The sequence below is a fragment of the Nocardioides bruguierae genome (assembly GCF_023656415.1).
In the GTDB taxonomy this organism is placed as follows: domain Bacteria; phylum Actinomycetota; class Actinomycetes; order Propionibacteriales; family Nocardioidaceae; genus Nocardioides; species Nocardioides bruguierae.
Genome location: NZ_JAMOIL010000008.1, coordinates 1 through 114,425 on the forward strand (window position 1 = coordinate 1; position 114,425 = coordinate 114,425).

The following is a 114,425-nucleotide window of genomic DNA, read 5'->3' on the forward strand; positions in this document are numbered from 1 at the left end:
GGCTGGGCATTCAAGAAGTTCTACAACTCCGAGTCAGCCCGCCTCGCGGCCCTGCCAGCATGGGTCCACGAGTACAACCACCACCGGCCCCACTCAGCAATCGGCAAGGCCGCCCCCATCACCAGACTGACCAACCTGGCTGGGCATCACACCTAGAGGACGTGCACCTCGGTGACGCCGGGGACGTCGTGGCCGGCCAGCTCGGCCAGCGCCCGCTCGCCCGGCCCCATGGGGCCCTCGACGAGCGCCACGCCCTCGTGCACCTCGACCAGCCAGTCCGGGTGCCCCAGCTGGAGGAGCTCCGCGTCCAGGTCGCGCTCCAGGTCGGCGTCGCTGCGCGCCAGCACCCGGACCACGTCGCTGCGCGAGATGATGCCGACGACCCGGTCGTGGGCGTCGAGCACCGGCATCGACTTCGCGCCCGTGGTGGTCAGCAGCTCCACGGCGACGGCCAGGTCGGTGCTGGGGTGCACGGTGAGCACGTGGGTGTTCATGACCTCCTCGACGTACGCCGGCCGGTCGTCGACCTGGGCGTCCCAGGACGAGGCGGGGGTGTGCGTGGGCCACAGCCGGGCCCGCGCGTCGGGCGTGAGGGCGTCGCGCAGCAGGTCGGCCTCGCTGACGATGCCGACGAGGCGCCCCTCGGCGCTGACGACCGGGAGGCTGGTCAGGCGGTTCGTCGCCAGCAGCCGCATGGCCGACTTCACGCGCGTGCGGGGGCCGATGGAGATCGGGCGGGACGTCATCACCTCGTGGACCAGCATGACTTCATGCTGCTCCCGGCGGGGCGGGGGCCGGAGGGGCGAACGTCCCGGTCCGCGGCGGCGAGCGGCCTGACCTGGCCAGGGGCCTCGGCGGCCCCCGGGCCGGCAGGCCCGACGGGGTGCCGGAAAAGTAGAGAACCGCTGGCGTCTCGGGTCACCAGCGGTTCAAGAGGAACTGTACGCGAGCGTCCGCAGATCTGTCACTGATCCCCTGCCACCCGTCTGGACCAGGTGCCCGGCAGTCGAACGGCAGGCGAACGTCGCGGGCCGGCCCGCGGGCAGGCGACCCACCCACCGGTCGGGTGTCCGGAGCGCCCCCCGCCACGCACTAGCGTCGAGGACGCGAGACTGTGCCGCGCCCGGAGTTTGCGCGGGCCCGCTCCGGGCAGGAGGGGTGCGCACGCACGAGGAGAGACGATGAGCAACGAGCAGGACCCCACCACCGCGTCGACCGACGCGCCCACCCAGCACGAGCCCGGCACCCCCGAGGCCGGCACCGAGGTGCAGCCCACGACGGACGGCACCCCGCCGGCCACGCGTGACCCGCACGAGCACGAGCCCACCACCGCCGGGCCGGCCGAGGACCACCCGGACCGCGACCCGATGCGCCGTTCCCGCACCGGCGCGTTCTACGCCGCGACCGTCGGCCTGGGCCTGGTGCTCATCCTGGTCGTCATCTTCGTCGCGCAGAACACCGCGGCCACCACGGTGACGTTCCTGTCCTTCTCCGGCTCGTTCCCGGTGGCCGTCGTCATCCTGGTGGCGTTCGCCGCCGGCATCCTGTTCACCGCGCTCGGCGGCTCGCTGCGGATCATGCAGCTGCGGCGCCGCGCCAAGGCCCGCGAGCGCCAGCGGAAGAAGGCCGCGAAGGCGGAGGCCAAGGCCGCCCGCTGACCGCTCCCCCGGCCCCGCACGTGCGAAGGGCGCCCCGGCCTGGCCGGGGCGCCCTTCGCGCGTCAGGGAGCGATCACTCCCACTCGATCGTGCCCGGGGGCTTGGAGGTGATGTCCACGGTCACCCGGTTGACCTCGGGCACCTCGTTGGTGATCCGGGTGGAGATGGTCTCGAGCACCTCGTAGGGCAGGCGCGCCCAGTCGGCGGTCATGGCGTCCTCGGAGGTGACCGGACGCAGCACGATCGGGTGACCGTAGGTGCGGCCGTCGCCCTGGACGCCGACGGAGCGGACGTCGGCGAGCAGCACGACCGGCATCTGCCAGATGTCGCCGTCGAGGCCCGCGGCGGTCATCTCCTCGCGGGCGATCTTGTCGGCGGCGCGGAGGATGTCGAGGTTGCTGCGCGTGACCTCGCCGATGATGCGGATGCCCAGGCCGGGGCCGGGGAACGGCTGGCGCTGGACGATCACGTCCGGGAGGCCGAGCTGGGCGCCGACGGCACGCACCTCGTCCTTGAACAGCTCGCGCAGCGGCTCGACGAGCTCGAACTCGAGGTCGTCGGGCAGGCCGCCGACGTTGTGGTGGCTCTTGATGTTGGAGGTGCCCGCGCCGCCGCCGGACTCCACCACGTCGGGGTAGAGCGTGCCCTGCACGAGGAAGGCGATCTTGCCGTCCTCCTCGGTGCCGACGGTGGCGGCCGGGTCGCTGCCGAGGATGTCGGCCTGCGCGGCCTCGAACGTGCGGATGAACTCGCGGCCGATGATCTTGCGCTTGGCCTCGGGCTCGGTGACGCCGGCCAGGGCGTCGAGGAACTGCTTCTCGGCGTCCACGACGACCAGCTGGGCGCCGGTGGCGGCCACGAAGTCCCGCTCGATCTGCTCGGTCTCGCCGGCGCGCATGAGCCCGTGGTCGACGTAGACGCAGGTGAGGCGGTCGCCGATGGCGCGCTGCACGATCGCCGCGGCGACGGCGGAGTCGACGCCACCGGAGAGGCCGCAGATCGCCTTGCCGCGCTCACCGATCTGGGCGCGGACCCGCTCGATCTGCTCCTCGGCGATGTTGCCGATCGTCCAGGTCTGGCGGCAGCCGGCGATGTCGACCAGGAAGTGCTCGAGCACGGTCTGACCGTGCTCGGAGTGCAGCACCTCGGGGTGCCACTGCACGCCGGCGAGGCGACGCGAGAGGTCCTCGAACGCGGCCACCGGGGTGACGGTGGTGGAGGCCAGCACGGAGAAGCCCGCGGGGGCGCCGGTGACGGAGTCGCCGTGGCTCATCCACACCTTGTGCTCGCCCGGGATGCCGGCCAGCAGCGTCCCGCCGTCGGTGACGGTGACCGGGGTGCGGCCGTACTCGCGGGCGCCGGTCGCGGCGACCTCGCCGCCCATCCCCGCCGCCATCAGCTGGAAGCCGTAGCACATGCCGAAGACGGGGACGCCGGCGGCGAACAGGGCCGCGTCGATGCCGGGGGCGCCGTCGGCGTAGACCGAGCTCGGTCCGCCGGAGAGCACGATCGCGGCGGGCTTGCGGGCGAGCATCTCCTCGACCGGCATCGTGTGCGGCACGATCTCGGAGTAGACCCGCGCCTCGCGCACGCGACGGGCGATCAGCTGGGCGTACTGGGCACCGAAGTCCACCACCAGCACGAGGTCGTGCTCGTCGTGGGCGTGCTCCGGGGTCACCGCGGTGGTGGGGGCCTCGCTCATGGGCGCGATCCTAGCCGTGGGCCGCCGTCCGCCCTGCACCGGCGAGACCCCTGGGCACCCACGGTCACGACGCGCCACCGGGACGGGCGCCGGGCGCACCCCCGGCGGCGCCCGGTGCCCGCTTCCGGATGCGTCAGGGCCCGGCCGGGGAGGGAGAAGGTGGCCGGGCCCTGACAGGTCCACGCACCGTGCTGGGGACGGTGCCTGGACCAGGGGACGACCCGGCGACATTCGGGAGGGAGCATGCCGGGTCGACCGGCTCAACGTCCGTGGCACCGGCGGGTCACGGGGCCGCTGCCACCCGGCCCCGCCGGTCTGGACCAGCGCTGACCGCGCCCCTCAGGACACCCCGACGATCGGCAGCCGCAGGGCCGCGGGCGCGGACGGCGGCACCGCCGGCGAGACCGGCTCCACCGGCGAGACCCGGGCGTAGCCCGCACCGAGCGCCGGGCGCGGGTCGGCCTCGCCCTTGTTCGGCCACAGGGCCAGCGCCCGCTCGGCCTGCGCGGTGATGGTCAGCGACGGGTTCACCCCGAGGTTGGCGCTGATCGCCGACCCGTCCACCACGTGCAGACCGGGGTGCCCGAAGACCCGCTGGTAGCCGTCCACCACGCCGGTCTCGGCCGTGCCGCCGATCGCGCAGCCCCCGATGAAGTGGGCGGTCAGCGGCCGGTTGAACGGCTCCCCCACCGTGCCGCCGGGGGTGCCGCCCACGCGCTTGGCGATCCGCCGCACGGCGTCGTTGGCCAGCGGTATCCAGGTCGGGTTGGGGGCGCCGTGCCCCTGCTTGGAGGTCATGTACCAGCCGAACGGGCCGCGCTTGCCGTAGGTGGTGATCGAGTTGTCGAGGCTCTGCATGACCAGCGCGATCACCGACCGCTCCGACCAGTGCGCGAGGTCGTAGAGGTCGCCCACGCTGCGCCGCTGCTTCCACAGCTCGCCCAGCCACGTCCGCCAGCGGGGCGCCGGGCCGTCGCCGTCGGTGAGCACCGTCTGGAGCATCGACATGGCGTTGAACCCGTGGCCGTAGCGGCAGGGCTCGATGTGGGTGTCGGCGTCGGGGTGGAACGAGGAGGTGATCGCGACGCCGCGGGAGTAGTCGACGTCGCCGCCCTTCGGCGCGATGGCGCCGAGGATCGACTCGGAGTTGGTCCGCGAGAGGTGACCCAGCCGCTCCGAGAGGCGCGGCAGGTGCCCCTCGTCCTTCATCCGGTGCAGCAGCTTCTGGGTGCCGAGGCTGGCCGCGGCCATCACCACCTGGCCGGCGGTGAGCACCCGGGTGGTGGCGCGGGTGGCGCGGCGCGCCTTGGTCCAGCGCACGTGCACGTCGTAGCCGCCGTCGGCACGCTCGGTGATCCGGGTGACCGTGGTGAGCGGCAGGACGCGGGCGCCCTTCTTCTCGGCCAGGTGCAGGTAGTTCTTCACCAGCGTGTTCTTGGCGTTGTGCCGGCAGCCGCTCATGCACTCCCCGCAGCTGCGGCAGGGGTTGCGGTCCGGGCCCTCGCCGCCGAAGTACGGGTCGGGCACGGCGGTGTCGGGGTCCTGCCCGGGCCCGCCGAAGAAGACCCCGACCGGCGTGGGGTGGAACGTCTCGCCGACGCCCATCTCCTCGGCCACGTCCCGCATCACCTCGTCGGCCGGGGTGGTCTCGGGGTTGGTGACGACGCCGAGCATCCGCTTGGCCTGGTCGTAGTAGGGCGCGAGCTCCTCGCGCCAGTCGGTCAGGTCGCGCCACTGGGGGTCGTCGTAGAAGGCCTGCGGGGGCTCGTAGAGGGTGTTGGCGTAGACCAGCGAGCCGCCGCCCACGCCGGCACCGGCCAGGATCATCGTGTCCTTGAGCGCCTCGACCCGCTGGATGCCGTAGCAGCCCAGGGCCGGCGCCCACAGGTAGCGCGCCAGGTCGAAGGTGCCCGAGGAGAAGTCGTCGTCCTCGAAGCGCGCGCCGGCCTCCAGGACGAGGACGCGGTACCCCTTCTCCACCAGCCTCAGCGCGGCGACCGAGCCACCGAAGCCGGAGCCGATGACGATCACGTCGGCGTCGAGGCCGGTCTCGACCCCGGGCTGCCCGCTCATGCGCGCCCCAGCTTCCTCATCACCTTCAGGGCTCCCGTCATGACCTGCGCGTAGCGCCGGTCGTCGAGCCCGAAGGCCGGGGCGATCGGCATGACGCGCTGGGTGGCCACCGACTGCGCCTCGGTGAAGCGGAGCAGGCCCTCGGCGCCCTGGCGACGGCCGAGGCCGCTGGTGCCCATGCCGCCCATCGGCGCCGCGATGGAGGCGAACGTGGCGCCGAAGCCCTCGTTCACGTTGACCGTGCCGCACCGCACCTGGCGGGCGACCTCGCGGGCGTGCGCGGTGTCGCGGCCGAAGACGGCGGCGTTGAGCCCCTCCTCGCCCTGGTTGGCGCGGGCGATCGCGTCGGCCTCGTCGGTGAACCGGTGGATCGCCACGACCGGTCCGAAGGTCTCCTCGGCGAAGCAGGCCATGTCGGGGGTGACGCCCTCCAGCACCGTGGGCTCGAAGACGTAGGGGCCGAGGTCGGGGCGGTGCCGACCGCCGGTGAGGATCGTGACGCCGCGCGCCATCGCGTCCTCGACGTGGGCGGCCACCTTCGACAGCTGGTCGGCCGAGGTCAGCGAGCCCATGTCGACGCCCCAGCCGGTGCCCGCGCCCAGCGAGAGCGCCTGGGTGCGGGCCACGAACCGCTCGACGAAGTGGTCGTAGACCTGGTCGGCCACGAACAGCCGCTCGGTGGAGACGCACAGCTGCCCGGCGTTGGAGAAGCACGCGCGGACGGCGCCCTCCGCCGCACGCTCCACGTCGGCGTCGCGCAGCACGATGAGCGGGTTCTTGCCGCCCAGCTCCAGGGAGCAGCCGATCAGCCGCTCCGCGCAGCCGGCGGCGATGCGCCGCCCGGTGGCCGTGGACCCGGTGAAGCAGACGTAGTCGGCGCGCTCGACGATCGCGCCGCCGACCTCCGCGCCCGGCCCGGCCACCACCTGCCACAGGCCGGGCGGTGCTCCGGCCTCCTCGAGGAGGTCGACGCCGAGCAGGGCGGTGAGCATGGTCTGGGCGTCGGGCTTGGCCACCACGGCGTTGCCGGCCATCAGCGCGGGCAGCCCGTCGCACATCGCCATGGTGAACGGGTAGTTCCACGGGCTGATCACGCCGACGACGCCCTTGGGCACCCGGTTGACCTCGACCTTCGTCAGCCCCGGCACCACGCCGGGGGCGCGCCTGCGGGCGAGCGTGGCGGCGCCGGTGCGGGCGTAGTAGCGGGCCGTCAGCGCGACGTGGGCGGGCTCGTCGTAGGCGTGGATGCGCGCCTTGCCGGACTCCCAGCAGATGAGGTCCATGATCTCGTCCGCGCGCTCCAGCACGAGGTCGTGGAAGCGCAGCAGGACGGCGGCGCGGTGCTGCGCCGTCGTCCTCGCCCACGCGGCCTGGGCGACCCGGGCGCGGGCGAACGCCTCCGCCACGTCGGCCTCGCTCGACTGCGGCACGTGGGCCAGCGGGGCGTCGTTGACGGGGCTGCGGACCTCGGCCGTGCGACCGGTCGTGCTCACCACGCGGGAAGTGAGCCGGGCGACGTGGCTCGGCTCGAGCACGTAGGCGGCACGGGGGTCGTGCTCGGGGTCGTGCGGGCCGTCCAGCAGGGGGTCGCCGGGACGCGGGTGGGAGTCACCGTGGGGGGCGGTCATGACCCGAGGGTAGGTGACGTCCCTCTCGCTGACGAGCCCCTTGTTGACAATCGTTCAGTTGCGGCGGGAGTCGTCGTGGCGGCTCACGCGCCGCGCACGGCCTCCTCGCGGCCGCGGTTGGCGAGCCGGTCGGCGGCCTCGTTGCCGGCGTCCCCCGCGTGGCCCTTGACCCAGTGCCAGTTCACCTCGTGGCGGCCGCACTCCTCGTCCAGCTCGCGCCACAGGTCCTCGTTCTTGACCGGCTGCTTGGCCGAGGTCTTCCAGCCGTTCTTCTTCCACGACCGCATCCACGAGGTGATGCCGCCGCGCACGTAGGAGGAGTCGGTGTAGATCTCCACCCGGCACGGGCGCTTGAGCGCGCGCAGCGCCATGATCGGCGCCATCAGCTCCATGCGGTTGTTGGTGGTCGTGCCGGGCTCTCCCCCGCACAGCTCCTTGACGTGGCTGCCCTGGCGCAGCAGCGCGCCCCAGCCACCGGGCCCCGGGTTCGGCGCGCACGACCCGTCGGTGTGCACGGTCACGACGTCGTCCGGGTGGGGGCTGGTCTCGCTCACGGGGCGTGATCCTCACACGTCGTGGTCGCCAGCGCCGTACCGACCCGCACGAAGCCGACGGCCTCGTAGACGCGCGCCACGGCCTCGTCGCTGGCGGAGCAGAACACGGTGCGGACGCCGGCGGCCCGGGCGTGCCGGGCGAGCAGGGCCGTGAGGGCGCCGGCTGCGCCGCGGCGACGGGAGGCCGGGAGCGTGGCGACGCCGACGATCTCGGTGGCGCTGACCCCGTCGCGCTGCACCGGGTGGTGCGCTCCCCCGCCGACCGCGCCGACCCCGCCGACCCCGCCGACGTCGAACGCGCCGGCCTGCACGCGCGTGCCGGCGCGCAGCATGCCGCGCACCTGGTCGAGCGAGTGCTGCGGGCCGGCGGCCCGCTGGTCGCGCTCGACGGCCCCGGCCTCGCCCACGGCGGTGCCCAGCGTCGCGAACCCGAGACTGATGCAGGCGTGGACCGCGGGCAGGTCGGCGTCGTCCGCCCCGAGCAGGCGCACCTCGAGGTCGGTCGCGGGGGCGACCGGCTCGACCCCGGGCGGGAGGACGAGCAGCGGGTGCCGGTCGACGTGCAGACCCGCCTCGCGCGCCGCCGCCTCCAGGGTGGGCGCCTCCTCGGCGACCCACTCCAGGTCGTGGCTGCTGCCCAGCCGGGTCTGCGCCGCGGCCAGCGCACGCACGTCGTCGGCGGTGAAGGGGTGCGTGGTGCCCAGCCGCGGCCGGGCGTAGTAGCCCCAGGCGCCACGGCCGACGAACTGGGTGAACGGGCCGACCTCGTGGACGTCGGCGTCGTCCCGAGTGACCAGGTCCAGGTGCGCGAGCACGTCGGCGGGGACGCCCCCGGCCGCGTCACCGGCCCCGTGCGGAGGCCTCACGACCGGCGCCGGTCGGCGTGCATCGTCTGGCGCGTGCGCACCTCGGCGACGACGTCGCTGTCGAGCACCGCCAGGGCCAGCGCCCCGTCGTCGTCCGCCACCGAGGCGAGCAGGTGGCCCTCCGGGCCCCACACCGACGAGCCCCCGGTGATCGGGACGCCGCCGCACTCCCCCAGCGCGCCGGCCATCACCACGTGGGTGCCGGTGTCCAGCGCGCGGGCCGCGAGGGCCACGTCCCGGCCCCGGGTCGAGCCCTCCAGGTAGGCGGCGGAGACGACGTAGGCCAGCGCGCCCGCCTCGGCGGCGGCGGCCGCGTGCTCCGGGAACCGGGAGTCGTAGCAGATGGCGAGACCCAGCGGCACGCCGTCGACCTCCACGACCGAGGTGCCCGGGCCGCCGGGTGCGAACCAGGCGCGCTCGGTGGGGTCGAGGTGCTGCTTGTCGTAGGCGGCGTGCGCGGCGCCGTCCGCACCGACGAGGACGAGGCTCAGCGTCACCGACCCGTCGGACCGGTGCAGCGGGGTGCTGACCAGCACGTGCACCTCGGCCGCGTCCGCCGCGGCCCGCAGCGGGGCCAGCAGGTCGCCGGCCAGGTCGTCCTCGTGCGGCAGGGCGTCCGTGTCCTCGAAGGCGCGCGGCTCGTAGCCGGTGAGGAAGGCCTCCGGCAGCACGAGCAGCCGGGCGCCCCGGGCGGCCGCCTGCCGGGTCATCTCCGCCGCGCGCGCCACGTTGGCCGCCACGTCCCCCACCACCGGGACCGCCTGCCCCGCGGCCACCACCAGCCTCGTCATGCGGCCAGCCTGCCACCTCACGCTCAGTGGGTGCGATCACTGGCACCACCTGCCAGGGATCGCACCCACCAAGGCACTCCTCCACAGGCGCACCGGGTGCTGGTGCACGGATGGCCCCGAGCGGGCAGGAGCCAGGGGGTGATCGACACTCGCGACCCAGGGCTGCGCCGCCTGCTCACCATCCAGCAACCCCGCGTGGTGGCCAGGCGCCAGCTCGCCGAGCTGGGGGCGAGCGAGGACGACGTGCGCCGGATGCTCCGCCGCGGGGAGCTGCACCGGTGGCACGCCGGCGTCTACCGGCTCGACACGGGGCCGCCTACCGCCGAGCAGCGGCTCTGGGCCGCCGTGCTGCTGTTCCCCCGAGCCGCCCTGCACCGGGAGTCCGCGCTGCCCGGTGCTGCCGGCCTCCCGGCCCACGTCCTCGTGCCGCACCGGACCAGCACCCGGCGGCAGGTCCCGGGGGTGTCCGTGACGCGGTCACGACAGTTCGACGCCCGGGTCCAGCCGCGGACCTCGCCGCCCCGGGTGAGCCTCGAGGACGCCGCCGTCGAGGCCGCCGACCTCGCCGTGGACCTGGGTCACCGGCTCACGCTCCTCGCCGACCTCCTGCACACCCGCCGGACGACGGCGCAGCGTGTGCTGGCCGAGGTCGGTGCCGCACCGACCCTGCGCCACCGCGCCGAGATCGCCGCGCTGCTGACCGACATCGAGGCCGGCACGTCCTCGGTGCTGGAGCGGGAGTTCCTCCACCGCGTCCAACGAGCGCACGGGCTGCCCGTCGGTGACCGTCAGCGTCGGGCGGTCTCCCGGGTCGGGGTCACGTACCGCGACGTCGAGCTCACCAGGTGGGGCGTGGTCGTCGAGCTCGACGGGCGAGCCTTCCACGACGACCCCCGAGCCCGCGCACGAGACCTCCAGCGCGACCTCGCCTCGCTCGAGCAGGGGCTGGTCACCGTCCGTCTGGGTTGGTCCCAGGTCGTCCGGGACCCGTGCACCACCGCCGAGGCCCTGGCCGGCGTGCTGCGGGCGCGCGGGTGGACCGGCAGGACCGCCCGCTGCCCGCGATGCCCGTGACGGGTGCGATCACTGGCACCAGACGCCAGTGATCGCACCCACCAAGTCTCAGACGTCGAGGACGACCCCGACGCGCTGGAACTCCTTGGGGTCGGTGTAGCCGGTGGTGGCCATGGACCGCTTGAGGGCGCCGATGAGGTTCATCGTGCCGTCGGCGACGTGGCTGGGGCCGAAGAGGATCTCCTCCATCGTGCCGACCGTCTCGAACTGCACGCGGGTGCCGCGGGGCAGCTCGGGGTGGTGGGCCTCGGTGCCCCAGTGGAAGCCGTGGCCGGGCGCGTCGGTGGCGCGGGCGAACGGCGAGCCGACCATGACGGCGTCCGCGCCGCAGGCGATGGCCTTGGAGATGTCGCCCGAGCGACCGATGGAGCCGTCCGCGATCACGTGCACGTAGCGGCCGCCGGACTCGTCCAGGTAGTCGCGGCGGGCGGCGGCCACGTCGGCGACGGCCGAGGCCATCGGCACGGCGATGCCGAGCACGGTCTTGGTGGTGTGGGCGGCGCCGCCGCCGAAGCCCACGAGGACGCCGGCGGCGCCGGTGCGCATCAGGTGCAGCGCGGCCTGGTGGGTCGCGCAGCCGCCGACGATGACCGGCACGTCGAGCTCGTAGATGAACTCCTTGAGGTTCAGCGGCTCGGCCTGGCTGGAGACGTGCTCGGCGGAGACGGTGGTGCCGCGGATGACGAACATGTCGACGCCGGCGTCCACGACCGTCTTGGCGAACTCCTTGGTGCGCTGGGGCGAGAGCGAGCCCGCGACGGTGACCCCGGCGGCACGCATCTCGCGCAGCCGCTCGGTGATGAGCTCGGCCTTCACCGGCTCGTCGTAGATCTCCTGCATGCGGCGGGTGGCCTCACGGCCCTCCAGCCCGGCGACCTCGGCCAGCAGGGAGGTCGGGTCCTCGTAGCGCGTCCACAGGCCCTCGAGGTTGAGGACGCCGAGGCCGCCGAACTTGCCCATCGCGATCGCGGTGGCCGGGGACATGACGGAGTCCATCGGTGCGGCGATCACGGGGATGTCGAAGCGGTACGCGTCGATCTGCCAGTGCGTCGAGACCTCCTCGGGGTCACGCGTGCGCCGCGAGGGCACGATGGCGACGTCGTCGAAGGAGTAGGCGCGACGGGCGCGCTTGGCCTGCCCGATCTGGATCTCGCTCACCCGAGCAGACTACAAGCGCGGGCCCTCTCCCCCCGAAGCGGCGGGAGCGCGTCCGGCAGGTGAACGCCTCGGCGACCAGCCCCTGGTCCGGCCGGGCGAGGGCTCAGCCGCGGACCTGCTCGGCGCGGAACGCGACGATCCGTCGCACGAGGTCGACGGGCAGGTCCTCGGTCAGCGGCAGCTGCACCGACCCCTTGCCCTGCGTGAACCGCGACAGCTCCTCGGCGAACGCCTCGTGCCCGGCGGGCGTGGCGTAGAGCCCGACGTGCCGGGCGAACCCGCCGACGTAGAGCAGGGGCCTGCCGTCCAGCTTCCAGCCGACCAGCCCGTAGGAGAGCGCCTCGACGGCCTCGGGCACCAGCTCCGCGACGATCGCGCGGACCTGCTCCACGCGCGGCAGGACCCGCGGGTCGAGCCCGGCCAACGTGGCCAGGTACTCCTCGACGCGCGGGTCCGTCGTCATGGTGCGGCCGGGGTCAGCGACCCGTGTAGTTCGGCGCCTCGACCGTCATCTGCACGCCGTGCGGGTGCGACTCGGTGAGCGAGGCCTGCGTGATGCGGACGAACTTGCCCTTCTCCTGCAGCTCCGGGACGGTGCGCGCGCCGACGTAGAACATCGACTGGTTGAGGCCACCGATCAGCTGGTGGGCCACGGCCGCGAGCGGGCCGCGGTAGGCGACCTGGCCCTCGATGCCCTCGGGGACGATCTGGTCGTCGCTGGTGACCTCGGCCTGGAAGTAGCGGTCCTTGGAGTAGGACTTCTTGCCGCGGCTGCTCATCGCGCCGAGCGAGCCCATGCCGCGGTAGGCCTTGTACTGCTTGCCGTTGACGAAGACGAGGTCGCCCGGGGACTCCTCGCAGCCGGCCAGCAGCGAGCCGAGCATCACGGTGCTCGCGCCGGCCACGAGGGCCTTGGCGATCTCGCCGGAGTGCTTCATGCCGCCGTCGGCGATCACGGGGACGCCGGCGGGCGTGGCCGCCAGGGACGCCTCGTGCACGGCGGTGATCTGCGGGACGCCGACGCCGGTGACGACGCGGGTGGTGCAGATGGAGCCGGGGCCGACGCCCACCTTGACGGCGTCCACGCCGGCGTCCACGAAGGCCTGCGCGCCCTCGCGGGTGGCGACGTTGCCGCCGATGACCTGGACGTGCTTGGTGGCCGGGTCGGCCTTCAGCTTGCGCACCATGTCGAGCAGCATGGCGACGTGGCCGTGCGCGGTGTCGGCCACGAGGACGTCGGCGCCGGCCTCGATCAGCGTGGTCGCGCGCTCCCACGCGTCGCCGAAGTAGCCGATCGCGGCACCCACGAGGAGGCGGCCGCTGGCGTCGTAGGAGGCCTTGGGGAACTGCTCGCCCTTGACGAAGTCCTTGACGGTGATGAGGCCCGCGAGCTTGCCCTCGGCGTCCACGAGCGGGAGGCGCTCGCGCTTGTGCTGGCGCAGCAGCGAGGTCGCCTCCTCCTTGCTGATGTCGGCGGGGCCGGTGACCAGCGGCATCGGGGTCATGACCTCGTCGACCTTGGTGGTCGCCCACTCCGCGACCGGGGTGAAGCGCAGGTCGCGGTTGGTGATGATGCCGATGAGCGTGTCGTCGCTGGTGACCACCGGCAGGCCCGAGACGCGGTACTGGCCGCAGAGCTTGTCGAGGTCCTCGAGCGTCGCGTCGGGGCCGATGGTGACGGGGTTGGAGATGATGCCCGTCTGGGTCCGCTTCACCAGGTCGACCTGGTAGGCCTGGTCGGCGATGGAGAGGTTGCGGTGGAGCACGCCGATGCCGCCCTGGCGGGCCATGGCGATGGCCATCCGCGACTCGGTGACGGTGTCCATGGCCGCCGAGAGCAGCGGCACCTGGAGGCTGATCTCGCGGGTCAGGCGCGAGGAGGTGTCGATGTCGGCCGGCGCGAGGTCGGAGTACCCCGGCAGCAGCAGGACGTCGTCGTAGGTCAGGCCGAGGTTCGCGAACTTGTCACTGGTCTCCACCCGCACAGCGTAGCCACGCGGACGCCCCGGGCCCGCATCACAGCAGGGGCTTGAGATCCCGCACGGGCACCCTGACGGTGAGCACGTCACCGGCCATCCGGATGCGTCCGCGCAGGCCAGCGGCCAGCACCATCGGGAGGACGGCCTGGTTGTCCGAGCGCGTCGTGAGCACGATCTCCTCCGCACCGAGGCCGCGGGCCAGCCGGCTGGCGTCGGTGAGCAGGCGGGTGCCGATGCCGCGGCGCTGCCAGCCGGCGTCCACCCGCAGGGCCACGTGCCGCGTCCCCGGGTCCTCGGCGTCCGGCTCCTGCACGGTCGCCAGCCCCACGACGGCCCCGTCGACGACGGCCGAGATCGAGTCTCCGTCCGGCAGGTAGGCGGGGGTCGCGCCGCTGCCCAGGCGACGGTGGGAGGTGGACGAGGCGATGGCCGCCGTCTCCTTGCTGCGCTGGAGGACGTCGCTGACCAGGTCGGCCATCGCCAGGCCGCGCCGCCGCTCGGTGTCGGTGAACGGCGCGAGCCGACGCACCTGCACCTGCACGTCGCCGACCGTCATCTCCATCATGTCCAGCGGCGGCTCGCCGTCGGCGCGGGGCTCGGTCTCGGCGTCGAAGAGCTGGGCGACGACCTCGGGGAAGCTGGTGGGCCGCGCCAGGATGCTGCGGGCGGCCTGGACGTAGCGGGTCGGCTGGTCCAGCAGCGCGTCGGAGGTGACCTCCTGGGCCGTGAGGTGGTGCCAGCCGGCGGAGGTGATGATCTCGGCGACCCCGTCGGCGCTCCACCCGTCGGTGGTCGCCAGCACCAGCTCGTCGGTGACCTCCTCGTTGCCGGGGAAGACCTGCACGCGGCGGATGTCGACCCCGGCCTCGGCGCAGCGCTGGGCGAGCGAGGCGAGGGCACCGGGACGGTCGGGCAGGCTGGCGCGGACGCGCCACAGCATCGTCATGTCGAGGGGGTCTCCTGGCTCGGGGGTGGGCTCATTCTGGCGCAGGCCGGGCCCGCGCGCGCTCGCCCCGTCGCGTGACGTGCGCGGCACCGCAGGTCGCCCGCACGCACGACGCCCCGCCCCGGGGGACCCGGGACGGGGCGTGCGTGGTGCCTGGAGAGGCGGTGCCTGGGAGGCGGGGACGCGGCTCAGTGACCGTGGCCGTGACCGGCGGCGGCCGGGGCCTCGTCCTCCTCCTCGGGCTTGTCGACGACCAGGGTCTCGGTCGTCAGCAGCATCGCGGCGATGGAGGTCGCGTTGATGAGGGCGGAGCGGGTGACCTTGACCGGGTCCAGGACGCCCTGGGCGACCAGGTCGCCGTACTCGCCGGTGGCGGCGTTGAAGCCGTTGCCGACGCCCAGCTCGCGGACCTTGGTGACCACGACGTAGCCGTTGTCGCCACCGTTCTCGGCGATCCAGCGCAGCGGCTCGTCGGCGGCCTTGCGGACCACCTTCACGCCGACGGCCTCGTCACCGGTCAGGCCCAGGTCGCCGTCCAGCGCGGAGACCGCGTGGATGATCGCGGAGCCACCGCCGGGGACGATGCCCTCCTCGATCGCGGCGCGCGTCGCGGAGACGGCGTCCTCGATGCGGTGCTTCTTCTCCTTCAGCTCCACCTCGGTGGCGGCGCCGACCTTGATCACGCACACGCCACCGGCGAGCTTCGCGAGGCGCTCCTGGAGCTTCTCGCGATCCCAGTCGGAGTCGGTGTTCTCGATCTCGGCCTTGATCTGGTTCACGCGGCCCTCGACGGCGGCGGCGTCGCCGGCACCGTCGACGATGGTGGTGTTGTCCTTGGTGACGACCACGCGACGCGCGGTGCCCAGGACCTCGAGGCCCACCTGGTCGAGCTTGAGGCCGACCTCGGGGGCGACGACCTGACCACCGGTCAGGGTCGCGATGTCCTGCATCATCGCCTTGCGACGGTCACCGAAGGCCGGAGACTTCACCGCGACGGCGTTGAACGTGCCGCGGATCTTGTTCACGACCAGGGTGGAGAGGGCCTCGCCCTCGACGTCCTCGGCGAGGATGAACAGCGGCTTGCCCGCCTGCATGACCTTCTCCAGGACCGGCAGCATCTCCTGGACGGAGCTGATCTTGCCCTGGTGCAGGAGGATGTAGGGGTCGTCGAGGACGGCCTCCATGCGCTCCTGGTCGGTCACGAAGTACTGGGACAGGTAGCCCTTGTCGAACTGCATGCCCTCGGTGAACTCGAGGTCGGTGCCCATCGAGGAGGACTCCTCGACGGTGATCACGCCGTCCTTGCCGACCTTGTCGAAGGCCTGGCTGAGCAGGTCACCGATGTGGGTGTCGCGGCTGGAGATGGTGGCCACCGAGGCCATGTCCTCCACCGAGTCCACGTCGCGGGCGGCCTCGCGCAGGGCCTCGCCGACGGCCTGGGCCGCGGCGTCCATGCCCCGCTTGAGGGCCATCGGGTTGGCACCCGCGGCCACGGCGCGCAGGCCCTCGTGGACCATCGCCTGGGCCAGCACGGTGGCCGTGGTGGTGCCGTCACCGGCGACGTCGTTGGTCTTGGTGGCGACCTCCTTCGTCAGCTGGGCACCCAGGTTCTCGAACGGGTCGTCCAGCTCGACCTCACGAGCGACGGTCACGCCGTCGTTCGTGATCGTGGGGGCGCCCCACTTCTTGTCCAGGACGACGTAGCGGCCCTTGGGGCCGAGGGTCACCTTGACGGCGTTGGCGAGGGCGTCGACGCCGCGCTCGAGGGAGCGGCGGGCCTTCTCGTCGAACTCCAGGATCTTGGGCATGTGTGCCTCCTTGCTAGCTGTCGTGGGTTGACCGGCGCGGGGCCAGGTCAGCCGACGATCGCCAGCACGTCCCGGGCGGAGAGGATGAGGTACTCGGCGCCGGCGTACTTGACCTCGGTGCCGCCGTACTTGGAGTAGATGACCTTGTCGCCCACGGCGACGTCGAGCGGGACGCGGTTGCCGTTGTCGTCGATGCGACCCGGACCCACGGCCAGGACCTCGCCCTCCTGGGGCTTCTCCTTGGCGGTGTCCGGGATGACCAGGCCGGAGGCGGTGGTCTGCTCGGCGTCGAGCGGCTTGACGACGAGGCGGTCCTCGAGGGGCTTGATGTTGACCGACACGGTGTCGACCTCCACTTTCTTGCACACGGATGTGAGTTGTTCACGTCAGGTGCCTGCGGGCCCTGCGGCGCGCCGTCGCGGGGGTCGCACCGAGTCGCAAGCATTGGCACACTCGAGGTGAGAGTGCCAAGGAAGAAACTAGCACTCGACCCGAGGGAGTGCCAGGGAGGCACCGTCGCCCCGCCTCGTCCGCCCGTGGACGGCGGCCCCGGGCCGGCCTGACAGGATGGCGGGATGGACCTCGACGACCTCGCCTGGCTGCTCACGGACGACGGCCAGCAGCTGCTCGCCGAGGCGACCGCGCTGGTGGCGGCCGAGCCCGACCCGCTGCGCGCGCAGACCACGCTGCGCCGCACCACGGTGGCCGGGGCCACGCCCGAGCGTACGTCGCTGGCGCTGAGCCAGGCGGGCCTGCGTCGGCGCGCGGAGGCCAAGCTGGGCGAGCTGGCGTCCCGCATGTACTTCACCCCCGACGCCCTCGAGCAGGCCACGCGCCTCCCGGTCGCCCGGCACCGCGCCGCGCGGCTGGCGGCCTTCGAGGCCCGCACCGTCATCGACCTCGGCTGCGGGATCGGCGGGGACCTCGTGGCCGCGGCGGAGACCGGCGCGATCGTGGCGGGCGTCGACCTCGACCCCGTCCGCGTCGCGCTGGCGCAGGCCAACCTGGCCGCCCTGGGCCTGCCCGGCGCGGTGCAGGTCGCCGACGCGACCACGATCGACCCCTCCCCCTTCGACGTCGCCTTCGCCGACCCCGCGCGCCGCTCGGCCCGGGGCCGCACCTTCTCCGTCGACGACTGGACGCCGCCGTGGCCGTTCGTCGAGGGCCTGCTGCGTCGCGACTCGTGCGTGAAGGTCGCCCCCGGCATCCCCCACGACCTCGTGCCCGAGGGGGTCGAGGCCGAGTGGGTCTCCGACCACGGCGAGGTCAAGGAGGCGGCGCTCTGGTCGGGACGCCTCGCCACCGTGCGCCGCCGGGCCACGGTGCTCGGGGACGGCGGGCTCGCGACCCTGACCGAGGAGGAGGACCCCGGCGCCCCCGTGGTGCCGCTGGGCCGGTTCCTCTACGAGCCGGACGGGGCGGTCATCCGCGCCGGCCTGGTGACGGCCGTGGCGGCCGGCACCGGCGGTGGGCTGATCGACGAGCACCTCGCCTACACCACCTCCGACGAGGCCTTCGCGACCCCGTTCGCCCGGGGCTACGAGGTCCTCGAGGAGCTGCCCTACCGGGAGAAGCCGCTGCGGGCCGCGCTGCGCGAGCGCGGCGTCGGCCGCCTGGAGATCAAGAAGCGTGGGGTGGACGTGGTGCCCGAGCAGCTGCGCAAGCGGCTCGCCCTCTCCGGCGACGAGGGCGGCACGCTGGTGCTCACGCGCGTCGCCGGCGAGGGCACGGCACTGCTGGTGCGACCGCTGCGCTGAGCGCGGCATCCCGGAGCCCGGGAGGGTCGTCCTCGCACGACAGGACGAGCACAGCACCACCACAGGCCGCGCGCCCAGGGTGGAGCCACCGGGCCTCCCACAGGGGGACGCCCGCCGTCGTCGGGAGGGCGCGATGCCTCGACACCAGGCCACCGGCCCCACCGCCGCCTGCGTCGCCGCGCCCTGGTCGGCGTCCGTGCTCCCGGGCCGCACCGGGGACGCCGGCACCGGCTCCCGCTGGGGCGGCGACCCGTCCCCCACGCTGCTGCGCTCCCAGGTGGGCCGCCACCACGGCCGGCGTCGGGTGCTGGCCGAGCTGGTGCTGCCCGAGGCCAGCCACGTCGAGGTCCGGCTGGAGCGCTGGGGCCAGCTGCTGGCCGAGGCCGGCGTCGACGCGCCCGCGGGACGTCGGCGGCTCCGGGTGCCCGTGCCCCGTGACGTGCTGGCCGGGCCCGCACGGGTGGTCGTGACCGTCACCGACGGCGCCGGCCGGGTGCGCGAGGCGTCGGTCAAGAGCCACGTGCCGGCCCGCTGAGGCCGTCGCCAGCACCCGCGGGGTCGGGCGCTCAGGCGCGGCGCAGCAGCGCGGCGGCCAGCGCCAGCACGAGCAGGACGCCGGCGACGAACACGATCGCGGCGGTGGTCAGCGCCACCCCGACCGCGGTGAGCAGCCCGAGCCCGACCACCGGCACCGTGATCCCGAGGTAGCCCGCCAGGAACACCCCGGCCACCGCCTCGCCGCGCTGCTCCGGCGGCGCCAGCTCGGCGGCCGCGCCGAGGGCGCCCTTGAGCAGGAGCCCGCCACCGGCGCCGGCGACCAGCCCGCCCACGAGCAGCAGCGGCACCACGCCGACGGCCACGGCCACGCCGACGGCGGCGGCCCCGGTCGCAGCGCCGACCAGCCCGACCCGCAGCTGACGGGCCGGTGCCCAGCCGCCGAGCACGACCTGGCTCAGTGCCGCCGCGAAGAACACCGAGGCCGCGGCACCGCCCGAGACGACGGCGTGGGTGGAGCCCAGCGCGGCCAGCACCGAGGGCGCGAGGGAGGTGAACAGGCCGAGCACCATGAACAGGGCGAACACCCCCGCGGCGGCGCCGGCGTAGCGACGGCGCGCGTGCGCAGGGACGACCACGCGCTGCGGCCGGTAGCGGACCGACCGGTCCCGCGCGACCGTCTCCGGCACCAGCAGCAGCGCGACCAGCGAGAGCACCAGGAGCCCGGCGAAGACCAGGTAGGTGGTGGTGAGCGGAGCAGGCAGGACCGCCACGAGCACCCCTGCCACCACCGGCCCCAGGCCCAGGCCGCCCAGGTTGGCCGCGGTCGCGACGACGCCCGCGCGCCGGGGCGAGTCGTCCGGCCGTGCGTGCCGGTGCAGCTCGGCGAGGTGCGCGGTGGCGGTCGCGGTGAGCATCCCGATCCCCAGGCCGCCCACGAGGCGCGCCCCGAGCAGCACGGGCAGCGACGGCGAGAGCAGGAACAAGCCCGCGGCCAGCACCTCGAGGGCGACGGCCGGCAGCAGCACCCGTCGGCGGCCGACCCAGTCCGAGACGTGGCCGACGGCCAGGAGCGAGACCAGCACGCCGACCGCGTAGGCGGCGAAGGCCAGGGTGATCGTCAGGGACGACCAGCCCTCCTCGGCGCGGTAGACCGCCCACAGCGGGGTGGGCGCGGTGTTGAACGCCATCACGGTGGCGAAGACGGCGGCGACCACCCAGAAGCCACCGGCGTGCCGGCGGCTCCCCGCGGCCGGCGGGGACAACGGGGACAGCGGGGCCCCGGGGGCGGGGGCGGACGAGGTGACGGTCATGTCTTCAGCGTCGGGCCACTGCCCCATCGACTCAAGCGAAAGAAAGTGACACGATCCATCACTACTTACGATGGATCGGAGGACGCTCGTGGAGCTGCGTCAGCTGGAGCTGGTGCTCGCCGTGGCCGAGGAGGGCACCCTGAGCCAGGCCGCCGCGCGGCTGCACGTCGTGCAGAGCGCGGTGAGCGCCTCCCTGGCGTCCCTGGAGCGCGAGCTCGGCACCCCGCTCTTCGTCCGCACCCCACGTCGCGCCGTGCCCACGGACGCCGGCACCGCCCTGCTCGAGGTGGCGCGCCGCACCCTCGCGGAGGCCGGTCGGGCCCGGGAGGTCGTCCGCGAGGCCGTCGACGGGCTGCGCGGCACGCTCACCGTCGGCACGATGACGACCCACCACCCGCTGGACCTGCCGGCCCTCCTGGGCCGGTTCGCCCGCAGCCACCCGGCCGTCCACCTGGAGCTGCGGTCGGACCCGGAAGGCGCGCGAGGACTCGTCACCAAGGTCGCCTCCGGGGACCTGGACGTCGCCCTCGCCTCGGCCGTCGGCGACCTGGACGGGGTGCAGTCCGTGCGGCTGGGCGCGAGCCCCATGCGCCTCCTGCTCGCGCCGGAGCACCCGCTGGCCGGGCGCGCGACGGTGACGCTGGCCGACCTGCGCGGGGAGTCCTGGGTCTGCGCACCCCGAGGCTTCGGCAACCGGCAGATCGCCGATGCCGCCTGCGCCGCGGCCGGGGTGCCGCGCCGGGCGTCGCTGGAGGTCGCGCAGGTGCACGCCATCCCGGACTTCGTCCGCGCGGGCCTGGGGCCGGCGCTGCACATCGGCGACGATCCCGCGCCGGGCCTGGCCTCGCCCCGCGTGGTCGGGCCGGCCGCCGAGGACCTGGTGTGGCCGGTGGACCTCGTGACCCGACCGGCACCGCACCAGCGGGCGGTCACCAAGGCGTTCGCGGCAACCGTCCTGACCGCCGGAGCGCCCTCCGGACGCGCCGCAGCGCCGGACCGGTGAACCCGGCCGGCGCTGCGGCGGTGGTGGTGATGGTGGTGGTCGGCTGCTCCGCGGTGAGGGCCGGGAGCGAGCCGTGGGTCAGACCCCCGCGACCTGCGGGGAGTCGACCTTCTCCTCGGCGGCCTCGAGGCGCTTGGCGTGGCGCAGGCCGGCGGCGGTCAGGACCACCATGATGCCGGCGCCGACGAACGCGGCGATCGAGGCGTAACCGGCGATGGTGCCGATGGTGGCGAAGGCGAAGCCGTAGAGGAGCAGGCCGCGCAGGGTGTTGCCCATGAACAGCGTCTGGCGCAGGGCGCCGAGCGCCTGGCCCTCCTCGGTGGCCTTCTCCTCGTCGCTGAGGGCGACGTACTCGCCGCTGACCTCCTCGTAGGTGCGACCGTCACTGGCGGCGTTCATGTGCACGAGGATGTAGTGGTCGGCGTACGCGCGGGCGGCGGGCCCGTTGTCGAGGGGCTGGCCGGCGAACGGCTCGAGGGCCTCGCGGTCCTCGGTCGCCATGTCGGCGATGGCCTCCTCGGTCGGCATCGTGATGCCCTGCATCGACAGCTGGTCGTTGACCTGGTCGCCGATGAAGGAGCTGGCCCAGCTGAGCAGTCCGCCCGCGACGAGGAGCACGGCCGCAAGGGCGACTCCGACGATCGAGGCGAACCTGTCGATGAGTGAACGCATGGAACTCTCCCTCTCCCTGTGGGCGAGGACTCCAGCGTCCCTGCCCTTCACCCACGAGGTTAGGGATGGCTCTCAGGTTGTTCTCAGGGCCGGTTGGACGAAGCTGCCGGGACCTCCGTCCCGCACCGGACGACGACGGCTCCCCGGACGTGACCGGGGCCACGTCTGCGCAGGTCAGCGCAGACGTGGCCCCGATCTCGACCCCTGGTCGACGGCGAGGTCCGGCCTCAGCCGGCGGCCTCGATCCCGGCCCGCTCGGCCCCGATCGTGGTGTCGTCGCCGTGGCCGGTGTGGACGACCGTCTCGTCGGGGAGGGCCAACAGCTTCTCCCCGATGGACCGCAGGATCGTCGGGTGGTCGCTGAACGAGCGACCGGTGGCACCCGGGCCACCGTTGAACAGCGTGTCGCCGCTGAAGACGCACCCCAGGTCGGGCGCGTACCAGCAGACCGCGCCGGGCGCGTGGCCCGGCGTGTGCAGCGCCTTCAGGGTCGTGCCACCGACCGTGACCTCGAACCCGTCGGCCACGTCGACGTCCCAGAGGTGGTCGGTGTGGGTGAGCTCCCACAGCGGCTTCTCGTCGGGGTGCAGCAGGATCGGCGCGCCCGACCCGCCGTTGGCCGCCTCGCGCAGGGCGGGGGCGACGCGGCAGTGGTCGTCGTGGGCGTGGGTCAGCAGGATCGCCTTGAGCGTCCGCTCCCCCACGACGTCGAGGATCGCCTGGACGTCGTGCGGGGCGTCGATGACGACGCACTCGGACTCGTCACCGATCACCCAGATGTTGTTGTCGACGTCGAACGTCTGGCCGTCGAGGCTGAAGGTGCCTGAGACGACGGCGTGGTCGACCTTCGCAGCCGCCATCAGATGACCACGACCGAGCGCAGCACGTTGCCGCCGTGCATCTTCTCGAAGGCGGCCTCGACGTCGCCGATGCCGATCTCCTCGGTCACGAACGCGTCGAGGTCGAGGCGGCCCTGGGTGTAGAGGTCGACCAGCATCGGGAAGTCGCGGCTGGGCAGGCAGTCGCCGTACCAGGAGGACTTCAGCGCGCCGCCGCGTCCGAAGACGTCGATCAGCGGCATGTCGGGGATCTTCATGTCCGGCGTGGGCACGCCCACCAGGACGAGGACGCCGGCGAGGTCGCGGGCGTAGAAGCCCTGCTTCCAGGTCTCGGGGCGACCGACGGCCTCGATGACCAGGTCCGCACCCTCGGCGCCCTCGTAGTAGCCGCCGCAGATCTCCTTGATCGCCTCGACCGGGTCGACCTCCTTGGAGTTGACCGTGTGGGTCGCGCCCAGCTCCTTGGCCTTGGCCAGCTTCTTCTCGTCGATGTCGACGGCGATGATCGGGCTGGAGCCGGCCAGCGAGGCCCCGGCGATCGCGGCGACGCCCACGCCGCCGCAGCCGATGACGGCGGTGGAGCGGCCACGGGTGGCCTGGCCGGTGTTGATGGCGGCACCGATGCCCGCCATGACGCCGCAGCCGAGCAGGCCGATGGCGGCCTTGCGGGCGTCGGGGTCGACCTTGGTGCACTGGCCGGCGGCCACGAGGGTCTTCTCGGCGAAGGCGCCGATGCCCAGCGCGGGGCTGAGCTCCGTGCCGTCCTCGAGGGTCATCTTCTGCTTCGCGTTGTGGGTGGCGAAGCAGTACTGGAGGTCGCCGCGCTGGCAGGCGCGGCACTCGCCGCACACCGCACGCCAGTTCAGGACGACGGAGTCGCCGACCGCGACCTCGGTGACGCCCTCGCCCACGGCCTCGACGACGCCGGCGGCCTCGTGGCCGAGCAGGAAGGGGAACTCGTCGTTGATGCCGCCCTCGCGGTAGTGGAGGTCGGTGTGGCAGACCCCGCAGGTCTCCACCTTCACGACCGCCTCGCCCGGGCCCGGGGCCGGCACGTTGATCGTGACGACCTCGACCGGGGCCCCCTTGCTCCGGGCGATGACTGCCTGCACCTGCTGCATCTGCGCGCTCCTGTGGTTGAGGATCTGTTGGCCCCCACCCAACCGGATCGGCGCCGCGCGCGAAAGCCGTCGTCCGGGGGTCTCGCCCCTCGACCTCGACGCCGGTTCCAACCATCCTCGACCTCGTCGCGTCCCAGGAGCACGAGAGGAGGCCACCATGACCCCACCGGCCCCACCCGAGGACTCCCCCGGCACCCGCACGGGCACCGGCGGCCGCGACGAGGAGTTCGCCACCTGGCTGCACGTGCGGCAGGGCGCCCTGCTCCGCACCGCCACCCTGCTGTGCGGCGACCCGCACGAGGCCCAGGACGTGCTCCAGACCGCCCTGGCCAAGCTCTACCTCTCCTGGGACAGGGTGCGCGAGCGGGACGCCCTGGACGCCTACGTCCGCCGCGCCCTGGTCAACGAGACCACCTCGCTGTGGCGCCGTGCCTGGCGCCGGCGCGAACGGCCGGTGGACGAGGTCCCGGACGGTGCCACCACGGCCGACCGCTACGACCTCGGCGAGCGGGCCGAGGTGTGGCGTGCCGTCAGCAGCCTCCCGCCGCGCGCCCGCTCGGTGGTCGTGCTGCGCTACTACGAGCAGCTCACCGAGGCCGAGACCGCCGAGGTGCTCGGGGTCAGCGTCGGCACCGTGAAGTCCCAGGCCCACCGCGGGCTGGCCCTCCTGCGCGAGCGGACCCCCGCCCACCTGGACCCCCGCACCGGCTCCGTCGCTGCGGGGCCCGAGAGCCATCCCGCGAACCAGCACTCGAACCGGCCCGAGAAGGAGGAGGAGCGATGAGCACCGACGACCTGCGTCACCTGCTCGACGACGAGCTCGCGCACCTGCCCGCCCAGCCGCTGACGCTGGGCTCGGTGCAGCGCCGGGCCCGCACGGTGCGCCGCCGTCGCACCGCGCTGGCCACGGGCGCGGTGGCCGCGGTCGCCGCCGTCCTCGTGCCGCTGGCGGTCGTGGCCGGGGGCGCACTCTCCCGCGCGGACGACCTCGACCCGGTCTCCCCCTCCTCGCCGGCGGTCACCGTGGCCACCGACGGGGCGGGCACCGACGACGCAGCCGCCGTGACCGGCCCCGCCTGGTCGGACGGCACCACCATCCACGCCGCCGACGGGACGGTCGTGGAGGTCGACGTGGACGCCACCTCCGGCTTCTCGTTCGTGCCGCTCGGCGACCGGTTCCTCGCCGGTTCCTACGGCAACGGCACCGGGCTCGTCCTCACGCTCGTCGAGGCCGACGGCACCGTGGTGGACACCTTCGAGGGCACCGAGTACGCCGTGGGCGACGGCCAGGGCCGCACCGCCGGATGGACGGTCGGACGAGGCGCGGACCGCAGCGTCGCCGTGCTCGGCGCCGGGGAGAGCGACCCGACGCTGCTGCCGCTCACCGGGCTGCCCGACTCGGCCGGCCCGCCCGAGCTGCTGACCGTGCGCGGTGGCGGCTGCACCGAGGAGGCAGCGGACGAGGGGGACGGCTGCCAGGCCGTCGTCCTCACCAACGAGCGCTCGGGCGGCAGTCGCGCCTGGGTGGTGACCCCGGACGAGGCCCCGCGCGAGCTCGTGCCCGACGTCTTCTTCTCCGTCACCGGCGTCTCGCCGGACGGCACCCTCGTCGCCGGCACCACCGAGGTGGACGAGCGCGCGATGTCGACCTGCTCGGCGGTCGTCGACGCGGCCACGGGCACGGCGCTGTGGGAGACGTGCGAGGTGGGCTACCTGCGGTTCTCCCCCGACGGCGCGCACGTGCTGGCCACGGACCCCTGGCGCGACGGCCTCGGCCAGAACAGCTGGACCGTGCTGGACGCGCGGACCGGCGCCCAGGTGCAGCGCTACGAGGGTCTCCAGACCACCCAGGCCTGGGCCGGCCCCGACCAGGTGGTCGCCCTCGTGGGCGACTCCGCGACCAACGCCGGCGCCGTGCAGGTGTGGACCCTCGGCGACGACGAGCCCGATGTGCTGGCCGAGGACCCGCGCCAGCTCATGCGGTTCTCGCTGGCGCTGCCCGGCGCGTGAGGGCGGATCAGCCTGTGAGGTCGGCTCAGCCCGCGAGGACGTCGGTGACCGGGAGGCTGGAGTCGGCGGGCAGGTCGAGGGAGGAGGGGACGCGGTCGCGCGCGACCATCTCGGCACCGAGCGCGGCGACCATGGCGCCGTTGTCGGTGCACAGCCCGGGTCGGGGGACGCGCACGCGGATGCCCAGCGACGCAGCCCGCTCCTCGGCCAGGTGCCGCAGCCGGGAGTTGGCCGCGACCCCGCCGCCGATGAGCAGGTCCTCGATGCCCTCGGAGGAGGCGGCGTCCAGCGCCTTGCGCACGAGGACGTCGCAGACGGCTTCCTGGAAGGAGGCGGCCACGTCGGCCACCGGCACCGGCTCGCCGCTGCGCTCGCGGGCCTCGACCCAGCGGGCGACGGCGGTCTTGAGGCCGGAGAAGGAGTAGTCGAAGCGGTGCCGCTCGAGGTCGCGGCGCGAGGTGAGGCCGCGGGGGAAGTCGATGGCGACCTGGTTGCCCTCGCGGGCGGCCTTGTCGATGTGCGGACCACCGGGGAACGGCAGCCCGAGCACGCGGGCGACCTTGTCGAAGGCCTCGCCGGCGGCGTCGTCGATGGTGGCGCCCATCGAGACCACGCCGGCGCCCTCGGGGGTCCCGTCGCCGACGCCGGTCACGTCGGTGACGCGCAGCAGGCTGGAGTGGCCGCCGGAGACGAGCATCGCCACGCACGGCTCGGGCAGCGCGCCGTGCTCGAGCTGGTCGACGGCGACGTGGCTGGCCAGGTGGTTCACGCCGTAGAGCGGCTTGCCGAGGCCCAGCGCGAGCGCCTTCGCGGCGGCCACGCCGACCAGCAGCGCACCGGCCAGGCCGGGGCCGTTGGTCACCGAGATCGCGTCGAGGTCGGTGAGGGCGACGCCGGCGGTCTCGCAGGCGCGCTCGATGGTCGGCACCATCGCCTCGAGGTGGGCCCGGGAGGCCACCTCGGGCACGACGCCGCCGAAGCGGGCGTGCTCGTCGACGCTGCTGGCCACGGCGTCCGCCAGCAGCGTGTGGCCCCGGACGATGCCGACGCCCGTCTCGTCGCAGGACGTCTCGATACCCAGGACCAGCGGCTCGTCACGACTCACGCGGCCCATTGTGCTCGCTGTGGGTGGGGCGGCTTGAATCCGGCCTGTTTCAATGCGGGAGTGCTCCCCCGCCCAGCGCACGTCGACCTCGCCACGCTCGTCGCGACCCACCCGGACCCCTTCGTCACGCATCAGGTGAACCCCGGCGACAGCGTGGGCGCCTGGACGCTGGGCGACGCCGTCGTCCTGGACGGCAACCGCACCCGCGGCGGGGTCGACGACGGCCGGCCCGGCCTGTGGTGCACCGGACCGGCCGTCGACCTGGACCCGCTCATGGCGCACGTCGAGCCGCTGATTCCCCGGCCGGGCAGGGTCAGCGTCGAGGAGACGTCCTTCGCCGCCCTGCCCGCCTCCTGGCGCTACGCGCCGAGCGGCCACTGGCACTGGATGCTGACCCGCACGGCACCCCGCCACGTCCCCGGCGAGGACGCCGTCACCCGGCTCCGCACCGAGGGCGACGACCTCGCCGACGTGGACGCCCTCGAGGCGCTGCTGGACGTCGCCAACCCCGACTCCTTCGCCCGCGCCGGAACCCCGGGGGTCGAGGGCTGGCTGGGGGTCCGGGGCTCGGACGGCAGCCTCGTGGCCGCCGGGGCGATCCACCGCGACCCCGACGGCACCGGCCACCTGCGCGGCGTCACCACCCACCCCGCGCACCGCGGCCGCGGCCTCGGCGCGGCGGTCTCCGCCGCGCTGACCCGCTGGGCCCTGGCCGGCGCCGCGGGCACCGCCACGCTCGGCGTCTACGTCGACAACGCCCCTGCCCTGGCCGTCTACGACCGGCTCGGCTTCACCACCCACCACACCTTCGTCTCCGGCCGCCCCGTCCCACCGCCGAGTCGGCAGTAACTTGCTGCCGACTCACCACCGAGTCGGCAGCAGCTTTCAGCGGGGTCCGAGGGTGAGCTCGCAGACGACGGCGGTCGCGCCGTCCGCGTAGTACCGCTTCCGGCGGGCCAGGTCGACGAATCCGTGCCGGGCGTAGAAGGCCCGGGCCCCGTCGTTGTCCTCGCGCACCTCGAGCAGCACCCGGTCGCAGCCGCCCTCGCGGGCGAGCGCCACGACGGCGTCCAGGAGGGCCGTGGCCAGGCCCGCGCGTCGGTGCTCGGGCAGCACGGAGATCCGCTGGAGCTCGGCCACGTCGACGAGGCTGACGACGGCGTGGCCCACGACCTGCCCGTCGGGGCCGAGCGCCACGAGGTAGGAGACGGTCGGGACGTCGCCGGTCAGGCCTGCCTCGACCAGACCGCGCGACCAGGCGTCCGGGCCCAGGTTGCGCGCCTCGAGCGCCGCGACGGCGTCGGTGTCGCCCGGCCCGGCGGCGCGGACGGTCACGAGACGGGCTTGCGGGCGCCGGGGGCCTCGGCGTCGGGGCGCCGCAGGTACAGAGGCTCGGGGTCGAGGATCTCGGCCATCTCCTCGGCGATCGCGACCGCCAGCCACGCCGCGCTCGGCCGGCGGGGGCCGGCGGTGCGGGCGAAGTGCTCGGGGTAGAGGTCGGCGCCCTCGCCGACGACGAGCGCATCCGTGGCGGCCTCGGCGGGCTTGACCACGACGGGGCCGTCGATCCGGGTGCCGTCGGCGTCGTAGGAGGCCAGGTAGACCTCCTTGCGGCGGGCGTCGGTGGCCACCAGGAACGGCTCGGCCACCTCGCCGGCGCCGACGGCCTGGGCCGCCAGCACGTCCAGGGTGCACACGCCGTAGACGGGCACCTCGAGGACGTGGCCGAGGGTCCGGGCGGTCACCAGCCCGACCCGCAGGCCGGTGAAGGGGCCGGGGCCCACGCCCACCCCGACGGCGGTCACGTCGAAGCGCTGCGCACCGGCGTCCGCGAGGACCCGCTCGATCATCGGCGCCAGCTGCTCGCCGTGCCGCATCGCCACGTCGGCGTCCGCCGAGGCGACCACTCGCTCGCCGTCGTGCAGGGCGACGGTGACGCGGGGCGTGGCGGTGTCGAACGTGAGCAGCACGCTCTCAGGCTAGGCCCACCCGGCGGCGCGGCCCGCACCGAGGGCTCAGCCCGCGGCCTCGTCCGCGTACTCCAGGGCGGCGGCGGCCACGTCGCGGGCGTAGGCCTCGGAGCGGTTGTAGCGCAGCACGGCCGCGGTCCAGGCCTGCGAGGAGTCCAGGTCGCCGTCGGCGCACAGGTACCGGGCCGCGCCGGCGGCGGCGTCGTCGAGGTCGAAGGGGTCGCGGGAGCCGTCGCGATCGCCGTCGACGGCGACCCCCGCCCAGGTGGACGGCAGGAACTGCATGGGCCCCACGGCGTGCTCCCAGGTGGAGTCGCCGTGCCAGGCGGTGCCGGCGGGCGTCGCACGGATGGCGGCGAACCCCTCACGACCGTCGAGCGCGGGGCCGAGGATCGGTGAGGACGAGGTGCCGTCGGCGCGCAGGGTGCGGCCGTAGAGGGTGCCGTGCTGGGACTCGACCCAGCCGATGCCGGCCAGCGTCGTCCAGCCCAGGTCGCAGCCGGCGACGCCGCTGGTCTGCGCGGTGGCGTAGGCCCGGACGGCGGGGGCCGGGATGCCGGTGCGCTCGGCGGTGCGTCGCACCCAGGCGGGGTCCAGCGAGGATCGCGCCCCGGTCGTCCGCTCCACGGGGGCGGGCACGTAGGTCTCGGCCGGCGTCAGGTCGACGACGGGCTCGTCGTGGTAGAGCCAGCCCAGGCCGGCCAGCACCCCGGCGCCGACGACCAGGGCGGCCGTGGCGCGGTACAGCCCGGACTCCAGCGCTGCGGCCGCGCGCGGCGCCCGGCTCGCGGGGCGACGGGTGCGCCGCGTGCTCCCCGAGCGGCGGCGCGTGCTGCCGCGAGGGGGTGGGCGTCGAGCGGGCGTCCGGCTCAGGCGGGCCAGCCCTGGACGGCGAGCCCGTGCTCGGCGATCGCCTCGCGCAGCACGGCGTGGCCCTGGTCGAGGTCCCAGCAGATGCCGGCCAGGCCGACGGAGCGGGCGGACTCGACGTTGTCGGCGCGGTCGTCGATGAAGAGCACGTCGGCCGGGTCCACCCCGCCGGTCGCGTCGGCGATCCGGGCCAGGCAGCGGCGGAAGTACTCGGGGTCCGGCTTGGCCACGCCGAGCAGGTAGGAGTAGCAGATCGAGTCGAACAGGTCCGGGTAGCCGAAGACCCGGTTCATGTGCTCGGCCCGGTTGCGCTCCTGGTTGCTGCCCAGGTGCACGCCGATGCCCTGGGCGCGCAGCCCGGCCACCAGTGCCATGCTCGTCGGCTCGGCCCGCAGCCGTCGCCACACGGCCTCGTGCAGCCGCTCGCCCTCGGCCCGGCGGCCGCTGGCCAGCAGCATCCGGTCCAGGACGTCGACGAAGTCGCCGTCACCCGCGAGCGGCTTGCGCTCGGCCTCCCACGCGGCGTCCATGAAGGCGCGCGCGTCGGTGGCGTCGAACCAGGGCTCGAGGGCCTCGTACCAGTCCACGGTGGCGTGCTGGAGCACCCCGTCGGCGTCCAGGAGGACGTGCCGGATCGTCATCGTTCCGCCTGTCGTCAGTGCGCCGGGCTCACTCCGTGCCGTGCTTCGCGATGAACGCGAGGATCTGCTCGGAGAGCTCGGGGCGGCACACGATGAGGTCGGGCAGGTAGACGTCGTCCTGGTTGTAGACCAGCTCGTCGCCGTTGACCCGGGAGGTGAACAGGCCGGCCGCGCGGGCGACGGCGACGGGGGCCGCGGAGTCCCACTCGAACTGGCCACCGGCGTGCACGTAGGCGTCGGCGACGTCGCGCACCACGCTCATCATCTTCACGCCCGCGGAGCCCATCGGCACCAGCTCGGCGCCCATCTCCTCGGCCAGCGCCTGCACGAAGGCCGGCGGGCGGGAGCGGGAGACGGCGATGCGGGGCACGGCCGAGGAGGACGGCGGCACGACGGGCGCGCTGCCGGTGTTGAAGGTCTCGCCCAGCGCCGGCTGCGCCACGGCACCGGCGACGAGGGTGCCCTCGCCGTCGCCGGTGCGGCTCCACAGCGCCACGTGCACGGCCCAGTCGTCACGCGGCGGCTCGGAGAACTCGCGGGTGCCGTCCAGCGGGTCGATGATCCAGCAGCGCTCGGCCTCGAGCCGGGCCTTGTCGTCCTTGCCCTCCTCGGAGAGCACGGCGTCGTCGGGGCGGTACTGCCCCACGAGGCTCATCAGCAGCTCGTGCGCGGCGGCGTCGCCGGCGTCCTTGAGCGCCTTGCCCTCCAGGCCCTCGGTGCGCACCTCGAGGAGGCGGCGGCCGGCGGCTTCGGCCAGCCAGACGGCGAGGGCGTGGTCGTCGGCGTTCTCGGGCGGGGTACCAGGCTCGAAGGTCACGCCCGGAGCGTAGCCGTCCGCAGGCTCAACTCCACGCCGGCGACGCCGGGACGGACGGTGGCGTCCGGCACTCCCCACCTGTGAGCAGGTCAGGAGTTGAAGCGCTGCTGGGTCTTCTCGAGGCCGTCGGCGACCAGGGACTCGACCGCGTCCGCCGCGGTGTCGACCACGAACGGCAGCAGCTTCTTCTCGGCGGTCGAGTAGTTCGACAGCACGAAGTCCGCCACGTCCTGGCGACCCGGGGGGCGGCCGATGCCGACCCGCACCCGGTGGAAGTCGCCGGTGCCGAGGCTGGAGCGCATGGACTTCAGCCCGTTGTGGCCGTTGTCGCCGCCGCCGAGCTTGACCCGCATCGTGTCGAAGTCGATGTCGAGCTCGTCGTGGATCGCGACGACCTGGGCCGGCGGCACCTTGTAGAAGGTGGCGAGCGCCTTGACGGGGCCGCCGGTGTCGTTCATGTAGCAGCGCGGCCGGGCGAGGACGACGCGGGGCGCGTCGCTGCCGGGGGCGCCGAGGCGTCCCTCGACCACGTCGGCCCGGCCGGACTTGTGCGCCCGGAAGCCGGAGCCCATCCGCGAGGCGAGCTCGTCGGTGACCATGTAGCCGATGTTGTGCCGGTGCCCGGCGTACGACGGCCCGGGGTTGCCGAGGCCGACGACGAGCCAGGTGCTGCTCGTGGTGTCGTCGGTCATCGGTCCCCCGGGCCGTGTACGTGGATGCTGCTGGGTCCTGCTGGTGCTCCTGGACGGAGCGGGTGGAGCCGGGTGGCTGCCGGGAGGCTCAGGCCTCCTCGGTGTCCTCCGCCTCGTCCTTCTCGATGCCGGCCTCGGCCTCGGCCTCGGTCATCTCGGCGTCGACGTCGTCAGCGGTCGGGGCCTGCGAGACGTGCAGGACGAGCGCGTCGCCGTCGGTGAGCAGGGTGGAGCCGGCGGGCAGGGCCAGGTCCGAGGCGTGCAGCTGCTTGCCGACCTCGAAGCCCTCGACGTCGATCTCGATCCACTCGGGGATGCTCATGGCGTCGGCCTCGACCTCGATGGTCTGCAGCTCGGTGGTGAGCAGGCCGTCGCGGACGATCTCGCCGGTGACGTGGACGGGAACCTCGACGGAGACCTTCTCGCCGCGCTTCACGACGACCATGTCGACGTGCTCGATGTGGCGCTTGATCGGGTCGATCTGGACCTGCTTGGTGAGGCCGAGGTGGGCCTCGCCCTCGAGGTCGATGTCGAGGATGGCGTTGGCGCCGCCGTGCTTGAGGGCGAGCATGGTCGCGTGACCCGGGAGGATCATGTGGACCGGCTCGGTGCCGTGGCCGTAGAGGACGGCGGGGATCTTGTCGGCGCGGCGGATGCGGCGGGCCGCGCCCTTGCCGAACTCGGTGCGCTTCTCGGCGGTGATCTTCTCGGACATGCGAGACTCCTCGGTGTCGGGGCGGGTGCGTTCTCGTCGGCCGCACGAGTGCGACCGGGTGCTGGTGGTGGCCGCGGCGCGAGACACGACGCGACACCAGGTCCCGCCCTGTCGATCACGGAGCCGGGGCCGGTCCGTGTGGACCCCCCGCTCCCTCGCCGAGGCAACTCGCAGAGTCTACGCAGGCCACGCCGCCCGGGGCCAATCGCCCGGCCCGGGCCTGCGTCGGGGCCGCTGCCTAGGGTTGGCGCATGTCGCTCACGCTCGCCGAGGCCCGTGCCCGCGCCGCCGTCCTGACCGGTGTCTCCTACGACCTGGACCTCGACCTCACCGACCCCGGCCGGGGCACCTACGGCTGCACGGCGCTGGTCGGGGTCACCACCGCGGAGCCGGCCACGTTCCTGGAGCTGAAGGACGGCCAGGACCTGTCGGTGACGCTCGACGGCGAGCCGGTCGAGCACGCCTACGACGGCCGCCGGATCACGCTGGCGGGCCTCCCGGTCGGCGTCCCGCTGACGCTGCGGGTCGACGTCCGCGTGCCCTACGTGAGCGACGGCGACGGCATGCACCTGATGACGGACGCCGCCGACGGGGAGACCTACGCCTCGGCCTACCTCTCCCTGGACGTGGCGCAGCGGGTGTTCCCCTGCTTCGACCAGGTCGACCTCAAGGGCCCGCTGACGCTGGCCGTCACCGCCGACCCGCGGTGGACCGTCATCGCCAACGGCCGCGTGCTCTCCTCCCCGCAGGAGCGGGCGGCCGGACGCTGGCGCTTCGCGACCACTCCCCCGGTGTGCCCGAGCCTGTTCGTGGTCTGCGCCGGGCCGTGGCACTCGGTGACGTGGGAGCACGCCGGCCTGCCGTTCGGCTGGCACGCCCGGGCGTCGCTGGCCGCGGACCTCGACCGCGACGCGCCCGAGCTGATGGCCACCACCAACGCCTGCTTCGACCACTACGCCGAGCTCTTCGACGAGCCCTACGCCTTCGACTCCTACGACCAGCTCTTCGGGCCCGGCCACAACTGGGGTGCGATGGAGACGCCGGGCTGCGTCACCTACCGCGACGAGTACCTGCCGCGGGGGCGCACCTCCGACGTCGCCCGGGCGGGCCGCGCGACCACCATCGCGCACGAGATGGCACACATGTGGTTCGGCAACCTCGTGACGATGCGCTGGTGGGAGGACACCTGGCTCAACGAGTCCTTCGCCGACTACATGGGCTACCGGGTGGCCGCCGACGGCGCGGGGTTCGCGGACACGCTCGTGGGCCACGAGGGACGCCGCAAGCCCGGCGCGTACACCGCCGACGAGCGACGCTCCTCGCACCCGGTGGCACCGCTGCCCGAGGACGTGCCGGACGTCGACGCCGCGTTCGCCAACTTCGACGCGATCTCCTACTCCAAGGGCAACTCGCTGCTGCGCCAGCTCGTCACGTGGCTGGGCGACGAGGACTTCCTCGCCGGGGTGAACGCGCACCTCACGACCCACCGGTTCGGCAACGCCACGCTCGACGACCTCGTCGGCGCGCTGGACGACGCCTCGCCGCGCGACGTGCGCGCCTGGGCCGAGGCCTGGCTGCGCACCACGGGCTTCGACACGCTGCGGGTGATCCGGGGCGAGGACGACGTGCCCGTGCTCGAGCGCGTGGGCAGCCGCCCGCACCGCGTCTCCGTGGTCGCCCTCGACGGGCCCGCGATCGTGGGTCGGGCCATGGTGGACGTCGACGACGAGCCGGTGCGGCTGAGCGACTGGGCCGGCCTCGCCGTCGTCCCGAACGCCGGCGGCGAGTCGTTCGCGCGGCTCGCGCTGGACCCGCTCTCGGCCGCGGTCGTGGCCGAGCACCTCTCGGCCCTGGAGGACCCGCTGCTGCGCACGGTGCTGTGGGCGCACGCCTTCGACCGCGTGCACACCCGCGACCTCGGCGTGGTCGGGTACGTGGACCTGGTGCGCCGACACCTGCCCGCCGAGACCAACGCGGCCCTCGTCGGTGGCGTCGTGGGACGGACGCTGGGCCCCGTCCTGGCCCTGCGGACGCCGGCCGAGCACGCCGGCACCGTGCGCGCCACCGTCGCCGGTGCGTGCGCGGTGGGCCTGCTGGGCTCGCCGGCCGAGGGCGTGGGGCTGGCGCTGACGCAGGGACTGGCCGCCACCTCCTCGGACCCGGCCCTGCTGGAGGGCTGGCTCACGACCGGCGCCACCGAGGCCGGGCTCACGCTCGACCCGGCACTGCGCTGGAGCGTGGTGGCCCGGCTGGCCGAGCTCGGGCAGCTGGACGAGGCGGCCATCGAGGCCGAGCGGGTCGCCGACGGCACCTTCGCCGGCGACCTGGGTGCGGCCCGCGCCCTGGCCGCACGGCCCACCGCGGAGGCGAAGGCCCAGGCCTGGGCGCGGATGACCGAGCCGGACGTCGGCAACCGGGTCTTCGAGGCGTGCGCGGACGGCCTGTGGTCGACCGAGGAGCCGTCCCTGGTGCGCCCCTACGTCGACGCCTACCTGGCGGAGGCGCCCGGCATCGCCGGGCGGCGCGGTCAGGGCTTCAGCCTCGTCGTCGGCCGGGCGTTCCCCTCCGTGGCGCTGACCTCCACGCAGCGCTCGGCGCTGGCCTCGACGCTGGCGTCCGGCTCGGTGCCCACCGTCCTCGCTCGCCTCTGGAACGACACGCTGGACGACCTCGGCTGAGCCCGCCCCGCGGGACGTCATACGTCTGAGGGGGACTGCGTCCGCTCCGTATGACGTCCCGCTGAGCGCGGGGGCGAGCCGTCAGGCCAGGGCGGTCTTCACGGCCTGCTCGAGGCCGGTGGCGGGGCGACCGAGGAGGGTCTCGAGGTCGGTGGCGGGCACGAGCAGCTCGCCCTCGGTGATGCCGCGGTCGACGTCGGCGAAGACCTGCGCCGCCGGGGCGGGGAGCCCGGCGCCCTCGAGGATGCCCTGGAGCACCTCGAGCGGCACCTGGGTGTAGCTGACCTCCTGGCCGATCACGCCGGAGACCGCGGCGGCGATCTCGGGCAGGGTGACCTGCTCGCCACCGAGCTCGTAGGTCCGGCCGGCGTGCCCGTCCTGGGTGAGGACGACGGCCGCGGCCTCGGCGTACTCGCTGCGCAGCGCGACGGAGAGGCGGGCGTCCGGGGCCGCGGCGCCGGCGAAGCCGTGCTCGGTCCACACCGGCACCTGGCCGGTGTAGTTCTCCACGTACCAGGCGTTGCGCAGGACGACGGTCGGCACGGACGAGGCCGCGAGGATCTCCTCGGTGGCGCGGTGGTCGTTCATCAGCAGCAGGCTGGACTCGGCGGCCTTCGGCCCCGAGGTGTAGACGAGGAGGCTGACGCCGGCCTTCTCGGCGGCCTCGACCACGGTGCGGTGCTGGTCGACGCGGTGCGGCTCGATGCCGGAGACCAGCAGCACCTTCTCGGCGCCGACCAGTGCGGCGGCGACGGCCTCGGCGTCGTCGCGGTCGACGGCGCGGACGTCGACGCCCTGCTCGGCGAGGTCGGCCAGATTCTCGGTGCTGCGGCCGGTGGCGACGATCTCGGCGGGCGCGACACCCTTCTCCACCAGGTGCTCGACGGCGAGGCGGCCGAGGTGACCGGTGGCTCCGAAGACGACGATCGACATGGGGTTCCTCCTGTGACGGGGTGGGCCCGGCGTCCACCGGGCTTCTCGTCCAGGCCCAACAGGCCCTCCACCTGCATGCTTCCCGACAGGTAGCAGTGACCTTGAAGTGCTGTGGTTACCCGAGGGATAGTGACCAGGTGAGCCCGACGTCTCCTGCCGCAGCCGCCCTCGAGGTGGACCAGACCCCCGACCCGTACACCGCCGCGTGCCCCACGCGCACCGTGCTCGACCGGGTCGGTGACCGGTGGACGATGCTCGTGCTGCTCCTGCTGGCGCAGCGCACCCACCGCTTCTCCGAGCTCTCCCGCGCGATCGAGGGGATCAGCCCGAAGGTGCTGACCCAGACCCTGCGCGGCCTCGAGCGCGACGGGCTGCTCGTCCGCGAGGTGCACGCGGAGGTTCCGCCGCGGGTGGAGTACACGCTCACCCCGCTCGGCGGCACGCTGGTGGACGCCGTCGCCGGGCTGGACCGCTGGGCGCGCGTCCACATCGGCGAGGTCGAGGCCGCCCGGGCCGCCTACGACGCGGGCTGACCCGCCGACGACGCAGCCAGGGTGCGTCTCGGGCGCCAGGGTCTCGTCAGGCTCCGTCACGACCTCGCAAGCTCGGCCGTGGTCGCCGCTCGACCACCGACGATCGCTACCTCGCAGGCTCGGTAGCGATCACGCGTGGCCGTCGAAGAGGGACGTGACCGACCCGTCCTCGAAGACCTCGCGGATCGCGCGGGCGATGAGCGGGGCGATCGAGAGCTCGGTGAGCTTGTCGAACTTCCGCTCCTCCGGGATCGGGAGGGTGTTGGTGACGACGACCTCGATGGCCGAGCAGTTCTTCAGCCGGTCGACCGCGGGATCGGAGAGGATCGCGTGGGTGGCAGCGATGATGACGCCGGCCGCGCCGTCCGCCATGAGGGCCTCGGCGGCCTTCACGATGGTGCCGCCGGTGTCGATCATGTCGTCGGTCAGCACGCAGATCTTGCCGGTGACCTCACCGACGACGCGGTTGGCCACCGTCTCGTTGGGACGGTCGGTGCGGCGGGTCTTGTGGATGAAGGCCAGCGGGGCGCCGCCGAGCTTGGCGGACCAGCGCTCGGCGACCTTGATCCGGCCGGCGTCCGGGGAGACGACGCAGAGCGGCTGGTCGCCGTACTTCTCCAGCACGTAGTCGGTGAGGATCGGCAGCGCCATCAGGTGGTCGACGGGGCCGTCGAAGTAGCCCTGGAGCTGGTCGGCGTGCAGGTCCACGGAGATGACCCGGTCGGCACCGGCGGTCTTGAACAGGTCCGCCACGAGGCGGGCCGTGATCGGCTCGCGGCCGCGGTGCTTCTTGTCCTGGCGGCCGTAGCCGTAGAACGGCATGACGACAGTGATCCGCTTGGCGGAGGCCCGCTTGAGGGCGTCCACCATGATCAGGTGCTCCATGATCCACTCGTTGATCGGAGCCGTGTGGCTCTGGATCACGAAGGCGTCGCACCCGCGGACGGACTCCTCGTAGCGGACGTAGATCTCCGAGTTGGCGAACTCGTAGGCACTGGTCGGCACGAGGTCGGTGCCGAGGATCTCGGCGACTTCCTCGGCCAGAGCCGGGTGTGCCCGACCGCTGAAGACCATGAGGTTCTTCTCGGTGGTCCTCTTGTAACCGGTCATGCGCGCACCACTCCTGGTCGACGGCTGCAAAGGCGCTGGTGATTCTGCCCCGCACAGCAGGCGCGGCCAACTCCGGACCGGCCGCTGGGCACGTCACGAACGACACGTCGGACGAAGGCGCAGGTCACAGGCGTGTCACCGGTTCGTCACCGATCCTTTACCCATCTGCTCGGCCTCGTCGGGCCGGGTCTGGACGCCGGGTCAGGCGTCCGTGCCCGCCTCGTCCGCGGCGTCGAGGGCCTCGCGGGCGGCGTCCGCCTGGGCCGTGCCTGCGCGCTTGTCGAGGGCCCAGCCCTCGATCAGCCGCACGGGGCCGGCGCTGACGGCGAGAGCACCCGGGGGCACCGTCCCGCGCACGACCGTTCCCCCACCGGTGGCCGCGCCGTCGCCGATCTCGACGGGGGCGACGAAGGTGTTGTTCGAGCCGGTCCGGGCGTGCTTGCCGACCACCGAGCGGTGCTTGGCCACGCCGTCGTAGTTGGCGAAGATCGTGCCCGCGCCGATGTTGGTGCCCTCGCCGATCTCGGCGTCGCCGACGTAGGAGAGGTGCGGCACCTTCGCGCCGGTGCCGATCACGGCGTTCTTGGTCTCGACGAAGCCGCCGATCTTGCCGCCGGCGCCCAGGCGGGTGCCGGGGCGCAGGTAGGAGAAGGGGCCGACGTCCGCCCCCGCGCCGACGACGGCGAGCTCACCGTGCACGCGCACCACGTGCGCGCCCGCGCCGACCTCGCAGTCGCGCAGGGTGGTGTCGGGGCCGACCACGGCGTCCTCGCCGACGGACGTGGCGCCGAGCAGCTGGGTGCCGGGCAGGATCGTCACGTCCTGGGCCAGGTCGACGTCCACGTCGATCCAGGTGGTGGCCGGGTCGACGATCGTCACGCCCTCCTTCATCCACCGGTTCAGCACGCGGTCGTTGAGGATGCGGGCCAGGCCGGCCAGCTGGGCACGGTCGTTGGCGCCCTCGGTCTGCACGACGTCGTCCAGGACGTGCGCACCGATCTGTAGCCCGGCCTCGCGGGCCAGGCCCAGCAGGTCGGTGAGGTAGTACTCGCCCTTGGCGTTGTCGTTGGAGAGCCGGGGCAGGGCCTCGCGCAGGAAGCCGGCCTCGAAGGCCATGATCCCGGAGTTCACCTCGGCGATCTCGAGCTCGTCGCGGTCGGCGTCCTTGTGCTCGACGATCCGGACGACGTCGCCGTCGGCGTCGCGCACGATCCGGCCGTAGCCGCTGGGGTCGGGGACGACGCCCGAGAGCACGCTCACCGCGCGCTGGGCCGCCTCGTGGGTGGCCACGAAGTCGCGCAGGGACTCCCCCGTCAGCAGCGGGGTGTCGCCGTAGGCCACGAGCACGGTGCCGGTGGCGACGTCCGCGGCCTCGACGCCGACGCGCACGGCGTGGCCGGTGCCGCCCTGCTCCTCCTGCACGACGAGCTGCGCCGTCGGCATCCGCTCGCTCACGTGGGGCCCGACGAGCTCGCGCTGGTGGCCGATGACCGTGACGACGCGGCGCGGGCTCAGCTGCTCGACCGCCGCGAGGACGTGCCCGACCAGCGAGCGCCCGCCGATGGCGTGCAGCATCTTCGGCGTCTTGGAGCGCATGCGCGTCCCCCCGCCCGCGGCGAGGACGACGACGGTCAGGTCGGTGAGCACCGGCTGCTGCACGGAAGCGACTCCAGTCGGGTCGAGGAAGGTGGTCGGCCGTGCGGAGCGGCCCGACCGGCCCGCACAGACGCCCCACTCTAGGCGGGACACCTCCCTCCTCCCCCATGCCGGTCCGGCCCACACCCCCGCACGGATGCGGCGGGCCACCCCGAGCACAGGTCGGCACCGAGCGACCAGCCTCTCGCCGTCGTCCGGGGTGCCGTGAAACGGATCACGCCTCACCCGCGGCGAGCCCTACTTTCGACGGGTGGCGCTTCGGCCGACCTCCGGCTCCCCCACCTTCGCGCGCCGCTCCTCACCAGGAGATCCCCCATGCCCGAGATGCCCGAGCACCCGCGCCGCCGCCCGTCCGCACCGCTGGTGATCAGCCTGCTCGCCCTGGTCCTGGCCCTCGTGGCCACCGGGGCCCCGGCCACCGCCGCCCGCCTGATCACCGGCCAGGACGTGAGGAACGGCTCTCTCACCGGCCTCGACGTCAAGGACGGCAGCCTGCGCGCCGCCGACCTGGCCGACGGCGCCGCCGGCGTCACGTTCTTCGGCCGCAAGCGCGTCCTGGCCTCCGCGGGCGACGACTACACCGCCTCCCTGGCGGCGGCGAAGAAGGTCGTCCTGCTCCGGCAGGGCCCCATCACCGTCTACGGCAAGTGCTTCATGGTCGGCACCACCATCAACTACGTCGTGGCGGTCTCGACGAAGGAGGACGGGGTGCTGATGGACTCCCGCGAGGACTCCCTCGTCACCGAGGGCAGCTTCCTCGACGTGGACACCCCCGAGACCGACCGGATCATGGAGGAGGACAGCGCCAGCGCCGGCACCGCCGACTCCGACGCCGAGGACAGCAGCGACTTCCTCATCCTCGCGCCCGACGGGACGACGATCCGCGGCTGGTCCGGCGGCGCCCTGAAGACCGGCGCGCTGCCCGGCGGCAACGGCCCGTTCGGCGCCGGCAAGGTCTGCCTGTTCACCGGCGGGGCCTTCCACAGCTGACCCGCCCCACCTGACCCGTACCCGGGCAGCCACCCGGTGACCGACGGACGTCACCGGGTGGCCACCCGCCCGGCACCCTGACGCCACCCCCGGGCGCCAGGCTGGCCGGATGCACCGACGCGCCGGACGCCGACTCCTGCCGCTGCTGCTGTTCCTGGGCCTGGCGGCGGTCTACGTCCCGACGATCGGCACGAACCCCAGCCCGGACGTCTACACGGCCGACTTCGCCGCGTGGCACCTCGCCCGCACCGGCGACCCCGTGCCCGACATCAGCAACTTCCCGCTGCTGGACGACAACATCATCCGCGAGACCTGGATCGTCGAGACCGCCGACGGCCGCGAGGCGGTCGGCCGCTCCCCCGGCGTGATCGCGGCGGTCGTGCCGACGTACTGGCTCGAGCACGTGCTGACCGGGGCACCGGCGATCACCGCGGTGCCCGGCGGGCTCACCGCCGCGCTGCTCACCGCCTGGACCGTGACGCTCTTCTTCTCGCTGGTGCGGCGGCACCGCGGCGACCGGGAGGCGCTGCTGGCCGCGGGCCTGCTGGGGCTGGCCACGCCCCTGTGGTCGGTGGCGGCCGACGGGGTCTGGCCGCACACCCTCACCGCGCTCGGCATCGTCGCCACCGCCTGGGCCGCCGACCGGGAGCGGTGGTGGCTGGTGGGCCTGGCCGGCGGGCTCGTGCTGTGGGGCCGCGTGCACGCGGCGGTGGTGTGCGCGGTCGTCGGCCTCGGGGTCGCGTGGGCTCGGCGGCGTCCCCTGATCGCCGTGCGCGTCGGCGTCCCGAGCCTGGCGCTGCTCGGGCTGATGGCCTGCTGGACCCGCTGGACGTACGGCTCGTGGGACCCGACCTCCGGCTACCGCGCCGGCGACTTCACCAGCACCGCCGGCGGCTACCTCACCGACCCGCTCGGACTCCTGGTCAACGCCGCCGGGTTCCTCGTCTCCCCCGACCGCGGCCTGCTCGTGTGGACGCCGCTGCTGGTCGTGCTCGCACCGGCGCTGCGTCGCGGCTGGCCCGACCTGCCCGACTGGGCGCGCTGGCTGGCCGTCAGCGGGGTGGCCTACCTGCTCACGCAGGGCCTGCTGGTGCGGTTCAGCGGCGGCGACCAGTTCTACGCGTACCGCACCAGCCTGGAGCTGGTGGTGGCCGCCGCCCCCGCGCTCGCGCTCACCGCACATCGAATGGGGCCGCGGGCCCGCCGCTGGTTCACCCCCGTCGCCGTGCTGCAGCTGGTGCTGCTGGTGCCCGGCTCGGCGCTGGACGGGTTCTTCGTGCCGGTCGCGCACGTGTGGACGCGGAACGCGTTCGTGGTGGGCGCGCTCGAGCGTCCGGTCGCGGTCGGCCTGTGCACCGCCGCGGCCCTGGCGCTCAGCGCAGGGGTGCTGCGGGCGTGGCGCTCGGGGTGGCTGCGCGACGAGCAGCCTCCTGCTCCCGGCGGGCCTCGTGCCGGGTCCGCTCCCGCATCACCCACGGCACCGCCGCCGCAGCCGCGAGCGCTCCGAGCCCCAGCACCCACGGCCACGGACCGGCCGCCGGGTAGGTCTGCTGGTGGCTGAAGATCGTGCTCCACTCCAGCACGGCGAGGCCGCCGACCGTCCACACCGTCATCACCACCGACCAGCCGGTGGCGCGGCGCCAGTCGGCCGCCCCGTCCCGCGCGACCTCGCGGCGCGGGCGCAGCATCGCCACCATCGCGAGCGCGACGGGCGTGGCCAGGAACGCGATCACCTGCATCGTGTAGCGGTCGTGGAAGCCGCCGCCGTCGCGCACGAAGCCCGCGGTGTTGCCGAGGGTGACCAGCGACAGCGAGCCGAGCAGCAGCCAGCCGGGGTCGGGCCGCCAGCCGGCCCGCCACGCCCCCGGCAGCAGCGGCAGGCGCCGTACGGCCAGCACCGGGACGACGAGCAGTCCGACGACCACCGCGACCGAGGCGGCCAGGATCGGCTCGTCGAACCCCGGCACGCGGCCGAGGTCGGCCAGCGAGGTGACCGGCGAGCGCTGGAACTTCTCCAGGAGCGCGCCCTGGCCCGTCAGGTCGCCGTAGAGGGAGAGGTTGCGCAGGTACCACCAGGACGTCGCGGCCGCCGGCACGCCGCCCACGACCGCGGCCGCCACCAGGTAGCGGGGTCGCCGCGCCGCCCGTCGGGACAGCAGCCAGGCCAGGCCGAGCGCGATCGCGCAGGCCGCCACGGCCAGCACCCCGGGCGCCCGGGTCCCGGCGGCCAGCGTCCCGGCCAGGGCCGCGACCACGACCCTGCGCCGGGTCACCTCCTCCGAGCCGCCGTGCAGCATCCGCACCGTCATGAGCAGGAGGAGCAACGCGGCCGCGCTGCCCCACCCGTCGGACTGCGCGAAGCCCGAGCGCAGCACCAGGCTCGGGGTCACCGCCACGATCGTGGCCAGCGCCGCCACCGCCGGACGTCGGGGCACCAGCGCCCGGGTCAGCAGGCCGACGAGCAGCACCCACACCCCGTAGCCGGCCGTGTTGACCAGCCGCATGGCGATCACCACGTGCGAGACGTCGTCGCGGGTCAGCTCCCACACGGGCACGAGCAGCGCCACGTAGAACGGCGGGTGGTTGGCCACCCAGGTGTCCTTGTGCGCGGCGTCCCAGCCCAGCAGCACCCGGGCGCCGCGGGGCACGTCCCCGGGGTCGGCCACGATCGGGGAGTCGATGGTCGGCAGCCTGCCCTCGGCCAGGTGCGCCACGTACCCGACGTAGGGGGCCTCGTCGTTGGCCCAGCTCGGGATCGAGGACACCAGCGCCACCTGCGCCCCGGCCAGCCAGACCAGCACGGCCAGCAGCACGGGCACCGCCGAGCCCCGCAGCGCCCACGCCCTCATGCGGTGCGGCTGCCGGCCCGCGACAGGCGCAGCAGCGCGGTGCGCGTGGGGTAGGGCAGCGCCGGGGTCAGCCCGCGGGACACGACCACCTGCAGGCGTCCGCCGGAGGCCGCGACCTGGGCGTCGATCGCCTCCACGTAGCGGCGCCGGTCGACGTTGTCGAAGACCACCAGGCCGTCGGGCGCCAGCCGCTCCAGGGCGCGCGCCAGGCACGCCTCGCGGGCCCGTCCGTCGATGACGACCAGGTCGAGCTCGCCCTCGACGTCGTCGATGGCGGAGACGTAGGCGGAGAAGTCCAGGCCCGCGTGGCCCGGCTTGGCCGAGGACACCCTCGGTGAGGACGACGGCACGGGCGCCACCACGCGCAGGTCGACGTTGCCCGGCAGCCGGGGTGCGAGCACCTGCGCCCAGCCGGCGTCGTGCTCGACGGAGTGCACCTCACCGGCCCGCTCGGCCAGCCACAGCGTGGAGGCCCCCGAGCCCCACTCGAAGACCCGGGCCGCTCGCCCGGGTCGGTGCACCGCCAGGAAGGCCTGGACCCGGTCGAGGCTGTCGAACGTCCACCACGCCACGTCCAGGCGGACGAGGGCGTCGACGTCGTGGATCGCCAGCAGCGACAGCAGCCACGTGGCGGTGCGCGAGCGCGGAGCCCGGCGCTCCAGCAGCGCGACCACGCCGAGGCGGGTCAGCACCGCACGGAGCACGCGGAGCACCCGGATGTAGAGCGTCTTCACCGCAGGCCCTCGCTCTCGGCGCCGGGTCGGACGGGCGGCTGGAGGGTGGCCAGCACCCGGCTCCGGACGCCGGCCTCGTACCGGGCCCGCCGCGTGTGCTCGAGGCCCACCTCGATGAGGTGCCGGTTGGCGCGGATCAGGTCCGCCACGATGCCGAGCATGAGGCACAGCGCGGCCATCAGCCCGAGGCCGAGCCCGACCACCTGGGACTGGACGTGCCCGCCGCCGTCCCCCTGCGCCACGAGCACCGCGTACCGCACGTAGGGGGCCAGGCCGAGGACCGCGAAGACACCCGCCAGCCAGCCGAAGATCATGTACGGGCGGTACATCACGTAGGCGCGGGTGATGGCGGCCGCCGACCGGAACACGTGCTGGCGGTGGTTGCGGAACAGCCGCGACTCACGCGTGCGGGCGTTGGTGGTGACGGGCAGGGAGACGATGGCCATGCGCTTGTAGCCGGCCTGGATGATCGTCTCCATGCAGTAGGAGAAGCGGGTGACGGTGTTGAGCCGCAGCAGGCTCTCGCGCGAGTAGGCGCGGAACCCGCTCGCCGCGTCGGGCAGGTCGGTGCCCGCGGCCCGGTTCACCACCGCGCTGCCGATCCGCTGGAGCAGCTTCTTGCCGGGCGAGAAGTGCGCGATCAGGTGCGTCTGGCGGTCCGCCACGACGATGTCGGCGGCGCCGAGCACGATCGGCTGGACGAGGTCCGCGATCCGGGCCTGCGGGTACTGGTTGTCGCCGTCGGTGTTGACCACGATGTCGGCGCCCAGCGCGAGCGCGTGGTCGACGCCGTCGGTGAAGGAGCGGGCCAGCCCCTCGTTGCGACGGTGCCGGACGACGTGGGCGCCGTGCGCCAGGGCGACCTGGCTCGTGCGGTCGGTCGACCCGTCGTCCACGACGACGACCTCGAGCTCGTCGATGCCCGGGATGTCGCGCGGGATCGAGGCGAGCACGGAGCCGAGCGTCTCCTCCTCGTTCAGGCACGGGACCTGGACGATCAGCTTCACGACCGACCTCCGGCTCGTCGTGCCCCGGCGCGGTACAGGGGCTGAGCAGGCACGCTAGGGCGGCTCGCAGCGTGGCGGAACGGGCGCCGCGCACTCCTCGGCGAGCGTGCATCCGCCGGTCACCGCAGCGTCGTCGGGGCGTCACCTGCCGCCCGGCCGGCCCGGTTCGGACTGGTTTTTGCGGGGCTGGGTCAGCTGGGCTGCGGCCCCGTGCGCACCTCCTCCTCCGAGCGCAGGACGCAGAACTCGTTGCCCTCGGGGTCCGCGAGCACGACCCAGCCGGTGCCGTCCGGCAGGCGACGGTCGTGCAGCTGCCGTGCCCCGAGGGCCAGGACGCGGGCGAGCTCCTCGTCCCGGGTACCAGCGGGGGCGCAGGTCGAGGTGCAGGCGGTTGCGCCCGGGAGCCGGCTCGGCCTCGATGAAGAGCAGCTGGTGCCCCGTGTCCGGGTCGAGGATCATGCACTCCTCGTGCCCGGGCTCGTTGGGGTCGTCGGGGAGGTCGGTGTAGCCGAGCAGCGCCTTCCACCACTCGGAGAGGGCGTAGGCGTCGCGGCAGTCGACGGTGGTGTGGGAGACGAAGCAGGCCATGGGGGCATGCTGCTCGCCGGCGGCGGGTCCGTCCACGCCGAGACGAGCACCGATCCGGACACGACCTGTCCGGATCCGCGCGGCCGGCTGTCCGGGCGAGCGTCCGGGAACGTCCGGTCAGCCCGATTCCGCTGGACGGCCCTGCACCCGTCGTCCAACCTCGGTGGTGGTGTCGTCCGGGGGGTCGGCACCACACATCCGGGGCCCAGCCGGGTGCGGCTCCTCCACACGGAGGGCCGCACCCGGGCTCAGGGCCCCGGTCTCTTCCGGACGGTGCCCCGGCACAAGGGTGGACGGCCGTCGGACGCCGCGCGAGTGTCAACCGATGACGAACACCGACACCTCGCCCACCCGCCCGACGCCCACCCATCCGACGCTCGGCGACCTGGCCCGCTCCGGCCTGGTCCGCGCCGTCGCGCTGCTCGCCGTCGCGGCGCTGGTGCTCGCGTTCCTGGCGTGGCGCAGCCGCCCCGCCCCGACCGTGCGGGCCGACGTCGCCACCGCGGCCGCCGGGGCGCTCCCGATCGTCGGCCGCTGCGAGGGCAGCCAGTACACCTTCGAGGGCGACGGGACCGGACGCGGTCAGGAGGGCGCCTACCTCATCACCTCGCTGACCCACGGGGTCGACGCGGTCCTCTCCTCCGGGCGCGTCAGCGGCCGCAACGAGCACCAGCCGCTGACGTTCACCACCAACGTCAGCCGCGCGACCCCCCTCTTCCTCCAGGCCATCGAGAACAACGAGGTGCTGCGCCGGTGCGTCTTCACCACCTTCGGTCGCGACGAGAGCGGGGACCGCGTCGCGCTCCAGCGGATCGTCCTGGACCGGCCGCAGGTCCTGTCCTACCGCCTGGTCGGCAAGCCCGCCGACCGGTCCCGGGTCACCATCGCGCTGATGTACGAGAGCCTGGAGATGACGGACCTCGACACCGGCATCCAGGCGCAGGTCGACTGGCCGACCACGGCCTGACGCCCGGGACGGCGGTGGGAGGATCGCGTCATGGACGCCACCGCCGTGCCCGACCCGACCACGTCCCGGCCCCGCGTGGAGATCCGGTACTGCACCCGCTGCCGCTGGCTGCTGCGAGCGCAGTGGTACGCCGCCGAGCTGCTCCAGACCTTCGAGACCGACCTCGGCGAGGTGGCACTGCTGCCCGCCTCCACCGAGGCCGAGGCCGGCGTCTTCCGGGTGGACGTGGACGGCACCCCGGTCTGGAACCGCAAGCGGGACGGCGGCTTCCCGGAGATCACCGAGCTCAAGCGCCGCGTCCGCGACCTGGTCGCCCCCGACCGCCCGCTCGGGCACGCGGACCGCGCCGCCCACTGACCTGCACCCCTTGCAGACCACCACCGGCCCGTAGTGGGCTGGGGGCATGATCCATTCTCGGGACGTCCACGGATCCAGCGCGCCCTCACGAGGGCGTTCCCTCCCCCGGCTGCTCCTCGCAGCCCTGACCGGCTTCCTGACCACGGCACTGCTGTCCGTGGGCCTGGTGGCCACCTCCACCGCACCGGCGAGCGCGGCCTACCCCGTGCTCCAGGTCGGCTCCAGCGGCGCGGACGTCGTCGCCGTGCAGTACCTCCTCACCGACCGCGGCTTCTCCACGACCGCGGACGGCCAGTACGGCTCGGGCACCGAGGCGGCGGTCTCGGCGTTCCAGTCCTCGCGCGGCCTCACCGCCGACGGCATGGCCGGCCCGCAGACCATCGGCGCGCTGGTGCGCACCCTGCGCCAGGGCGACAGCGGCCCGGCCGTCCAGGCGCTCCAGGTCGAGCTCAACAAGCGCGGGGCGTCGCTGGCCACGGACGGGGCGTTCGGACCGGCCACCGACAGCGCCGTGCGCTCCTTCCAGTCCTCCCGCGGCCTCAGCGTCGACGGCGTCGCCGGGCCGAACACCTGGGAGTCGCTCTTCGGCGGCAGCACGGGCACGCCCGGCACCTCCTACGACTCGCTCTCCGACGAGCAGCGGCAGAACGCGCGCACCATCATCGGCGTCGGCAAGGGCGCCGACGTGCCCGAGTACGGCTGGGTGATCGCGCTGGCCACGGCGATGCAGGAGTCGACGCTCATCAACATCGACTACGGCGACCGCGACTCGGTGGGCCTCTTCCAGCAGCGACCCTCGCAGGGCTGGGGCACCGTCGCGCAGTGCACCGACCCCGTCCTCGCCTCGAAGGCGTTCTACGGCGTCGCCACCCACACCCCGAACCCCGGGCTGCTCGACATCTCGGGCTGGCAGTCGATGACCGTCACCGAGGCCGCCCAGGCCGTGCAGCGCTCGGCCTACCCGGACGCGTACGCCAAGTGGGAGTCGCTCGCCCGCGACATCGTGGCCCACGAGAGCGGCGCACCAGCCATCTACTGAGGCATGCGGCACGCGAGGCGGCCTGCGGCGGTGAAGACCGCGAGGGCGTCGATCCGGGCGATCCATGACATCCGTCCTGAGTGAGCCGGCCGACAGGCGTCTACGTTGACGACCATGAGCGCATCGACCGAGCAGGACCCCGCCGAGCGGATCGAGGTCTCACGCATGCTCGCCTCGCCTGCCAGTGCCGTCTTCTCGCTGCTCCGCGACCCGCAGGGCCACGTGGACATGGACGCCTCCGGCATGCTGATGGACGCCACGGGAGGCGTCGTCTCCGCCGTGGGTGACCGCTTCACCGTGCACATGGACCGTGAGGCGCTCGGCGACCTGCCGATGGGCGAGTACGACGTCGAGGTGGTGATCGAGGTCTACGAGCCCGACCGCGAGATCGCCTGGTCCATCATCGGCACGGTCAAGCCATCGATCGGGCGCCGCTACGGCTACCGGCTGGACCCGGCGACGGCGAACGAGGACGGCTCGCCCCGCACGCTGGTCACCAGCTACTACGACTGGTCCACGGCGCGGCCCGAGTGGAAGGCGATCTTCCCGGTCGTGCCCGAGCAGAGCCTCAAGGCGAGCCTCGGAGTGCTGGCGAGGACCGTACGGCGGCGGCAGGGCTAGGGTCGTAGGCGTTTACGACGCCTCTGACCTTGCTCCCCGGGTAGGAGTCGAACCTACGTCGCTAGTCCTGATTCAAAGTCAGGCGGGCCCTGCCGGCAGACCAACCGGGGAATGTGCCGCACAGGCTACGGGCCCCACCGGTGAGCCAGCACCTCGGGACCACCGCGCCCGCCCACCCGGCGTCCACCCGGCGTCCACCCCCCGGTACACACCCCCACCGGCCACCCGGGAGCATGGTCACCATGACGACCCACGACGAGTACCTCGCCGGCCTGCGTGACCGACTGCAGCAGGACGGCTGCGACGTCAGCGAGGCCGAGCTGCGCGGCGGGCGTGCCCTGCTCGGCTACCGCAAGGACTTCAAGATCCAGTGGATGGGCTCGCGCCTGCACACGATGGTGCTGGCCCTGCCGTGGGACCGGGTGGACCTGCCCGCGCTCGAGGGCTTCGTCGCGGACGCGGCCCAGTGGTCGCACCTGAACAAGAAGGGCCTCTACAACGGCCTCCAGTCGGGCACCGCGCTGTTCCCGGTGCTGGTCGGCAACGAGGTGACCCCGCCGGCCGCCCAGGCCGCGGCCGCGAAGCAGCGTCAGGAGTTCGGGCAGGTCACGCGACCCGTCACCGTGGACCTCTCCACCGGCACCACCTCGATGTTCACCGGCAGCCCCGTCGTGGGGTTCGTGTTCAACGGCTTCCTCAAGGCGAAGTCCCAGGCGTACTTCGGCTGAGCCCCGGTCCGCGCGCCGGACCGCACGTCAGGCGGCGTGTCGGGGCCAGGTCCTAGGGTCGGCCCATGGACCTCCCCGTCATGCCGCCCGTGCAGCCGATGCTGGCGAAGGCCGTCTCCGGCGTGCCCGACCCCGCGAAGCACGGCGGCCTGCTGTTCGAGCCCAAGTGGGACGAAATATGTTCTAGTTGTACGTGACCGTCCTATGCTCACTCTATGCGCGCACCGTCGAGGCCGGCCAGCACGCCGACGCTCGCCGATTGCGCCAGAGGTAGTCGAACGTGTGATTACGCTCGAACGGCCGAGCCGGGACGCGACGTACACTCGCGCCGTGTGGACAAGCCTCTCGAAGACGCGCATCGCGCAAACCACGAGCGGGCGCTCCCCGGGACATCTCCGTGAGCGTGGGCGGCGCCGAAGGCGAGCGCGACTTCCAGACGGGGCAAGACAAACAGCGTGAATAGTGCCAGCGATCTTGTGGACGCGCTTCTGGATCTCCTGCCGGTGGATGACTACTCTATTGCGACTCGGACCGGAGGTCGCGATGCCGTCGCAGTGAGCGCCCAGCACGAAGTGAGCGATACTCTTGAGATCGGCTCGACGCTCAAGCCGCTCACCGCTGTTCTCGCGCTTCGTGCGCTCAGCAGCAACGGCTTGAGCGTGGACACCCCGGTATGCACGGTCTTGGGGGATTCCGATGTGAAACTCCGCTCCTATCTCGGCTCGATAACCTTCAGGGACGTCTTGTCGCATCGTTCGGGGCTGAATGCTGATGCGTTCGTCGACATGGGCACCGACGGGTCAGAACTCCAGCGCTACGTCAACTACGTCGCGCACAACGTCCCCATCCTCGCGTCGCCAGGCGAGCTGTTCTCCTACAGCACGTTGGCGTACAACGTCTTGGGCCGCGCGATCGAGGTCCTGACCGGCCGGCGGTTCACTACACTGCTGCGGGACATGGGCTTCGCGGTGGGTTTGCGCGAGTCTCCACTGCCACTTTCAGCCCTACCTTCGGGGGCTCACGCCTTGTGCACCCCCGCGCATTTCCTCCGCACCATGGGGACGATCCTCGATGATCCCGCGCGCATCCACCCGGAGTTGGTCGACCCGATGATCCGCCTCCAGCAGCCGAACCCGACCGGCGCCGCCGCCTGGGCCCTCGGCGCTGCAATCTATCCCTCGGGCTCTCTTGTGGTCGGTCATGATGGAGCAACGCTCGCGCGGTTCTCGGTGTTTAGGTACGACGTCCGCCGCCGAACCGGTGTGTTCGGTTCCTTCGCGATTGATGCTCCGCGGCAGCGCATCAAGGAGGCCATCGGCCAGGTCCTCGACGTAGCGTCTGGCGCCAGCATTCCGGACGGACCCTCCACGGAGCTCGGCCGCTTACCCCTCGTTGGGACCTACGAGAACTGGCAATACAGAAGGACTCTTTGGTGGGATGACACACAGGGCACTCTGTTCTGTGAGAGCCAGCCACTTCGCGATCTTGCGGTGCTCGCCGGACGCCCGTCCCCATTCGCGAGTCCCGCGCGCCTGGTTCGCGACGATCTGCTCGTGACTAGGAACCCGGTGGGTGAGGACATGCCGCTCAACGTGGTCGTGCTTGGCGACGGCAGGAAAGGCCTGCATGACGGCAGATTCATGCCCCGGGTCGATAACACCATCAGAGGGTCAGCGGCTGACTGACCTCCGCCAGCGGAACGTCGATGGCGGACCAGTACTCACGAAGCGCATACCAGTACCCGTAGATGTCATGCTCATCCTCTTCGAGGCTTTGCAGGAGGACCCGCGCTGACGACCCCTGCCCGCATCGCTCGACCTCCCGAGTCAAGCAGTCGAGGAAGTGGCTGTCCTGTTTGAGTTGCGTCAGACGGTAGAAGTTCCCGTCATGGGCCCGGTGGTCGTCTCGTCCGGGGTGCTCACCCTTCCGGACCATGACCGAATAGGGAAACAGAACCTCGTAGACCACGGGCTCGTCGACTTCGTTAAAGAAGTCACGGCACGCACGCGCCGGCCCCTGAGCCGGATGGAAGAAGTCATCGACCACCAGGACCCCTGATTCATGGAGTCGCGGCCACGCCAGCCGGAGCGACGCCGCCACTGAGCCGTAGAGGTCTGAGTCAAGATGGGCAAGGGCCAGGGTGTGTGGGAGGTCGTCGTCGGTGAGGTCTTCGAAGAACGCTTGCAGCGGGATCACAGTCTGGCTCAGCCCGCGATCGGAGAGCTCGCGCGTGAAACGCTCGAGCAACAATTGCGACCCTTCGGCCGCCGCATAGAAGCCCGCTTCGAAGTACGGATTGTCACGTGTGGGATCCGGCTCAGGCAGACCAGCGAAACTGTCACACGCGTAGACGCGCCGATCATGTTCCTGAGCGATCTGGCCGAGCAAGATGGACATGCCCCCCTTCGCCACTCCGAACTCGGCTATCTGGCCCTCCTGCCCAGGCAGCAGGTCGGTCAGGACGTTCAGCTGCCTCCAGGTAGCCCAGGGGAAAGGAGGTTGGAGGCACAAGGGCGCGGCTGACGCCATCCGACGACCCAAGTCCCCAGGAAACTGGCGATGGAACATGAAGGAAATCGGGAAGTCGTAGATCATGTTCGGCTCCGATCGCGATAGGCCTCTGGCGCGGCGTCTGGCAGGCGCACCATCGCGGCCGACCGAACCGTCAGCAGCGGAGCGGCGCAGCCAATCGCGGCGGTCCACCACAGGACGGCTACGTCGCCCATTGCTTCAGCCAGCCAGCCTGCACCCACGTAGGCAATCGGAGTGAGGCTGAGCGCGCCGAACTGGTTCATCGCACTGGCCAGGGCCAGCTGGCGCTCAGGCAACTGCGAGTGCAGCGCGACCGCCCAATACACGCCGCTCGCGGAGATGCCAGCGAACGAGAGCGTAGCGCCCAAGCACACGAATACCAGGCTGGTCGTTGTTGCCAAGGCGATGGGCTCTGCTGCAAACGCTGGCAGAAGCACCATCGCCCTGACCACTGGCCGTGTGGCCCCGAAGCTCGCGGCCCCAACTCCTCCTGCGACCGCCCCGATGCCTGCGGCCACGCAGATCGCGCTCCACGCCTCGGGCCCGCCGAGACGATTCGTAGCAATGACCGGCGCGAGGACTAGGGATGCGGCGAAAGCAAAGTTGAACGCGCCGAAGGCCGCTGTACCTCTCAGGAGCCAGGTCTGCTCCTTCATGAGGGCCCGGCCTGCGGCCATCTGTTTGCGCAACGAGATCTCGTGGTATCCGGAAAAGTGTTCATGGAGCCCGGCGAGCGTCGCGATGGACAAGGCGAACGTAAGCGCATCGATGAAGAACGCAAACGCGATGTTACCGAAGATGAGGATGATGCCGGCGAGCGCCGGTCCTGCGACATAGCCGACGTTCACGCTAATCGAGACCAGTCCGTTGGCTGACCCAAGGTCCTGGCCACCGGTGGTGTCGGGTATGAGCGCGGAATAGGCGGGCCTGAAGATCGCCACTCCGACCGAGAACGCGAAGCAGAGCGCGGCAAGCAGACCGAGATTTTCGATATCGGCGAGGAGCAGCGCAGCGATCGCAACTTGAGAAACAAGTCTGATCGCGTCGGCAGCGATCATAACGGCGCGACGCGGGTATCGGTCGGCGATGAGTCCGCCAAGGGGCATGAGGACAACACGAGGGACCGTGCTGCAGGCCAGCACGAAACCCACCCCCCGAGCTGTCGCGCCCATGTCGATGGCAGCCAGGGCGACGACGACGGGTACAAGACCATCGCCGAGAGCAGACAGGGATTGGCCGATCCAGAGCCGTCGGAACTGCGAATGCCGCAAGGCCGAAAACCTGCTGCTCATCGGCCTGCCTCTGACTGCGGAGCACCGGCCGCCTCGTGGAGCTCGAACAGGTGCATCGTTGGTGGTCCTTCGAGGGCGCGGTCAAGCCCAAGTCGATCCATCAGGACCATGTCCGGCTCGAGCAGCCCGACCCCGCCAATGTAGAGAGTCATGAACTCCCCAATGTCCAACAGCTCGTCCAACCGGACCTCGTTGGTGACAGGGGCGTCTCCAAAGAACGAACGGTCATACCCAACTACAGGGTGATCATGGGGATAACGCTCGAGCAGCGCGTCTTGGAGGAGGCGCAGGTTCTCCGGATGGTTTGACCGATCGTCATAGTCGACACGTCCAAGCACTTCCACTTGGCACAGGATCAAGGGGACGCGCGAATCAATGTCCGGCCTCATGACCAGGAACGTTGTCGCGTCGTGAATCTGCAGGCCCGTCGTTCCCGGGTCAACGCCCAGGTCCGCGAATAGGCAGTCCAATGAGCTGATGTTTGGAAGAACGTGCGCAGGAATCCGTGCCCTGCGCGCCTCGGCGAGGACCATCTGGGTGGGGAAGACGAAGACGGAGGGGTGACCGTAGAGCGCTACACAAACACGAGCGCCGGCACGTGCCTCGTCGATGATGCGATCGACCATTCTTCGGTAAGCAAGCAGCCTAGACGTCGCCGGTTCATAGTCGGCCACGAGCGACATCGGGCGACGGGTGTGCCTCCGAAGCCACTCCTCCGTCGCTGGATCGGCAACCCCGTAGAGGACCACATCGGCTTGCACCAGAGCATCGCGGACCTCAGCATTGAGATGACCAATCGCGCTCATCCCGGTCCCTACCAGAGTGATCTCTCCCCCTCGAAGCCCCGTGTGCTCGCTCATGCTCGCGCCCGGCACTCTTCAATCGTCGCTTCCGGCGATCGAAACGTCATCCCCAACTGCAGCGCGCGCTCGTTCGCAATGGAACAGAGCTCTCGTTCATACACAAGGGGCGGGAGAAGATCGCCGGTTGGGGGCAATCCCACGAACCGCACCCGTTCGCGTGTGGAGGTCGGCCCTGCTGCGGAGGCCAGAGCTTCCGCCGTCACGCTGGGACCCGCGCGTTGACTACGGGGGTGGGTCTGTCCGTGTTCGTGGCGCAAAACAACAACAGCGTCGCCAGGTCACGGACATCAACGAACTCGATTCGTCGAGTCGGCTCGCAGAAAGCTACCCCGTTGCTGTCTTCCCGCCCGAGCGCGGCCCAATACTGGATTCGATCGTGCGGGTCACGCGGTCCCACTACGTCGACAGGACGGACGACCACGGCGTCCTGTTCGATGATGAGCTCTTCACAGCGAAGCTTCTTGTCGACGTAGTCAGTTCGCGTCCCGAGGGGAGCCACCTCGCAACGTTCGTCCACAAGGGCGGAGGGTTCTTCGAGGGCGCGATAGACCGCCGCACTCGACACGAGCACGTAGCGACTATCCGGGAATGCGGTCTTGAGTGCTTTCACCCGGTCTGGGTCCAACCCCGCGCAGTCAATGACCGCGCACGCGCTGCCGCGATCAAACCGACCGACGCTGACGTTTGTGGTCCTTCCAACGGCGAACGCGTCTAGCCCGGCGCGCACGAGCGTCTCTGCGACGTGTCCTCCGATGAAGCCCGTAGCTCCGGCTACCACGACTTTTTGCGTCACTAGATTAACGGCTTGCGATAGGGGATAACCCGTCCAAGGTTGTCGTCGACCTGTGCGTAGCGTCGACGACTTAGGAATTCGCCACCCAGGATATTCCGACACTGGACCAGCATCGTCAACGTTCTGGCGCCTCGTTGGCGAACCACTTCCTCGACATGCGCGAGAAGCGCGGTGCCCACCCCCTTACCGCGTTGGCCAACGTCGATGAGCAGGAGGCCGCAAGTCGCATTCTCAGGGGTGGGGTACGAGGTGATCACGTCAGCCGCCCCGGCCAGCTCACCGTCCACCCATGCTCCAACGAGGTACTTGTTGTCGAAGGACAGGCCCTCCGGCAACGCCATGTAGGTGCTCTGCGCGTCAGCGGCTCCGACCGTCTCGAAGAGATCCTCCAGGCGCGGCGTTCTGTCGTAGATCGCCTGAAGGAGTGGACCGTCCTCCGACTCGAGCGGGAGGAAGGTCGGCTCCTGTGAGCAGAGCGTCTCCTGCGTATTCAACGGGACCGCCACCCTTCAATCGGCCAACACCACGCGGACCACGGCCGCAGCACGATCCGCCCCGGAACGATTCGAGTGGGAACGATGCCAAGTATGGCAGTGGTGCACCGACGCTTCTCCAGCGGATAGAGGTGCGGCGTCGACAGCGTCCTCGTCCCGAACCTCAGGAAGTGGTGACAGGGAGTCTTCGAGCGCAAGCAGGCGAGGATCCGGAACGACACCGTTGCGGAACTCTCCGGGCAGGAAGCGACCTTGCCGGTGGCTACTTGGGACAAATTGAAGCGCTCCTCGAGTGCTGTCGACGTCGCTCAGCGCCACCCAGAACGTCAGGTAGTGAGCTTGCAGGTCTGGGTAGACGGGCCAGTCCTGGTGCCAACTGAGGGCGGCCCCAACGACAGCGGGCTTGACGAAAAGCTCGTCGCTCAGAAGCCGAGTCGACCCGCCGAGCAGCGGCACCGCGTCGCTCACCAGTCTCTCGATAAGGTCAGGACGCAGGGCCTGGCACGCCCCGAAGATCGTGTGAAAGGTCGCGGACCCATCTTCGGTCCGGCCGTCGTCTTGTCGTGTTACCCCGTCCGGCAGAGAGCCGGCGGACACGAGCTCCCGCGCCTCGTCTCCAAATGCTTCTGCCTCGCTACGGCTAAGGACGCGCCCGAATGTCGCGAATCCCTCTGAGTGAGTCCTTCAGCGGGGCCGGCTTTCAGGGGTGCCGTCATGGCGTTGTCAGGGGCAGGTACTTCGGGAGCTCCGAGACGTCGACACCTTCGTTCATGTTCACGCAGAAGGGGTCGGAGGCGTCCCATGAGCCCTTGAACATGAACGCTGCAGATCTGCATCCGCCCGGGCTCCCGACCTGGGTGCCGGCGCAGTCGTCGCACGCGCCTTCTACCTCCGCGGTCCGGATCTCGGTGTAGTGCGCGTCCTGCCACGTGTCCAGCAGTGTCTTGTCGCGTACATTGCCGAAGTCCACGAGGTCCCTCAGGTAAGGACATCCAATGGATCGACCGGTAGAGGTTACTCCGGCATTTTCGAAGCAGCAGTTCGAGTCGTAGGGGTGGAAGCCCTCCATGAACCGGACACCGTCAGGAACGACGACAGAGTCAACAGCGGTCATGATCTCTGGCAGGGTGGGCGCGAGGTGACCCCAGTTCTCCAGCGCCCTGCCGATGGGGTAGAACCTCAGAAACGCCACCTCCACCGCGCCTAGTTCTGCTCCTAGATCGAGGTAGTCCTGCAGGTGCGGAAGGACCTTGCGGTTCAGGATGCACGCTAGAGCCACAGGTACGTCGCATGCCCTGAGGTTCTTCACGCCTTCGATCGTGTGCTCATAGGTGCCCGCAACACCGGCTAGCTCGTCATTCAACTCTGCTTGGGGCGCGAACAGGTCAACGATAACTCGCCCAATGCCCAACTGCGCCAGTTCCTCGGCGCGCTTCGGGGTAATCAGATGCGCATGAGTTCGCAGCCAAACCCAGAATTTCGATGTCGCGAAGCGCAGGAAGTCGTCGAGATCGCCACGGCATAGCGGTTCCCCGCCCTCGATGTTGATGTTGATGACGCCATCAGTACTCATTTGGGTGAGAACTTGCTTCCACTCGTCGAGCGTCAATTCGTCGGTGGCTGCTTCCTTGGTGCAATTCGTGTAACACTGCTGACAATTGAGGTCGCAGACGTTCGTGACCTGAATGTACGACTTTACTGGTGTATTCAAGAAGAGTCTGGGGTGAGCCACGATCGCGCCTCCATGACCTTTTCAATGCGGTTGGCTGGTGAGGGACCTGGCAGCCCCGGCCCCTCACCAGGGTTGTGCCTCTCCAAGCGTGAGAGAAGCATCAACTTCTACGGTTCCTCGATGGCTGAGCGCTGCTCAGCCATCTTCGCGACCAGCGCAGGACTGAATGTGTACTGCGCCGGTGAACGGAAGTGCGGCTGGCACTCATGTACCAGTCCCGGCTCCAAGGAGCCGGTCGCCTCCGTCATGCGCTTCAGCTGTCCCAGCAACTCCTCGTTTTTAGCCATCTCATCTCACCCCCTTACTTCATCTACGGTTGATTCGATCGATGTCATTTGCAGAATGCCGTTCTCCTCAAGGTTGTACAGGGTGTCCTCAAGGACCTGATCCGCTTCGTCGGCGGATGCGACCGCGCTGGCGAATGACCGAAACTCTTCTCTGATCACGTCGCGGGTCTGGCCGATGCTGATTTCAAGCACAGCCCGCGCCGTTGGGTTCAGGTAGTACAACTTGGGTGACGGCGGCGCATAGACCAAAGCGCCGGCCCACTCGGGCATTTCTCGAGTTCTGCTTTTCGGATTGAGTTCATACGTTCTCGGCATCGCTTCGGGTTGAGCCACGTCGAGTCCTCCCGTCATCGTGGTCTGATTGGTTATCGAACTGTCAGAAGTTCTTGCGACAGGCGACTGATGTCAGGAAGCGCGTCGTTCGACTCAAGCCAGGCCTCGCTGACTCGGTCGAGCGTCCAGTCGCGGAAGAGACGCCCCTCTTGGGTGTACTCGTCAGCCAAGGGCCCACGTGCAGCGTCGCTGAGCCAAACGGACCTCTCGAGGCAGCGCCGCGCTGCGGCGGTGGCCTCCTCTGCGCTCGCGGTATTGGCGGCGGCGTTCGCCGCGAAGAGGCGAGCCAAATGAACGTACACGTGGAGCGCGATGAGCACTCGGTCGGCCGCCCACTCACGAAGTATCTGTTCTCTGTGTGCGTTCCACGGCACCGTGACCTGAGCGGACGTGGTAGGGCTGTATCCGTCTCGGAAGACTTGGTAGGTGGCAACAATGTCGAAGTACTTCTGATGCGTGCTCTCGTGGAGGACCGCCTCCATGCATGTTGCTTGACCCCCGGCAGCGGCATGGTCCGCCAGGAATATGGCGCCGGGAAGAGCGTAATGAGAACTGCTCTCCATCATCGGCTTATCACGCCCTTCGGTTGGCGCGCGCACAATTCTGCATGCGACGTCGACGTGCGGCATTATCGAATGGCAGAGGTCTGGGTCGATCGCAGCGATTCCTCGAATTGCGTTCCAGATCGCATCGTGGACGCCAGCATCGGGATCGTCCGCCAACTCGATTCGTTGTCCGGCGGCGGCCTCGAGGTCCGGCTTCATCTCAGCCGTCCAGATCCCGCGAAGGGCGTCTCGTGACGATGGCCTGATCGCCTCGAAATACGTCAGTCCGTGGGGCAGGTCCTCGGGCCGGCCGTGGGTGACCGTCTCCAGGGACGCGCGCAGCAGGTGGGTCGCAGAGGGGTCCGGGGGCGCTTCCGTGGACTGGGTCAGATCGCGCAACCACTCGTTCGCGAGAGCGCGGAAGGCAGTCGACCTAAGAACGGCAGCTTGACGATCTGCCGGTGCATCGAAAAAGGCAGAGCGAAGCGGTCGGACTTCACGGCGAGATTCGCCAACGATTTCGAGAACGAACTCGTACGTCGCCCGCAGGTTCGCCTGTACCTTCGAAGTGTCTCCGTATTTCGCATTCTGAGTGAGTTCGTCCATCACTCATCCCGCCCCGATCGCCCAAGACCGTGGGTCTACCTGACTCTCATCATTGCCACAGGCTCACTCAGAGTCAATGGGTGACGGTCGAGGGACAGACATCCACCCGCGTGGGCTCCTTGAACCGGGGCGTCGGCCACCAGCCCGACGAGAAGCGTGTGTTGGTGCCGGATCCGGCTCGCCGTACTCCTGGCAACCATCGCTGCCGCCTCTAGGCTGAGCGACGTGGACCTTCCGGTGATGCCGCCCGTCCGTCCGATGTTGGCGAAGACCACGACGCTGGAGAAGGCGCTCGCGATGCTTCCCGACGTCCAACTCGAGCCAAAGTGGGACGGGTTCCGCTGCCTCGTCTTCCGCGACGGGGACGAGGTGGAGCTGGCCAGCCGCAACACCAAGCCGCTCACCCGCTACTTCCCCGAGGTCGTCGAGGCCGTGCTGGCCGAGCTGCCCGAGCGTTGCGTGCTCGACGCGGAGCTGTTCGTGGCACTGCCCCAGCCCGACGGGCGCCGCAAGCTCGAGTTCGAGGTGCTCCAGGAGCGCATCCACCCCGCCGCGTCCCGGATCACGAAGCTGTCGCAGGAGACGCCCGCCGAGCTGGTCGCCTTCGACCTGCTCGCGCTCGGCGACGAGGACCTGACCGGGCTCCCCTTCCAGGAGCGACGCGGGCGGCTCGAGCAGGCCCTGGGCCACCTGGACGCGTCGACGCGCTGCCACCTCACCCGGGTGACCACGGACCCCGAGGAAGCAGGCGACTGGTTCCGCCGGTTCGAGGGCGCGGGCCTGGACGGCGTGGTCGCCAAGCCGTTGGGCTCGGTCTACGAGCAGAACAAGCGGACGATGCTGAAGATCAAGCACGAGCGCACCGCGGACGTGGTGCTGGCCGGCTACCGCGAGCACAAGACCTCCACCCGCGAGAAGCCGCTGATCGGCTCGCTGCTGCTCGGCCTCTTCGACAGCGAGCACGGCCTCCAGCACGTCGGGGTGAGCGCCAGCTTCACGGCTGCCCGCCGCGCCGAGCTGTTCGAGGAGCTCCAGCCGCTGGTCTGCCCCATCGAGGAGCACCCGTGGGGCGCCTGGCAGGAGTGGGCCATCGCGAACCCCGACCGCGTGCCGGGCACGCAGAGTCGCTGGTCGCAGGGCAAGGACCTCTCCTTCACCCCGGTGCGCCCCGAGCGGGTGCTGGAGGTCAAGTACGACAACATGGAGGGACGCCGGTTCCGGCACACCGCGCACTTCAAGCGCTGGCGCCCCGACCGCGACCCCGCGTCCTGCGGCTACGACCAGCTCGAGCAGGTGGTCGGCTACGACCTGGGCGCCATCCTCGGCGGCTGACCGCCGCGTCCGTCGCCGGACCGGAACAACCGACGACACAGCGACGCGGCCTGATCGTCTGCCCAGGTCAGCGACCTGACGGCGCGCCCCCGGGTGCGTTGTTCCGGTCCTGCGACGCCCCGCCCGTCAGCGGCGGCCGCAGACAGGCGGCGCCGAGGCGAGCACCCGGGGCCCTCAGCCCCTCCACTCACCCCCTCGGCAGGGCTACGGTGGTCGTGTGAGCTACGACGTCGTCCTCCTCATCGAGCAGCCCCTGACCAGCCGAGACGCCGATCAGGTGCGGGGCCTGCACGCCGGTCTCGCCGAGGACGGCGAGCAGGTCGTCTACCACCTCCTGCTCCCCGTCGAGGACGCCGGCGCCCAGGTGCAGGCCGCGATGGGCTCGCTCTCCGGCGACCTCACCGGCGGGCGTCCGCTGGACGTGCTGAGCACCGAGGAGGTCCGCGAGATCGACGCGGCCGCCCACGACCGCGCCTCGCAGGCGCTGCGCTCCTCCCTGGAGGCACTGGCCGACGCGGGCACGACCGCGCACGGCGAGACCACCGGCGCGGAGCCCGTGGCCGCCTTGGTCGCGAAGGTCGCCGAGGTCGAGGCCGCGGAGGTCATCGTGCTGACCGCGCCCCACGTGGTCAGCGAGTTCTTCCACGTCGACTGGACCTCGCGCGCACGTCGCCACCTCGGCGTCCCGGTGCTGCACCTGCTGGAGCAGGAGAACTTCGACGAGCAGGCCGGCGAGGGCGAGGGCGTCAGCGGGTTCTGAGCCCGCCGGCACGGCACGCAAACGCATACCCCCCGGGGTGTCACCGAGCAGTGGCCCCGGAGGCGCTTCTGTTACCGAAGACTGGGGATCTTGTGGATCGAGCGTTGGCGTCCGCGGTCAGCGTCGGATCTACTGTTGTTGCACCGGAACCGCTGGGGGCGGTTCCGAACAGGAACAGAGACGTATGCCGCGATCCTGGGGGGAACGCGGACACGTCTCGAACTTCCTGGCAGTAGGCCCGGCGTGATTCTTGGGGGAATCGCGGCGGGCGTATTCGACACACCTGCGTGGCGCCCTCCGTCCCAGTCGGCGCCACGCGGGTTCGTCAACTCAACACATCGCGTGCCCGGTTGGGGCCGGCACGCTCAGCAGGTGCCGGCGGCAGTCGGGGGCCCTCCCAGCCTCTTCTGCCACCGGCACCTCGTTGTTTTTCCGCCAGGTCGGTTCCGCCCCCGGAGCCCTCAGTCGACGCGGTTGCCCTCCGCGTCCCAGTGCTCGGCGACCTTCTTGCTGGGCTGCACCCGCGGCGGCTCGCCCGGCATCTTCGGGTGGTCCGGCGGGAACGGCATCTCCCCACCGGGCAGCTCCTCGTAGGCCTCCAGCAGCGGGGTCAGGTCGTGCGCCACGTCGTCGATCGCCGCCCACGCGTCGCCGCGCTCGGCCAGCAGCGCGGGCACGGTGGTGAGGTTGTAGGCGCGCGGGTCGTCGGTCTCGGCGAGCTCGGCCCAGGTGAGCGGCGTCGAGACCGGCGCGCCCGGCAGCGGCCGCAACGAGTAGGCGCTGGCGATGGTGCGGTCGCGGCAGTTCTGGTTGTAGTCGACGAAGATGCGGCTCCCCCGCTCCTCCTTCCACCACGCGGTGGTCACCCGGTCGTCGGCCCGCTCGAGCAGCCGGCCGAAGCCGATCGCGGCGTGCCGGACGTCGAGGAACTCCCAGCGCGGCTCGATCCGCACGTAGACGTGCACCCCGCGGTTGCCCGACGTCTTCACGAAGGCGGTCAGCCCGAGGTCGGCGAGCAGGTCGCGGGCGACGGCGGCGACCGAGGCCGCGTCGGCGAACGTCGTCCCGGGCTGGGGGTCGAGGTCGATGCGCAGCTCGTCGGGGCGGTCGACGTCGCCGCGGCGCACGGGCCAGGGGTGGAAGACGACGGTGCCCATCTGCGCGCACCACACGGGGATCGCGATCTCGGTGACGCACACCTCCTCGGCGGTGCGCCCGGACGGGAAGGTGACCCGCACCGGCTCCAGGTACTCGGGAGCCCCCTTCATCACCCGCTTCTGGTAGAACGCGTCGGCGTCGCGGTCCTGCGGGCCCGTCGCCAGCCGCATCCCCTCCCGGACGCCGGAGGGCCACCGCTCGAGGGCGACCGGCCGGTCGCGCAGCGCTCGCATGAGACCGTCCTCGACGCTGACCAGGTACTGCGCCACGTCCAGCTTCGTGATCGCCGGCGTGCGGTCGGTCTGCTCGAAGATCACGCGCTCCGGGCTGCTGACCCGGACCTCGCGCTCCCCCGCCTGCACCATCGCCGCCGCTGCCTTCGCCATGGCGGTGAGCCTAGACGCGCGCCGGACCGCCCGAAACTGCGTGGCGGCCCGTCGCGACCGCCTCCTACGGTGGCTGCGTGAGCACCCCGCACGCCCCCGCCGACCTGACCTTCTCCACCGTCGACGTCCACGCCACCGAGGGCGAGGCGCTCCAGCGCCTGCACGCCTACGGGGACGCCTGGTCGCGCGGGTTCCACGAGGGCTCGATGAGCGAGAAGCAGCGCGAGGCCTGGCTCGAGCACAGCCGGGCCGACGACGTGACCCTGCGTGCGGCCTACCCGACCGGCCCGCTGGTCGACACCACGCAGCCCGTCGGCACCTTCTCCAGCTGGGACGGCTCGATGAACGTGGGCGCCGAGCGGATGCTGGGCCTGCACATGATCACCGACGTCACGGTCGCGCCCACCCACCGCCGTCGCGGCATCCTGTCCCGCCTCATGCGCGAGGACCTGACCGCCGCGGCCGAGCGCGGCGTCCCGCTGGCGGCGCTCACGGTCTCCGAGGGCGGCATCTACGGCCGCTTCGGCTTCGGGGTCGCGACCCGGCGGCGTCGGGTCACCGTCACCGCCCGCACAGGGGAGTTCGCCCTGCGCCACCTCGAGGACGACGGCACGCTGGTGCTCCTGGACCCGGCGGCCGCCGCCGTCCACACCACCGCCGTCTTCGAGCAGCACCTGGCCCGCACCCGCGGCGCCGTGACCCGCCCGTCGTTCTACCGACGCCTGGCCGAGGGGTTCGACTTCGAGTCGGGCGAGCCCGACACGAAGCTGCGCTGCGTGCTCCACCTCGACGCCGCCGGGCAGCCCGACGGCTACGCCTACTGGAAGCACGCGCAGGAGGGCGGCACCTCGCGCGTCGACGTCGGGATGACCCAGGCGCTCACCGGCGTCGCGCACCTGCGGCTGTGGCAGTTCCTCACCGACGTCGACCTGGCCCACGAGGTGCGCGCCACCCTGCCGCTGGAAGCGCCGCTGGACGCCGCGGTCACCGACCCGCGCGCAGTCCGCACCGAGGAGGTGCGCGACATGCTGTGGCTGCGCGTGCTCGACGTGCCGGCCGCGCTCGAGGCGCGCCCGTGGCGCGAGGACGGCGCCGTCGTGCTGGACGTCGCCGACCCGCTCGGTCTCGCCGGCGGGCGGTTCCGGCTCACCACCGCGAAGGGCGTGGCGTCCGTGACCCCGACGCAGGACCCGGCCGACGTCCACCTGGGCGTGGAGACCCTCGGCGCGCTCTACCTCGGCGACCGGGGCGTCCACACGCACGCCGCGGCCGGCCGCGTCACCGGGCCCGGGGTCGCGACGTTCGCGGCGATGGCCGACGACGCCGGCCCCGCGCCGTGGTGCAGCACCGGCTTCTGAGCAGGCCTCCGGGGCGGCCGGCTCAGCCCTGCAGGCTCAGCTCCGGCCGACTCAGCTCTGCGGGGTGACGAGCACCGAGACGACCTGGACCACGTTGAGGCCGTAGGCCTCGTCGGCGTAGGCCTGGATCGTGCCGTCGTCCCACGGGGTCAGCGCGACGACCTGCTTCGAGGCCCCCACGTAGGTGGAGGTGATGCCGGGGACGCCGCTCAGCTCCGCCGAGATGGTGGTCAGCTGGGCGTCCTCGTAGCGGCGCAGCGGGGTGCTCGGGTCCGCGACCGGCACCGTGGGCCCGTCGTAGCGGGCCGCGGGCACCGCCTCGGTCACCGTGTAGGTCTCCCCGTCCCAGGTGCCCGTGAGCTGGTACTCGCCGTAGGTGGTGCCGGCCTTCGTGGTGGACGAGGCACGCGGCTGGTCGTCGAAGGCGAAGCCCGCCAGGTCGGTGCCCGTGCACTGGGGCGGCACGCTGCTGAGGATCGGCCCGAGGCAGGCGACCGGCCCGTCGCCCTCGTCCAGCACCGTCACCGGACTGCGGGTGGTGATCGGCTCGCTGCTGGTGGGCACGGAGGGCAGGGCGACGTCCGGGTCCGCGATGGCGTCCTCGTCCACCGTCGGCGAGCCCTCGGCGGCGGTGCTCGTGCCTGCCTCGCCCTCGCCGTCGGAGGAGCAGCCGACGAGCGCGGTGAGCGCGAGCAGCGGGACGACGGCCGCGACCGCGCCGCGGCGCAGACCCCGGCTCGTGCGAGCGGGCAGGTGCGTGGTGAGCGGAGTCTTCGGCATGGCGGCGCCATGCTGCCACGCCTGCAGCACGGGGGCGTCGCGGGCCGGTCACGAGCGGCGCACGACTCGGGTGGTGCCCGCCCGCGCCGTACGCTGGAGGCATGACCACCCCGGACGAGAAGTACACCGTCGCCAAGACGGACGAGCAGTGGCGCGAGCAGCTCTCCCCGGAGGAGTTCCACGTGCTGCGCCAGGCCGGCACCGAGCGGGCCGGCGTCGGCCGACTGACCGACACCGAGACCGTCGGCGTCTACCGCTGCAAGGCGTGCCAGACGAAGCTGTTCGAGTCCGACACCAAGTTCCACTCCGGCTGCGGCTGGCCGTCCTTCTACCAGCCGATCACCGACACCATCGAGTACATCGAGGACAACTCCTTCGGGATGAAGCGGGTCGAGGTGCGCTGCGCCTCCTGCGGCTCGCACCTCGGGCACGTCTTCCCCGACGGCTACGGCACCCCCACCGGCGACCGGTACTGCATCAACAGCCTCTCGCTCACCCTCGAGCCCTCCGACGGCTCGGGCCCGGTGGCCGGCTGACCTGCACCGACGCCCACGCCCGGTTCGGTTGCATCGTTCCGGGCGGCGGGCTCGACGGGCAGAGGGATTTTCCGGACCGGCCTGTGTGCGCAGGCTGAGCGGACTGCTCACCGACCACCGGAAGGTCCGCCCATGTCCAGCACGTCCCTCTCGCCCCAGCCCGGTGTCGAGGCCCTGCGTCGGGCAGCGCCCGGCCGTGTCCACGTCCCCGGCGAGGCCGGCTACGACGCCGCCCGGACGCCCTGGAACCTCGCTGCTGCGCAGCACCCGGCCGTGGTGGCCGAGCCCACCAGCGTCGAGGAGGTCCGGGCGCTCGTGGACGCGGCACGGACGGCGGGGCTGCGGATCGTCCCGCAGACCACCGGGCACGCGGCCGCCGCGCTGGGCGGCCGTGCCGACGGGGCACTGCTCCTCCAGCTCCGGCACCTGCGCGGCGTCGAGGTCGACCCCGCGGCCCGCACCGCCCGCGTCCTGGGTGGCACCACCTGGCAGGAGGTCGTCGCCGCGGCCGCCCCGCACGGCCTGACCGCCGCGCACGGCAGCGCCGGCGACGTCGGGGTGGTCGGCTACGCCCTCTCCGGCGGGCTCTCGTTCTACGGACGCCGCCACGGCCTCGCGGTCGAGCACGTCCGCGCCGTGGAGCTGGTCCTGCCCACCGGCGAGCTGGTCCGGGCCACCGCGGACGTCGAGCCCGACCTGTTCTGGGCCTGCCGCGGCGCAGCGGCCACGCTCGGCGTCGTCACCGCCGTGGAGATCGACCTGCTCCCGTACCCGGACGTGCACGCCGGCATGCTGCTGTGGGACGCCGTCCACGCGGCCGCCGTGCTGCCGGCCTGGCTCTCCTGGACCGAGGACCTGCCCGAGTCCGTCACCACGAGCCTGCGCGTGATGTCCTTCCCGCCGCTCCCGGAGCTGCCGCCCTTCCTCTCGGGCCGTTCCGTCGTGGTAGTCGACGGTGCCGTGCTCGAGGACGACGACGTGGCCGGCGCCCTGCTGGCCCCGCTGCGAACCCTGGACCCCGAGATGGACACCTTCACCCGGATGCCCGCGCCGGGGCTGCTCGAGGTGCACATGGACCCGCCGACGCCCACCCCGGCCACCAGCGTGCACGCGCTCCTCGGCCCGCTGGACGCCGACGGGGTGGCCGCCGTCCTCGCCGCCGCCACGACGCCCTCACCGCTGCTGTTCACCGAGCTGCGGCACCTGGGCGGCGCCCTCGCCCGCAGCAACCCCGAGGGCGGTGCCCTGACCAGCCTGCCCGGCAGCTACCTGCTGCACTGCGTCGGCGCCGTCGTCAGCCCGGAGGTCGGCGCGGCCGCGCGGGCGGCCGGCGAGGGCGTGCTCGCGGCCATGCGGCCCTGGCACGTGGACGGGGCGGCGCTCACGTTCGTCGACGACGTCGTGGAGGGCACCGGGTCGCCGGCGCAGGCCGCGTTCGGCGCCGACGCGCTGCGGCGCCTGCGGATCGTCAGCTCCGTCTACGACCCCACCGACGCCGTGGTCGCCGCCCGCACCCTCGACTGAGGGGCGGGCGGCCCGGGGCTGACGCCTGGGACCCTGGAACCCCCTGGAACAGCGATCAGGGACCAGGGACCAGGGACCAGGGACCAGGGACCAGGGATCAGGGGAGCTTGGCGACCAGCTCGGCGACAGGGGTCTTGGCGCCGGTGTAGAACGGCACCTCCTCGCGCACGTGCCGGCGGGCGGCGGAGGCGCGCAGCTCACGCATGAGGTCGACGATTCGGTACAGCTCGTCGGCCTCGAACGCGAGGATCCACTCGTAGTCGCCGAGGGCGAAGGAGTTCATCGTGTTCGCGCGGACGTCGACGTAGTCACGGGCCATCTTGCCGTGCTCGACGAGCATGGCGCGGCGCTCCTCCTCCGGCAGCAGGTACCACTCGTAGGAGCGCACGAACGGGTACACGCACACGTGCGCCTTGGCGGTCTCGTCGGCGAGGAACGCCGGCACGTGGCTGCGGTTGAACTCGGCGGGGCGGTGCAGCGCGAGCTGCGACCAGACGGGCTCGAGTCGCGCACCGAAGGCGGTGCGGCGGAACGCGTGGTAGGCCTCCTGGAGCTGCTCGGAGGTGGGTGCGTGCCACCAGACCATGAGGTCGGCGTCGGCGCGCAGGCCCGCCACGTCGTAGACACCGCGGACGACGACGCCCACCTCGGCCAGGCCCGCGAACAGCTTCTCGACCTCGGCGGCCTCGGCCTCGCGGTCGGCGTCGCCGAGCACGTCGCGCAGCTTGAAGACCGACCACATCGTGTAGCGGATCGTGTCGTTGATCTCGCGCAGGCGGGCGGCGTTGGTCTGGGTGTCGCTCATGGCGTCCATTCTGTCTCGGGCGGGGTGGGAGCTGATCAGGGGTCTCAGACGGTGACGGGCACCGTGGCGAGCACCTCACGGGCGGCCCGCTGGGCGGAGCCGATGACCGCGGGGATGCCGACACCGTCGTAGGCCGCACCGCACACGGCGAGGCCCGGCTGCCCCGCCACGTCCACGCGGACCTCGGCGACGGCCTCGGTGTGGCCGAGGCCGTACTGCGGCAGCCCGGCGCCCCAGCGCTGCACGTGGGTGTCGACGGGCTCGACGTCGGGGGCGAGCGCGGTGCCGACGGCCGCCCGCAGGTCCTCCAGCGAGAGGGCGACCAGGTCGGCGTCCGGGCGCTGGAGCACGGCTTCCTCGCGGTGGCGGCCGAGCGAGGTGCGCAGGAACGCCAGGCCGTCGGCCGCGCCGGCGCGCCGCACCCAGTCCCACTTGGCGAACGACCAGGTCGAGGCCTTGATGGAGCGGCCGTCGACGGGCGGCACGAGGAAGCCCGAGGAGCCCATCGCGTCGAGCGCGGCGACGTCCTCGGTGCGGAACGCGAAGGTCACGACGGCCACGCTGGCGGCCTCCATGGCGGCGAGCCGCGCTGCGGCCGCGGGCGCCACGTCGGCGAGGAGCCGGGCCGCGGGGGCCGTCGGGGTCGCGAGCACGACGGCCCCGGCCTCGAGCCAGGTGGCGTCGGTGGTGGGGCCCACGAGGACCCGCCAGCCCGCGCCGTCCGGGTGCCGCTCCAGGCCCCGCACGGTCGCGTCGGTGCGCACCGTCAGCTGCTCGGCGAGCCGCTCGGGCAGCAGCCCCATGCCTCCGGGGACGCCGGCGAACACGGGCGCCTGGTAGGTGCTGGCCGTCGTGTCGGCGGACGCGCGGCCCGCCTCGAGCAGCGAGCCCTGGGCGGCCAGGCGCAGCAGCTGCGGGGCGGCCACCCGCGCGGAGATCTCCCGAGCGTGGCCGGCGTAGACCCCGCCGAGCAGGGGCTCGACCAGCCGGTCGGTGACCGCCGCGCCGAAGCGGGCGTCGACCATCTCGCCGACGGTCACGTCCCCGCTCTCGGGCAGCTCGTAGGGCGGCAGCGAGGGCTCGGCCAGCACCTGGGCCAGCTCCTCGGCAGTGAGGATGCCGGACTCGCGCAGCGCCTCGACGTCCTGCGGGACCCCCATCAGCGAGCGCGGCAACGGCCGCAGCGCGCCGCGCGTCCACACCCGCGAGCGCGCCAGCGCCGGGTGCTCGACCTCGAGGCCCACGGCGGCGGCCAGGTCGACGCCCTCGGGCCGCCGGTTGAGCATCGCCTCGGCCCCGACGTCGACCAGGTGCCCGGCGACGCGCTCGCGTCGCAGCTTGCCGCCGACCCGCGGCGAGGACTCGAGCACCAGCACCGAGCGCCCCGCCTGCTGGAGCTCTCGGGCGGCGGCCAGACCGGCGATGCCACCCCCGACGACGATCACGTCCCACGACACGCTCCCACTGTGCCACGCGGCTCCGGGCGGCCCCCGCTCGTCGGGTCTCCCGGCCGTCCCGGAGTGACCTGCAGTCCACCCCACCGGGACCCTCGTCCCGCCGAGTCGGCAGAAACTCTCAGCGCGATGCCCGCCGGCGGTCCGAGGCAGGGGAACCGACCGGCGGGCGGCGGCGTCCGATCGGCATGACCACCCGGACCACCCGCCTGCGCCTCGCCGGCGCCCTGTGCCTGATCACGCTGCTCGCGCCCGTGGCAGCCTGCTCGTCCTCGAGCTCCGACGGCCTCACCGGCTCCGACAGCGTCGGGGCCGAGTCCTTCGCCGACGGCGGGGCGGACGGGGCAGCCGACTCCTCCGCCGACGTCGCGGGCGGCTCGGCCGGCGGCCCCGACACCCTCTCCCGCCGCAGCGTCACCGCCACCGGCGAGGACACCGGCACCGGCGGCGCGATCGCGCCCCAGCTGATCTCCACGGGCCACGTCTCGCTCCAGGCCGACGACGTGGACGACGCCGTCGCCGGTGCGCGGGGCGTCGCCGCCGCCCTGGGCGGCACCGTCAGCGACGCGGGCACGCGCGCGGACAGCGACGGCACCGCCGTGCAGGCCGACCTCACGCTCCGGGTGCCTGCCGCCTCGTTCGACGAGGCGATGGAGGAGCTGGGATCACTGGGCGTGCGGCTGGACAGCACCGCGAGCAGCGAGGACGTGACGACGCAGGTGGTCGACACGGCGGTCCGGGTGCGCGTGCAGCGGGCGAGCATCCGCCGGATCGAGGCGCTGCTGGACCGCGCCACCAGCATCCGTGCGGTGGTGCAGGTGGAGTCCCAGCTGACCCGGCGGCAGGCCGACCTCACCAGCCTGCTGCGTCAGCAGGCGGCGCTGGCCGACCGCACGAGCCTGTCCACCATCACCGTCGACGTGCGGCGCACGCCCGCCGAGGTGGTGCGCGAGACCGAGGAGGCCAGCGGCTTCCTGGCCGGGCTCGGACGCGGCTGGGACGGCCTCGTGGCCCTCCTGACCGGGCTCGCCACCACGGCCGGCGTGCTGCTGCCGTTCGCGGTGCTGCTCGCCGTGCTCGGGGTGCCCGCCGCGCTCGTGGTGCGACGGCTGCGCCGCCGACGCGGCACCCCTCCCCCGGCGGCCGCCGCCTAGGCGCCGCTGGTCGAGGAGGTTGCGCAGCAACCGTCGCGAGACCGAGGTGCCTGAACCGGGTCAGTCCAGCGGGTAGGACTGCACGAACTCGGTGAGCCGCGCGAGCTGGTCGGGGTCGGTGGAGGGGATGACGCCGTGGCCGAGGTTGAAGACGTGGCCGTTCGCGGCGCGGCCGGCCTCGATCACCTCGGCGGCCCGGGCGAGCATCACCTCGGTGGGCGCGAAGACCAGGGTCGGGTCGAGGTTGCCCTGCACGCCCCGGTCGCCCACGGCGGCGATGCCGCGCTCGAGCGGGGTGCGCCAGTCGACACCGACGACGTCGGCGCCGGCCTCGCCCATGAGGTCGAGCAGGTTCGAGGTGCCGACGCCGAAGTGGATGCGCGGCACGCCCAGCTCGCCGGCCGAGGCCAGGACGCGGGCCGAGTGCGGCATCACGTGCTCGGCGTAGTCGGCCGGGGTCAGCGCCCCGGCCCAGGAGTCGAAGAGCTGGACGGCCCGCGCGCCGGCGTCCACCTGGACCTCCAGGAACGCCGCGGCGATGCCGCCGATCTTGCGCATGAGGGCGTCCCACACGTCGGGGGCGCCGAACATCATCGCCTTGGTCTTCGCGTGCTCCTTGGAGGGGCCGCCCTCGACGAGGTAGGACGCGACGGTGAACGGCGCACCGGCGAAGCCGATCAGCGGGGTCTCCCCCAGCTCGCCGACCAGGTTGCGCACGGCCTGGGTGATGAACGGGACGTGCTCGGGAGTGAGGTCCGGGATCGCGGCGACGTCCTCGAGGGTGCGCACCGGGCTCGCCACGACCGGGCCGACGCCGGGCTTGATGTCGAGGTCGACGCCGACGGCCTTGAGCGGCAGCACGATGTCGGAGAAGAAGATCGCCGCGTCGACGCCGTAGCGGCGCACGGGCTGGAGGGTGATCTCGGTGATCAGGTCCGCGTTCATGCAGGACTCCAGCATGCCCACGCCCTCGCGCACCTTCAGGTACTCCGGCAGCGACCGGCCGGCCTGGCGCATGTACCAGACGGGGGTGCGGGAGACCGGCTCACCGCGCAGGGCGGCGAGGAGGGGCGACGGGGCGGTGGAGGCGGCGCTGCTGCTCACCGCTCCATCGTCGCAGGTGCCCCGGCGTGTTCCCACATCCGCCGAGGGGCCCGGAGCCGTACGCTGGGCGGCATGGTCGTCCGTCACGAGACGCGCCGCGAGCCCGCGGCGCCCGTCGAGCCTCCCGCGTTCAGCGAGGCGGTCCACGGGATGCGTCGCGCGGCGGTGCGGCCCGAGCTGCTGGTGGAGGCCGCCCCGGCCCCCCAGCGGATCGCCCCCTTCTCCAGCGCCCTGTCCGCCGACGTCGTGGTCGACGACACCGACATCGGCACCGGGCGGATCATCCTGCTGCACGACCCGGCCGGCAACGACGCGTGGGGCGGCACCTTCCGGTGCGTCACCTACGCGCGTGCCGAGATCGAGGTCGAGGTGGCCACGGACGCGATGGTCGCCGAGGTCGCGTGGACCTGGCTGACCGAGGCGCTCGACGCCCACGACGCCACGCACCACGAGATCGCGGGCACCGTGACGCGCGTGGCCACGGACGCGTTCGGCCAGATGGCGGAGGAGGGCGGCACCGCCCAGATCGAGATCCGCGCGTCCTGGACGCCCGGGTCTCCCGACGACCACCCTGACACCGTGCCCGACCTGGCACGGCACGTGCAGGCCTGGGGCGAGCTGCTCTGCACCGCCGCCGGCCTGCCGCCGCTTCCGGAGGGGGTCGCGCTGCTGCCGCTGCGCCGACCCGCCACCGGGGGTCAGCGCGGAGAGGACCGATGACCACCGCCGGGAACGACCCCGAGACCACCGACGAGACGGCCCCCGAGGCCCCGGCGCACGTCCCGCTCCTGGAGCTGCGGGACCCGATGCCCCCCGTGGTGGACACCCCGGCGGCGCTGGCCGCCGTGTGCGAGGCCGTGGCCGCCGGCACCGGCCCGGTGGCGATCGACGCGGAACGCGCCTCGGGCTACCGCTACTCCAACCGTGCCTATCTGATCCAGCTGCGCCGCACCGGCTCCGGCACCCACCTGGTCGACCCGGTGGCGTTCCCCGACCTGGCCCCGCTCCAGGAGGCCATCGGCGACGCCGAGTGGATCCTGCACGCGGCGACCCAGGACCTGCCCTGCCTGCGCGAGGAGGGCCTCGTGCCCGCCGCGCTCTTCGACACCGAGCTCGCCGGCCGCCTCCTGGGCCACGCCCGCGTCGGGCTGGCCAGCATCGTGGAGGAGGTGCTCGGACGCCGGCTCAAGAAGGAGCACTCGGCGGTCGACTGGTCGACCCGTCCGCTCCCCGAGCCCTGGCTGCTCTACGCCGCCCTCGACGTCGAGGTGCTGGTCGAGCTGCGCGAGGCGCTGGGCACCGAGCTCGAGGACCAGGGCAAGGCCCGGTGGGCGGCCGAGGAGTTCGAGCACCTGCTCGACTTCGAGCCCGCCGTGCGCGAGGACCCCTGGCGGCGCACCTCGGGCGTGCACAAGCTGCGCGGCCGGCGGTCGCTAGCCGCCGTGAAGCTGCTGTGGGAGACCCGCGACTCGATCGCCGAGCGCCGCGACGTCACGCCGAGCCGGGTGCTGCCCGACTCCGCGATCACCGTGGCCGCCTCGCAGCTGCCGCAGGACAAGAACGCGCTGCTCTCGCTCAAGGGCTTCCACGGACGGGGCGCCGAGCGGTACGCCGCCCGGTGGGTCGACGCCCTCCAGCGCAGCGCCGCCCTCGACGAGGAGGAGCTGCCCTCGCGCAACCTGCGCGGCGACGGGCCGCCGGTCGTCCGGGCCTGGGCCGACCGCGACCCCGTGGCCGCCCGCCGCCTCCTGCAGGCGCGTGAGCACATCGCCGCCCTCGGCGAGGAGCACCAGGTGCCGGTGGAGAACCTGCTGACCCCGGACTACCTGCGCCGCGTGCTGTGGACGCCGCCGCGCACCCGCGAGCCGCAGGACCTGGCCGCGCAGGTCGACGCCCGCCTGGCCGACCTGGGTGCCCGCCCGTGGCAGCGCACGCTGACCGGCCCCGTGATCGTCCGCGCCATCATCGACGCCGACGTGGAGCCGGAGCCCGCCGAGCCGGAGCCGGTGGAACCGGCTGAGGCCGAGCAGGACTGACCGTCACGGCCGCCGAGGGCCTCAGCCCTCGGCGCCGTCGGACTCCCCGGAGTCGGTGGGGTCGGTGGAGTCGCCCGAGTCACCGCTGTCCTCGGACTCCGGCTGCGGCAGCACCTCGCGGGAGAGGCTGTCGATGATGCTCGCCTGGAGCGGCACGTCGATGCGACCGCGCTTCTCGTACATGCCCTCGATCAGCGGGTCGACGACGTCGAGGAGGTCCTCCCACTCGGTCAGCAGCGGCGGCCGGACCATGTTGCGCACCGTGTAGGTGAACAGGTCGGCGTGCGCGGGCTGCTGGCTGGGCTGGGTGAAGGCCTCGCTGAGGGCCACCGACTGGTTGGCGGGCACGACGGCGCCGGTGGCGGCCAGCGGCTGGAGCACCTCGTCGGAGACGAGGTAGGCCAGCAGGTCGGCGGAGCCGGCGAGCGACTCGGTGTCGGGGTCGAGGCAGAACGCGGTCGTCTCGCCCACCGTGGCCGCGTCGCCGATGCTGGGCAGCGGGATGACGTCGAAGCTGACGCCGGACTTGCGCAGGGCCGGCACCTGGGAGCGCGTGCCGACCATCATCCCGAGCTCGCCGTCCTCGAACCACTGCTGGGCGGACTTGCGGCTCAGCTGGCCCGGGGTCAGCGAGACCTGCTTGTTGCGCATGATCCGCAGCAGGCGGGTGAGGGACTCGACGTCGGAGTCGGAGGACAGGACGAGGGACGTGGGGTCGTCGTCGTCGTCGAAGAGCTGGCCGCCCCCGGAGTAGAGGAACGCCGAGATGCCGGACAGCGACGGGTCGATGTAGAGGCCCGCGGCCGCGCCGCCGTGGTTGTCGTTGACCGCCCAGCGGGCGGCGGCGAGCGCCTCCTCGATGCTCCAGCTGCGACGCGACTCCGAGGGCACCTCGCGGCCGGCCGCCTCCATCGCGTCGAAGTCGATGAGGTCGGTGTTGTAGTAGATGACCTGCGGGTCCACCGTCGAGGGCATGCACTGCAGGCGGCGGTCGGCGGAGAACGCCTCGAGCGCCTCGCGGGAGTAGTCGTCGCCGAAGTCGACGAACCGCTCGTCCAGCAGCTCGTCGACGGGACGGGTCAGCCCCTCCTGGAGCAGGAAGGCCAGGTCGCGGCGGGAGGCGAGGTAGACGTCCGGGACGTCGCCGGCGGAGATCGCGTCCACGGCGTCGGCGCGGGAGTCCCAGACGGTGAGCGTCACCTGAGCCAGCTGGGAGGTGGCGTTGTAGCGGTCGATGGCGCGCCGGTAGGCGGCGACGACGGGCTTGGTGCCCCACAGGCCCACGGTCAGCTCGGGCAGGTCCTCGGTCGGGGTGCCGCTCGCCGTGTCGGAGGCGTCCGCGGAGGAGGAGACGGTCGGCTGGCCCGAGAGGCCGCTCTCGCCCTCGGTGCTGCAACCGACCAGGAGGGCCCCGGTCAGGAGCGTCGCCACGGCCGTGGCTGCCGTCCGCCTGGTGCTGCGCGTGCGCGCGCCTCGTCCGACGACCACCGACTGTGCCTCCTGTGCCTCGTGCTCCTGCTGTGCACCGGCGTGCTGCCGGGGCGCCGAAACCATACCCACCGGCCCCAGGCACTCCGCAGTCCGCGACGCGGACCAGGACCGGGAAGAGCGTCGGGCCGGGGCCCGGCCAGGGCTCAGAGCAGCCGGTGGAAGCGCCGCGCCTCGGTGACGACCGCCTCGAACCGCACCCGTTCCAGGGCGGCGCCCTCGCGCCGCACCGACGTCTCCTCCAGCTCGATGAGCCGGTCCAGCCGGACCTCGCTCGGCCGCCGCTGGCGGTCCCAGGCACCGGAGCCGACGTCCATCCAGTACCGGCCCCAGCGGGCCTCCTGCGTGGCGTCGCGGTCGTGGTCCTGGCTGGTGAGCATGAGGCCGTAGAGCCGCTTGCGGTCGCGGGCGACGAGCAGCACCGGGCGGTCCTTGCCCTGCCGCGGGTCCTCCTCGTAGGTGACCCAGGCCCACACGACCTCGCCGGGGTCGGGCTTGCCGTCGGGACGCGGCGCGTAGCTGACCTTCAGGCCCCGGGTGACCGCCCGCGAGCGGCGGCGCAGGGACGGGACCAGACGGCGCAGCGGGAACCTCACAGCGCGACCCTAGTGTCCTGCGGACGACGACGGGGCGCCCCTCCGGAGGAGGAGCGCCCCGTCGTGACGAGTGGTGCACGCCGGACCGGGAGCGCCTCACGGCGCGTGGCCGCTCGTAGCGGCTTATTTTGGGACCCGGGGCTGCCACAGCCCGACGTGCGCGTCCCACTGTAGGAGTTCTGCGCGCGACCTCAAGTCCACTGCGGCGTGGCGGATCTCATGCGCCCGCGGCCGCGCCCCCGGCGGGATCGCCTCAGCCCTCAGCCGAGGTGGCCACCCAGCTCGGCGTGCCCGGCGGCCTCCAGCTGCTCCGAGAGCGCCAGCACCCGGCGGACGTCGGCGGTCGGACTGCCCTCCCCCGCCGCCCGGCCCGCGGCGACCACCCGGGTGAACGCCGCGGCGCGGAACAGCACGTCGGCGAAGTCCCCGGTGGCGATGCCACGCAGCACCTCGTCGACCATCGCCCGGAGCGCCTCGGGCCCGGGCGGGTCGGCCACCCCTGCCACGACGCGGGCCACCTGCGCGCTGGCGCGTCCGGCCTCGAAGTCACGGGCGGCGCCGGCGGGGTCGGCGTGCACCCAGGCGCGCAGCAGGTACAGCCGCCACAGGCAGCCGGCCAGCGTGTCGGCGGGCGCTGCCGACCACAGCTCGGCCAGCGTCTCCAGCCCCTCCTCCTCGGCCAGGTGCAGCACCCGGTCCGCGGTGCCGGTGTCGCCCGCGTCCCGCGCCCCGCGGACCAGCAGGTGCGCCGCCCGGTCCGCCGCCTCGCTCACCTGGAGCGGGTCCGGGCCGCCCTCGACGGCGTCGAAGAACTCGCCCGTGCGCTGCATCGGGCGGTGGTGGGGGCGGCCGGAGGGCTGCGAGCCGGGAGAAGTCATCGCGCCGAGGCTACGCCGCCCCACCAGCCCTCCCCACCGCCGAGTCGGCAGCAAATTACTGCCGACTCGGTCCAGGTCCGGGGTCAGGAGGAGGCCGCGGCGAGGGCCTTGCGGACGCGCTGGTCGGAGACGGGCCCGTCGGTGCCGAGCTGCTGCGCCCACAGCGAGACGCGGTACTCCTCGAGCATCCAGCGCACGGTGCGGTGCGCCTCGCTCGGCGGCATGCCCGCAGGCAGCGCGGCGAGCTGGTGCAGGAACGCCTCCTGGAGACCGGCGACCGCGTCCATCTGCTGGCGGTCGCGGCCCACGGAGCCGGCGCCCTCGCCGAGCTTCTCCCGCCGCACCCGCATCGCGTGCAGGTAGGTCGGGTACCGCCGCAGGCGGGCGGGGCCGGCCTCGCCGATGAACCCCTCGTGGACGAGGCGGGCCAGCTGCGCGTTGAGGTCCGACAGCGCCGGCAGCATCGTCATCTCGGTGCGCCCGGACAGCTCCTTCTCGGTGCGTCGCCAGGAGTCGAGCACCCGCAGGACGTCGGCGAGCAGACCCTTGACCCGCGCGGTCACCTCGGGACGCACGGCGGCGACGAGCGCGTCGAAGGCACCCTGGTCGCGCACCGCCGGGCGGGCGTCCACGGCCTCGCCGACGACCGCGGCGCGGCAGTCGGTGAGCAGGTCGGCGACGCTGCGGTACGGGGAGCCCGCCAGACCGAGCTTCTCGGCGTTGCCGAGCCCGTCGAGCACCTGCTTGACGGTGCTGTCGCCCGCGGCGTCCAGCGCGAGCAGCACGAGGCGGCGCACGGCCAGCCGGTGCCGGGCGTCCCGCTCGGTGGCCGAACCGACGACCTCGAGGCCCACGGTGCTGCCCTCGTCCACGAGACCGGGGTAGGCCGTGACCTCGTGGCCGGCGCGCTTCTGCGTGATCTCGGCGGGGATCTCGCCGAAGACCCAGGCGGTCTCGCCGGTGCGCGCGAGCCCGGAGTCGGCGGCCACCGCGCTCATGGCGTCGCTGAACTGCGGGCGCAGCGGCTCCTTGAGCGCCTCGAGATCCTTGCCGCGGGCCTGCTCGCGGCCGTCCTCGTCGACGACGCGGAAGGTCGGCTTGAGGTGCTCGGGGATGCGGTCCCAGCCCCACGCGTCGCGAGGGATCACCACCGACGTGGTGGCGCGGGCCCAGCGCTCCAGGGCGTCCAGCAGCGGCTCGGAGCCCGGAGGCACGGTGCGCAGGAACTCGCGTGCCTTGTCGGGGGCGGGCACGAGCGAGACGCGGAGGTTCTTGGGCAGCGAGCGGATGAGGCTGGTGACCAGCTCCTCGCGCAGGCCGGGCACGTTCCAGGAGAAGTCGCCGGCCTCGACCCGGTTCAGGGTCGCGACCGGCACGTCGATCGTGAGGCCGTCGTCCGCGTGACCCGGCTCGAAGTGGTAGGCGATGGAGAAGGTCAGCCCCTCGTCCTCCCACTGCTCGGGGTAGTCGGCGGCCGAGACCTCGTCGGCGGTGTCGAGGGTCAGCATCGCGGGGTCGAAGTCGAGCAGCTTGGCGTTGCGCTGCCGCTCCTTCTTCCACCACTGCTCGAAGTGCGCGCCCGAGACGACGTCGGCGGGCACGCGGGCGTCGTAGAAGTCGAAGAGGGTGTCCTCGGAGACCACGATGTCGTGGCGGCGGGCGCGGTGCTCCAGCTCCGCGGCCTCCTCCAGGAGCGCCAGGTTGTGCTCGTAGAACTTCTGCCGGCCCGACTCCAGCGCGGCCCAGTCGCCCTCGACCAGGGCGGAGCGCAGGAACATCTCACGGGCCACGGCCGGGTCGACCTTGCCGTACTGGATGAGCCGGTCGGCGACGAGCGGGACGCCGTAGAGCGTCACCTTCTCGTAGGCCATGACGGCGGCGCGCTTGCGGCTCCAGTGCGGCTCGGAGTAGCTGCGCTTGACCAGGTCGCCGGCGAGCTTCTCGGCCCACTCGGGCTGGATCGCGGCGTTCTGCCGCGCCCACAGGCGGCTGGTCTCCACCAGCTCCCCGGCCATCACGAAGGCCGGGTTCTTCCGGTGCAGCACGGAGCCGGGGAAGATCGCGAACTTCGCACCCCGCGCGCCCTGGTACTCCCGCGGGCCGCGCGGCCGGTCCTTGCCCTTGCTGCCCGGCGCGGGCTTCTCCCGCTCCTCCAGCATGCCGATGTGGCTGAGCAGACCCGAGAGCAGCGCGGTGTGGATGCCGTCGGCGTCGGGGACGTCGGCGGGCGTCCCGATCGCGATGTCCATCTCCTTGCAGACCTGGCGCAGCTGCGACTCGTAGTCCTGCCACTCGCGCACGCGCAGGTAGTTGAGGAACTCGGCCTTGCACATGCGTCGGAACGCCGAGGAGGAGAGGTCCTTCTGCTGCCGGCGCACGTAGCGCCACAGGTTGAGCCACGTGAGGAAGTCCGAGCCCTCGTGCTTGAACCGGGCGTGCTGCTGGTCGGCCTGGGCCTGCATCTCCGCCGGCCGCTCGCGCGGGTCCTGCAGCGACAGGGCCGCGGCGATGACGAGCACCTCGCGGACGCATCCGAGCCGGTCGGCCTCCAGGATCATCCGGCCCAGCCGCGGGTCGATCGGCAGGCGGGCGAGCCGGCGGCCGGTCGGCGTGAGGCCGTCGTCCTCCCGCTGGCGTCCTCCCCTGCCGCGTCCCTGCTGCCCGGTCTGGCCACGAGAGGGGCGGGACGGCGGCGGGGCCGGCGCCTTCGCGTCGCCCACGCGGATCGCGCCGAGCTCCTCCAGCAGCTGCGTGCCGGCCTGCACGTTGCGCTTGTCCGGCGGCTCCACGAACGGGAACCGGCCGAGGTCGCCCAGGCCCAGCGAGCGCATCTGCAGGATGACGCTGGCCAGGTTGGTGCGCAGGATCTCGGGGTCGGTGAACTCGGGGCGTCCCTCGAAGTCCTCTTCCGAGTAGAGCCGGATCGCGATGCCCGGCGCGACGCGGCCGCAGCGGCCGGCGCGCTGGTTGGCGCTGGCCTGGCTGACCGGCTCGATCGGCAGCCGCTGCACCTTCGTGCGCACCGAGTACCGCGAGATGCGGGCGACGCCGGTGTCGACGACGTAGCGGATGCCCGGCACGGTCAGCGAGGTCTCGGCGACGTTGGTGGAGAGCACCACGCGGCGTCCGGTGTGGGGCGCGAAGACCTTGTGCTGCTCCGCGGCCGACAGGCGCGAGTACAGCGGGACGACCTCGGTGCCGCCGCCGCGCGCGAGCACGCCGGACCCGGCGACCTCGGCCAGCGCGTCGGCGGTGTCGCGGATCTCCCGCTCGCCGGGCAGGAACACCAGGACGTCGCCGGGGCCCTCGCCCGCGAGCTCCTGGACGGCCTCGACGACCGCCTCGGTCTGGTCGCGGACGACCACGTCACCGTCACTGTCCGCGGCGTCGTCACCGTCGGCTCCCGAGCCCTCGAGGTCCATCAGCGGCCGGTACCGGACCTCCACCGGGTAGGTCCGGCCCGAGACCTCGACGACCGGGGCGGGGTTGCCGTCGCGGTCGGCGAAGTGGGAGGCGAACCGGTCGACGTCGATGGTCGCGGAGGTGATGACGAGCTTGAGGTCGGGGCGGCGCGGCAGCAGCTGCTTGAGGTAGCCGAGCAGGAAGTCGATGTTCAGCGAGCGCTCGTGGGCCTCGTCGATGATGATCGTGTCGTACTTCCACAGCATCCGGTCGCGCTGGAGCTCGGCCAGCAGGATGCCGTCGGTCATGAGCTTGACCCGGGTGTCCTTGCTGGTCCGGTCGGTGAAGCGCACCTGGTAGCCGACGACGCTCGCGTCCTGGCCCAGCGGCTGCCTGAGCTCCTCGGCGATCCGCTCGGCCACCGAGCGGGCGGCGATCCGGCGCGGCTGGGTGTGGCCGATGAGGCCGCCACGCGCCCGGGTCCTGCCGTCCCGGGCCGTGTGGTGGGTCTGGCGGCCGCGGCCCAGCTCGAGGCAGATCTTCGGCAGCTGGGTCGTCTTGCCCGAGCCGGTCTCGCCGGCGACCACGACGACCTGGTGGTCGCGGATCGCCTCGGCGATGTCGTCGCGCCGCTCGGAGACCGGCAGCTGCGGCGGGTAGGTGATCTCCAGGTCGGGCGCCGGTGCCGGCGCGTCGGGGGCCTGGGTGGGGGCGTCGCTCATGTCGCGGGCCATCGTGCCACGCGGGCCGGGGCACCCCGCACCTCGGTTTTCGCCCGCACGGGTGGGGGGAGGCTCCGGCCACGGCACCCTCGACGTCCACGGCGCTCGGCCCCGACGATGTCGAGGACGCCGGGGCGGCTCCGACCCAGGGGTGAGCGTCGCCGCCGGCGGCGCCGCAGACGAGAGGACGACACCGTGCCGAAGTACCTGTTGCTCAAGCACTACCGCGGCGCCCCCGCGGCCGTGAACGACGTGCCGATGGACCGCTGGACGCCGCAGGAGGTCACCGACCACATCGCCTACATGCGCGACTGGGCGGCCCGCCTCGAGGCCACCGGCGAGTTCGTGGACGGGCAGGCGCTCTCCCCCGACGGCCTGTGGGTCCGCTCCGACGGCGAGGGCCGGCCGCCGGTCACCGACGGCCCGTTCGCCGAGACCAAGGACCTGGCCGCGGGCTGGATGATCATCGACGTGGAGTCCCGCGAGCGCGCGATCGAGCTGGCCGGCGAGCTCTCGGCCGCCCCCGGCGCCGGCGGACGACCCATCCACGAGTGGCTGGAGCTGCGCCCGTTCCTCGACGACCCCGCCCCGGCGACCGACGAGTGAGCGAGCCCGCCGCGTCCCTCGACCCGGGCAGCGCCCGGGTCGTGCGGGAGTTCGCGCCCCGGGTCCTGTCGGTGCTGCTGGCCCGGGGTGCCGACTTCTCCTCGGCCGAGGACGCCGTCGCCGAGGCCCTGCTGCAGGCGGTCACCACCTGGGCGCAGGACCCGCCGCTGGACCCGCAGGGCTGGCTGGTGACCACCGCGTGGCGCCGCTGGGTCGACGGCGTCCGCTCGGCGTCAGCCCGCACGGCGCGGGAGGAGGCGCTGGCCCTGGCCCCGCCGCCCGGCGACGTGCCGGGCACCGACGACACCCTCGAGCTCTACCGGCTGTGCGCCCACCCCGCCCTGTCCACCGCCTCGGCGGCAGCGCTCGTCCTGCGCGCGGTGGGCGGCCTCACGACGCGGCAGGTGGCGGACGCCTTCGCCGTGCCCGAGGCGACCATGGCGCAGCGGATCAGTCGCGCCAAGCGCACCGTGCGCGAGCAGGGGCTGCCGCCCTCCGGCTCCCTCACCAGCGTGCTGCGGGCGCTCTACCTGGTCTTCAACGAGGGTCACGACGGCGACGTGGACCTGTGCGAGGAGGCGATCCGCCTGGCCCGCGAGCTGCACCGGCGCACCGCGGACGAGGAGGCCGCGGGCCTCCTCGCGCTCCTGCTGCTGCACCACGCCCGACGCCCGGCACGCACGGACGAGGCGGGGCAGCTCGTGCCCCTGGACCGGCAGGACCGGACCCGCTGGCGCACCGACCTGGCGGCCGAGGGCGTCGCCGTGCTCCAGGCCGCGCTGGCCCGGGAAAGGCGCGGCGAGTACCAGCTGCAGGCGGCGGTGGCCGCCCTGCACTGCGACGCCGCCACCTGGGAGGAGACCGACTGGCCGCAGGTCGTGGCCTGGTACGACGACCTCGTGGCCCTCACCGCCTCCCCCGTGCACGCGCTCGGCCGGGTGGTCGCGCTCGGTGAGGCGCAGGGGTCGGCCGCGGGGCTCGCGGCGCTGGCCGCCGTCCCGGCCGACGTGCCCCGCCGCGCGGCGGTGGAGGCCCGGCTGCGCGAGGCCGCCGGGGAGCGGGCGGTGGCCGCGAACCTGTACGCCGAGGCGGCCCGGCGGGCCACCCGGGTGCGCGAGCGCGACCACCTCGTGCGGGAGGCGGCGCGGTTGCGCCAGGGCCGCTGAGGGCGTCCGGGTCACGGCCTGGATCAAGACCGGGTTCAAGGCCTGGATCAAGGCCGAGGCCACGATCAAGGCCACGATCAAGGCCAAGGTCAAGGTCAAGGTCAAGGTCAGGGTCCCGGGAGCCTGGACCACCCGTGCTCCCGGGACCCTGACGCTGCCGGCGTGACGTCGTGGGCGAGACCCCCCAGTCCGCCCGGCCGCGCGCCGGCCACGGTCACCGCGGCAGCGGTCCCTCCCCGCCACGTCCGCTCGCCGGGCCGTGCCGCGTAGGGCAGGCGACCGGGGCGAGCAGCCGTGTCTCGGGTGCGGAGAGGACTGCCGTGTCGACCTGGTGACGACTCTGGCGCGGCAGCCTGTGGTGGGCCTGTGCCCGACGCGAGGTTGTGCTGAGGAGCGGCTGCCCGACCGCTGACGTCCGCAGCCGACCGGCTGCGGGCCATCGGCCGCGTGCTCCCGGGAGCGTACTGACGTCCGCTGGCCGCAGCCCGTGCGTGCGCCCGGTGCAGCCGGTGCTGTGGCACTCTCAGGACACCGAGCGCCCTTTCACAGAAAGCGCACAGACAGGAGCCTCACAGTGTCAGCCATGGACCTCACCCGCCCGGACGGCACTCCCCTCCGCGTCCTCGTCGTGGACGACGAGATCAACATCGCCGAGCTCATCTCCATGGCCCTGCGCTACGAGGGCTGGGAGGTGCAGGCCGCGCACTCCGGCTCCAAGGCGGTGCAGGCAGCCAAGGACTTCCGCCCCGACGCGATCGTGCTCGACATGATGCTGCCGGACTTCGACGGCATGGAGGTGCTGCGGCGCATCCGCGGCTTCGACGCCCTCGTGCCGGTCGTCTTCCTCACGGCGCGGGACGCGGTGGAGGACCGGATCGCGGGCCTGACCGCGGGTGGCGACGACTACGTCACCAAGCCGTTCAGCCTCGAGGAGGTCGTGGCCCGGTTGCGTGGCCTCATGCGGCGGGCCGGCGCTCAGCAGCAGCAGGAGTCCTCGCTGCTCACCGTGGGCGACCTGTCGCTGGACGAGGACAGCCACGAGGTCTTCCGCGACGGCACCGAGATCAACCTGACCGCCACCGAGTTCGAGCTGCTCCGCTTCCTCATGCGCAACCCGCGCCGCGTGCTGAGCAAGGCCCAGATCCTCGACCGCGTCTGGAACTACGACTTCGGCGGCCAGGCCAACGTGGTGGAGCTCTACATCTCCTACCTGCGCAAGAAGATCGACGCCGGCCGCGACCCGATGATCCACACTATGCGCGGCGCCGGGTACGTGCTCAAGCCCGCCGCCTGACACGCTTCGCCGCGCCCGCACCCGCACCACCCCGAGGACGACCGTGCCCGAGCAGGACCCCACCGCTCCCGTCACCGACGTGACGACCTCCGACGCGTCGACGTCCGGCGCGTCGACGTCCGGCGCGGCGACCGCCGCGGGCAGTCGTGAGGGCGGTCCTGGGGGCGGCCGTGAGGGCGCCACGTCCGGTCGCCGAGCCCGGCTGGCCGCGGCCCTGGGCACCTCGCCGCTGGCCCGGCCCGCCCGCGCGGTGTGGCGGCAGCGGCACCGGCTGGCGCCGCTCTCGACCCGCCTCGTCCTCACCGCCGTGGCGCTGGTCGTGGCGATCAGCGTGGTCATCGGCGGGGTCGCCACGGTGGCGGTGCACGCCTACCTGATGGGGCAGCTGGACGACGACGTCACCGCCGCGCTCGACCGGTCGGCGAAGTTCCCCGGCATCTCCGCGGGGTCACTCGGCGAGGCCCCGCCCGACGACGGGCGCGACTCCAGCACCGACCAGCGCGACGACGACCGCGGGTTCGGGCAGGGCTTCGGCTCGATGGAGGCCTACTTCCTCGGCGACGGGTACGTGAACTCCGACGGCACGACCGAGGCCGGCGTCGTCATCACCCAGGGCTCCGACGGGGCCGCGTCCTTCTCCCTGCTCTCCGGGGAGGCGCTCGAGCAGCTCTCCGACCTCGACACCGACGGCACCCCGGTGACCGTGCGCGTGGCGGGCCAGGGCGAGTACCGGGTGGCCGCGACGCAGACCGTGTACGGCGTGGCCGTGGCCGGTCTGCCGGTGGGCGACGTGGAGGACGTGGTGCGCACGCTGCTGGCCTGGGAGGTCGCGCTGATCCTCGGTGGCGCCGTGGTCGCGACCGGCGCCGGGCTGGTGCTGGTGCGCCGGCAGCTGCGGCCGCTGAAGGAGGTCGCCGAGACCGCGCACACGGTGGCCACGCTGCCGCTCTCCTCGGGCGAGATCGACCTGGACGAGCGGGTGCCCGACCACCTCACCGACGCCCGCACCGAGGTCGGCCAGGTGGGCGCGGCCCTCAACACGCTGCTCGAGCACGTCGAGACCTCGCTCTCCGCGCGGCACCGCTCCGAGCAGCAGGTCCGCCAGTTCGTGGCGGACGCCAGCCACGAGCTGCGCACCCCGCTGGCGACCATCGCCGGCTACGCCGAGCTGGCCCGCCGGCGCCCGGACGACGCGGGTGCGCAGCGCCTGGCCCTGGCGAAGGTGGAGGAGGAGTCGGCGCGGATGACGGCGCTCGTGCAGGACCTGCTCCTGCTGGCCCGCCTGGACGCCGGCCGTCCGCTGGAGCGTCGACCGGTGGACCTGACCCGGATGCTGCTCGAGGCGGTCTCCGACGCCCGGGTCGTCTCCCCCGCCCACGAGTGGCGCCTGGAGCTGGCCGACGAGGCCGTCGAGGTGGTGGGCGACGAGCTGCGGCTGCACCAGGTGCTGACCAACCTGCTCACCAACGCCCGCAAGTACACGCCCGAGGGGTCGACCGTCACCGTGGCCGCCCTGCCGGACGGGTTCACCGTGCACGACGACGGGCCCGGCTTCCCCGCGGAGCTGGTCGGGCACGCCTTCGAGCGGTTCGTCCGCGGCGACCAGGCGCGCAACCGCGAGGGCGGCGCCGGCCTGGGGCTCTCCCTGGTCCGGGCGATCGTCAGCGCGCACGGTGGCACGGTCACGCTGCGCTCCGTCCCCGGCGACACCACGATCGAGGTCCGGCTGCCCGTGGCCTGAGGCCCCGCACCCCGGCTCGCGCATCGTCAGATTGTCTGACAATCTTGGACTTGCGGCCGCACACCTGGTCTCGTGGAGGAGACCCCCGCGGTGCCGCGGCCCGGCGTGCCCGCGGCCCGAGCACCGTGGCCGCTCCCCGACCACGGCCGTCCCGCGGCCCCGCAGCACAGGAGGCGACATCGTGACCGTCACCGAGTCCAGCACCGAGAGCACCTCGGCCGGTGCCACCCGCACCACCCAGGCCTTCCAGGAGGCGGAGGCCCGCACGGCCCACAACTACAAGCCGCTCCCCGTCGTCCTGGAGCACGCCGAGGGCGCCTGGATGACCGACGTCGACGGTCGCCGCTTCCTCGACCTGCTCGCCGGGTACTCCGCCCTCAACTTCGGCCACGGCCACCCGGGCCTGCTGCGGGTCGCCCACGAGCAGCTGGACAAGCTGACGCTGACCAGCCGCGCCTTCGTGCACGACCGGTTCGCCGAGTTCTGCGCCTCCCTGGCCGACCTGTGCGGCAAGGACATGGTGCTGCCGATGAACACCGGCGCCGAGGCCGTCGAGACCGCCATCAAGGTCATGCGCAAGTGGGGCTACGAGACCAAGGGCGTGGCCCCGGGCCAGGCCACCGTCATCGTCGCCTCCGGCAACTTCCACGGCCGCACCACCACGATCGTCGGCTTCTCCGACGACCCTGACGCCCACGACGGCTTCGGCCCGTTCGCGCCCGGCTTCACGATGGTCCCCTACGGCGACCTGGACGCGATGGCCGCCGCGATGGACGAGAACACCGTCGGCGTCCTGATCGAGCCGATCCAGGGCGAGGGCGGCGTGGTGATCCCGCCGGAGGGCTACCTGCGCGGTGTCCGCGAGCTGACCGCCGAGCGCGGCGTGCTCTTCGCCGCCGACGAGATCCAGGCCGGCCTCGGCCGCACCGGCAAGACCTTCGCCTGCGACCACGAGGACGTCGTCCCCGACCTCTACGTGCTCGGCAAGGCGCTGGGCGGCGGCGTCGTCCCGGTCTCCGCCGTGGTGGCGGACGCGGACGTGCTCGGCGTCCTGCGCCCGGGTCAGCACGGCTCGACCTTCGGCGGCAACGCCCTGGCCTGCGCCGTCGGCACCGAGGTGGTCGCCATGCTGCGCAGCGGCGAGTACCAGGAGCGCGCCACCCGCCTCGGCGAGGTGCTCCGCTCCCGGCTCGAGGCCCTCGTGGGCCACGGCGTCCTCGCGGTCCGTGTGCGTGGCCTGTGGGCGGGCGTCGACATCGACCCCGCCGTCGGCACCGGTCGCGAGGTCTGCGAGAAGCTCATGGCCCGGGGGGTGCTGGCCAAGGACACCCACGGCTCCACCATCCGCCTCGCCCCGCCGCTGGTCGTCTCCGAGGCCGACCTGTCGTGGGGCCTGGACCAGCTCGAGGCGGTCGTCCGCGGCGAGTGAGCCGCGTGCGGACCGGTCCGGCCCGCGGGTCTGGACCGGTCGGGAACCCTGGGCGCTCGCGCCTGCGGCGGATGCCCGGAGGGGTAGCCTGACGGCGTCCTGACGACGCGCGGTCGCCGCAGGACCGGCGGGCCCCAGGCCCGCCGACGCAACTCCTGGACGCGAGCGCCACGCCTCCCGAGGTCCTGAGACTCCCTCGGACGCGTGGCGCTCGCTTCGTTCCGGAGCCGGGTCAGGACGGGGCCGGCAGCAGCGCCTCGGGCGCAGCCGAGGCCAGCAGCGCCGGCAGCGCGTCGGTGACCAGGCCGAGCAGGTCCTCGCGAGTCGCGCCGGCGCGGCGCCCGTCCGCGTCGACCGGCGCGCCCTTCCAGGCCAGGACGCTCTCCTCCACGAACGCCGCCCACCCGCGCACGGCCAGCCGGACCATCGGGCCGTCGGCCACCAGCGCCGGCCGGGAGGCGAAGACCCGGTCGACCAGGACGGTCCGGGTCTCCTCGTAGATCGCGCGCAGCTCCTCGGCCCCGCCGGCGGCCGAGCGCACCAGCGACACGTAGCCGGCGTAGCTGGCGTCGACGTAGTCGAGGTAGCCCGCCATGGAGACCCGCAGCCGCTCCAGCGGCTCACCCGTGCGCGGCGGCTCGGTGCGGGCGATCAGCTCGTCCGCGGAGCGCCGGACGACGGCCGCGTGGAAGTCGTGCTTGTTGCCGAAGTAGTGGTAGAGCAGGCCGCGGGAGATGCCGGCCTCCTCGGCCAGCACGTCGATGCTCAGCTGGTCCAGCGGCCGCGAGCCCAGGAGCCGCACGCCCAGGTCGAGCAGCTGCTCGCGGCGCTGCTCGGGCGAGAGCCGGACACGGCCGCCACGGCTGCGGGCGGGCGCGGGGTCGCGGGGGGCGCTGCTCATGACGGCCATTCTATTGACCATTGTTCAATAGCGCCATACCGTCGAGAGACCCACCCCCGCACCTCCCTAGGACGTGATCAGCGTGCAGTACCTCCGCGACAAGGTCGTCGTCATCACCGGCGCCGGCTCCGGCATCGGCCGGGCCCTCTCCCTCGCCTGCGCCCGACGCGGCAGCCTGCTGGCGCTCTCGGACGTGAACGCCGAGGGGCTGGCCGAGACCGGCCGCCTGGCCGAGTCGCTCGGCGCCCCCAAGGTGCGCACCGACACCCTCGACGTGGCCGACCGCGCCGCCGTCCTGGCCTACGCCGACGACGTGGCCGAGACCTTCGGGCGGGTCAACCTGGTCGTCAACAACGCCGGCGTGGCCCTCGCGGGCGACCTCGTCGACCTCGAGTTCGAGGACATCGACTGGCTGCTGGGCGTGAACCTGCACGGCGTGCTCAACGGCACCAAGGCGTTCCTCCCCCACCTCATCGCCTCCGGCGAGGGCCACCTGGTCAACATCTCCTCGCTCTTCGGGCTGATGTCGATGCCCGGGCAGTCGATGTACAACGCCGCCAAGTACGCGGTGCGCGGCATGACGGAGTCCGTGCGCGAGGAGATGCTGATCGCCGGCCACCCGGTGGGCGTCACCGCCGTCCACCCCGGAGGCATCAAGACCGCGATCGCCCGCAGCGCCCGCGTCTCCGCCAAGGAGGACCAGGCCGCCACCGCCGCCTACTTCGACAAGCACCTGGCCCGCACGACGCCGGAGAAGGCCGCCGAGGTGATCCTCGCCGGGGTCGAGAAGGAGAAGGCCCGGGTGCTGGTCGGCGCCGACGCGCACGCCCTGCACCTGGTCTCCACCGTGCTCGGCTCCCGCTACCAGGACGTCGTGGCCCGGTTCGCGCGGCGCGCGATGCCGCCCAAGAAGGGCGCCTGAGCCACTCCCCCGACCCGCCCGGTCAGGAGGGCGAGGACGACGGACGCTGCCGCTGCCGGCGGCGTCGGTCGCTCGCCTCCTGCTCGGGCGTGACGGTGCGCAGGCTGCCGGTGGTCGTCGAGCCGCGCTTGCGGCGCTTGGGCCGCGGCACCTTGAGCGGCCCGACCAGGCGCGGGCCGGAGAGCCGGTGCTCCAGCTTCGAGGCCTCGCGCGCCAGCGGCTGCGCCAGGTACTCACCGAGGATGACGCCGGAGGCGATCGAGATGGCCACCGAGATGGCCGCGACCATCGCCAGCAGACCCTCGGAGATCGCGCTGCCGCCCTCACTGAGCAGCGTCAGCGACCGGTAGATCGAGAGACCGGGCAGCATCGGGACGACGCCGGAGACCACCACGACCAGCGGCGGCACCCGGTACCGCGCGGCCAGGTGGTAGGCCACGAGACCGACCGCCGTGGCGGCGAACGCGGTGGACCAGGCGCGCGCCAGGTCGACCTCGGCCAGGGTGCGGCTGATGACGATGGCCGCGCCGGCGACGCCCGCCACCGCGGGCAGGACCCGCAGCGGCGCGTACGAGGCGTACGCGAACCCGGCGGCCGCCAGCGCGGAGCCGAGCACCAGCATGCCGACGGTCTGCAGGTTGTAGGTGCCCGGCTCCAGGACGGGGGTGGGCAGCCCGACCGCGCCGCCGAGGCTGAGCCCGCCCGAGACGCCGGCGATGATGCCGGCGGTCGCGAGGAACGCCTCCATCAACCGGGCCGAGGCGGTCACGTAGTAGCCGGTGAGCGCGTCCTGGAGCGCGCCGACGAAGCCGACGCCCGCGAGCAGCATGATGATGTTCGCGGTGACGACCTGGGAGACGTTGATCTGGAGCGGCGTGGCCGCCACCCCCAGCGCCAGCAACGTCGCGACGCCGCCGCCGGCGACCTGCTGGTAGAAGCTGGGCAGGCGGCGCTTGGCCATCCGGTGCTGGATGCGGTCGATGAGCACGGCGGACACCGCGGCCAGGGCGATGACCAGCGGCTTGCCGCCGAGCTGGAGGCCGACGCCCGCGCACATGACGGCCCAGGCGATGGTGACGGCCCAGCGCGGGCGCGAGCGCCCGGTCGAGGTGATGCGGCCCATCTCGGTGCGGGCCTGGCGCAGGTCGACCTCCTCGCGCAGCAGCGCTCGGACGAGGTGGTCGACCGAGGTGAGCTGGTCGTAGTCGATGGTGCGTCGGCTGACCTGCCGATTACCGACGACCGGCGGGTCGCCCAGCTCCTCCTGCGCCGTCATCGACAGCGAGGTGAAGGTGACGTCCACGTCGACGTTGCGGATGCCGAGCGAGGCGGCCACCGACTGCATGGTGGCCGAGACGTCGGCGGCGCCGGCGCCGCTGCTGAGCAGCACCTCGCCGATGCGCAGGCACAGGTCCAGGCCCAGCGCGGTCTCGCGCATGACGGCCTCACGGCGGGCGGCCTCGAGCCGCTCCTGCTCGCGCTCGTGCTCGGCGCGGCGCGCGGCCTCCTCGGCGGTCGCCTCGAGGGCCTGCTCGGGCGCTGCGTCAGGGGGTGGAGTCTGGTCGTGCGGGGTCACCCTCGGATCGTGACAGGAGGCGCGGCGCGACCCCAATCGAGCCGATCCGCCCCCGATGCGCCCCCGATCCGACCCTGGTCCGGCCCCGATCCGGCCCACTCCTCCCCCGCGCGGCGGGGCACGGCCGGTGCCGAGTGTGGAACGCTGTCGCCGTGCGCATCGACTTCCGTTCCTCCCCCGAGCCCACGCTGGGGGTGGAGTGGGAGCTGGCGCTGGTCGACCGCACCACGCGGGACCTGCGCAACGACGCCACCGACCTCTTCGCAGCGGCCGGGCCCGTCATGGCCCAGCCCGAGAAGCTGCACTCCGAGCTGCTGCGCAACACCGTCGAGATGGTCACCGGCATCTGCCGCACCACTGGCGAGGCGGTCGAGGACCTGCGCCGCACCCTGAGCGACGTCGTCCCGACCGCGGACGCGCTGGGCATCGACCTCTACGGCGGCGGCACCCACCCGTTCGCCTCGTGGAGCGCGCAGCAGCTGACCGAGGGCCACCGCTACGCCGAGCTCATCAACCGCACCCAGTGGTGGGGCCGCCAGATGCTGATCTGGGGCCTGCACGTGCACGTCGGCCTGCCCGAGGTCAGCCGGGTGATGCCCGTCCTCAACGGCCTGCTCACCTACTTCCCCCACCTCCAGGCCCTCTCCGCGTCGTCCCCGACCTGGGCGGGCACGGACACCGGCTACGCCTCCAACCGGGCCCTGCTCTTCCAGCAGCTGCCCACGGCCGGCCTGCCGTTCCAGTTCGAGCGGTGGGAGGAGTTCGAGTCCTTCGCGCAGGACCAGCTGACCACGGGCGTGGTCGACCACCTCAACGAGATCCGCTGGGACGTGCGGCCCGCGCCGCACCTGGGCACGCTGGAGAACCGGATCTGCGACGGCGTCTCCACCTTCGCCGACCTCTCCGCCCTCGTGGCGCTCACCCACTGCCTGGTCGTCGACCTGGACCAGCGGGTGGCCGCCGGCGAGCAGGTCGCCACGATGCCGCCCTGGCACGTGCAGGAGAACAAGTGGCGCGCGGCGCGCTACGGCCTGGACGCGATCGTCATCCTGGACGCCGACTCGAACGAGCGCCTGGTGACCGACGACCTCGCCGACCTCGTCGTGCGGCTGGAGCCCGTCGCGGAGCGCCTGGGCTGCAGCGCGGAGCTGGCATCGGTGAACGACCTGGTCGAGCGGGGCGCCTCCTACCAGCGGCAGCGGCGCGTCGCCGAGGCCACCGGGGGCGACCTGGTGGCGGTCGTCGACTCCGTCGTCCGCGAGCTGCGCGCAGGCCTCTGAGCTCCTCCGCACCCCCTCCGCCGAGCGGGACGCCTCAGCGCGGGGTCGGGGGCAGCGACTCCGTCGCCTCGAGCTGGTCGAGGCCGGTGACCATGAGCAGGTCGACGACCACCGAGCGCAGCAGGGCGAGCACCACCTCGGCGGTCATCTCGTCGGAGCGGGGCACGGACCCGGAGGCCTGCGCCACCGCGAGCAGGGCCGGGCGGGCGGCCACGGCCATCCGGTCCGCGGCGAGCTCGGCGACCACCACGTCCACCGCCAGCGCCAGCTCGTCCACGAGCGCCACGTACTCGTCGGGCACCACGCGCGCCCGGTAGGTGGCCACCGAGACCTGCCGCACCAGGACGCGGGTCGAGCGCAGCGCCCGGTCCATGGGGTCCACCAGGTCGGCCATCCGCCGGATGTCGTGCCTGTGCCGCACCCGGAACGGCGAGGAGCTGACCACCGCCATCCCCTCGTCGGCCGCCGCCCGCAGCTCGCGGACGAGCACGTCGGTCGAGCGCGCCTCCACGAGCAGCGCCCGTGCCCGCTCGGCGTCCTCCTCGCGCAGCGCCTGCGCGGCGTGGCCGAGCAGCACGGCGACCTTGCGCAGCACCCGCGCGGCCTGCTCCCGGGGGCGGCGCAGCGGCGCCGAGGGCACCACCGTCGCCGCGACCAGGGCGACCGCGCCCCCGATCACCGCGTCGATCCACCGGGTGAACGAGGCCCCGGTGGTGGGCAGCAGGGCGAGCACGAAGATCGACTGGACGGCCGCCTGGTTGACCAGCAGCGCACCGCCGCCGCCCATGACGGCCACGGAGACGGCCAGGCCCACCACCACGACGATCTGCCACCAGCCCGCGCCGATCCAGGCGACGAGCAGGTCGGCCATGAGCACGCCGATGGCGACGCCGGCCGTCACCTCGGCGATCCGCTTGAGCCGCTGGCCGTAGGTGGTGCCCAGGCCGAGCACGGCGGCGATCGGGGCGAACAGCGGGGCATCGTGGCCGAGCAGGTCGTGCGCGACCAACCAGGCCACGCCGGCCGCGACGGCCGCCTGGCCGACCTGCCAGCCCTTGGCCCGCAGCCGCGCCCGGCGGGCGCGGAAGGAGAGCCGACCCCGGCGGAGCACCGCGGCACCGGGGAAGAACGGGACGTCCGAGGTGCGAGGCTCCACGAGGACCGATCCTCTCACCGCCGCCCCCTGCCACGGCTCACACGGTCGCCCCGATCGCCGCGTCGTGCGCGTGCTCGAGCGCCTGCTGCAGGTCGGCGAGGTCCCGGTACCAGGTGCGCACCTCGGTGCGGCATCGCACCCGGTGGCCGAAGCGCTCGTAGGCGGAGCACTCGGCCAGGGCCTCGGAGTCGGTGGGCGGGTACAGCGCGGTGCCGTCGAGGTGGTGGATGCCGAAGCCGTTCCCGGCATCCCCGGTGACGTCGACGATCGTGTCACCGGGGGCCTCGTCGGTGGGGCCGTCGGCGGCCGTGGCGAGGCCTGCGGTGACCCCCAGCGGCAGCCCGAGGACCAGCACCAGGATCGCCAGGGACGGGGCACGCAGGGACGGGGTGAGGGGGCGGAGGGGGAAGGTCGGTCGGCGCACGGTGCGCTCCTCGGTGGGAGGTGCCGGGCTGGTCCCGGCGGGTGCGCACGACGCTAGGGACGCGCGAGGCGCGGTGGGGGCGCCGTCGTCCCGCCTGGGGAGGGGGGCGCTGCGGGGTCGGCCTGTGGACGGAGGACGGCCCCGCAGCGCCTGCGGGAGGGGGGTGGTCAGCGGGCGAGCGTCACCGTGATGGTGAGGTCGCTGCAGGTGGAGGCGAGGTCGGTCATGGCGGCCTTCTCGGTGGCGTCGACCGAGAGGCCCCAGCGGTGCTTCACGGCCGTCCACTCGCGCAGGTAGCGGCACTGCTGCTGGGCGGGCAGCCACTCGGCGACGTCGCGGTCGGACTTGGACTGGTTCACGTTGTCGGTGACGCCGACGAGGGTGCGGTAGTCGCCCAGGTCGTTGGCGTAGGCCTCGCGGGTGGCGTCGGACCAGGACCAGGCGCCGGAGCCCCAGGCCTCGGCGAGCGGCACCATGTGGTCGATGTCGACGTCGGAGGGGTCGTACCAGGAGACGCCGTCGTAGTAGGAGTACCAGCGTCCGCCGGACAGCGAGCAGCCCGCACCGACCGTCACCGGGTCGTCGGCCTCGCTGATCAGCACCTCGCGGCGGGTGTCGCAGCCGTCGCCGTCGGCGTCGGTCCAGTGCTCGAACAGGTCCCGGTCGTAGCCGGTGGCGTGCTCGGCGGCCACGGGCAGGTCCGCCACGGCGCGGGACAGCGGGGCCGAGTAGGTCTGCCCGGCCGCGGCCGTGGCCGGCGAGCCCGCGATCAGCATGATCCCCACGACGAGCGCGACCGCGAGCCCCGCGAGGCCTGCCAGCGACAGGAGGGGCCGCTGGATCGGGGTGCCCGGACGGGGCCTGTGCATGTCGTGCTCCTGGGGACCGGGTCGGGCACGCCCCGACCTCCGGCACTCAGTGAACGCCCGCGCTCCCTCCCCCGACCAGCCCCAGGAACCTGCGCTGCACGAACCTGCAGCTTTACCCTGGTGGGTATTCGGTGAAGCATCCGGCGGGTCCAGGCGGACACGGCCCCGGGTGTTGTGGCCCCGCTCACAGTGCTTGATGATCAGGCCTCACCCTCCTGCCCCCGAGAGGACCCGTGGCCACCCTCATCGACCCGACGTCGGCGGCGTTCCTGCTGGCCGAGAACCGGTCCATGCCCATGCACGTGGGGGCGCTCCAGCTCTTCGAGCCGCCCGAGGACGCGGGCCCCGACTGGACGCGCGGGATGTACGAGTCCCTGCGCGACGCCGGCGACGTCTCCGCGATGTTCCTCAAGCACCCCTACCGGTCGCTGCGCACCGCGGGACAGCTGGTCTGGCTGCCCGACCGCCAGCTCGACCTCGAGCACCACGTGCGGCACAACGCCCTGCCGCGTCCGGGCCGCTACCGCGAGCTGTTCGAGCTGTGCTCGCGCCTGCACGCCCAGCGGCTGGCCTGGGAGCGCCCACTGTGGGAGAGCCACGTCATCGAGGGCCTGGACGACGGCAGGGTCGCCGTCTACACCAAGATCCACCACGCCCTCATCGACGGCGTCGCGGGCATGCGGCTGCTCCAGAGCGTGCTCTCCCCCGACCCCGAGGCGCGCGACGTGCCGGCGCCGTGGTCGCAGCGCGCCGGGCACCCGCACGTCGACGGCACCGCCGACGAGCAGACGGACCCGGCCACCGCCGGATCGCCCAACCCCGGAACGACCAGCCCCGGAACGACCAGCCCCGGCCCGCCCGTCTCCGGGTCGCCGGGCACGCTGCTCCAGGCGGCGCTGGCCTCGCAGGACACGCTGCGCGACCTGGCCGGCAGCGTGCGCACCGGGTACGGGGTGCTGGCCGAGGCCGCCGGCATGCCCGGCGCGGTGGTGCGCGGGGTGCTGCGCGGCGCGCAGGACCAGACGGGCGCGCTGAGCTTCCACGCGCCCCGGACGATCTTCAACCGGCCGATCACCGGGTCACGCCGGTTCGCCGCCGAGGACTGGCCCGTGGAGCGGCTGAGGCTGGTGGGCAAGGCGGCCGGCACCACCATCAACGACGTCGTCCTCGCGATGACCAGCGGCGCGGTGCGCCGCTACCTGCTCGAGCACGACGCCCTGCCCGCCACCCCGCTCGTGGCGATGGTGCCGGTGGCGCTGCACGCGGAGCGCTCCCACCTGGCGGCCACGGACGGCGGCAACGCGATCGGCGCGGTCATGGCCTCGCTCGGCACCCACCTGGCCGACCCGGCCGACCGGCTCGCGCACGTGGCCGCCTCCATGACCGACGGCAAGCAGGCCCTCTCCGCCATGACGCCCACCCAGGTGCTGGCAATGAGCGCGCTCGGGCAGGCGCCGGCGATCCTGGGCCCGCTCCTGGGCCTGGGCCGGCTCGTCCGCCCGCCGTACAACCTGGTGATCTCCAACGTGCCGGGGCCGCGCGAGCCGCTGTACTGGAACGGTGCGCGCCTGGTGGGCACCTACCCGCTGTCGATCCCGATCTCGGGGATGGCGCTCAACGTCACCTGCACCTCCTACACCGGTCAGATGGCGTTCGGCGTCACCGGCTGCCGGCGCACGGTGCCCTCCCTCCAGCGGCTGCTGACCCACCTCGACGGCGAGCTGGCCGACCTCGAGAACGCCGTCGGCGTGGCCTGACCCGTGTCATGATCGGCGCTCGTCGTCGGCGCTGGGCCGACCCGTCCCGGATCGAGGCCCCGTGCTCGCGCAGATGCTCCACCGGACCCGCCTGTTCACCTGGCTGGCGCGCACCGTCGGCGGCTGCCTGCTGGTCGCCGCGCTCGCCGGCGTCGCCGGGGTCGTGCTCGGCAGGCTGCTCGAGGCCGACGACGTCCTGCCGGCCGCAGCCCTGCCCGCCCTGCTCGCCGCGGGGCTGTACCTGCTGGGCAGCAGCGCACCCGCCCCCGACGCCGACGTCCTCGCCCTGCTCGAGGTGGAGGACCCCGTCGAGAGCCCGGTGCCGGACGGCCTGCCGCACTGAGCGCCGCGCGGCTCAGCCGCAGACCAGCCCGCCACCGAGGCGCGCGTCGACGGCGCGCAGCCGCGCCCGGGTGACGTCGGCGACGGTGGCGTGACCGGCGGCCAGGGCGGTCCGCCCGGCCGGTGAGTCGGTGCGCAGCGGGGCGGCCCGGTCGATCGAGGTGGACGTGCGGGTGCCGCCGTCCTCGGCGTTGAGCAGCGCCACCGCGTGCCCGGTCGTGCCGGAGCCCGCGAACGGGTCGAGCACGCGGGCGTCGGCGGGCATGGTGCCCAGCAGGCGGCGCAGCAGGCCGGTGGGCTTGGGGCTGGAGAAGACGTGGCCGACGAGGTCCTTCAGCTCGGCCACGGCCGTGTCGGTGGAGCCGACCTCCTCGGCCAGCCACACCGTCGTCAGCTTCTTGCGGCGGCCCTCGTGCAGCCAGTCCCGCTGGTAGACGTCGACCCGCTCGCCACGGTGCCCGCGCACGCGCCGGCACACGAGGTCCTCCCCGCCGCGCTCGGCGACCAGCGGCGGCGACCACCGCCACACCGCCGCCTGCCCGTCGCCGAAGACGGGGGTGATCTCCTCCGAGCCGGCGAACGGCGTCGTCGCCACCCGCCCCGAGGCCGGGTCGCCGTGCAACACGTAGTGCAGCGTGGGCGCGCTGGCCGGGGTGAACCGCTTGTTGGTGTTGCGCAGCGGCAGCAGCCGGTACCGGCGGCCGGAGGCCTCGTCGGTGTGCCCGAAGTCCCGCTCGTCGACCGTGTCGGCGGTGCTGGCGTCGAGCACGCAGGACGCGGAGTCGACCGCGTAGACCAGCAGGTACTCGTGGCTGGTGGCGAAGCCGCCGCCCAGCTGGCGACCCTTGGGGTTGAGGTTGACCACGACCTGGGCGAGCAGGTTCTGCTCCCCCACCACCTCGTCGAGCAGCAGCCGCAGGTGCGCCACCTCGTGGTCGTCGATGCTCACCGCGAGCGCTCCGGTGGGCTCCAGCAGCGCCAGCACCGCCTCCAGCCGCGGCCGCAGCGCCGCCGTCCAGGCCTGGTGCCGGCCGCGCCCCCGCCCCACCGCGTCGTCGTAGACCAGGTCGCTGCGCGTGTTGTAGGGCGGGTCGAGGTAGGCCAGGTCGAAGCGGGTTCCCTCGGCGGCCAGGCGCGCCAGCACCTCGAGGTTGTCGCCCTCGAGGAAGGTGTTCTGCGGCGTCACGGGTGCACAGTAGGACGCCGGCGGGCGGCCGGGTCACGGATCGGCCACGAGCCCCGGCGATTCTCCCCGATCCGCCCCACCACCGACCTACCCTCGTCGCCGTGATCCCCCGTCGCCCCCTCGCCGGCCTGGTCGCGCTCGTGACCGCGGGCGCGCTCGCCGCACCGCTCGGCACCGCGCTCGCCGCGGACGGGTCCGAGCGCGGCACGAGCGCCGAGCGGGAGCGCACCGGACGGCTCGTCCTGGACCGGGACGCGGTCTCCTCCACCGGCGAGTCCGGCCGCGCGGTCGCCGACGACGACGGCTCCTCCGTCGTGCTCGGCGGTGCGACCGGCGGGCGCGTCGCGACGCGCACCGGCGCGGTCACCGAGGTGCGCCCGGGCGTCTCGTTCACCCGGCTCTCCGCCACGTCCTCGCGCGGGACCACGCGCGCCACCCTGCTCACCGTCTCGCTGAGGCAGCGCGGGGTGGGCCTGGACGTGGAGGACGGCTCGAGCATCACCGGCCTCTCGCGCGTGCGGACGATGCTGGGCGAGCAGCGCCGCTTCGTGGCCGCCGTGAACGGGGACTTCTTCGACATCCACGGCACCAACGCGCCGCTCGGCACCGCCCTCTCCCCCAGCCGCGGGCTGCTCAACGCCCGCGCGCGGGACTGGAACCAGACGTTCATGCTCACCTCGCGCGGCCGGCCCGTCTTCGAGCAGGCCCAGCTCTACGGCCGCGTCGTGGGCGTGCCGGGTGGGCAGCTGACCAACGTCAACAGCGCCACGGTGCTGCCCGGCGGCATCGGCGTCTACACGCGGCACTGGGGCACCTACTCGCCGGGCCGGGCCGTGGTCGAGGGCCGGCGGCAGGGCGTGCGGATGGTGATCGTGCGCAAGGGGCGCGTCGCGGCCAACCGGGCGAAGGTCGTGGGTGGCAAGCGCGGCTGGGGCATGGTGCTCGTCGGCCGCGGCGCCGGTGCGAAGGCCCTGGCGTCCCTCCGCAGGGGCGAGCGGGTCAAGGTCCGCAAGGGCCTGGTGGGTCAGCCGCAGCTGGCGCTGACCGGCAGCCGGATCATCATCGACGACGGCGTGGGCCGCGAGCTCGACGACACCGAGACCGCGCCGCGCACCGTGATCGGCATCGACCGCGACACCAAGGAGCTGCTGCTGCTCGCCGTGGACGGCCGCAGCTCGCGCAGCCGCGGGTTCACCCTCGCCGAGCTGGTCGGCGTCATGCAGCAGCTGGGCGCCGACGAGGCGCTCAACCTCGACGGCGGTGGCTCGACCACGATGGCGGTGCGGCGGCAGGGTCGCCTGCGGCTGGTGAACACGCCCTCGGACGGCGCCGAGCGCTCCGTGGCCAACTCGCTGGTCGTCACCTACGACAAGCCCGGGCGGGGATGACGGCGGGGATGAGCCCGAGGTGACCCGCCGCTCCTTCAGCCGCGCGGAGCTGGAGACGTTCCGCGACACGAGCGTGCCCGACCTGCTGCCCGGGCCGGGCCAGCCGCTGCGGCTGCTGTTCGTGGGGATCAACCCCGGGCTGTGGACCGCGGCGACGCAGACGCACTTCGCCCACCCCGGCAACCGGTTCTACCCGGCGCTGCTGCGCGCCGGCGTCCTCGAGCACGCGATCGACCCCGCGGCCGGGATGACGCCGGAGGACCGGGAGCGGCTGCGCGCCCGGGGCATCGGCATCTCCAACCTCGCCCACCGCGCCACGGCCAAGGCCTCCGAGCTCGGCGACGACGAGCTGCGCGAGGGCGGCGCGGCGCTGCGGGCCCTGGTCGAGCGCGAGCGCCCCGCCGTGGTGGCGGTCGCCGGGATCACCGCGTACCGGACGGCGTTCGGCGAGCGCAAGGCGGTGCCCGGGCGGCAGCCCGAGGGCTGGGGCGAGTCCGAGCTGTGGGTCGTGCCCAACCCCTCGGGGCTCAACGCGCACGAGACCGTCGACTCGCTGGCCGCCGCCTACGCGGAGGTCGGCCGGGCGGCCGGGCTGCTCTGAGCTGCCTGGAGGGACCTCGGACGGGGCTCGGACGGGCGCTCGGACCGGGGCTCGGACAGGGGCTCGGACAGGGGGCTCAGACGGGGAACGTCTGCCCCTTGCCGATGACGGTGAGGCCCTCCTGCACGACGAACCCGCGGGCCTGGTCGGCGGCCGGGTCGACGCCCACCTGCACGCCGGGCGGGATCACCACGTTCTTGTCCAGGATCGCGTTGCGCACCACGGCACCGGCGCCCACGCGCACCGCGTCGAGCAGCACCGAGCCGGTCACCTCGGCGCCGTCCTCGACCCGCACCGCGGGGCTGAGCACGGAGCGCCGCACGTGCCCGCCGGTCAGCACGACCCCGGGCGAGAGCACCGCCTCGTCCGCGCTGGCGGGGCTGCCGTCCGCGCCCTGCACCACCTTCGCCGGCGGTTGCGGGCCGTAGGCGGTGTAGATCGGCCAGTCCTGGTTGTAGAGGTTGAAGACCGGCAGCGGGCTGACGAGGTCCATGTGGGACTCGTAGTAGGAGCGCAGCGTGCCGACGTCACGCCAGTAGCCCTGGTCGCGCTCGGTGGAGCCGGGCACCTCGTTGTCCTGGTAGTCGTAGACGCCGGCGGCGCCCTGCGCCACGAACGCGGGCACGATGTCGCCGCCCATGTCGTGCTTGGAGCCCTCGGTGGCCGCGTCCCGGGTGACGGCCTCGACCAGCGCCTGCGCGTCGAAGACGTAGTTGCCCATGGAGGCCAGCACCTCGTGCGGGGCGTCGGGCAGGCCCACCGGGTCCGACGGCTTCTCGAGGAACTCCCGGATGCGCGTGGGCTCCTCGGGCACGACGTCGATGACGCCGAACTGGTTGGCCAGGCCGATCGGCTGGCGGATCGCCGCGACGGTGCAGGCGGCGCCGGAGCGCACGTGCTGCTTGACCATCTGGGAGAAGTCCATCCGGTACACGTGGTCGGCGCCGACGACCACGACGATGTCGGGCTGCTCGTCGCGGATGAGGTTCAGCGACTGGTAGATGGCGTCGGCCGAGCCCAGGTACCAGTGCGGGCCGAGCCGCTGCTGCGCCGGCACGGGGGTGACGTAGTTGCCCAGCAGGGTCGACATGCGCCACGTCGAGGTGATGTGGCGGTCGAGGCTGTGGGACTTGTACTGCGTGAGCACGACGACCTTGAGGTAGCCGGAGTTCACGACGTTCGAGAGCGCGAAGTCGATGAGGCGGTAGATGCCCGCGTAGGGCACCGCAGGCTTCGCGCGGTCCGCCGTCAGCGGCATGAGGCGCTTGCCCTCACCGCCGGCCAGGACGATGGCCAGGACCTTCTTCCCCCGCTTGCGCATGTCGGGGAGGTTAACGCCCTGCAGGGTCTCCTGGGCAGTGCCTCGGGGCAGAAATACCCCGTGCGGCGTCAGGTCCGTCCCGGACAGCCTGCTGACGCACCCCGCACCGGGCGAGTAGGTTCCGCCTCGTGCGAGTCGACGTGCTGTCCAAGGAGTACCCGCCCGAGGTCTACGGCGGTGCCGGCGTCCACGTGGCCGAGCTGGTGCGTGCGCTGCGCGCGGTGGACGGGGTGGAGGCCCGCGTCCACGCCTTCGGCGCCCCCCGGGACGAGGCGGGCACGGCGTCCTACGCCGAGCCGGCCGGCCTGGCCGGCGCCAACGCGGCGCTGCGCACCCTCGGGGTGGACCTGGAGATCGCGGCCGCCACGGGCGGCGCCGACCTGGTGCACTCCCACACCTGGTACGCCAACATGGCGGGCCACCTCTCCTCGCTGCTGCACGGCGCCCCGCACGTGGTCAGCGCCCACAGCCTGGAGCCGCTGCGGCCGTGGAAGGCCGAGCAGCTGGGCGGCGGCTACCGCGTCTCGTCGTGGGCCGAGAAGACGGCCTACGAGGCCGCCGCCGGCGTCATCGCCGTCTCGGCCGCCATGCGCGACGACGTGCTGCGCTCCTACCCGAGCATCGACCCGGCCCGCGTGCACGTGGTCCACAACGGCATCGACACCGCCGACTGGGCGCCGCACCACGACGCCGAGCGGGTGCGCGCGCTGGGCGTCGACCCGGACCGTCCGACCGTCATCTTCGTCGGTCGGATCACCCGGCAGAAGGGCCTGCCGCTCTTCCTGCGGGCGTGCGCCGCGCTGCCGCCCGAGGTGCAGCTGGTGCTGTGCGCCGGCGCCCCGGACACCCCCGAGATCATGGCCGAGGTCGAGGGCCTCGTCGCCGACCTGCGCGAGAGCCGCGACGGCGTCGTGTGGATCGCGGAGATGCTCCCCCGTGCCGACGTGACGGCCCTGCTGACCAGCGCCGACGTCTTCGCCTGCCCCTCGATCTACGAGCCGCTGGGCATCGTGAACCTCGAGGCGATGGCCTGCGAGACGGCCGTGGTGGCCACGGCCACCGGCGGCATCCCCGAGGTCGTCGTGCCCGGCGAGACCGGCCTGCTGGTGCCCATCGACCAGGCGGACGACGACACCGGCACGCCCCTGGACCCCGACCGCTACGTCTCCGACCTGGCGGGGGCACTCACCTCGCTGCTGGGTGACCGCGAGCGGGCCGCGCGCATGGGGCGCGCCGGGCGCGAGCGGGCGGTGGAGCACTTCTCCTGGACCGCGGTCGCGCAGCGCACGCTCGACGTCTACCGCGAGGTGCTGGCCGCCTCGTCCTGATCCTCCCGGGTGGACCGATACCCCCACCCGCATAGTCACTTCGGGCCAGGCCGTACCGGTCGTACGGACCACCACCCCAGGGTCACGAGTAGGTACCCCTGCCTACATCTCAGGGAACGCACCTCACCGCCGATCAGAGGTGCTCACCATGGGTTCTGCTCGGGCACCCCCCACCCTGCTCCGAGCTCCCCCTGAACGACCCGGAGCCACGGTGCCTGACTACACCCCTGCCCGCTGGACCAGCACCCCCGTGCTGGCACGCCGCTCGCGCCTCGTCGCGTCGCGGTTCAGCTACGGCACGAACCCCGCCCTCGTCGCCGAGGTGCAGGCCGCCGGCGGAGGGCTGCGGTGGTTCGAGCAGCAGGTCAGCGCTGCCGCCACCCGCAGCCAGGACCCCGACGTCCTCTTCGACTGGTGGCCCGACCTGAACAAGGACGCCGCGACCCTGTGGCAGCGCCAGGTCGACGACGTCCGCGGCGTGTGGGAGGTGATGTGGGACTACGGCCGCCGACTGATGACCCGGCGGGTCCACTCCGACCTCCAGGTGCTGGAGGTGATGACCGAGCTCTTCGAGGGTCACCTGCACGTCACCGCCGACGGCGACGCCCAGGCCACCCACCGGGCGCCCTACGGCGAGCTGATCCGCTCCCACGCGCTGGGCCGCTTCGACGACATGCTGGCCGCCGCGATCACGCACCCGGCGATGCTGCTCTACCTCGACCAGGCGACCTCGACCAAGAGCCACCCGAACGAGAACCTCGCCCGCGAGCTCCTCGAGCTGCACACGGTCGGCGTCGGTGCCTACACCGAGGACGACGTCAAGAACGCCGCCCGCATCCTCACCGGCTGGCGCGTGCGGATGTGGACGACCTTCGCGCCCTACTACGACACCGACCAGCACTGGACCGGGGCGGTGAGCGTCGGCGACTTCACCGACGCCAACACCGACCCCGACGGCCGGGCGCTGACCGACCGGTTCCTGCGTCACCTGGCGCACCGCCCCGAGACCGCGCTGCGCATCGCCCGCCGGCTGGCGGTGAAGTTCATCGGCGACGACGTCGGCGAGGGCCTGGTGCGCCGGATGGCCCAGACCTACCTGGACAACGACACCGCGATCGTGCCGGTGCTGCGCGTGCTGCTGCGCTCGCGGGCCTTCCGGCTCTCGCAGGACGCCAAGCTCCGCGACCCCGCCGAGGACGTCGTGGCCACCTACCGGGTGCTCCAGGCCCGGGTGCAGCAGCCGACCTCCGACGACGACGCGGCCAACGCGATGATCTGGCAGGCCCAGAAGGTCGGGCTCGTGCCGATGGCCTGGCCGCGGCCCGACGGCCAGCCGATCCACAACAGCGCCTGGGCCACCGCGTCCCGGGCGATGGCCTCGATGGAGATCCACTGGGTGATGGCGGGCGGCTGGTGGCCCTCGGAGGGCGTGGAGTTCCTCCAGCCGAGCGACTGGGCGCCCACGCCGCTGCCGGTCACCTTCGCGCAGCTGGTCGACCACCTGGCGCGGCTGCTGCACGGCCGCCCGTCCAACCGCAACGTCCTGCGCGCGGCCTGCGAGGCCTGCTCGGTCGACCCGGACACCACGGTCACCGCCTCCAGCGCGGTGCTCACCTGGAAGCTCAACCGGCTCCTCGCCGTCCTCCTCGACCACCCCCGTCACTACTCCCGGTGAGGCGCGACCGATGACCCAGACCTCCGCCCCTCTGCCCGGCTGCTGCGAGGACTTCGCCCGTGCCACCGCCCTGACCCGCCGCGGCGTGCTGCGCGGCCTCGGCGTGGCCGGCGCCGCGTGGACCGTCGGCTCGGCCGTCGTGCAGTCCTCCCCCGTCGCGGCCGCCGAGGCCGGCTCCGGCACCGGCTCGGTCGTGGTGCTCTCGCTGCGCGGCGCCGCCGACGGGATGTCGCTGGTCGTGCCCCACGGCGACCCGGTCTACGCCGCGGCCCGCCCCCGCATCGCCGTGCCGGCCTCCGCCGTGCTCGCCTCGGACGGGTTCTTCGGGCTCCACCCCGAGCTGGCGCCGCTGCTGCCGCTGTGGCAGGCGGGGTCGGTGGCCGCCGTCCACGCCACGGGGCTGCCCGCCCCGAACCGCTCGCACTTCGCCGCCATGGAGGAGGTCGAGGACGCCAACCCCGGCAGCACCGAGCGGGTCGGCTGGCTGAACCGGCTCGTCGGCGACCTCCCCGGTGACGGCCCGCTCCAGGGCATCAGCGTCGGCACCGAGTCGACCGCGATGTTCGGGCCGGCCGCGCGGATGTCGTTCAGCGCGCTGGACGACGCCGTGGTCGCCGGCGACGACCAGTGGGACCCGACCGACGACCGGCTGCGCTCGCTGCACCGCATGTGGGGCCGCTCCGGGCACCCGCTGGCCGGCAGCCTGCGCAGCGCCGTGGACGCGGTCGCGGACCTCGCCCCGGCCAAGGCCGTGGCCCCGGGCGACTACCCCACCACCGACCTGGGCACGGCCCTGTCCTCGGTGGCCCGCACGCTCAAGGGCGACGTCGGGGCCCGCGTGATCACCGTCGACCAGGGCGACTGGGACATGCACACCGACCTCGGCACCCTGTCGTGGGGCAACATGAACACCAACGCCCGCCGCCTGGCCAAGGCGCTGGCGGCGTTCTTCACCGACCTCGGCGACGTCGCCTCCCGGGTGACGGTGGTGGTGCTCTCCGAGTTCGGCCGTCGCGTCGTCGAGAACGACAACTACGGCCTCGACCACGGCTGGGGCAACGTGATGCTGCTGCTCGGCGCGGGCGTCCGGGGCGGTCGCTACTACGGCACGTGGCCCGGCCTGGAGAACACCTACGACGCCGACCTGACCGTCACCACCGACTACCGCTCGGTGCTGGCCGAGGTCGTCGCCACCCGCACCTCGGCCTCCGTCGCCACCGTCTTCCCCGGCTTCACCCCCGAGACCGTCGGGGCGATGACCTCGCTCTGACCTCGGTGGTCGAGGTGCGAGGAGCGCCGGCGACGAGCCTCGAGACCGCCGCACCCACGACCGGCGTCACGTCAGACGGGCTCGACCCCCGCGAACGGGACGGTGAGCACCTGCCGGCCCACCCGGAGGTGGTAGCGGGTGCGGCCGCGCTTGACGACGGTGCCGACCGAGCCGGCGTACCGCCCGCCGACGATGATCCGGGCGCGCTGACCGGGGCCGAGGACCCGCATCCGCTGCCCGGCGGCCAGCCGCTCGAGCTCGGCGAGGTAGTTGGGGTGCAGCATCTCGGCCGTGGCCGGGCGGCCGTGGTGGCTCCAGGTCAGCAGGTGGGCGAGGTCGAAGCGACCCGGCGCGCACCGGGCGCAGGTGACGACCCGTTCGGGGCGTCGGTGCCGACCGGCGGTGTGCCCGGCGGGGCAGGTGCCCTGCCACGGCTCGACGGGTCGGGGTGCGTCGGCCGGCACGCACCGCTCTCCGGAGCAGCCGATCGAGAGCGCGGTGCGGCGCCAGGTCGCGTCGTGCCCGTGCCGCGGCCCCACCAGCGCGTGGGCGATCTCGTGCAGGATCGTGTCGCGCACCTCGTCCTCGCCGGCCAGGGCGGTGAGCGGGGCGGAGAGCCCGATGACGCGGCTGTCGAAGCGGGTGACCCCGGCCCGACGCTTGGCGCGGTCGAGCGTGACGCGCCACCCGGTCAGCCCGTGCTCGGCCACCAGGTCACGCGCCAGGCCGAGGGCGTCCGCGAGATCCACACCCGCAGGCTAGGCCGAGCCGCCGACAGGACCGGACTCCTCGCCGTCCGCCTGTGGATCCTCGGCGCGCGCGAGGCGCTCGTGCAGGCGGTCGCGCACCTGCTCGGGGGTCAGGGAGGCCCGGCGGCGCTGGTCGCGCGCGACCACCACCCCGCTCGCGGCGACGCCGGCGGCACCCGCCAGTCCCAGCAGCTTCCACACCGTCGCGGCCTTCATGGACCAGACTCCTCCTCGTGAGCACGCACCCGACGCAGATCGGTCTCGACGAGGCCGTCGAGCTGACCCGCACCGGCGACCTGTGGCTCTTCCGCGGCCACTCCGCCGCCGACCACGCTATCCGGGCGCTCACCAACGCGCCGGTGAACCACGTCGGCATGGCGGTCGTGCTCGACGACCTGCCGCCGCTGATGTGGCACGCCGAGCTGGGCAAGGGGCTGCGCGACGTGTGGACCGACAGCCACCAGCGCGGCGTGCAGCTGCACGACCTGCGCGAGGCGGTCGTCCAGTGGACCGGCCGCTACGAGCAGGACGCGTGGCTGCGACAGCTCGACGCCGAGGTGACGCCGGTGATGGAGGACGCGGTGCTGCGGACGATCTCGCGGCTCGACGGCACCCCGTTCCCCTCGACCGCCTCGCTGGCCGGCCGGTGGCTGCGCGGCCGGGTGCGGCGCGCGGCGCCCGCGGAGCTGACGTACTGCGCCGAGGTCGTCGCGGCGACCTACACGGCGATGGGCCTGCTCGACGAGAAGCGACCCACGAACTACTACGACCCCGGCCGCTTCTGGTCCGGCGACGACCTCGACCTGCTCGGCGGCGCCGCCCTCGGGCAGGAGATCTCCGTCCGCCCCTGACCCGCCCAGCGGTGGGTCACGGGTGGGTCAGGGGTGGGTCAGGGGTGGGTCAGACGTCGAAGACCGGCGGCAGGGCGCGGCCGCGGTCGGTGAGCTCGAGGACGCCGGGCTGCGGGGCCTGCACGAACCCCTCGTCCGCCAGCTCCTTGCGGGCCTTGCGGGCGGCGGTGCGCCAGCGCAGCTCACCGGTGGGGCCCGTCTCGTGGTCGCCCGGACGCATCTGCTCGCTCATCCGCTCCGGCAGCTCGTCGTAGAGCAGGTCGGCCTCGCGCTCGCCGCCCGCCTCCTGGAGCAGGAGCAGGATGAACGGCTTGAACTCGACGGTCGGGGTGCGGCGGTGCACCACCGGCGGCTTGGCCGGCGCACCCGGCACCCGGGTCGAGGACGTGCGGCGGGTGGTGCTCGACGTGCTGCCCGAGGTCGACGAGACACGCTTGCGGGTCACCGGCGACGCCTTGGGCGGCGGCTGGGGGGCCCGGGCGTGGGGCGACGGCGGCGGCGCAGCCATGCCGTGCACGCACGTCGACATGGGGAGGTCGCAGAGGTCGCAGAAAGCCTCGGAACTCACATCCGCACCGTACCCGCCGACCCTGGGCGAAGACGAGGCGGCGGGAGGGTCACGGGCGTCACGTGGGCGTGACCAGGGCGGGACCAGGGCGGGACGGCCTCAGGGCTCGCGCCGACGCAGCAGCACGAGGGTCTCGTGGTGCGCGGTCTGCGGGAACATGTCGAGCACCTGGGCGCGCACCGGGTCGTAGGACGGCAGGTCGCCCAGGTCCCGCGCGAGGGTCGTGGCGTGGCAGGAGGAGTAGAGGACCAGCGGCGGTGCCGCGTCCTCGATCGAGGCGCAGAGGTCGGCGCCGAGCCCGCGCCGCGGCGGGTTCACCACGACCAGGTCGGGCGTGCCGTCGGCGGCCCAGGCCGTGGCGTCGCCGGCGGTGAAGGTGGCCGGCAGGCCCGCCTCGGCGGCCGAGCGCCGGGCGGCCGCCACGGCCTCGGCCGAGATCTCCACGCCGTGCACGCGCGTGCCGGGCGCCACCGCGGCCAGGTGCAGCGCGAACCCGCCGACGCCGCAGTACAGGTCGACCACGGAGGCGGGCGCCGCGTCGCGCACCCACGCGGCGGCGGTCGCGTAGAGCGCCTGCGCGACGACCGTGGAGGTCTGGAAGAACGCCTGCGGACGCAGGTGCAGGGTGACCGCGCCGGCGGCCGAGCCGGACAGCCTCATCGGCAGCGTCTCGTCCTCGGTGAGCACGACCTCCTCCGGGCCCTCGAGCACGGCCTTGTGCTCGGGCTGGAGGTTGACCGACGCCACCCGCAGCGGGGCGCCCGCCTCCGCGAGCGCCGCCGCCAGCGCCGGCAGGTGCTTGCGCAGCCGCGAGAGCGCCTCGGTCGAGCGCAGCACCCAGCGGACCATGAGCTCGCCGTCCGGGGAGCAGGTCACCAGCACGTGCTTGAGCTCGCCGCGCCGCGTGGGCACGTCGTAGGGCACGAGCCGCGCCGTCGTCACGAAGGACGCCAGCACCGGCAGCGCGGCCACGATCGCCGGCTCGTGCAGGCCGCAGCCGCGCAGGTCGACGCCGTGCAGGTCGACGCCGTGCCCGTCGCCGTCCAGGATGCCGAGGGTGGGGGCCTCGACGGTGCCGCCCGCGACCATCTTGGCCTTGTTGCGGAACCCCGCCTCGGGCGGCGCGAACGGCGCCTCCCACGCGACCCCGGCGCCCGGTCGCACCTCGGCGACGAGCGCCCGGGCCGCCCGGTCCTTGCGGGTCAGCTGGTCGGCGTGCGGCTCCCCCATGAACGCGCACGAGCGGCACGCGCCCGCGTCGAAGTAGTCGCACTGCACGGGAGCCGAGCCTAGAGGGCGCGCGGCGTCAGACCGCGATCCCCTCGGCGGGGGCGCCGGAGGCCGCGACCGCGGCCAGCGCACGCTCGACGGCCCCCGGGTCGGTGACGGTCGGGTAGAAGGACGCGTCCACCTCGAGCCCGGCGGGCCCCGCGGCGAACGCGACCGTGACGCCCCCGGGCCCGTCGGGCTCCGCGGCGATGACGGCGCGGGCCTCGGTGGGCTCTGTCCAGGGCAGCCGCTCGAAGCCGGTGCGGCCCTGGTAGCTGAGCGTGAGCCGCTGGGGCACCGGTCCGTCGACGCGGGCCGCCCGCCCCTCCCCCGGCAGCCCGACCACGTCGACGACGCCGACCCGGCCGAGCGCCGCGCGCAGGCCGGTGCGCACCGTGACCGCACCGAGCAGCACCAGCGGGACGCCGGCGGCGGTGACGCGCTTGAGCGCCGCGCCCAGCGCGGCCGCGTCGGTGGGGTCGACGTCGAGCCACGGCCCGGTCGCGAAGTTGCCCGACACCGGGGCGCCGCCGAGGCTGCCGCGGCAGTCGGCCATCACCTTGCACCCGGCCGAGGAGATGCCCTCGGCCGCCAGCGCCGCCGCGGTGCGGGCCATGAGCAGCGCGGCGACCGAGGCGCTCGTGCCGGTGCGGTCGCGCTCGGCGCGCACCGCGTCCACCACAGCCTGGGGCAGCAGGACGCTGCGGGTCACCGGCGCCCCCACGGGCCCGGGCACGCGCGGCTCGGACGTCGGCTCCGTGCCGGGTCCCAGGGGCAGCGCGGCGCGCACCGCGGCCACGGCGTGCTGCGGGCGCCGCCCCCACGTGCGCCACGCGGCCTGCACGAGCGGCAGCCGCGGCTGCTCCGGGGTGCGCAGCAGGTCGAGGTCGAGCTGGGCGATCCCCAGCAGCCACCGGTTCTTCGTGGCGCCGTCGCCCACCGCGTGCGCGATCGAGCCGGCCAGGCAGCCCTCCCTCTCCGCCGGGTCGGACGCCGGGTCGGACGCCGGGTCGAGGCCCAGCACCAGCGCCACGGCGAGGTCGTGCACCGGGTCGGCCTGCAGCCGGTCGCACAGCGCAGCGGGGTCGGTCTCGTCGGTCACCGCCAGCACCCGGTCCAGGTGCGCGGCGAGCACGGCCGCGCCGGAGACGGCCTGCGAGCGCAGCCGCGGACCGGCGCTGGTCGGCTCGAGCACGCACAGCAGCGGGTGCTGCGGCTCGACCTCGGCCAGCCCGAGCAGCAGGTCCCGCACGTCCTCCGGGCTCGGCAGCCGCAGCCGGCCGAACGCGTACACGGTGCGGAACGGCGCCCAGGTGCGGTCCCGCACCGAGATCCGGCGGGTGGCACGGGCGGGGCCGGTCATCGCGTGGCCCCCAGCTCGACGAGCACGTCGTCGGCGGGCGGCTGTCCGTCCGCGGTGCCCCAGCGTGCCTCCCCGACGGGCAGCCCGCGGGTCGCGGCGGCGGCGAGCCGGCCCGGGCGCAGCGCCCAGGAGATCCCGGTGCCGATCACCGCGAGGTGCAGGGCGCAGAACGCGACGTTGTTGAGCATGCCGGCGCTGCGGTCGACGGCCAGGCCGTAGGCGGAGACCGCCACCAGGGCCGTGCACAGCACTAGCCCCGGCCACACGGCCAGCGGCTGCCAGGAGCCGCCGCCCTCCTTGGGCGTGACCACGAACTTCCCGCCCTTGCGCAGCAGCACCTGGAACGTGGCGACCACGTGGATCCACGCCGAGGCGGCCTGCAGCGCGAACGCCTGGAACGAATAGGTGCCGCCACCACCGACCGCCACGAGCGTCAGCGCCATGAGGAAGTAGGGCGCGAAGTGCAGCAGGAAGGCGTCCGCGGAGGCCGCGGCCACCGCCTGCTCGCCGGTGAGGATGCGGATGATCGGCAGCGAGAGGTAGACGAAGACCGTCCAGCCCGAGAGGAAGTAGAGGGACGACAGCGCGTACTGCGCCTTGATCCGCAGCGGCACGCGGGCGGTGAGCGCCCGCCCCAGTGCGGAGAGGCAGCCACGCGCCCAGCGCAGCTGCTGGCCGGCGTAGGAGGCCATGTCGTCGGGGCCGAGCCCCTGGACGAGCACCTCCGGCACGTAGGCCGTGCGCCAGCCCCGCTGCACCATCCCGAGGGAGAGCTCGAAGTCCTCGGTGACGCTGTGCTGCGGGAAGCCGCCGACGTCGTCGAGCGCGGCACGGCGGAAGACCACGTTCGTGCCGCAGCAGAACATCGCGTCCATGTCGTCCTTGCCGCGGGCGATGCAGCCGAAGAACAGCGCCTGCTGCGCCCAGGCCGCGGCCGCGACCGGGTTGCGGTCGGCGTTGGCGTAGTACTGCGGGGTCTGGACGAAGGCGACCTTCTCGTCGGAGAGGTGCCCCAGCGTGCGGCGCAGCAGCTCGGGGTGCGGCACGTGGTCGCAGTCGAGCACCAGCACCGCCTCGCCGTCCACGAGGCCGAGGGCGTGGTTGATGTTGCCGGCCTTGGCGCCGTCGTGGACCTCGCGGGTGACGTACCGGGCCCCGACGCGGGCGGCGAGCGCCGCCATCTCGGGGTCGTCGCCGTCGTCGAGCAGGTGGACGGTGACGTCGGCGCCGCGCAGCCGCAGGGCGGCGCTGAGCACCGGCTCCACCACCGAGACCGGCTCGTTGTAGCGGGGCACCAGCACGTCGACGGTCATGTAGTGGGCGATGGGGACGCTGCGGCGCACCGTGCGGTCGTGCAGCAGCGTCCACCAGAACCCGACGGCCTGCACGAGGTTGAACATCTCGGCCGCGACCAGCAGCCCGTAGAGCCAGGGGTTGCCGACCCGGCCGGGCACGAGCAGCCACCCGAAGTACCAGAGCGAGGCGGTGGCGGCCAGGGCGACGAGCAGCCGCACCAGCCAGGGGCGCTGCTCGCCCAGCACCTGGCTGGAGAGACCGGGCGTGGGCCCGGTCTCGAGCGCGGTCGCGGGACCGCCGGGGCTGCCGGGGCTGCCGGGGTCGCGGGGGTTCGTGGAGCGCGAGCGGATCATCGGCTGACCTCCTCGGTGACGGCGTGGCGGTACGCCAGGGATCGGGGGGCACGTCGGCGGCGGGACACCGCGAGGACGGGGACGGCGGCGAGCGCGAGCGCGCCGGGGCCCCCGGCGGTGCCGCCCGTCGTGGCGCCGCCGGAGGACCCTGCGTCCACGCCCGTCCAGGCCGTGGTGGTGCCGGCGGACGAGCCGGCCTCGGCGGCCTCGGGACCTGACCGGGGGGTGTCGGAACCGGAGCCACCTGACGTCGCTGTACCCGTCGAGGCCTGCGTCGAGTCTGCGCCGCGCGACCTGGTTGTGCCAGGGCTCCCACCCTCGGCGACCGGGCCGGAGCCGGCGACGGCACCGACCACGTCGTCGGTGGCCACCAGCTCCCAGACCCGGACGTTGGCCGTCCGGTACTGGTCGTCCAGGGCGTAGCCGCCCTGCTCGAGCGCGGCGAGCACGTAGCCGACGTTGCCGGAGACGCTGGCGTCGGAGAGGAACGAGCCGAACACGAAGACGCGCTGGGGCATCTCCACGTCGGGCACGGCCCGCGAGGTGGCCCCGCCGATGGCCGCGCGCAGCCCCAGCTGGCGCTTGTCGCCGTCCACCTTGCCGCTGGAGACGGCGGGCAGGCCGGAGTCGTAGTAGAGCATCTCGTCCTGGAGGTAGACCGGCGCGTAGACGAGCAGGTCGTCACTGCTGCCGCTCTCGCCCTGCACCCACTCCACCGCCGAGGCGAAGTCGTAGGTGCGCGGGTTGGACTGGTTGACCTGCTGGTCGGCCAGGCCGAGCACGAGGGTGGCGACCAGCGCCGCGGGCATCAGCACCCGCACGACCGGCCCGCGGGCCCAGGTGGCGGTGAGCCGGCTGAGCAGCAGCAGGGTCATCGGCACGGCCGCGGTGAAGTAGCGCAGCTCGAACAGCTGGCGCCGCTCGAAGCCGATCGCGAACAGGATCGCGACGGGCACCACGGTCAGCAGCGCCAGCACCCACACCTCGCGGGAGCGGCCGCGGCCCAGGCCCATGAGAGCACCGATCAGCACGACCGGCCACAGCGCCGAGACCAGCACCATCACCGAGTCGGCGTGGTAGCCCCAGATCGCCCAGATGGTGTTCGCGACGATCGCGTAGACGTCGGGGGCGTCCGAGGCGATCGCGGTGGCGTCGGTGCCGACCTGGCCGGGCGTGGTGGAGGCACCGCCGCCGGCGGCGACCACCGAGCCCAGCTGCTCGAGCGCGAACGGCACGAGCGGCAGGACGAGGACGAGCGCGCCGAGCCCGGAGACCACCCAGCGCCACCACATCCGGCGGAACGTCGGCCGCAGCACGAAGCCGAGCATGAGCGCCTGCGCGACGAGCACCGGCAGCGCGGCGAACCACTGCATGTAGACGGCCAGCGCCGAGGAGACGGCGAACACCGCCCAGTCGGCCCAGCGGCCGCGGCCGCCGTCGCGGCCCACGTCCCGCAGCACCCGGAGCTGGGCCCACGCGGCCAGCGTCGCGAAGAGCATCCAGAGCGCGTACATCCGCGCTTCCTGGGCGTACCAGACGGCGACGGGGGCCACCGAGAAGACGATCGCGGTGATGTTCGCGGTGCGGCGGTCCCACAGGTCGCGGGCGAACGCGTAGGCCACCACGAGCAGGGCCATGCCGGCCACGAGGCTGGGCAGCCGGACGACGTACTCGGCGGTCGAGCCGGTCGCGTGCACCAGCGCCCACAGCAGCGTGTGGAAGCCGGGCGGGTGCACGTCGTTCTCGGCCAGGTCGGAGATCATCGCCCCGTAGCCCAGCTGGGCCTGGCGGATGCTGATCGCCTCGTCGATCCAGATCGAGCGGGTGACGGCGAGCCGCAGGCCCAGCCCCACGACGAGGGCCACGACCAGGAGCCAGTGCTCGGCCAGCCAGGCGCGGGCGCCGGAGCGCGGCGCGGCCACGTCCGACGTGGCAGCAGGTGCGGGAGCAGGGTCCTCGACGGTCGGGCGGGCGTGGGTGTCCGTCATCGTCTCGGGGGCCTTCCGGTCGGTGGTGCCGCCCGCGTCGACGGCCCCCACCGTCGACGCGGGCGGAGCTGCGAAGGGGCTGAGCGCGGCCGCGCCGAGCAGCAGGAACAGGCACGCGACGAGGGTCGCGGTGACGATCCCGGTCGCGTTCTCGGCCCGCAGCAGCAGCGCGAGCTGGAGGCCGACGGCGAGGGCGACGAGCACGGCCCCGGCCCAGGCCCGGCCGTTCATGCACAGGCGGGCCACGAGCACCTTGGCGACGCCGAGCGCGGCCATGGCGCCCACGTAGGCGGGGGCGTAGGTCGCGGCGTCGCGGTAGGCCTCGCCGACGACGAGGGCGTAGCCGGACGCCGGGATGGCGGCGACCACGAGCAGGGCGGCCAGCGAGATGCCGGCGGCGGCGGCCAGGGCGACCGCGAGCGAGCCCTTCTGCTCGGCGCCGCTGCTGGGCATCAGCACCAGCGGGATGGTGGCGGTGGCGAAGTACGCGGCGCCGCCGATCGTGGCGACGGCCGCGATGACGCCGGCCTCGGCTCCGGGCAGCACCTTGTTGGCGATGATCACGTCCTGCGCGGCCACGACGGCGACGAGCAGGAAGGTCAGCACGGTGCCCCAGTGACCCCGGCGGGCCGCGGCCGCGTCGGCGTCGACGTGGGCGCCCCGTCCGGCCAGCAGCGCGACGGTGAGCGCGAGGTACCCGGCCGCGACCGTGCCCGCCGCGGCACCGCCGGCGCCGAGCACCGGCACCAGCGCCAGCCCGACCGCGGCGCGGCCGAACGGCTCCGTGGCCAGGGTGAGCGCGGCGCCCACGCTGCGGTGGGTGCCGTAGAGCCGGCCGCGGGCCAGCGCCAGCAGCACCGCGGACGGGGCGGAGAGCCCGAGCAGCGCCACGAGCAGCATCGGCAGCCCGACCGGCCCGGCCAGCGCGGGCGCGACGGCCACACCGAGCGCGGCGAGGGCGAGCGAGCCGAGGAGCGCGCGACGCAGCAGCCGGCCGTGCAGGGCCGGGTCCATCGCGATCGCGGCGGTCACCGAGGAGGCGATGGTGTGGAGCATGACGTAGGCGCCGAGGAACGCGGTGTAGGCCGCGTAGTCGCCCGGCAGCAGCAGCCGCGCCAGCAGCACGGAGACGACCAGGTTGCCCAGGCCCGCGACCAGCTGGCCGGCGAGCACGGCGACCTGCCGGCGTCCGGCCGTGGTGGCGGCGGCGCGGTCCCGGGCGCGCGTGCCCTCGGGGGTGCGTGAGGAGGTCAGCGTCATCGGGTCACCCCCGTGGGGCGCAGGCGCGAGGCCTGGAGCGCGGAGTTGTGGCTGGGGTGCCCGCTGGTGCCGGCGCCCTCGGAGAGCAGCAGCACGAGCAGGTCGAGCACCTCGCCGGCGGCGGCCACCTGCTCGCGCACGGCGGAGAGCCCGCGGTCGCCGAGGTGGGCGAGCAGCCCGCCGGCGCGCTGGCCGGTGGGCCAGGGCGTGACCGGGGTGCGGGCGGCCGCGGCGGCCAGCAGCGTCTCGGCGTCGGCGGCGAAGACCCGGGCCGAGGCCGCGAGCAGGTCGCGCTGGGCGCGCAGCGACGGCGAGGGTGGCAGGACGGCGGCCGAGAGCCCCTTCGCCCGCAGGCCGAGCGCCAGCGACTGGGCGGCGTCGAGGTCCGCCCCGGCCGCGCTGCCGGGGCGGCGGGCCTGCACGGCCAGCCGCTCGGGCAGCAGCCCGCCGGCGGCGGCGCGGTGCAGGTCGAGGGCGATCCGGTCGGCGAGGACCGCCG

At 73.3% G+C, this 114,425-nt stretch carries 106 protein-coding genes, 1 tRNA gene and 2 pseudogenes (1 of these 109 running past the window's edge); 42 read left to right on the plus strand and 67 right to left on the minus strand.

All coding sequences use genetic code 11. From position 1 onward, the window contains the following. On the plus strand, window positions 1–156 hold a 156-nt coding region (locus M8330_RS06935), incomplete at its 5' end, for an integrase core domain-containing protein (RefSeq protein WP_250826886.1). Here M8330_RS06935 and M8330_RS06940 read toward each other — a convergent pair. Continuing rightward, window positions 153–764: a CBS domain-containing protein gene (locus M8330_RS06940; protein WP_250053222.1), complete on the minus strand. Its 612-nt coding sequence runs from the start codon at window positions 762–764 to the stop codon at window positions 153–155. The two genes, M8330_RS06935 and M8330_RS06940, sit on opposite strands and share 4 nt — an antisense overlap. Before the next feature lie 417 nt (window positions 765–1,181). Between M8330_RS06940 and M8330_RS06945 the strand changes: the two genes are divergently transcribed. Further along, window positions 1,182–1,658, plus strand: a complete 477-nt coding sequence (locus tag M8330_RS06945; RefSeq protein ID WP_250826729.1) for a LapA family protein — start codon at window positions 1,182–1,184, stop codon at window positions 1,656–1,658. Between the two features lie 73 nt (window positions 1,659–1,731). Here M8330_RS06945 and guaA read toward each other — a convergent pair whose 3' ends face one another. The 6 genes from guaA to M8330_RS06975 form a co-directional block, all read right to left on the minus strand. Further along, window positions 1,732–3,360, minus strand: a complete 1,629-nt coding sequence (guaA, locus tag M8330_RS06950) for a glutamine-hydrolyzing GMP synthase (protein WP_250826730.1) — start codon at window positions 3,358–3,360, stop codon at window positions 1,732–1,734. A 339-nt stretch (window positions 3,361–3,699) separates the two neighbouring features. After that, complete coding sequence (locus tag M8330_RS06955) at window positions 3,700–5,433, minus strand: GMC family oxidoreductase N-terminal domain-containing protein (protein WP_250053216.1); 1,734 nt, start codon at window positions 5,431–5,433, stop codon at window positions 3,700–3,702. Beyond that, on the minus strand, window positions 5,430–7,061 hold the full coding sequence (locus M8330_RS06960; RefSeq protein ID WP_250053213.1) for a succinic semialdehyde dehydrogenase: 1,632 nt from the start codon (window positions 7,059–7,061) through the stop codon (window positions 5,430–5,432). The genes M8330_RS06955 and M8330_RS06960 overlap by 4 nt, the downstream gene beginning before the upstream one ends. A gap of 83 nt (window positions 7,062–7,144) precedes the next feature. Beyond that, a complete protein-coding gene (gene rnhA, locus M8330_RS06965) occupies window positions 7,145–7,615 on the minus strand; it encodes a ribonuclease HI (protein WP_250053211.1) in 471 nt (156 codons plus the stop codon). Next, window positions 7,612–8,481, minus strand: coding sequence for a GNAT family N-acetyltransferase (locus M8330_RS22385; protein WP_250826731.1), 870 nt, complete (start codon window positions 8,479–8,481; stop codon window positions 7,612–7,614). Before M8330_RS22385 ends, rnhA begins: the two co-directional genes overlap by 4 nt. Next, window positions 8,478–9,272 carry a carbon-nitrogen hydrolase family protein gene (locus M8330_RS06975; protein ID WP_250826732.1) on the minus strand — a complete coding sequence of 265 codons (795 nt, stop codon included), beginning with the start codon at window positions 9,270–9,272 and terminating at the stop codon, window positions 8,478–8,480. The genes M8330_RS22385 and M8330_RS06975 overlap by 4 nt, the downstream gene beginning before the upstream one ends. A 138-nt stretch (window positions 9,273–9,410) precedes the next feature. On the opposite strand from M8330_RS06975, the gene M8330_RS06980 reads away from it, so the two are divergent. Then, the gene (locus M8330_RS06980) at window positions 9,411–10,346 is read left to right on the plus strand and encodes a putative endonuclease domain-containing protein (protein WP_250826733.1); all 936 of its coding nucleotides are present in this window, start codon (window positions 9,411–9,413) and stop codon (window positions 10,344–10,346) included. 48 nt (window positions 10,347–10,394) lie between these two features. On the opposite strand, the gene M8330_RS06985 is transcribed toward M8330_RS06980, so the two are convergent. From M8330_RS06985 to groES, 6 genes are all read right to left on the minus strand, one after another. Next, window positions 10,395–11,504, minus strand: coding sequence for a GuaB3 family IMP dehydrogenase-related protein (locus M8330_RS06985; protein ID WP_250053203.1), 1,110 nt, complete (start codon window positions 11,502–11,504; stop codon window positions 10,395–10,397). A 103-nt stretch (window positions 11,505–11,607) separates the two neighbouring features. Then, entirely contained in the window at window positions 11,608–11,967 is a 360-nt protein-coding gene (locus M8330_RS06990) for an iron chaperone (protein ID WP_250826734.1), read from the minus strand. Between the two features lie 13 nt (window positions 11,968–11,980). Beyond that, window positions 11,981–13,483 carry an IMP dehydrogenase gene (gene guaB / locus M8330_RS06995; protein ID WP_250053199.1) on the minus strand — a complete coding sequence of 501 codons (1,503 nt, stop codon included), beginning with the start codon at window positions 13,481–13,483 and terminating at the stop codon, window positions 11,981–11,983. Between the two features lie 37 nt (window positions 13,484–13,520). After that, the gene (locus tag M8330_RS07000; RefSeq protein ID WP_250826735.1) at window positions 13,521–14,429 is read right to left on the minus strand and encodes a GNAT family N-acetyltransferase; all 909 of its coding nucleotides are present in this window, start codon (window positions 14,427–14,429) and stop codon (window positions 13,521–13,523) included. A gap of 188 nt (window positions 14,430–14,617) precedes the next feature. Then, window positions 14,618–16,237: a chaperonin GroEL gene (gene groL, locus M8330_RS07005; RefSeq protein ID WP_250053195.1), complete on the minus strand. Its 1,620-nt coding sequence runs from the start codon at window positions 16,235–16,237 to the stop codon at window positions 14,618–14,620. Window positions 16,238–16,284: 47 nt separating this feature from the next. Beyond that, window positions 16,285–16,578, minus strand: coding sequence for a co-chaperone GroES (groES, locus tag M8330_RS07010; protein ID WP_250053357.1), 294 nt, complete (start codon window positions 16,576–16,578; stop codon window positions 16,285–16,287). A gap of 234 nt (window positions 16,579–16,812) precedes the next feature. Here groES and M8330_RS07015 point away from each other — a divergent pair, with 234 nt between their 5' ends. Beyond that, window positions 16,813–17,994, plus strand: coding sequence for a class I SAM-dependent methyltransferase (locus tag M8330_RS07015; protein ID WP_250826736.1), 1,182 nt, complete (start codon window positions 16,813–16,815; stop codon window positions 17,992–17,994). A gap of 133 nt (window positions 17,995–18,127) precedes the next feature. Next, window positions 18,128–18,529, plus strand: coding sequence for a hypothetical protein (locus M8330_RS07020; RefSeq protein WP_250826737.1), 402 nt, complete (start codon window positions 18,128–18,130; stop codon window positions 18,527–18,529). A gap of 31 nt (window positions 18,530–18,560) precedes the next feature. Here M8330_RS07020 and M8330_RS07025 read toward each other — a convergent pair whose 3' ends face one another. After that, complete coding sequence (locus M8330_RS07025; RefSeq protein ID WP_250826738.1) at window positions 18,561–19,802, minus strand: MFS transporter; 1,242 nt, start codon at window positions 19,800–19,802, stop codon at window positions 18,561–18,563. Window positions 19,803–19,890: 88 nt separating this feature from the next. Here M8330_RS07025 and M8330_RS07030 point away from each other — a divergent pair, with 88 nt between their 5' ends. Further along, window positions 19,891–20,805, plus strand: a complete 915-nt coding sequence (locus M8330_RS07030) for a LysR family transcriptional regulator (protein WP_250826739.1) — start codon at window positions 19,891–19,893, stop codon at window positions 20,803–20,805. Between the two features lie 78 nt (window positions 20,806–20,883). On the opposite strand, the gene M8330_RS07035 is transcribed toward M8330_RS07030, so the two are convergent. The 3 genes from M8330_RS07035 to M8330_RS07045 all read right to left on the minus strand — a co-directional run bounded on the left by M8330_RS07035 (window position 20,884) and on the right by M8330_RS07045 (window position 23,437). After that, window positions 20,884–21,477 (minus strand): hypothetical protein, encoded by a 594-nt coding sequence (locus M8330_RS07035; protein ID WP_250053185.1) that lies wholly within the window; start codon window positions 21,475–21,477, stop codon window positions 20,884–20,886. Between the two features lie 227 nt (window positions 21,478–21,704). Further along, entirely contained in the window at window positions 21,705–22,337 is a 633-nt protein-coding gene (locus M8330_RS07040) for an MBL fold metallo-hydrolase (protein WP_250053183.1), read from the minus strand. Continuing rightward, complete coding sequence (locus M8330_RS07045; protein WP_250053181.1) at window positions 22,337–23,437, minus strand: S-(hydroxymethyl)mycothiol dehydrogenase; 1,101 nt, start codon at window positions 23,435–23,437, stop codon at window positions 22,337–22,339. The genes M8330_RS07040 and M8330_RS07045 overlap by 1 nt, the downstream gene beginning before the upstream one ends. A 157-nt stretch (window positions 23,438–23,594) precedes the next feature. Here M8330_RS07045 and M8330_RS07050 point away from each other — a divergent pair, with 157 nt between their 5' ends. Together M8330_RS07050 and M8330_RS07055 are read left to right on the plus strand one after the other, a co-directional pair. Then, window positions 23,595–24,221: a SigE family RNA polymerase sigma factor gene (locus M8330_RS07050; RefSeq protein WP_250053180.1), complete on the plus strand. Its 627-nt coding sequence runs from the start codon at window positions 23,595–23,597 to the stop codon at window positions 24,219–24,221. Further along, window positions 24,218–25,447, plus strand: coding sequence for a hypothetical protein (locus M8330_RS07055; RefSeq protein ID WP_250826740.1), 1,230 nt, complete (start codon window positions 24,218–24,220; stop codon window positions 25,445–25,447). Before M8330_RS07050 ends, M8330_RS07055 begins: the two co-directional genes overlap by 4 nt. A gap of 25 nt (window positions 25,448–25,472) precedes the next feature. Here M8330_RS07055 and tsaD read toward each other — a convergent pair whose 3' ends face one another. After that, entirely contained in the window at window positions 25,473–26,552 is a 1,080-nt protein-coding gene (tsaD, locus tag M8330_RS07060) for a tRNA (adenosine(37)-N6)-threonylcarbamoyltransferase complex transferase subunit TsaD (RefSeq protein ID WP_250826741.1), read from the minus strand. A gap of 60 nt (window positions 26,553–26,612) precedes the next feature. Between tsaD and M8330_RS22390 the strand changes: the two genes are divergently transcribed. After that, on the plus strand, window positions 26,613–27,401 hold the full coding sequence (locus M8330_RS22390; RefSeq protein WP_250826742.1) for a GNAT family N-acetyltransferase: 789 nt from the start codon (window positions 26,613–26,615) through the stop codon (window positions 27,399–27,401). Window positions 27,402–27,437: 36 nt separating this feature from the next. Here the strand turns inward: M8330_RS22390 and M8330_RS07070 are convergent, their stop codons facing one another. From M8330_RS07070 to M8330_RS07100, 7 genes are all read right to left on the minus strand, one after another. Further along, window positions 27,438–27,887, minus strand: a complete 450-nt coding sequence (locus tag M8330_RS07070; RefSeq protein ID WP_250826743.1) for a GNAT family N-acetyltransferase — start codon at window positions 27,885–27,887, stop codon at window positions 27,438–27,440. Continuing rightward, window positions 27,884–28,522: a tRNA (adenosine(37)-N6)-threonylcarbamoyltransferase complex dimerization subunit type 1 TsaB gene (gene tsaB / locus M8330_RS07075; RefSeq protein ID WP_250826745.1), complete on the minus strand. Its 639-nt coding sequence runs from the start codon at window positions 28,520–28,522 to the stop codon at window positions 27,884–27,886. The genes M8330_RS07070 and tsaB overlap by 4 nt, the downstream gene beginning before the upstream one ends. A 45-nt stretch (window positions 28,523–28,567) precedes the next feature. Continuing rightward, window positions 28,568–29,230, minus strand: a complete 663-nt coding sequence (locus M8330_RS07080; RefSeq protein WP_250826746.1) for a lytic murein transglycosylase — start codon at window positions 29,228–29,230, stop codon at window positions 28,568–28,570. A 161-nt stretch (window positions 29,231–29,391) separates the two neighbouring features. Next, complete coding sequence (locus tag M8330_RS07085; protein ID WP_250826747.1) at window positions 29,392–30,033, minus strand: HAD family hydrolase; 642 nt, start codon at window positions 30,031–30,033, stop codon at window positions 29,392–29,394. A 28-nt stretch (window positions 30,034–30,061) separates the two neighbouring features. Then, complete coding sequence (locus M8330_RS07090; RefSeq protein ID WP_250826748.1) at window positions 30,062–30,850, minus strand: 3'(2'),5'-bisphosphate nucleotidase CysQ; 789 nt, start codon at window positions 30,848–30,850, stop codon at window positions 30,062–30,064. 89 nt (window positions 30,851–30,939) lie between these two features. Then, entirely contained in the window at window positions 30,940–31,542 is a 603-nt protein-coding gene (gene pth, locus M8330_RS07095; RefSeq protein WP_250053169.1) for an aminoacyl-tRNA hydrolase, read from the minus strand. A gap of 88 nt (window positions 31,543–31,630) precedes the next feature. Further along, window positions 31,631–32,257: a 50S ribosomal protein L25/general stress protein Ctc gene (locus M8330_RS07100; protein WP_250826749.1), complete on the minus strand. Its 627-nt coding sequence runs from the start codon at window positions 32,255–32,257 to the stop codon at window positions 31,631–31,633. A gap of 251 nt (window positions 32,258–32,508) precedes the next feature. Here M8330_RS07100 and pepN point away from each other — a divergent pair, with 251 nt between their 5' ends. Continuing rightward, a complete protein-coding gene (gene pepN, locus M8330_RS07105) occupies window positions 32,509–34,935 on the plus strand; it encodes an aminopeptidase N (protein WP_250826750.1) in 2,427 nt (808 codons plus the stop codon). Window positions 34,936–35,016: 81 nt separating this feature from the next. Here the strand turns inward: pepN and M8330_RS07110 are convergent, their stop codons facing one another. Next, complete coding sequence (locus M8330_RS07110; protein ID WP_250826751.1) at window positions 35,017–35,868, minus strand: SDR family oxidoreductase; 852 nt, start codon at window positions 35,866–35,868, stop codon at window positions 35,017–35,019. A gap of 137 nt (window positions 35,869–36,005) precedes the next feature. Between M8330_RS07110 and M8330_RS07115 the strand changes: the two genes are divergently transcribed. Continuing rightward, window positions 36,006–36,401, plus strand: a complete 396-nt coding sequence (locus M8330_RS07115; protein WP_250826752.1) for a winged helix-turn-helix transcriptional regulator — start codon at window positions 36,006–36,008, stop codon at window positions 36,399–36,401. A gap of 129 nt (window positions 36,402–36,530) precedes the next feature. Here the strand turns inward: M8330_RS07115 and M8330_RS07120 are convergent, their stop codons facing one another. Continuing rightward, a complete protein-coding gene (locus M8330_RS07120; RefSeq protein WP_250053159.1) occupies window positions 36,531–37,511 on the minus strand; it encodes a ribose-phosphate diphosphokinase in 981 nt (326 codons plus the stop codon). Between the two features lie 201 nt (window positions 37,512–37,712). Continuing rightward, window positions 37,713–39,170 carry a bifunctional UDP-N-acetylglucosamine diphosphorylase/glucosamine-1-phosphate N-acetyltransferase GlmU gene (glmU, locus tag M8330_RS07125; RefSeq protein ID WP_308196250.1) on the minus strand — a complete coding sequence of 486 codons (1,458 nt, stop codon included), beginning with the start codon at window positions 39,168–39,170 and terminating at the stop codon, window positions 37,713–37,715. Window positions 39,171–39,482: 312 nt separating this feature from the next. Between glmU and M8330_RS07130 the strand changes: the two genes are divergently transcribed. Beyond that, the gene (locus tag M8330_RS07130) at window positions 39,483–40,157 is read left to right on the plus strand and encodes a hypothetical protein (protein WP_250826753.1); all 675 of its coding nucleotides are present in this window, start codon (window positions 39,483–39,485) and stop codon (window positions 40,155–40,157) included. A 1,373-nt stretch (window positions 40,158–41,530) separates the two neighbouring features. Here the strand turns inward: M8330_RS07130 and M8330_RS07135 are convergent. The 5 genes and pseudogenes from M8330_RS07135 to M8330_RS07155 form a co-directional block, all read right to left on the minus strand. Beyond that, window positions 41,531–43,006, minus strand: a complete 1,476-nt coding sequence (locus tag M8330_RS07135) for a DUF2142 domain-containing protein (protein WP_250826754.1) — start codon at window positions 43,004–43,006, stop codon at window positions 41,531–41,533. Beyond that, window positions 43,003–43,740 carry a class I SAM-dependent methyltransferase gene (locus M8330_RS07140; RefSeq protein WP_250826755.1) on the minus strand — a complete coding sequence of 246 codons (738 nt, stop codon included), beginning with the start codon at window positions 43,738–43,740 and terminating at the stop codon, window positions 43,003–43,005. The genes M8330_RS07135 and M8330_RS07140 overlap by 4 nt, the downstream gene beginning before the upstream one ends. Then, entirely contained in the window at window positions 43,737–44,747 is a 1,011-nt protein-coding gene (locus M8330_RS07145) for a glycosyltransferase family 2 protein (protein WP_250826756.1), read from the minus strand. The genes M8330_RS07140 and M8330_RS07145 overlap by 4 nt, the downstream gene beginning before the upstream one ends. Window positions 44,748–44,938: 191 nt before the next feature. Next, on the minus strand, window positions 44,939–45,079 hold the full coding sequence (locus tag M8330_RS07150; RefSeq protein WP_308196254.1) for a VOC family protein: 141 nt from the start codon (window positions 45,077–45,079) through the stop codon (window positions 44,939–44,941). A 94-nt stretch (window positions 45,080–45,173) separates the two neighbouring features. After that, window positions 45,174–45,335, minus strand: a pseudogene (locus tag M8330_RS07155) (VOC family protein); the annotation flags it as partial. Window positions 45,336–45,660: 325 nt separating this feature from the next. On the opposite strand from M8330_RS07155, the gene M8330_RS07160 reads away from it, so the two are divergent. The 4 genes from M8330_RS07160 to M8330_RS07175 all read left to right on the plus strand — a co-directional run bounded on the left by M8330_RS07160 (window position 45,661) and on the right by M8330_RS07175 (window position 48,319). Continuing rightward, window positions 45,661–46,302 (plus strand): type VI secretion system tube protein Hcp, encoded by a 642-nt coding sequence (locus M8330_RS07160; RefSeq protein WP_250826757.1) that lies wholly within the window; start codon window positions 45,661–45,663, stop codon window positions 46,300–46,302. A 30-nt stretch (window positions 46,303–46,332) separates the two neighbouring features. After that, window positions 46,333–46,659 carry an Rdx family protein gene (locus tag M8330_RS07165; protein WP_250053147.1) on the plus strand — a complete coding sequence of 109 codons (327 nt, stop codon included), beginning with the start codon at window positions 46,333–46,335 and terminating at the stop codon, window positions 46,657–46,659. Window positions 46,660–46,705: 46 nt separating this feature from the next. Beyond that, window positions 46,706–47,698 (plus strand): peptidoglycan-binding domain-containing protein, encoded by a 993-nt coding sequence (locus M8330_RS07170; protein WP_250826758.1) that lies wholly within the window; start codon window positions 46,706–46,708, stop codon window positions 47,696–47,698. A 114-nt stretch (window positions 47,699–47,812) separates the two neighbouring features. Next, a complete protein-coding gene (locus M8330_RS07175) occupies window positions 47,813–48,319 on the plus strand; it encodes an SRPBCC family protein (protein WP_250826759.1) in 507 nt (168 codons plus the stop codon). Between the two features lie 32 nt (window positions 48,320–48,351). Here M8330_RS07175 and M8330_RS07180 read toward each other — a convergent pair. After that, window positions 48,352–48,430: transfer RNA gene (locus M8330_RS07180), tRNA-Gln, on the minus strand. 131 nt (window positions 48,431–48,561) lie between these two features. Here M8330_RS07180 and M8330_RS07185 point away from each other — a divergent pair. The 3 genes from M8330_RS07185 (at window position 48,562) to M8330_RS07190 (ending at window position 50,732) form a co-directional block, all read left to right on the plus strand. After that, window positions 48,562–49,047 (plus strand): hypothetical protein, encoded by a 486-nt coding sequence (locus M8330_RS07185; protein WP_250826760.1) that lies wholly within the window; start codon window positions 48,562–48,564, stop codon window positions 49,045–49,047. 65 nt (window positions 49,048–49,112) lie between these two features. After that, a complete protein-coding gene (locus M8330_RS21890; RefSeq protein ID WP_284704379.1) occupies window positions 49,113–49,244 on the plus strand; it encodes a hypothetical protein in 132 nt (43 codons plus the stop codon). Between the two features lie 357 nt (window positions 49,245–49,601). Then, the gene (locus M8330_RS07190; RefSeq protein WP_250826761.1) at window positions 49,602–50,732 is read left to right on the plus strand and encodes a serine hydrolase domain-containing protein; all 1,131 of its coding nucleotides are present in this window, start codon (window positions 49,602–49,604) and stop codon (window positions 50,730–50,732) included. Here M8330_RS07190 and M8330_RS07195 read toward each other — a convergent pair. The 9 genes and pseudogenes from M8330_RS07195 to M8330_RS07235 all read right to left on the minus strand — a co-directional run bounded on the left by M8330_RS07195 (window position 50,710) and on the right by M8330_RS07235 (window position 58,524). Then, window positions 50,710–51,642 (minus strand): TylF/MycF/NovP-related O-methyltransferase, encoded by a 933-nt coding sequence (locus M8330_RS07195; RefSeq protein WP_250826762.1) that lies wholly within the window; start codon window positions 51,640–51,642, stop codon window positions 50,710–50,712. The genes M8330_RS07190 and M8330_RS07195 overlap by 23 nt on opposite strands. Continuing rightward, on the minus strand, window positions 51,639–52,871 hold the full coding sequence (locus M8330_RS07200) for an MFS transporter (RefSeq protein WP_250826763.1): 1,233 nt from the start codon (window positions 52,869–52,871) through the stop codon (window positions 51,639–51,641). Before M8330_RS07200 ends, M8330_RS07195 begins: the two co-directional genes overlap by 4 nt. Beyond that, on the minus strand, window positions 52,868–53,731 hold the full coding sequence (locus tag M8330_RS07205; RefSeq protein WP_250826765.1) for an SAM-dependent methyltransferase: 864 nt from the start codon (window positions 53,729–53,731) through the stop codon (window positions 52,868–52,870). Before M8330_RS07205 ends, M8330_RS07200 begins: the two co-directional genes overlap by 4 nt. A gap of 202 nt (window positions 53,732–53,933) precedes the next feature. Beyond that, a complete protein-coding gene (locus tag M8330_RS07210; RefSeq protein ID WP_250826766.1) occupies window positions 53,934–54,527 on the minus strand; it encodes an NAD-dependent epimerase/dehydratase family protein in 594 nt (197 codons plus the stop codon). Beyond that, window positions 54,527–55,021, minus strand: coding sequence for a GNAT family N-acetyltransferase (locus tag M8330_RS07215; RefSeq protein ID WP_250826767.1), 495 nt, complete (start codon window positions 55,019–55,021; stop codon window positions 54,527–54,529). Before M8330_RS07215 ends, M8330_RS07210 begins: the two co-directional genes overlap by 1 nt. 15 nt (window positions 55,022–55,036) lie before the next feature. Next, window positions 55,037–55,687: pseudogene (locus tag M8330_RS07220) on the minus strand (phytanoyl-CoA dioxygenase family protein); the annotation flags it as partial. Between the two features lie 46 nt (window positions 55,688–55,733). Next, a complete protein-coding gene (locus M8330_RS07225) occupies window positions 55,734–56,753 on the minus strand; it encodes a radical SAM protein (protein WP_250826768.1) in 1,020 nt (339 codons plus the stop codon). 293 nt (window positions 56,754–57,046) lie between these two features. Continuing rightward, entirely contained in the window at window positions 57,047–57,373 is a 327-nt protein-coding gene (locus tag M8330_RS07230) for a hypothetical protein (RefSeq protein ID WP_250826769.1), read from the minus strand. 32 nt (window positions 57,374–57,405) lie between these two features. Further along, window positions 57,406–58,524 carry an aKG-HExxH-type peptide beta-hydroxylase gene (locus tag M8330_RS07235; protein WP_250826889.1) on the minus strand — a complete coding sequence of 373 codons (1,119 nt, stop codon included), beginning with the start codon at window positions 58,522–58,524 and terminating at the stop codon, window positions 57,406–57,408. A 225-nt stretch (window positions 58,525–58,749) separates the two neighbouring features. Between M8330_RS07235 and M8330_RS07240 the strand changes: the two genes are divergently transcribed. Then, the gene (locus M8330_RS07240) at window positions 58,750–59,856 is read left to right on the plus strand and encodes an ATP-dependent DNA ligase (protein WP_250826770.1); all 1,107 of its coding nucleotides are present in this window, start codon (window positions 58,750–58,752) and stop codon (window positions 59,854–59,856) included. Between the two features lie 217 nt (window positions 59,857–60,073). Further along, a complete protein-coding gene (locus M8330_RS07245; protein WP_250826771.1) occupies window positions 60,074–60,616 on the plus strand; it encodes a hypothetical protein in 543 nt (180 codons plus the stop codon). 461 nt (window positions 60,617–61,077) lie between these two features. Here M8330_RS07245 and M8330_RS07250 read toward each other — a convergent pair whose 3' ends face one another. Further along, complete coding sequence (locus tag M8330_RS07250; protein WP_250826772.1) at window positions 61,078–62,160, minus strand: DNA polymerase domain-containing protein; 1,083 nt, start codon at window positions 62,158–62,160, stop codon at window positions 61,078–61,080. A gap of 77 nt (window positions 62,161–62,237) precedes the next feature. Here M8330_RS07250 and M8330_RS07255 point away from each other — a divergent pair, with 77 nt between their 5' ends. Then, a complete protein-coding gene (locus tag M8330_RS07255) occupies window positions 62,238–63,518 on the plus strand; it encodes a GNAT family N-acetyltransferase (protein ID WP_250826773.1) in 1,281 nt (426 codons plus the stop codon). Between the two features lie 51 nt (window positions 63,519–63,569). Here the strand turns inward: M8330_RS07255 and M8330_RS07260 are convergent, their stop codons facing one another. Next, window positions 63,570–64,298 carry a hypothetical protein gene (locus tag M8330_RS07260; RefSeq protein WP_250826774.1) on the minus strand — a complete coding sequence of 243 codons (729 nt, stop codon included), beginning with the start codon at window positions 64,296–64,298 and terminating at the stop codon, window positions 63,570–63,572. A gap of 101 nt (window positions 64,299–64,399) precedes the next feature. On the opposite strand from M8330_RS07260, the gene msrB reads away from it, so the two are divergent. Together msrB and M8330_RS07270 are read left to right on the plus strand one after the other, a co-directional pair. Further along, complete coding sequence (msrB, locus tag M8330_RS07265) at window positions 64,400–64,834, plus strand: peptide-methionine (R)-S-oxide reductase MsrB (protein WP_250826775.1); 435 nt, start codon at window positions 64,400–64,402, stop codon at window positions 64,832–64,834. A gap of 132 nt (window positions 64,835–64,966) precedes the next feature. Beyond that, on the plus strand, window positions 64,967–66,358 hold the full coding sequence (locus tag M8330_RS07270) for an FAD-binding oxidoreductase (RefSeq protein WP_250826776.1): 1,392 nt from the start codon (window positions 64,967–64,969) through the stop codon (window positions 66,356–66,358). A gap of 97 nt (window positions 66,359–66,455) precedes the next feature. Here M8330_RS07270 and hemQ read toward each other — a convergent pair whose 3' ends face one another. Together hemQ and hemG are read right to left on the minus strand one after the other, a co-directional pair. Then, window positions 66,456–67,163, minus strand: a complete 708-nt coding sequence (hemQ, locus tag M8330_RS07275) for a hydrogen peroxide-dependent heme synthase (RefSeq protein WP_250826777.1) — start codon at window positions 67,161–67,163, stop codon at window positions 66,456–66,458. A gap of 44 nt (window positions 67,164–67,207) precedes the next feature. Beyond that, complete coding sequence (hemG, locus tag M8330_RS07280; RefSeq protein WP_250826778.1) at window positions 67,208–68,620, minus strand: protoporphyrinogen oxidase; 1,413 nt, start codon at window positions 68,618–68,620, stop codon at window positions 67,208–67,210. A gap of 185 nt (window positions 68,621–68,805) precedes the next feature. Here hemG and M8330_RS07285 point away from each other — a divergent pair, with 185 nt between their 5' ends. Further along, window positions 68,806–69,771 (plus strand): DUF4349 domain-containing protein, encoded by a 966-nt coding sequence (locus M8330_RS07285; protein WP_250826779.1) that lies wholly within the window; start codon window positions 68,806–68,808, stop codon window positions 69,769–69,771. A 60-nt stretch (window positions 69,772–69,831) separates the two neighbouring features. Here the strand turns inward: M8330_RS07285 and hemE are convergent, their stop codons facing one another. Continuing rightward, window positions 69,832–70,875: a uroporphyrinogen decarboxylase gene (gene hemE / locus M8330_RS07290; protein WP_250826780.1), complete on the minus strand. Its 1,044-nt coding sequence runs from the start codon at window positions 70,873–70,875 to the stop codon at window positions 69,832–69,834. A 72-nt stretch (window positions 70,876–70,947) separates the two neighbouring features. Between hemE and M8330_RS07295 the strand changes: the two genes are divergently transcribed. Then, the gene (locus tag M8330_RS07295) at window positions 70,948–71,595 is read left to right on the plus strand and encodes a DUF3000 domain-containing protein (protein WP_250826781.1); all 648 of its coding nucleotides are present in this window, start codon (window positions 70,948–70,950) and stop codon (window positions 71,593–71,595) included. Then, window positions 71,592–72,911: a ribonuclease D gene (locus M8330_RS07300; protein WP_250826782.1), complete on the plus strand. Its 1,320-nt coding sequence runs from the start codon at window positions 71,592–71,594 to the stop codon at window positions 72,909–72,911. The genes M8330_RS07295 and M8330_RS07300 overlap by 4 nt, the downstream gene beginning before the upstream one ends. A gap of 21 nt (window positions 72,912–72,932) precedes the next feature. Here the strand turns inward: M8330_RS07300 and M8330_RS07305 are convergent, their stop codons facing one another. The 4 genes from M8330_RS07305 to hrpA form a co-directional block, all read right to left on the minus strand. After that, complete coding sequence (locus M8330_RS07305) at window positions 72,933–74,342, minus strand: ABC transporter substrate-binding protein (RefSeq protein WP_250053122.1); 1,410 nt, start codon at window positions 74,340–74,342, stop codon at window positions 72,933–72,935. 203 nt (window positions 74,343–74,545) lie between these two features. Then, on the minus strand, window positions 74,546–74,995 hold the full coding sequence (locus tag M8330_RS07310; RefSeq protein ID WP_250053121.1) for a type II toxin-antitoxin system PemK/MazF family toxin: 450 nt from the start codon (window positions 74,993–74,995) through the stop codon (window positions 74,546–74,548). A gap of 260 nt (window positions 74,996–75,255) precedes the next feature. Further along, entirely contained in the window at window positions 75,256–75,873 is a 618-nt protein-coding gene (locus tag M8330_RS07315; RefSeq protein ID WP_250826783.1) for a hypothetical protein, read from the minus strand. Window positions 75,874–75,956: 83 nt separating this feature from the next. Then, complete coding sequence (hrpA, locus tag M8330_RS07320) at window positions 75,957–79,997, minus strand: ATP-dependent RNA helicase HrpA (protein ID WP_250826784.1); 4,041 nt, start codon at window positions 79,995–79,997, stop codon at window positions 75,957–75,959. A gap of 195 nt (window positions 79,998–80,192) precedes the next feature. Between hrpA and M8330_RS07325 the strand changes: the two genes are divergently transcribed. The 5 genes from M8330_RS07325 (at window position 80,193) to rocD (ending at window position 86,233) form a co-directional block, all read left to right on the plus strand. Beyond that, the gene (locus M8330_RS07325) at window positions 80,193–80,603 is read left to right on the plus strand and encodes a YciI family protein (protein ID WP_250826785.1); all 411 of its coding nucleotides are present in this window, start codon (window positions 80,193–80,195) and stop codon (window positions 80,601–80,603) included. Continuing rightward, entirely contained in the window at window positions 80,600–81,769 is a 1,170-nt protein-coding gene (locus tag M8330_RS07330; protein ID WP_250826786.1) for an RNA polymerase sigma factor, read from the plus strand. Before M8330_RS07325 ends, M8330_RS07330 begins: the two co-directional genes overlap by 4 nt. Window positions 81,770–82,352: 583 nt before the next feature. Next, window positions 82,353–83,063 (plus strand): response regulator transcription factor, encoded by a 711-nt coding sequence (locus M8330_RS07335; RefSeq protein WP_250053115.1) that lies wholly within the window; start codon window positions 82,353–82,355, stop codon window positions 83,061–83,063. Window positions 83,064–83,106: 43 nt separating this feature from the next. Next, window positions 83,107–84,804, plus strand: coding sequence for a sensor histidine kinase (locus M8330_RS07340; protein WP_250826787.1), 1,698 nt, complete (start codon window positions 83,107–83,109; stop codon window positions 84,802–84,804). A gap of 181 nt (window positions 84,805–84,985) precedes the next feature. Next, window positions 84,986–86,233, plus strand: a complete 1,248-nt coding sequence (rocD, locus tag M8330_RS07345; protein WP_250053113.1) for an ornithine--oxo-acid transaminase — start codon at window positions 84,986–84,988, stop codon at window positions 86,231–86,233. 232 nt (window positions 86,234–86,465) lie between these two features. Here rocD and M8330_RS07350 read toward each other — a convergent pair whose 3' ends face one another. After that, window positions 86,466–87,134: a TetR/AcrR family transcriptional regulator gene (locus M8330_RS07350; RefSeq protein ID WP_250826788.1), complete on the minus strand. Its 669-nt coding sequence runs from the start codon at window positions 87,132–87,134 to the stop codon at window positions 86,466–86,468. A gap of 82 nt (window positions 87,135–87,216) precedes the next feature. On the opposite strand from M8330_RS07350, the gene M8330_RS07355 reads away from it, so the two are divergent. Beyond that, the gene (locus M8330_RS07355) at window positions 87,217–88,056 is read left to right on the plus strand and encodes an SDR family NAD(P)-dependent oxidoreductase (RefSeq protein ID WP_250826789.1); all 840 of its coding nucleotides are present in this window, start codon (window positions 87,217–87,219) and stop codon (window positions 88,054–88,056) included. A gap of 22 nt (window positions 88,057–88,078) precedes the next feature. On the opposite strand, the gene M8330_RS07360 is transcribed toward M8330_RS07355, so the two are convergent. Continuing rightward, on the minus strand, window positions 88,079–89,632 hold the full coding sequence (locus M8330_RS07360) for a threonine/serine exporter family protein (RefSeq protein ID WP_250826790.1): 1,554 nt from the start codon (window positions 89,630–89,632) through the stop codon (window positions 88,079–88,081). 152 nt (window positions 89,633–89,784) lie between these two features. Here M8330_RS07360 and M8330_RS07365 point away from each other — a divergent pair, with 152 nt between their 5' ends. After that, window positions 89,785–90,912 (plus strand): glutamate--cysteine ligase, encoded by a 1,128-nt coding sequence (locus M8330_RS07365; protein WP_250826791.1) that lies wholly within the window; start codon window positions 89,785–89,787, stop codon window positions 90,910–90,912. A 34-nt stretch (window positions 90,913–90,946) separates the two neighbouring features. Here M8330_RS07365 and M8330_RS07370 read toward each other — a convergent pair whose 3' ends face one another. The 3 genes from M8330_RS07370 to M8330_RS07380 all read right to left on the minus strand — a co-directional run bounded on the left by M8330_RS07370 (window position 90,947) and on the right by M8330_RS07380 (window position 93,361). Next, window positions 90,947–92,068: an FUSC family protein gene (locus M8330_RS07370; protein ID WP_250826792.1), complete on the minus strand. Its 1,122-nt coding sequence runs from the start codon at window positions 92,066–92,068 to the stop codon at window positions 90,947–90,949. A gap of 37 nt (window positions 92,069–92,105) precedes the next feature. Then, a complete protein-coding gene (locus M8330_RS22395) occupies window positions 92,106–92,492 on the minus strand; it encodes a hypothetical protein (RefSeq protein WP_250826793.1) in 387 nt (128 codons plus the stop codon). A gap of 167 nt (window positions 92,493–92,659) precedes the next feature. After that, complete coding sequence (locus tag M8330_RS07380) at window positions 92,660–93,361, minus strand: HNH endonuclease family protein (RefSeq protein WP_250826794.1); 702 nt, start codon at window positions 93,359–93,361, stop codon at window positions 92,660–92,662. Between the two features lie 233 nt (window positions 93,362–93,594). On the opposite strand from M8330_RS07380, the gene M8330_RS07385 reads away from it, so the two are divergent. Both M8330_RS07385 and M8330_RS07390 read left to right on the plus strand, forming a co-directional pair. Beyond that, entirely contained in the window at window positions 93,595–95,118 is a 1,524-nt protein-coding gene (locus M8330_RS07385; protein WP_250826795.1) for a WS/DGAT/MGAT family O-acyltransferase, read from the plus strand. A gap of 61 nt (window positions 95,119–95,179) precedes the next feature. Continuing rightward, window positions 95,180–95,461 (plus strand): hypothetical protein, encoded by a 282-nt coding sequence (locus M8330_RS07390; protein WP_250826796.1) that lies wholly within the window; start codon window positions 95,180–95,182, stop codon window positions 95,459–95,461. A gap of 12 nt (window positions 95,462–95,473) precedes the next feature. Here M8330_RS07390 and M8330_RS07395 read toward each other — a convergent pair whose 3' ends face one another. Beyond that, window positions 95,474–96,646: a site-specific DNA-methyltransferase gene (locus tag M8330_RS07395; protein WP_250826797.1), complete on the minus strand. Its 1,173-nt coding sequence runs from the start codon at window positions 96,644–96,646 to the stop codon at window positions 95,474–95,476. A gap of 101 nt (window positions 96,647–96,747) precedes the next feature. Between M8330_RS07395 and M8330_RS22400 the strand changes: the two genes are divergently transcribed. Continuing rightward, window positions 96,748–98,034: a phosphodiester glycosidase family protein gene (locus M8330_RS22400; protein WP_250826798.1), complete on the plus strand. Its 1,287-nt coding sequence runs from the start codon at window positions 96,748–96,750 to the stop codon at window positions 98,032–98,034. Between the two features lie 19 nt (window positions 98,035–98,053). Continuing rightward, window positions 98,054–98,635, plus strand: coding sequence for a mismatch-specific DNA-glycosylase (locus tag M8330_RS07405; RefSeq protein ID WP_250826799.1), 582 nt, complete (start codon window positions 98,054–98,056; stop codon window positions 98,633–98,635). A 76-nt stretch (window positions 98,636–98,711) separates the two neighbouring features. Here M8330_RS07405 and glgC read toward each other — a convergent pair whose 3' ends face one another. Further along, on the minus strand, window positions 98,712–99,956 hold the full coding sequence (gene glgC / locus M8330_RS07410; protein WP_250053098.1) for a glucose-1-phosphate adenylyltransferase: 1,245 nt from the start codon (window positions 99,954–99,956) through the stop codon (window positions 98,712–98,714). Window positions 99,957–100,084: 128 nt separating this feature from the next. On the opposite strand from glgC, the gene glgA reads away from it, so the two are divergent. The 3 genes from glgA to M8330_RS07425 all read left to right on the plus strand — a co-directional run bounded on the left by glgA (window position 100,085) and on the right by M8330_RS07425 (window position 104,229). Next, complete coding sequence (gene glgA / locus M8330_RS07415; RefSeq protein ID WP_250826800.1) at window positions 100,085–101,284, plus strand: glycogen synthase; 1,200 nt, start codon at window positions 100,085–100,087, stop codon at window positions 101,282–101,284. A 211-nt stretch (window positions 101,285–101,495) separates the two neighbouring features. Beyond that, a complete protein-coding gene (locus M8330_RS07420) occupies window positions 101,496–102,959 on the plus strand; it encodes a DUF1800 domain-containing protein (RefSeq protein ID WP_250826801.1) in 1,464 nt (487 codons plus the stop codon). Between the two features lie 10 nt (window positions 102,960–102,969). Continuing rightward, window positions 102,970–104,229: a DUF1501 domain-containing protein gene (locus tag M8330_RS07425; protein ID WP_250826802.1), complete on the plus strand. Its 1,260-nt coding sequence runs from the start codon at window positions 102,970–102,972 to the stop codon at window positions 104,227–104,229. Between the two features lie 71 nt (window positions 104,230–104,300). Here M8330_RS07425 and M8330_RS07430 read toward each other — a convergent pair whose 3' ends face one another. After that, window positions 104,301–104,978, minus strand: coding sequence for a SprT-like domain-containing protein (locus M8330_RS07430; RefSeq protein WP_250826803.1), 678 nt, complete (start codon window positions 104,976–104,978; stop codon window positions 104,301–104,303). Window positions 104,979–104,987: 9 nt separating this feature from the next. Beyond that, the gene (locus M8330_RS07435) at window positions 104,988–105,194 is read right to left on the minus strand and encodes a hypothetical protein (RefSeq protein WP_250826804.1); all 207 of its coding nucleotides are present in this window, start codon (window positions 105,192–105,194) and stop codon (window positions 104,988–104,990) included. A gap of 17 nt (window positions 105,195–105,211) precedes the next feature. Here M8330_RS07435 and M8330_RS07440 point away from each other — a divergent pair, with 17 nt between their 5' ends. After that, window positions 105,212–105,829 carry a hypothetical protein gene (locus M8330_RS07440; protein ID WP_250826805.1) on the plus strand — a complete coding sequence of 206 codons (618 nt, stop codon included), beginning with the start codon at window positions 105,212–105,214 and terminating at the stop codon, window positions 105,827–105,829. A gap of 49 nt (window positions 105,830–105,878) precedes the next feature. On the opposite strand, the gene M8330_RS07445 is transcribed toward M8330_RS07440, so the two are convergent. The 6 genes from M8330_RS07445 to M8330_RS07470 form a co-directional block, all read right to left on the minus strand. Next, entirely contained in the window at window positions 105,879–106,274 is a 396-nt protein-coding gene (locus tag M8330_RS07445) for a winged helix-turn-helix domain-containing protein (protein WP_250053089.1), read from the minus strand. A gap of 222 nt (window positions 106,275–106,496) precedes the next feature. Continuing rightward, window positions 106,497–107,675 (minus strand): methyltransferase domain-containing protein, encoded by a 1,179-nt coding sequence (locus M8330_RS07450; protein WP_250826806.1) that lies wholly within the window; start codon window positions 107,673–107,675, stop codon window positions 106,497–106,499. 28 nt (window positions 107,676–107,703) lie between these two features. Further along, complete coding sequence (locus tag M8330_RS07455; protein WP_250826807.1) at window positions 107,704–109,029, minus strand: hypothetical protein; 1,326 nt, start codon at window positions 109,027–109,029, stop codon at window positions 107,704–107,706. Continuing rightward, window positions 109,026–110,678, minus strand: coding sequence for a glycosyltransferase family 2 protein (locus M8330_RS07460; protein WP_250826808.1), 1,653 nt, complete (start codon window positions 110,676–110,678; stop codon window positions 109,026–109,028). The genes M8330_RS07455 and M8330_RS07460 overlap by 4 nt, the downstream gene beginning before the upstream one ends. Beyond that, entirely contained in the window at window positions 110,675–113,926 is a 3,252-nt protein-coding gene (locus M8330_RS07465) for a glycosyltransferase family 39 protein (RefSeq protein ID WP_250826809.1), read from the minus strand. The genes M8330_RS07460 and M8330_RS07465 overlap by 4 nt, the downstream gene beginning before the upstream one ends. Next, window positions 113,923–114,425 carry the 3' end of a hypothetical protein gene (locus M8330_RS07470; RefSeq protein WP_250826810.1) on the minus strand. Its footprint extends 586 nt past the window's final position, so only the last 503 of its 1,089 coding nucleotides appear in the window; its start codon lies beyond the right edge, outside the window; its stop codon occupies window positions 113,923–113,925. The genes M8330_RS07465 and M8330_RS07470 overlap by 4 nt, the downstream gene beginning before the upstream one ends.

Coding starts and splice junctions, on each gene's coding strand:
- M8330_RS06940 (WP_250053222.1), bottom strand. CDS start 764: ATGCTGGTCCACGAGGTGATGACGTCCCGCCCGATCTCCATCGGCCCC.
- M8330_RS06945 (WP_250826729.1), top strand. CDS start 1,182: ATGAGCAACGAGCAGGACCCCACCACCGCGTCGACCGACGCGCCCACC.
- guaA (WP_250826730.1), bottom strand. CDS start 3,360: ATGAGCGAGGCCCCCACCACCGCGGTGACCCCGGAGCACGCCCACGAC.
- M8330_RS06955 (WP_250053216.1), bottom strand. CDS start 5,433: ATGAGCGGGCAGCCCGGGGTCGAGACCGGCCTCGACGCCGACGTGATC.
- M8330_RS06960 (WP_250053213.1), bottom strand. CDS start 7,061: ATGACCGCCCCCCACGGTGACTCCCACCCGCGTCCCGGCGACCCCCTG.
- M8330_RS06975 (WP_250826732.1), bottom strand. CDS start 9,272: ATGACGAGGCTGGTGGTGGCCGCGGGGCAGGCGGTCCCGGTGGTGGGG.
- M8330_RS06990 (WP_250826734.1), bottom strand. CDS start 11,967: ATGACGACGGACCCGCGCGTCGAGGAGTACCTGGCCACGTTGGCCGGG.
- M8330_RS07000 (WP_250826735.1), bottom strand. CDS start 14,429: ATGACGATGCTGTGGCGCGTCCGCGCCAGCCTGCCCGACCGTCCCGGT.
- groL (WP_250053195.1), bottom strand. CDS start 16,237: ATGCCCAAGATCCTGGAGTTCGACGAGAAGGCCCGCCGCTCCCTCGAG.
- M8330_RS07015 (WP_250826736.1), top strand. CDS start 16,813: ATGGACCTCGACGACCTCGCCTGGCTGCTCACGGACGACGGCCAGCAG.
- M8330_RS07020 (WP_250826737.1), top strand. CDS start 18,128: ATGCCTCGACACCAGGCCACCGGCCCCACCGCCGCCTGCGTCGCCGCG.
- M8330_RS07025 (WP_250826738.1), bottom strand. CDS start 19,802: ATGACCGTCACCTCGTCCGCCCCCGCCCCCGGGGCCCCGCTGTCCCCG.
- M8330_RS07035 (WP_250053185.1), bottom strand. CDS start 21,477: ATGCGTTCACTCATCGACAGGTTCGCCTCGATCGTCGGAGTCGCCCTT.
- M8330_RS07040 (WP_250053183.1), bottom strand. CDS start 22,337: ATGGCGGCTGCGAAGGTCGACCACGCCGTCGTCTCAGGCACCTTCAGC.
- M8330_RS07045 (WP_250053181.1), bottom strand. CDS start 23,437: ATGCAGCAGGTGCAGGCAGTCATCGCCCGGAGCAAGGGGGCCCCGGTC.
- M8330_RS07050 (WP_250053180.1), top strand. CDS start 23,595: ATGACCCCACCGGCCCCACCCGAGGACTCCCCCGGCACCCGCACGGGC.
- M8330_RS07055 (WP_250826740.1), top strand. CDS start 24,218: ATGAGCACCGACGACCTGCGTCACCTGCTCGACGACGAGCTCGCGCAC.
- M8330_RS07085 (WP_250826747.1), bottom strand. CDS start 30,033: ATGACGATCCGGCACGTCCTCCTGGACGCCGACGGGGTGCTCCAGCAC.
- pth (WP_250053169.1), bottom strand. CDS start 31,542: ATGACCGACGACACCACGAGCAGCACCTGGCTCGTCGTCGGCCTCGGC.
- M8330_RS07100 (WP_250826749.1), bottom strand. CDS start 32,257: ATGTCCGAGAAGATCACCGCCGAGAAGCGCACCGAGTTCGGCAAGGGC.
- pepN (WP_250826750.1), top strand. CDS start 32,509: ATGTCGCTCACGCTCGCCGAGGCCCGTGCCCGCGCCGCCGTCCTGACC.
- M8330_RS07110 (WP_250826751.1), bottom strand. CDS start 35,868: ATGTCGATCGTCGTCTTCGGAGCCACCGGTCACCTCGGCCGCCTCGCC.
- M8330_RS07120 (WP_250053159.1), bottom strand. CDS start 37,511: ATGACCGGTTACAAGAGGACCACCGAGAAGAACCTCATGGTCTTCAGC.
- M8330_RS07130 (WP_250826753.1), top strand. CDS start 39,483: ATGCCCGAGATGCCCGAGCACCCGCGCCGCCGCCCGTCCGCACCGCTG.
- M8330_RS07135 (WP_250826754.1), bottom strand. CDS start 43,006: ATGAGGGCGTGGGCGCTGCGGGGCTCGGCGGTGCCCGTGCTGCTGGCC.
- M8330_RS07160 (WP_250826757.1), top strand. CDS start 45,661: ATGACGAACACCGACACCTCGCCCACCCGCCCGACGCCCACCCATCCG.
- M8330_RS07165 (WP_250053147.1), top strand. CDS start 46,333: ATGGACGCCACCGCCGTGCCCGACCCGACCACGTCCCGGCCCCGCGTG.
- M8330_RS07170 (WP_250826758.1), top strand. CDS start 46,706: ATGATCCATTCTCGGGACGTCCACGGATCCAGCGCGCCCTCACGAGGG.
- M8330_RS07175 (WP_250826759.1), top strand. CDS start 47,813: ATGAGCGCATCGACCGAGCAGGACCCCGCCGAGCGGATCGAGGTCTCA.
- M8330_RS07185 (WP_250826760.1), top strand. CDS start 48,562: ATGACGACCCACGACGAGTACCTCGCCGGCCTGCGTGACCGACTGCAG.
- M8330_RS21890 (WP_284704379.1), top strand. CDS start 49,113: ATGGACCTCCCCGTCATGCCGCCCGTGCAGCCGATGCTGGCGAAGGCC.
- M8330_RS07195 (WP_250826762.1), bottom strand. CDS start 51,642: ATGATCTACGACTTCCCGATTTCCTTCATGTTCCATCGCCAGTTTCCT.
- M8330_RS07200 (WP_250826763.1), bottom strand. CDS start 52,871: ATGAGCAGCAGGTTTTCGGCCTTGCGGCATTCGCAGTTCCGACGGCTC.
- M8330_RS07205 (WP_250826765.1), bottom strand. CDS start 53,731: ATGAGCGAGCACACGGGGCTTCGAGGGGGAGAGATCACTCTGGTAGGG.
- M8330_RS07235 (WP_250826889.1), bottom strand. CDS start 58,524: ATGGACGAACTCACTCAGAATGCGAAATACGGAGACACTTCGAAGGTA.
- M8330_RS07250 (WP_250826772.1), bottom strand. CDS start 62,160: ATGGCGAAGGCAGCGGCGGCGATGGTGCAGGCGGGGGAGCGCGAGGTC.
- M8330_RS07260 (WP_250826774.1), bottom strand. CDS start 64,298: ATGCCGAAGACTCCGCTCACCACGCACCTGCCCGCTCGCACGAGCCGG.
- msrB (WP_250826775.1), top strand. CDS start 64,400: ATGACCACCCCGGACGAGAAGTACACCGTCGCCAAGACGGACGAGCAG.
- M8330_RS07270 (WP_250826776.1), top strand. CDS start 64,967: ATGTCCAGCACGTCCCTCTCGCCCCAGCCCGGTGTCGAGGCCCTGCGT.
- hemQ (WP_250826777.1), bottom strand. CDS start 67,163: ATGAGCGACACCCAGACCAACGCCGCCCGCCTGCGCGAGATCAACGAC.
- M8330_RS07285 (WP_250826779.1), top strand. CDS start 68,806: ATGACCACCCGGACCACCCGCCTGCGCCTCGCCGGCGCCCTGTGCCTG.
- M8330_RS07295 (WP_250826781.1), top strand. CDS start 70,948: ATGGTCGTCCGTCACGAGACGCGCCGCGAGCCCGCGGCGCCCGTCGAG.
- M8330_RS07300 (WP_250826782.1), top strand. CDS start 71,592: ATGACCACCGCCGGGAACGACCCCGAGACCACCGACGAGACGGCCCCC.
- M8330_RS07315 (WP_250826783.1), bottom strand. CDS start 75,873: ATGACTTCTCCCGGCTCGCAGCCCTCCGGCCGCCCCCACCACCGCCCG.
- hrpA (WP_250826784.1), bottom strand. CDS start 79,997: ATGAGCGACGCCCCCACCCAGGCCCCCGACGCGCCGGCACCGGCGCCC.
- M8330_RS07335 (WP_250053115.1), top strand. CDS start 82,353: ATGGACCTCACCCGCCCGGACGGCACTCCCCTCCGCGTCCTCGTCGTG.
- M8330_RS07350 (WP_250826788.1), bottom strand. CDS start 87,134: ATGAGCAGCGCCCCCCGCGACCCCGCGCCCGCCCGCAGCCGTGGCGGC.
- M8330_RS07380 (WP_250826794.1), bottom strand. CDS start 93,361: ATGCACAGGCCCCGTCCGGGCACCCCGATCCAGCGGCCCCTCCTGTCG.
- glgC (WP_250053098.1), bottom strand. CDS start 99,956: ATGCGCAAGCGGGGGAAGAAGGTCCTGGCCATCGTCCTGGCCGGCGGT.
- M8330_RS07425 (WP_250826802.1), top strand. CDS start 102,970: ATGACCCAGACCTCCGCCCCTCTGCCCGGCTGCTGCGAGGACTTCGCC.
- M8330_RS07435 (WP_250826804.1), bottom strand. CDS start 105,194: ATGAAGGCCGCGACGGTGTGGAAGCTGCTGGGACTGGCGGGTGCCGCC.
- M8330_RS07455 (WP_250826807.1), bottom strand. CDS start 109,029: ATGACCGGCCCCGCCCGTGCCACCCGCCGGATCTCGGTGCGGGACCGC.
- M8330_RS07460 (WP_250826808.1), bottom strand. CDS start 110,678: ATGATCCGCTCGCGCTCCACGAACCCCCGCGACCCCGGCAGCCCCGGC.
- M8330_RS07465 (WP_250826809.1), bottom strand. CDS start 113,926: ATGACGCTGACCTCCTCACGCACCCCCGAGGGCACGCGCGCCCGGGAC.